Source organism: Nitrospira sp. (assembly GCA_024760525.1).
Lineage (GTDB): Bacteria > Nitrospirota > Nitrospiria > Nitrospirales > Nitrospiraceae > Nitrospira_D.
In genome coordinates this window covers 2,248,002-2,363,344 of record CP060499.1, presented here as the reverse complement: position 1 = coordinate 2,363,344, position 115,343 = coordinate 2,248,002, and the positions used below count along the sequence as shown (strand labels likewise).

The window sequence follows — 115,343 nt, the reverse complement described above, 5'->3', positions numbered from 1 at the left end:
TCAAAGAGGGAGGGATCTGTATGAACTGCCTAATTTTTCGTCAGAGCCTCATTCTAGCGAGCGTTCTCTTTCTCGGCGGGCTCGCATCCGGTTGCGCGACGGTCGTCGCACCTCTATCGGATTCAGCCACTGTATCGACGGATGGGAGCCACGGCTTGTTATTCGGAAATATGCGACTGACGTGGTTTGGAACCGACCGGACGGAAGGAATCCAGCCACCGCAGGGTATGAGATGGACGTTGGAGGAAGAAACAAAGGGAAAACGCATCGTGGTCGCCGATCTTCCTACGGATGGCCCATTTGTGCTGAAGCTGCCGGCCGGGTCATATCGCGTCAAAGGTATCAGCTTCGACAGCCTAATGGGGATATGGCACGCAGCGCTCCCTACCACATTTCACATCCAGCCACGAGAATGTACATCATTGGGGATTTGGGAGCTTCAGAGAGAGACAAAAGTTTTCACGGGGTGGATAACGGGACACGTCCTTGAGGATCTCGAACTTTCGCAGGATGAACTGCAGCAGGCTCTTGCTGCGAGAGACTGTTCTTCATTGGGTGTTCCGCTTGATTCGGCTATGAGAAGCAAGTTGGCCTTTCAAAACAGGGGGTCAGGATTGGACTATTCTGACTGACTTGCAAAGCGGAGCATGTTGTCGCGCAACAATATGTGCCGGGGGGTGGATGTCGCAAGTCCGCCCCCCATTCCCGAAATTCAAAGGAGGGTTATAGAATGAGTCATTCAATTCTTCGGCGCGGCTTCCTTGGAAAAGGAGGTTTAAAATGAGTTATTCAATTCTTCGCCAGGGCTTCCTTGCAAGCGCCCTTCTCCTATCTGCGAGCTTTTTGTTTGGCTGTACCACCGTCATCAAGCCGCTAGCGCCTTCGGAGGTTTCGATAGCAGATGAGAATCAGGGATTATTATTCGGCACGATTCATCTGACTCGGAATGGAAAGGACCAGTCAACCGGTCTGAAGTGGCCGGGAATTATGAAATGGTGGGTCGAAGATGAGGCGCACGGAAAACGCTTTCTAATTTCCCATATTCCGATCGACGGCCAATTCGTGATGAAGCTTCCAGCTGGTTCTTACCGTGTCACTGACATCAGCTTCGAGAGTCTCCGCGGCATATGGCACGTCTTGCTCCCGACGACGTTCACCATTAGTTCGCGGGAGTGCACTTCGCTCGGGACATGGGAGCTTGAGATGCATACCGGCTTCTTCTCAGGCTGGATTACGCGGCACGTTTCCAATGAGCAACAGGTCGATCCGGAGCATTTTGGAAATATACTCCAAGCAAAGGGCTGCCCGACTCTGGTTGCTCCGCTTGAATCGCCTGTGAAGCGATTGGTGAAGTTGCATTTCCACACGAGATGGTCCAGCCGATTCTGATGATCGCTCGGGAATCACTCGCAAAGGACCGACTGAGATACATGTCGAGCCGGCTCTCATATTGGCAACGGTAGAGTTGCAAGTCGAATGCGGTCAAGAGAAGAGACGATCCCATATCCGCAATGAACGGCATACCGTTGAGCACCCTCGCAGCTGACGCCAAAGCAGGCCTCGTTGTGTTCTTTGTGGCCTTGCCGTTATGCCTGGGGATTGCCCTCGCTTCCGGCGCGCCCCTGGTGTCCGGATTGTTGGCCGGGATTATCGGCGGCATCGTGGTGGGGATTTTCAGCGGATCACACACCAGTGTGAGCGGACCGGCCGCCGGTTTAACGGCCGTTGTTGCCGCCCAAATCCTATCACTCGGGTCATTTTCCGCTTTTCTCATGGCCGTGATTCTTGCCGGGATGATCCAACTTGTCCTCGGTGTGGCCAAGGGAGGATTCATCGCCGCGTTCGTTCCGTCCAGCGTGATCAAAGGGTTGTTGGCCGCGATCGGTGTAATCATCGTCTTGAAGCAAATTCCGCATCTTGTCGGCCATGATCCAAACCCTGAAGGAGAAATGGCCTTCTTTCAACCGAATCTCGAAACGACATTTACGGAACTTTTCCGTATGTTCGGGGATTTTCAGTGGGGCTCCGCCATGATCGGGCTTGGATCCATTGCGCTGCTCGTGCTCTGGGATAAGTGGAAGCCGCTGAAGAAGTCAGTTTTCCCCGCTCCCGTCGCGGTGGTCCTCTTCGGGATCGGAGTGGCGTGGTGGTTCGAGCAACTCGGCGATCCCTGGCTTATTAAGGCGAGTCATTTGGTTCAAGTACCGGTTGCGAGCGACTTAGGCGAACTCTTCGGGCTTCTTCCGCGACCGGACTTCTCGCAATGGGGGAATCCCGCGATCTATATCGCGGGTATGACCCTTGCCGTCGTGGCCTCCCTTGAAACCTTGCTGAATCTGCAGGCAGTCGATCGACTGGACTCGCAGCAACGGACCTCGCCGCCGAGCCAGGAACTATTGGCTCAGGGTATCGGAAATATGGCTTGTGGACTGGTCGGCGGACTCCCGGTCACGTCCGTGGTCATCCGCGGATCCGTCAACGTCAACGCCGGGGGAAAAACAAAACTGTCCGGGATTATGCATGGCATCTTGCTGTTGATCAGCGTTCCTCTCATACCCACATGGTTGAACGCTATTCCGTTATCTTGCCTGGCGGCCATCTTGCTGATGACCGGTATCAAACTGGCAAGCCCTGCTTTGATCAAGCAAATGTGGAACGAGGGCCGTAACCAATTTGTCCCGTTCGCAATCACGGTGGTGGCGATTGTGTTTACCGACCTCCTGATTGGGATCGTGATCGGGCTTGTTGTGGCGATCGGTTTCATCCTGAACAGCAACATGCGCCGGCCGGTACACCGCTTCGTCGAGAAGCATTTGGGTGGTGACGTGGTGCACATCAAATTGGCGAATCAGGTGAGCTTCCTGAATCGCGCCGCCCTTGCAAAAGTGTTGGATGAAGTTCCCCGCAACGGCCGTGTTCTGCTTGACGCGCGGAGCACCGACTACATCGATCCGGACATCCTGGATTTGATCCGAGATTTCAAGGAACAAACGGGGCCTGCTCGCGGTGTCGAAGTCAGTCTCGTCGGCTTTCGGAATGAATACAACTTTGAGGACCAGATTCAGTATGTGGATTATTCAACCCGCGAACTCCAAGACACCATCACGCCGCTCCAGGTTCTGCAAATTCTAAAGGACGGCCATGAACGAGCCCGTACCGGGCGGCGGCTGACGCGGGATTTCAACCGGCAAGTCCGGGCGACGGCAGAGGCGCAGCATCCGTTGGCCGTCGTCCTCAGTTGCATCGATTCTCCGACGCCGGCAGAGCGAGTGTTTGACTTGGGTATGGGCGATATCTTCAGTGTCCGTATCGCCGGCAACATTGCAAGCCGAACGGTGATTGCCAGCGCGGAATACGGCTGCGCAGTAGCCGGAGCGAAACTGATTCTTGTCATGGGGCATACACGATGCGGTGCCGTCACGGAGGCCGTCAAACTCCTCGGTTCCTCGCAAACGGCGATCGAAGCGATCGGATGCGCACATTTCGATTACATCGTCAGCAATCTTCAGCACGCGGTCGACCAAGCGACAGGCTCGGCTGAGCCTGGGCAACCCATCGAGGAGACCGCCGCGTTCGTCGATGTCGTTGCCCGTCGGAATGTTGCGCGAGTCGTTGAACAACTGCGGGAGGGAAGTGAAACGATCGATGGTCTGATGAGTACGAAACGGCTCACGATCGTTGGCGCGATGTACGACGTCGTTACGGGAGGAGTTGAATTCTTGCCGGATGAGGCGTGTGAGAGCGAAGAACACGTACTGCCGATGTCGCATCGAACCTTGGATAACTATCGCTGATGTGCGTTCTGCGCGGGGTCGACGGTGAGAAGGCGAGCGCGAATTTGGGCGCTGATCACGGTCTTAACGGAGGCTGGCATCTCTGACCATTGTGGTGATGACTTATCGCGATCGGTTGGCGACAAGAATGAGGTTCGATCATGGAAAAGCTTGTCAAAGGCTTCTTGAAGTTTCGCAGTGAGGTGTTCGGAAATAAGAAAGCACTGTTCACTCGTCTGTCTCAAAGTCAGGCTCCTCGGGCACTCTTCATTACCTGTTCCGATTCGCGGGTCGACCCCACACTTCTGACACAGGCGGACCCGGGTGAGTTGTTTATCTTGAGAAATGCCGGGAACATTGTGCCCCCGTATGGGTCGATGCAGGGCGGTACGACTGCGACAATCGAATACGCGATGGCGGTGTTGAAGGTGCCGCACATCATTGTCTGCGGCCATACGGATTGCGGTGTTATGAAGGCCCTATTGCGTCCGGATGACGTACAGAACTTGCCGGCGGTCAAAGAATGGATGGGGCAGGCTGAGACCACCAGACGATTGATGCAGGAGATGTATGCGGATATCGACGGCAATAATCGTCTCATCAAGACGACCCAAGAGAACGTCCGTGCCCAACTGGAGCATCTTCGCACACATCCGTCGGTAGCCCTTCAACTACGTAGAGGGAAAGTGGATCTCCATGGGTGGGTGTATTCCATTTCAACCGGGGATATATGGGTCTATGACTTCCAGTCGCAGGAGTTTGACTCGCTGTACGAAAAGGCCGCGCCTCGCGAGGCCTTTGCCGATAAGTCTTGATAGGCCATGCGGCAAAGATGATGGAACGAGTCCTCGCATCATCCTTTACCGAATCACCTGAATTTGCCGCCAACGTTCCGATTGATATCGCCAGAGCAACAATCCCATCCGCACGGTCCAGTCCGCAATCATTGCCACCCAGATATACAGGACCGACTGACGCATCCAGAGGGCGGCGATCAGCGCCAACGGCACACGAACTCCCCACATACCAATCACAGTGGCGCCCATGATGAATCGGGTGTCACCTGCGCCGCGCAACGATCCGGCCAAGACCATGGTGAGCGCCAACGGCACTTGTAATAAAGCGACGATCTTCAAGAACATGGTCCCAAGCTCGATCACCGCCTCATCGGTCGTGAACGCACGAAGCAGCGCATACGGAAAAAAGAAGAAAATGATCCCCATGCCGGCCATCAGGACAATGGCGATCCGATTGGCCTCCCAGTTCTCCAGCTTGGCTCTTGCGTACTTCCCCGCTCCGATGCTTTGCCCGACCATCGTCGCGGCGGCGATGGCGAGTCCGTACCCGGGCAAAAATGAGAGTGATTCAATCGACAAGCCGACTTGGTGGGCGGCATAGGCGACGGTGCCGTACAGCAAGACCAACTTGGTGTAGATGAAAATTCCTGCCTGCTGGACGATCCGTTCGCCGGAAACCGACGCTCCAACATTCCAAATCGATCGGATCAGGTCGAGACGGAATGCCGAAGATGATTTCAAGATGGGGCGACACCGCAACAACAGGTAGAGGGTACCTGTCGCTTCCGCGAGGCCGACCGCGATGGCTGCGCCCTTGAGACCCAGCGGAGGAATTCCCCATCGTCCATAGATGAGTGGATAGGCGACCATGACATGGAGAATGTTGACGCCGATCATCGCGAACATCGGGGTGCGCGTATCGCCCGTGCCCTGGAGAATTGATGACAAGACTTGTATGAGGACGGTGCACGGGATCACAAGAAAGATGAGCGTAGAATAGGGGAGGGCCAGCTCGATGACGGCCGGCTCCGCACCCAGTTGTTGCATCACGAATCCATTGCCGGCCATCCCAAGGCCCGCCAGAACCAACGACGCACCGAACGAAAGCCAGAGGAAATGCCGCGCGGCTTCCCCCGCGTCCTGCCGACGTCTGGCCCCCCACAGCTGCGCGACGATGACATTCGTGCCCACCGAAATTCCCGAGACCAGGGTCGTCGCGACAAAGGCCAGAAGCTGGCCTAACCCAACCGCTGCGATCGAGGTCGCGCCCAGGCCACCGACCAAGAATACTGCTACAATACCCTCGGCCCGTTGAAGGAGACTGCTGACGGTGACGGGGAATGCTAGGACCATCACGGACCGTCTGATCTGGGTGACACTTTTGGCCATGGGACGTTATCCTAACAGAATTCTTCAGCTCACCTATTGAGAATTCATTGACCGGGCTGTGAACGTCATGCTGGCAGATTCTCGCAACAGATCATCCGATGCTCCGGCACCCCCTCGCTTGTCGAAATCGAAATTTCTTTCAGGGTTGCAATGTCACAAGCGGGTGTACCTGGAAATTCATCATCCTGAATTAGCGGCGCCGCCGGATGCGTCGACCCAAGCGATCCTGGATATGGGGACCGAAATCGGCATCCTCGCACAGGCGCGTTTTCACGGCGGTGTACTGGTGAAGGCGGGATACCGTCAGCGACAAACGGCGATCGCAGAGACCGCAGCCCTGCTTCAAGATCCTTCCGTCACGGCCATTTTCGAAGGAGCGTTCGAATATGACGGGGTGGTTGTGCGGGTTGATGTTTTAGAGCGGATGCCAACGGATGAGCAGGTCTCGCCATCCTGGCGTTTGATTGAAGTGAAGTCATCGACAAGAGTGAAAGAGGTCCACCTCGACGACCTATCCGTTCAAAGCTATGTTGTACAAGGCGCCGGAGTGAAACTTGAGGCCGTAGGCCTCATGCATATCGATACACGATACCTCTACAAAGGCGGAGAGATTGATCTGCGGGCGCTGTTTGCGATTGAAGATGTATCAGAAGCCGTGACACATCGGCGAGGACAGGTTCCGGAGAAGTTGGCTGCAATGAAAGCCGTCTTGTCGGCGCCGCAGGCACCGGTGATCGAGCCTGCTCAGCATTGTCACACTCCCTATGACTGTCCCTTCTGGTCTCATTGCACGCGAGAGAAACCGCCGCGCTGGATCCATTACTTGCCGGGGAAAAAGGAGATAGTGAGCCAGCTTGTGCAACGGGGCATCACGACAATCGACGAAATTCCGGATGGAATAAAACTGTCGGATGCCCAACGAAGGGTCAAAGACAATGTCGAATGGATCTCATTGAACTTGCGACAGATCCTTCGTTCGGTGAGATATCCTGTGCATCACGTGGATATTGAGACCGTCATGTTGGCGGCACCACGGTTTCCCTCGACCCGGCCGTATCAGCCTATTCCTGTTCAATGGTCCAATCACATCGAGTTGGAATCCGGCGAAGTGTCGCACCAGGAGTTTCTTCACATCGAGGCGTCGGAGCCTCGCAGGCGTTGGGCTGAGGCGTTGATCGAATCGCTGGGCGAAAAAGGCAGTATCGTCGTGTACTCAGCCTATGAGGAAGCCGTCATACGCCAACTTGTGGAGACCTTTCCTGAGTTCAAGTCGGCGTTCAACGCGATTGTGAAGCGGCTCTGGGACCTGCTTCCCGTCATCAAGAGCCACTATTATCATCCCGCCTTCAACGGATCGTACTCGATTAAATCTGTGTTGCCGGCGGTCGTGCCATCCCTGGGGTATGACGACCTCACGATTCGAGAAGGAGGGCAGGCAGCTGCTCAATACTATCAGATGGTGTTTCTCAAAACTGACTGGGTGGAACGGGCTGCGATCCAGGACGCTCTGTTACGGTACTGCGCGAGAGATACCTTGGCGATGGTGGAATTGCGGAGAGTACTGGACCGGAAGGCCAATGGTGTGATCTCGCCACAAGGTCTCAAGACGAGTCGTTCGTCTTGAGACCCTATGTCGGAGAATGTGGGCATTCGAAGTCTTGTTCGCTGGGTTGCTCATGCTCTTACAGTGGGGACCAGCCCCCTCGTATGCTCCCCACGCGGAAGCCCAACACTAGAGGTGCTTATCCGCCGGCGACAATGAAGAGAGGCTGCGCCTGGTGAGCCGGCGGTACACACGAAGTGTGGTATGGCGGAGAGGGTGGGATTCGAACCCACGGTCGAGTTACCTCGACAGCAGTTTTCGAGACTGCCCGATTCGGCCGCTCTCGCACCTCTCCGGTATGATAGATCGTCGGCGTGTTTGATTATCGAGCAGGTGAGGATAACATGCCCGATGAGTGTGCCGAGCTTACCTTGGCCGATGAGGTTTTGCAATGGCCTCAGCTGCAGAAGGGAATGAACACTCGATCAGCTCAGCCTTTTCCAGTCCTTGTTTGACCAAAGCCACGACATCCAGCATACGCTCAACTTTCCGCACATCGTCGAGACGAGTTTTGGTGCTCGGGTGGGGCGGCACGAATAGTTTGCAGCAGTCCTCGTCTTGTTCGATTGAGGTTTCGTAGGTGCCGATACGTTTTGCCTCATCGACGATTTCGCGCTTATCCATTCCGATGAGCGGGCGGAGAATCGGCAATTCCGCTGCATCTTCAACAGCACAGAGGTTCTGAGGTGTTTGCGAGGCGACCTGGCCCAGGCTATCACCCGTCACCAGCGCCCAACACTGCTCCCTCCTTGCCAGTTCCTCGGCGATTCGAACCATCATCCGCCGGTACAGCACCACACGGAACGGGGCGGGTGTGTTGACGACAATCTCGCGCTGGATCTCTCCAAAGGGGATCACATAGAGGCGGGAATCATATTGATACGCCGTCAGGGTTTGTACGAGGTCACGAACCTTATCCTCAGAGGCTCGACTGACCAAGGGGCGGCCGGAAAAGTGCACAAAGACGGCGACACAGCCGCGTTTCACCATGCGATAGGCGGCCACCGGCGAGTCGATACCCCCCGAAGTAAGGCACGCGACGTTCCCGCTGACACCCACCGGCATGCCGCCAGGTCCTTCGATTTTTTCGGCAGAACAAAATGCATCCCGTGAGAGGAGCTCGACATGAATCGTCAAGTCAGGGTTCTTCAAGCTGACTTTCTTGCCGGTTCTGTCGCAGACCGCGGCACCAAGCGCTTTTTCGATATCCATTGACGTCAGGGTCAAGCGTTTGTCGGCCCGTCTGGCTGTGATCCTGAAGGTGGAAAAGGATCGTGCGTCAATCTCTTCGACGGCGGCCGTGGCGAGAGCCTCTAAGTCCGGATCAGATAACTGAAGAAGAATGACACGGCCGAGCAAAAAATTTGCGATCCCACACACCCGCTTTAACCGGTCACGTACCACCTCGAGGTTCGCTTCAGGCGGGAGCCAAATCCGGATACGACTGTGGAGGTTCTCCACCCGCTGGATTCTTGTGTCTCTGAGGCAAGTGCGAATATTGCGAATGAGGCATTGCTCGAAGTAGTCACGGTTGTGACCTTTAAGAGCTAGCTCATGATAGTGGACAATGACACAGCGCATGATGGATTGCAGGTTCGTCTATGCCCAGCGCGAATCGTGGACAACCGGCGATTCTTGATTTGACGGGACCGTAGGGTTAGCTCTTCTCCATGCCTTCAAGAAATCGTTCGGCGTCAATAGCAGCCATGCAGCCGGTACCCGCCGCCGTAACGGCTTGGCGATAATTGGCGTCCTGTACATCTCCGGCAGCAAACACGCCGGGAATGCTTGTCGCCGTGCCGTGACTCGTTATGAGATAGCCGGTATCAGTCAACTTCAGCTGACCGCCAAAAAGTGCGGTATTCGGTCGATGGCCGATCGCCAAGAAGAGGCCTGCGGAGGGCAGATCCCAAACCTTTCCAGTGACAATATTCCTGACCCGGACGCCGGTGACGCTGTTTTGCCCGAGCACCTCTTCGACAACGCTGTTCCAGACAAATGCAATCTTCTCATTCTTCATAGCTCGGTCTTGCATGATCTTGGACGCGCGCAGCTTGTCCCGACGATGAACGACCGATACCTTGGTCGCGAACTTGGTGAGAAACATTGCTTCTTCCATCGCGCTGTCTCCGCCACCCACGACGACGAGCTCCTTACCTTTAAAGAAAAATCCATCGCACGTTGCGCAGCTCGAAACCCCATGACCCCACAAACGCTTTTCGTTGGGGAGCCCAAGCGTGATTGGAGACGCACCGGTTGCAATGATCAAGGTTTTCGTTTCCACGGTATCTTCACCGTCCACCGTCACTGTAAACGGTCGAGTGTTGACGTCTACTGCGGTGACGTCGCCTGTTCGAAAGACCGTGCCGAACCGCTCTGCCTGGGCCCGCATCTCCTTCATCAATTCCGGACCCATGATGCCTTTTGCAAACCCGGGATAGTTTTCAACTTCGGTGGTGGTCGTGAGTTGGCCACCCGCCTGCCATCCTTCGATGAGCAGGGGAGCAAGATTCGCGCGGGCGGCATAAACGGCTGCCGTCAGCCCGGCGGGACCAGATCCAATGATCACGAGGTTATGCATGGTCGCCGTAGACTGTAACACAGCTTGGGAAGTAGAGGATAGAACGTGGTCCGGGGGTGCGGAGGACAACTCTCAACCATTTCTCAACCATTGAGAGGATCCAAATCGAGGAGGCTATTCTGGAGAGGCTATGGAGTGCGACGGAGATTTAAAGTGCATCAAAAGTCGGGCGACATCTTGAGCGAGATTTGAACGCGTCTTTGTTCCGTCGAGCACATAGTCTGCACGGCGCCTTTTCATCGTGAGCGGCATCTGGCTACGGATTCGGCGGAGAGCTTCGGCGCCGGTGAGGCCGTTCCGTTTCTTGAGGCGCGCCAATTGGGTTTTCTGATCGGCGGAGACGACGATAATCGTATCGACGCGTGTGTCGATGCCGGCTTCGAAGAGCAAGGGGACATCGTACACCACGACAGCACCCGGGTCTCGCTGAGCTGCCTGTTTCGTCAGTCTGGCCTGCGCGCGCGCGACGCGAGGATGGATAATTCGCTCGAGTTGCCTGAGTTTGGTCTTGTCATGAAACACGGTCTGGCCTAATCTCTGCCGATTGATCGTTCCGTCAGAGTTCAGGATGGATTTTCCAAATCGGCGAACGATGTCTCGCCAGGCCGGCCGGCCGGGCTGGACGACTTTTCGAGCCAATTCGTCGGCATCGATCACGACGGCGCCGCACGCCTGAAACATGCTCGCGACGGTGCTTTTCCCGGTGGCGAGGCCTCCCGTGAGTCCAACCAGAATCATGGCCGCGCAGCTTATCATGCGTCGCATCCTACAAGAAACCGCGATTGACATCGCTGGTTTCCCGCTTGTATGAAACTCCGTATGCGACAGGTTCTACTCTGTTCGATGTGCGTCTTTCTCGTGATCGCCGGGATCGGTGTCGCGGGCGCTGAGAATGCCATACCGGTCCCACGGACGATCACTGTGGCGCTCGACGGCTCCGGAGATTTCTCGTCCATCCAAGAGGCAGTCGACAGCGCCGGGAAAGGCGATACGGTGCTGATCAAGGCCGGTGTCTATGCGCAGGACCTGACCGTCCACAGTAAAGAAAAGCTTAAGATCGCCGGTGCCGGAACGGACAAGGTCGTGTTGTCTGGACGAGGCGAAATGGTCGGCGTGCTGCATGTGGGCAAGTGGCCGTACGGGGCGACGGATATCGAGATCAGTGATCTCACGATCAATGAACATGGAGGGCATGCCCTCGGTATTTTTAATGGAAACCGCATCACGCTCCGTCATCTTCATGTGAAGGGGATGGTGTTCGGCCAGCAGGTGCAAGGCGTTCGTATCGAGGACTGTGTGATCGGCGGGAGTGAAACGACGGGGGTACACTTCTCTGATTCTCAGGCCTTGCTGACCGGCACTGTGATCCATGACAACGATCATGGTGTGAATGTGACCGGAAAGTCCACCCTCCGGCTTGAACGAAACGTCATCACGAAAAATCTGTTCGAAGCTGTGGTGGTGGGCGATCAGGCAACGGCGGTCTTGCTCAATAACACCCTCGTCAAAAACGGTGGGGGAGCGGCATTCCTCGGCACGTCTGTGAACGAGGCATCGGGGAATATTGTGAGCCTCAACAAGATCGGCTTTCTCGTCGCGCCGTCAAGTCAAACCAAGACCTCATATAACGCTCTGTTCAACAATGAGGCGAACTACATGCGGGCCGGATCTCCGAATCTTCACGCGCCGGAGCTGAAAGCCGAGTCGGATATTACTGCTGACCCACACTTTGTAGATGCGGCGCACGATGACTTTCGCTTAAGGCCGGATACGACTCTTCTTGATCACGGAGGGTTCCGATATCTTGGAGCGCTCCCGCCTCTTTTGCTGCCCGTATCGAAGCATCAATAACGCTTTTAAAACAATAGGATAGGGAAGACTCCATTGTGGAGAATGCGTATGGTATGCTTACTCACTAGCACCTGTTCTTCCGGTTGATCCTCTCAAGTAACGACATCCGGATGCCGAGAAGGATTCAGCAGGAGGTTTCCCTTGGCGAGTTTCCGTAGTGAGCTCGAAAAGCTGTCCGGTGAGGGCATCCCCTCATTGTCAGAGATGGAGTCCGGCAAGCTCGTCGGCGCAGTGCTCCCCATGTCTGAGCAGGCTCAGATCCAAATGCGGAACAGCATCGAAGTGATTGAGTATCTGCTGAATCAAGAGCGAGTGATCTGGAGTTAAAAGCTCGATCTACTCAACACCTACCGGATTCATCAGTGACTTTCCGATAACGATAGTTGGTTTTCTCTCCAGCCTCATCCTTTTTGTACTGCCCTGACTTTTCCTCGACTCACGACCGTAGTATTGTTCAGTGAAAGCTTCAACAGACCGAAGAGGAAGACAAGCCGAGACCCATGGATGGATTGAGATCGGCTTGATTCCCGTCGGCGGTGGGTGCATCGTACTCCCATCGAACACGCAATGTGCTCATGCGAAAAGAGACCTTGTGAGACAAGTCAGCCGGACGTCTTCTCAATCTCAACTTCCTCAAGGCGCTGAGCGGAAACGGCTCGACGAAGATGCGGCCCGCAAACGGCATTGGAAGCGATGGGGACCCTATCTGAGTGAGCGCGCCTGGGGAACGGTGCGTGAAGACTATAGTCCTCACGGAACTGCCTGGGAGGCCTTTCCGCATGACCACGCCCGCTCGCGTGCCTATCGCTGGAACGAAGACGGCCTTGCCGGTATTTCTGATCGTCATCAATATATCTGCTTCGCCATCGCTCTCTGGAATGGGCGCGATCCGATTCTGAAGGAACGGATATTCGGTTTGACGGGTAACGAGGGAAATCATGGCGAGGATGTAAAAGAGTACTATTTCTATTTAGATTCAACACCTACTCACTCATATATGAAGTATTTGTATAAGTATCAACAGTCTGAATTTCCATACGCGAAACTAGTCGAGGAGAATCGCAGCCGCCCACGTGAGGCCCTTGAATATGAGCTGATCGACACAGGAATTTTTGACGAGAATCGTTATTTCGATGTCGTCGTGGAGTATGCCAAGGCGACCGCAGAAGATCTCTATGTTCGTATTCACATCACCAATCGTGGTCCGGATCAGGCGGAGGTGACACTGTTGCCCACTCTCTGGTTTCGGAATACCTGGTCGTGGGGACTGGATGCGCGCCGACCGAGGCTACGTGAAGGGAAAGCGGTAAACGAGATGAGCGTGATCGAACTGGATCACGAATATTACGGCCGGCGTCGCCTTTGGTGCGAGAGGCAACCCACGTTGCTGTTTACTGAGAATGAAACAAATACCCGGCGACTGTACGGCGATCAAGAGGGTGCCCAATATGTCAAAGACAGTTTTCACGATTACGTGATACGGGGGCGGAAGGATGCTGTGAGTCCCGAGAAGGTGGGCTCAAAAGCTGCTGCGCACTATACGGTCACTTTGTCTCCCGGCGCCACGGACATCGTTCGCTTGCGTTTGACCAATGAAATGGACGCAAACGGCTTCGACGTGACCAAGTGTGAAGGCCTCTTTAAGAAGCGGATTCAGGAGGCCGACGAGTTCTATGACGAACTGGCCCCACCTGATCTCTCCGAGGACGCGAGGCGGGTGCAGCGACAGGCATTCGCCGGATTATTGTGGAGCAAACAGTTCTACCACTATGACCTGAAGCGTTGGCTTGTCGGCGATCCAGGAATGCCGGATCCTCCTCACGAGCGACTCCGCGGAAGGAATTCCGACTGGACGCATCTCTACAACGCCGACGTGATTTCGATGCCGGACAAGTGGGAGTATCCGTGGTATGCCGCCTGGGATTTGGCGTTCCATTGCATCCCACTTGCCCTTGTTGATTCAACGTTTGCCAAGGAACAGCTCATCCTTATGTTGAGGGAATGGTACATGCATCCGAACGGGCAGATTCCGGCGTACGAATGGGCGTTCGGAGACGTCAACCCTCCGGTTCATGCCTGGGCTGCCTGGCGTGTCTACAAGATCGAAAAAAAGAGGAGAGGAGTCGGTGACCGTGTTTTTCTTGAACGCGTGTTCCATAAGCTGCTCCTGAACTTCACGTGGTGGGTCAATCGAAAAGATGCCGATGGAAAAAACATCTTTCAAGGCGGGTTTTTGGGGCTGGACAATATCGGTGTGTTCGATCGCAGCGCCCCGCTGCCGACCGACGGGCATATCGAACAGTCGGATGCCACCAGCTGGATGGGGATGTATTGCTTGAACATGCTCTCGATCGCACTGGAACTGGCTCGCGATGATCGGGCGTACGAGGATGTCGCGAGCAAGTTCTTCGAGCACTTCGTGTACATCTGCAGGGCTATGAACAACATCGGCGGTGAGAAAATCGAGCTCTGGAACAGAGAAGACGGATTTTTTTACGACGTCTTGCATCTGCCGGACGGACAAACCCTTCCGCTCAAGATCCGCTCGCTCGTCGGGTTGATCCCGCTCTTCGCGGTGGAAACGCTCGACTCTGAGTTGATCGACAGGCTCCCTCGGTTTAAGCACCGCATGCAGTGGTTCATCGAAAACCGTCCGGATTTCAGCGCCCATGTCGAGACCCACTCACGGGATGGAGAAGTCCGGAGGTTTTTGTCCCTCGTCAATCCCGTGCGGCTGAAGTCGGTCTTACGGTACATGCTCGATGAGGAGGAATTTCTCTCGCCCTATGGCATCCGCGCGCTCTCTCGCTACCACAAGGATCACCCCTATGTGCTTTCCATCATGGGCACAGACTATCGGGTGGACTATGAGCCTGCCGAATCGAGCACCGGACTCTTCGGAGGCAATTCGAATTGGCGGGGGCCTATCTGGTTTCCGGTCAACTATCTCTTGATCGAGTCGCTCCAGAAGTTCCACTATTTTCTCGGTGACGAATACAAAGTCGAATATCCGACACGATCCGGTCGATCAGTTTCCTTGAATGAGGTCGCCGCAGAACTTTCGCGCCGACTCACGCATATCTTTCTTCGAGACAAAACCGGCCGGCGTCCCGTGTTCGGAGGCACCAAGAAGTTCCAGGAGGATCCTTACTGGCGAGACGCCATCCCTTTTTACGAGTTCTTCCATGGCGACAACGGAGCCGGTATCGGCGCCAGCCATCAGACCGGATGGACGGGACTTGTCGCAAAGTTGATTCAACAATCAGGGGAATGAAACCGTCATACGTCGTTCATGAAGCGAATCCCGCGGATGACGAGATACGGACCATAGTGATCCGCAAAGACGAGTGCCAAAGTCTCGATCATGCACTCAGCCTTGAATGGCTGGAGACGAACGGTCGAGGCGGGTTCGCTTCGGGGACCGTGGCCGGAGCCAATACACGCCGCTACCATGCGCTCTTGTTGACCGCGCGGAAACCGCCCAGCGATCGGTATGTGCTGGTCAATCATGTCGAGGAATGGGTTCACATCGACGGCGAAGAGTTTTCTCTATCGACGAATCTCTACCCAGGCGCAGTCCATCCTCAGGGATATGTCCACTGCACCTCATTCACATCAACGCCCTGGCCGACATGGACCTTTGTGTATCATGGCAAAAAGATTCAACGCGAGATCTTGTGCCTTCGGGGACGCGACCTTGTCATCGTGCGATGGAAGTTGGCAGGCGCAACAAAGGCTGGCGGGATTCTTCGCGTCCGGCCTATGGTGACGGGCCGTGACTATCATGGACTGCATCGCGAGAACGGAACGCTTTCGATAGAATCCAAACTCGAGGAAGGACAGGTGTACTGGCGGCCTTACCGTGACTTGCCTGGCATACAAGCGGTTCATTCAGGTGCCTATCGACATGTCCCCGATTGGTACCGTCGCCTGGAGTTTCCGGTGGAACGGGAGCGAGGGCTTGATTGCGAGGAGGATTGGTGGTCCCCGGGAGAGTTTCTCTTCGAATTGCAACCGGGAAAGGAACACACGCTGACGTTCAGCAGCGAAGACGTCGGCAGGTTCGACGTCGCCGCCCTCATTCGCCGTGAGCGCGCTCGTCGTGCGCGGTTACGAAAGGCCATGCCGGAAGCTGACCCGCTGGCTGTGGCGTTTCAGCGTGCAGCGGAAGCGTTTGTGTCGGTGCGAGGCGACAAGCAGACCGTGATCGCAGGGTATCCTTGGTTCACGGATTGGGGACGAGATACGTTCATTTCCCTTCCGGGGCTGTGCCTGGTCACAGGACGGCATGAAATGGCTCGGCAAATTATTGAATCGTTTTCCCCTCATGTATCGGAAGGGATGGTTCCCAATCGATTTCCTGACAATGGGGAAGAGCCGGAGTACAACACGATCGATGCATCGCTGTGGTTCGTGTATGCCGTCGATCGGTATCTCGCCTACAGTCAGGATACGCCGCATGTCCGATCAATCGCTTGGCCGGCGATCAAACAGATTCTCAATGGGTATCGCCGCGGTACGCGGTACAACATCCATATGGACCGCGACGGGCTCATCAGCGGAGGAACCGCGGGTGTCCAGCTCACGTGGATGGACGCGAAAATCGGCGATCAGGTAGTCACGCCGCGGTATGGAAAGCCGGTCGAAATTCAGGCGTTGTGGATCAGGGCGTTGGACATCGGCGCACGTCTTGCCGCACAATTTGGAGAGCCGGATTATGCCACGGGTTGTCGGACGGACCGGGCACGAGCGGTCGAGGCGTTCCGTACGAAATTCTGGCACGAAGGCGGAAACTATCTGTACGATACGATCGATGGTCCCGCGGGTAAGGATGCGTCGATACGCCCTAATCAGATCTATGCGATTGCTCTGTGCGATGATCTTGTGACGATGGAACAAGCGAGACAAATTCTTCACATCGTCAAAGACCATCTCCTGACTCCCGTGGGGCTGAGAACGCTCTCGCCGAAGGATAGCCGCTATCGAGGACGAATTGAAGGCGGAGTTTCGGAACGCGATAGTGCGTACCACCAGGGAACGGTGTGGCCCTACCTACTCGGACCCTTTGTGACGGCGTGGGTGAAAGCATTCGGTACCGGTATCAAAGCAAGAAGCCAGGCCAGATCGTTTCTCGAAGGTCTGGCGGCTCATTTACGAGAGGCCTGCGTGGGACATATTTCTGAGGTTTTTGACGGAGATCCTCCCCATCGGCCACGCGGATGTCCGGCGCAAGCTTGGTCGATCGCGGAGCCGCTACGCGCGATGGCCGAGGACCTTGGAACACCGACCACCCCCGAACGGGTTCGTTCACCGCGACGCAAGAGTACGGTGACTAGGTAGTGCAACGTCTTCCATCCCACCGAAGCCGGCCGATCTCTTGACAGCGCCCACACGCATCCGTACGCTCAGCACATCCAGATAGGAGGATAGTGATGCCGTTCTTGATGCAAACACGAAAAAGTCCGTTAATCGTCTTCGCCATAGCTCTGTTGTCACTGGGAAGCTTGACCGCCCCCCTCTTGGCTGCTGCCGAGGAGTTGCCGAAAGAGTCCGTGTTGTCGCTTGGGTCAGCCAGCAAAGCGATTCAAGCTGCATTGGAAGCCTGCAAGAAAGATGGGTATCGAGTCAGCGTTTCCGTCGTTGATCGTGCCGGTGTCCTTCGTGCGATGGGGCGTGCCGATGGCGCCGGGCCGCATACGGTCGATAGCAGCCGAAAGAAGGCGTATACGGCAGCGAGTGTGCGACGCCCGACCAGCGAGTTGGCCGATCTCATTGCGAAAGTTCCCACGTTGCAGGCGCTTCGCGACATGAACGGTGAGATTCTGATTCTGGGTGGAGGACTTCCTATCGAAATCGGCGGAGACGTGGTTGGGGGAATCGGTGTCGGCGGAGCACCGGGAGCCCATCTGGATGATGCCTGCGCCCAGCAGGGTCTTGACGCGATCGGTGCAGCTCCTAAGGTTCCCGCAGCCAAGTGAGCGAACGAGCCTGGTCGACCGTCCTTGGAAGTGCGATCCTGCTCTGTGTAGGGTGCAACAGCAATATTCCCGAGCCGGCTTCGGTTGACATAGCTTCAGCAGGACTTCAGCTGTCGATCGTCAGAATGGCAACGGATCCATTCCTTCAGCGGTTCAATCTCACCATGAATATCAAGGGAGCCGGAGGCTGTTCTTCGTCCACTGAGTTGTTTCCTGATACAGGGTATGCAGGGCGCCGGAACGTCTACCAGGCGGCAAAGGGCATGGTGTATGTGGTGGGGCAGTTCGATGCCCGTGTCATCGATTCCAAGAATTGCCGAACAACCCTCTCAGAGTTTCGCCATCTTGATGGACATGTGGTATTCATCGGAAGCTTCGATCAAGATGAGCAAAAGCACTGGAAGTATTTTTCTGCTGCTCACCGACGTGAATTGCCGTTTGAGAAGCGCTGACCTTTGCGCAAGCCGAAAGACACGTCAATGACGGAAGCGATGTGATATGCAACAGCCGATCATCGGATATCATCAGGATGAATATGGCGACTGGGTGGCTGATCTGGCGTGTGGACATGGGCAGCACGTACGGCATCAGCCACCGTTCATCAATCGCCCTTGGGTCCTGACCCTGGCCGGGCGCACCCAGCACCTAGGCTCTATCCTGAACTGCAAGAAGTGCGAGGAATCTGCGGCTGAGGTCCCCCGGGATTCCGAACAAGCCCTGCCATAGCATTCTCTTTCCTCACAAAAGCCCCCATTTCCTTGGTCAGTGACACACTCAGTGATACCTTGAACCGCAGAGATACTGTCGGTTGTCATGCCAGGGCTAACGGGAGGAAAGATGAAGACAGCCACCGCCGCAAAACCTGCTTCCCCCACTGTCGACCGTCGAAACGGGTTTTTTGTCCATCGAATTCAAAAGGGTTATGTCGCCTGGATCGGACTGTTACTGTTCCTCTACTCGGCGCTGTTCTTCACGATGGCCTTTTATGGCGCCCATATCAAACCCATGGTGGCGCTGTATACCAGCGATTCGATGGAAGAACGCCAAGTTGCCGCGGAAGAAATGCTGATGCTGAGCAAGACGGTCTGGGTCGCCGTTCCGGTGTTGTTTTTTGGTTCGGTCATTTTCAGTCTCATTGTGACACGGCGTGTTGCAGGCCCGCTCTATCGGCTCGATGAAAGCATTCAGCAATGGGCGAAGGGAAATCTTCGTTGGAGAATGCAATTTCGCTCGAGTGACCGATTGGACGAACTGGCTGCGACCGCCAATCAGGCCTTGGAAAATATTGAGCAGTCCTTTGCTCATATTCAGCACCAGGCGCATACGCTGAGAGCGGCGTTGCTGAAAATCGAACAGGTTGGATCGTCGGATGTTGAGGAGGCGCGTAACGCCCTCGATGACATTGCTGCAACCGTACAGCGATTCGACTTCGGATCGCGTCGTGAGTTACCCACGAAACTCCGATGATTCGACGAATCAGAGAAAGCACGGGTTTCACGTTGATTGAAGTGATGATGGTCCTAGCCATTCTCAGCATTCTCGCCGCATTGGCCATGATCTCGCATAGACATTTCGTGGAGAAAGCGCGATCGGTGGAGGCCGAGGTGGCGCTGGCGGAAATCGACCGTCTTCAAACGCTCTACTACGCCAACCATGGAACGTATTCGGGTGATCTGAATGCGATCGGGTTTTCGTTGAGCTCGACTCTCAAGTACTACAAGGTGACGGTTCGCTTAGAGAAAGGAGGAGCATCATTCCAAGCAAGTGCGGTTCCTCTTTCCAGCGAAAAGACACAGCCGGCTTTGGTCTTGACGCATAGCAAGGATGGGACATTTCTGCAGAGGACCGATCCGGTGAAGCTTGCTGGACCGAGTGGAGGCGCAACTGAGTCCGGCGGAGCCCTTTCCGCAGATCAGGGAACGGGCGGAGCGGGTGCTGGGGCAGGAGGTAACCCAGCAAAAGCCAATTGCAGACAAGGGGGCGAGGCGACCGTCGCGGCAGATGGGTTGCTCGATATGAACTTCTGCTTCAAGTAATCCTTCCGAACTTATGAACAAGCGTTTCCTAGCTCTGGGTCGTCTGTTTTACGCTCGGAGCTGATCGGCTATTGTTCTTGCCGTCGTGATAGCGGGAAGCATGCGTAGATGGACTCTCAATTGTGCTAAAAGACGCGGACAGGTTTAAAATGGCGACGAAATGGTCCGGATATCAGCACGACGCGAGTGGGACTATCGGACTAAATCTTGTGCAGAGCCGTTCGGACATCTTGACAGAGCCTGAGAGTTTGTTTGAGAACCAGCATCGCATTCTCTAATCAGGGTCAGGAAAACCATGCTGACTCAACGGTATCAAGTAGTTGTGCTGCTCGGACTGGTGGCGCTCTTTAGCAGCTATTTACTGCTGCCGCTGAGTGTCTCCTATCTATTGACGCGAGGCCTTCGCCAGCATGGATACAGCAACGTCATCCTTCAACTCGGCTATCCGGGCTGGAACCGGATGCGCATCCCGGTCATTTCGTTTCAACAGGATTTGGGTGAAGAACGATTGATGGTCTCCCTGACGGATGCGGAGATCCAATATGATCTGACTCAGTTGCTCCAAGGTCGTGTGAGTCATATTGTGCTTCGAGACGCTGCGGTCCATGTGCTGAACGTTCCGTCGACAGGTCCAACTCAGAAGGACAGCAGGGCCGACGATCGCGTCGATGACGAAGAATCACCGTGGAGCTTGTTGACCGCGGGCGATCTCTTGCGGAGCCTGCCGATTCTTCCGTTCGATGAGTTACAACTCGATCATCTCACCATTTTTCGTGAACAGGCGACAGGACCGCTCCGCAAAGTGACGATAGAAGGGAGTCTCACCTATCGAGGCGGAGAGTTGGGAGGTCACTTGTCGTTCAGGGGACGCGATACGGCCTCCTACGGCCTCGCCGTGGTCGGGAATTCCGCAAGTACTTGGTCGGCCACCTTGGCATCCCAACGGCCTCAAGCAGCACCCATTGTGTCATGGCAGTCCCAGGCGCATCCAAACGGCTCGCAGATTCAAGTCAATGGAAATCTTCAGATTAATGTGCAAGAACTGGCCCCCTTTATTGCGCTTCTTGTTCCTATCGGTCCCGAATTGGAGAAGGTCACGGGACAGGTGGCGATAGATTGGGCCGGGAACGCCGCGGCGGAAGCGACGTTGAGTTCGTTATGGGAAGACGAACACACGCATTTGGACGGCAATATGCGAGTCATTGCCACGCTTCCGGCTTTGAAGGGTGTGGCCAAGGACATCGCCGTGGCCTATGAGGGGACGTTCGGAGGTAATGCGAAACAGGTCGAGTGGGCATTGAGCCCCGGTGTTCTGCTCACGGCCACGATTAATACCCAACCGCGTATCATTCCAGAAGTGGTTCGATTGATTCTCCCCGGCGGTGATCAACCGGTGCGGATCGAAAATAGGAAACCCGTGCAGGGGACCTTATATTGGACGGAAGCGCCGGTACGCATGGTGGCGCAAGGGCCACTACATGTGACCTACGGGCGGACACCGGGACCGCTCGTTGCACAGTTTGAAACGACCCGCGCCGAAGGTCTCGGCAATGAGCTGGTGTTGGCCGAGGGGGCCTACGATCTGGAGGGCATCCTCCCGAAAGCAGTCACCGAATTCCTTTCGGCCAAAGAAGCGATGGGAGGAGTCCGAGGGACGGTGAAACTGGCCCGGACACATGTGCAGGGAGTTCTGTCGCCGTCATCCTCGGTGACGGCCAAACAGATCGGACGCGGCACGACGCATATTTCAACCCTGACATTGCATCTATCGGAGCCGCTGACAGTGGAATGCGATCTGACAGCGATTCGTTGCAACGGGGGACCGATGATCGCAACGGTGCGCGCCCCGACGATGAGAATCAACGGGTGGAACGTTCATGTCGGACAAGGTCTTCTCAGAGTTCAGGAACTCGAGACCGCAGGAACTGCTTGGACCACCCATGGGACATTGTCGGTGAATGGAGTGAGTCCGGATACAGGTTTTGGGGGTCCCTCCACGAGTGATTGGGTCGTCAGTTTCACGGCTGGCCAGACCGGCATCAAGGCCGACCTTCGCGTCAATACTCCCGTGCAAGAAGGGCTTATGACAGCCAGAATCGAGCAACCGTTGCAGGCGGCTCAAGGGGTTCTGCATGGCGCCATTGGTCCTCTGACGTTCAATGGGGCCGAGCGGCGACTCAGTAAGATCATGATGGGCCTACCTCCCGCGACCGATCTCATCGATGGGGCGTTCACCGTTCGCTTCGATGCGGCCTGGTCCGGCAGCTTCGGCGACCCGATCAATGGAATGAAATTAACGTCGGCGACGGCGAGGGTTGTGGCCGAAAAGCTGTCGGGCTTCTATTATGATCATATTGTAAGGGGCTTTAGCACCGCGATGGAATTACACGCGTCGGGACTGGAGTCGATTGCCACGACCCAACCGGCTCCCATTTTCGTGACCTCGATACAGAGCGGGGTTGAAGTCACCAACCTCGCAGCCTCGTTTCAGATGAGATGGAAGTTGGCGGAAGAGCGGCCGGTCGTTGACGTGAACGACTTTCAGTGCGAGGTCTTCGGAGGCACTGTCGCAAGTCTTGGGCCAGTCGGAGACGTGGCCAGACCTCCCTTTGGGGCGACCTTTTCTCTAAGGAGTCTCGATCTGGCCAAAATTCTCAGTGTGGAGCAACAAAAAGGGCTCCACGGAACGGGAACGTTGAACGGGACGCTTCCTGTGACGATCACCTCCGGTGGCGGGGTCATCATGAAGGACGGAGTGGTCGAGGCACAACCTCCCGGTGGGGTCATAAAATATGTGTCACCACCGGAGTCATCGAAGATGCTTTCAGAGTCTGACAGCCAACTCCGGCTGGTAGCTCATGCCCTCAATAACTTTCATTACAGCGTGTTGCGCGTGGGGATGAGATACGGCGAGAACGGAATGTTGGATCTGATCGCGCGGGTGGAAGGCAGAAATCCGGATCTGAAGACGACACCGCCGATTCATTTCAATTTGACCGTGCAGGAACATATTCCCACTCTTCTGAAAAGCCTTCGCTTGGTGGACGATATTCAAGGCACAATCGAGAAAAAATACAAACGATTATGATCATCATGAGGCTGACCATGCTGAGTGAGGTGGTACGGATAAGCGTCGCGCTCGTGACGTGGGTGACTCTGCTGGTCATGATGGGCGCCTGTACCCCACGGGTCGAAGTGACGGCGCCGGAGAAGCCGATTACGATCAATCTCAATGTGAAAATTGATCATGAGATCCGTGTGAAAGTGGACAAAGAATTGGATCAGGTCTTGTCGAATGAGAGCGGATTATTTTAGCTGTGGGGGAACAAATGTTCAGACGTCGTCTGGTGCTCGTGTTATGTGCGTTGGCTACCTGGTTCATGGCTGAATCCTCCGGCTTGGCGCTATCCTTGGAGGAAGCCAAAATGAAAGGTTTGGTGGGGGAGAAGGCCAACGGTTACTTGGGGGCGGTCATCCCTCCCGATGCGGAGGCCCGGGCGTTGCTCGAAGACGTGAATCAGAAACGTCGGCGAGCCTATGAGGATATCGCAAAACGAAACCGGACCAACGTCCAATCAGTTGAATCGCTGGCAGGAGAGAAAGCCATCCAGAACACCAGACCGGGAAACTTTGTCGAAGGACCAGGCGGCTGGATCAAGAGATGATCGCTACCCATAGCGATCGTTTTGCCACGGCAATGCGGTGTTGGAATACCCACGCACTTCCCAAAACCCTTTTTCATCCCGATCTGAAAACGTAATCTCCTTCACCCACTTCGCGCCCTTCCAGGCATAGCGTTTGGGGACGATCACGCGTACGGGCCCGCCATGGTCTCGGGAGAGTGGTTTACCGTTCCAGCTGTGGGCCAACAGCACATCGGCGTCGTCACAGACATCGAGCGGTAAATTCGTCGTGTAGTCATCGTATGACCTGAAGAGAACAAACCGCGCCAGCGACAGCGGTTTCACGACAGATATGAGGTGTTTGAAACTGACCCCTTCCCAATCGTTGTCATATCGGCTCCATGACGTGACGCAGTGAAAGTCCGATCGGTCCTTGAATGGAGGCTGGGCTGAAAACTGCTCCCATGTCCATGCGACAGGTGTGGTGACAAATCCACCAATGCTGAGCTTCCATTCATTCAACAGGATCTCGGGTTTGAACCCAAGATCCAACACGGGGAAGTTCTCGACGAGGTGTTGGCCGGGGGGGAGACGTTCGTCTCCTTCATAGAACACTTCACGTTCTTCTCCGCCTCGCCGAGCCCTGGCCCATTGCTCTTTGGTCTTCGTTAGCCTGCTCGGTTCATCCATGGTGGCCTCCTGAGAGGCAGACTACGGGAATTGACGCAGGTCTGACAACTCATTTCTGACCGAACCACGTAAGACTATACACCCTCGCCTGACTCATAATATGACAGCATATCTCATTGATAGGACAAAGAGGGCGCCACCATGATACACGACAACGTCATTATGACGACCTCGCTTTCGAATCAGAGTGAGACGAACAGTTCAATTCTAGGCAAGATTTCCATCGCCGTTGGCATCGCGATGACATCCTTTTTGAAAAAGTAGCCCAATAAGCTGTCCGTGTCTGATCCTTCAGCCGGTGCTTGCCTAGGCTCGTAGTTGTCTCCGCTCATCAGCACCACTCATCCGTGATGCTTTTGTGACAATCGCCTGTTATTCTGGCGATCATGGTAGACGAAGCACCACATCGGCAAAGTGCAAAGCCTCGAACCATTCTCGTGATTGAAGATGACCGAGACATTGCGCGTCTCTTGGAGCTCCATCTGTATGACGTAGGATATGATGTGCATGTGGCGCCGGACGGCGCGACCGGCTGCAAACACGCGCTCTCCAAAGCCTATGACTTGATTGTCCTCGATCTGATGCTCCCGGGGATGGACGGGTTGGACGTATGTCAAACTCTGCGAACCAGACTAAATTACACGCCTATCCTAATGTTGACCGCCAAGTCGACGGAGTTAGATCGCGTACTGGGTCTGGAGGTCGGTGCAGACGATTATCTGACCAAGCCTTTCAGCATTCGTGAACTTCTCGCTCGGGTGAAAGCCTTGTTCCGCCGCGTAGAGGTGCTTCGGGCGCCGGTGGTTCAGGATCAGCAAAAGCCGATTTGTGCCGGAGGTCTCGTGATTGATGCCGAGAAGCGCAAAGTCACGCTGTGCGGCAAAGCGATAGACCTGACGGCGAAAGAGTTCGATCTCTTATTGCAGTTCGCCCGACACCCAGGCCGTGTGTATACCCGTTCTCAACTGCTCGATTTGGTATGGGGGTATGCACACGCGGGCTACGAACACACCGTGAATTCCCATATCAATCGGTTGAGAGCCAAAATCGAGCGTGATACGAACCGTCCTCGGTACATTTTGACGGTCTGGGGCATCGGCTATAGTTTTACCGAGGAACACCGACACGAGTAGCCGAATGTTCACAACGCTGTACGGGAAGCTGGCCACCGTCCTCATCGGGCTGTTTTGCCTCATAGGTGCTGGGTCCATACTGCTGACTCTTTATGCGACCCGGCTGTATTTCCAAGAAGTGAATCAGAAGCTCAATCAGGCCTTGGCTGAACGCATTGTGTCTGAAAAGATCCTCATGCAGGAAGGACAGGTAAATGAGGCAGCGCTCAAGGAGATCTTTCATAGTCTCATGGTGATCAATCCCAGTATCGAAGTCTATCTGCTTGATGGTCAGGGGTCGATCCTGACTTTTTCAGCTCCTGCTGGAAAAGTGAAGCGACAACGTGTCTCTCTCGAACCAATTGAACGGTTTTTGTCAAGGATTGAAGACTTCCCAATCCTGGGTGACGACCCGCGAGATCTCAGCCGCAAGAAGATCTTTTCCGCGTTCCCCGTACAAACGTTAAGCGGCGACATCGAAGGCTATCTGTACGTTATTCTAGGTGGGGAGGAGTTTGAGTCAGTCGCACAGATGCTGGAGGGCAGTTACATTCTCCGCGTGAGCGCATGGGCTGTCGCCGCAATTCTCCTGTTTGCACTGTTGACCACCCTCCTCATGTTCAAGCTGTTGACTCGACGACTCAGACTGCTCACCTTGGCGATGGAGACCTTTAAGCGTGGCGACTTTTCCGAACCGTCAGATTTGCCGTACCGGCTTCACCTACAGCGAACGACTGCCGAGCGAAGAGATGAAATAGACGTGTTAGGGGCGACCTTTGCACATATGTCAGATCGCATCCAGCAGCAGGTGGGGCAGCTCAAACAGACCGATCAGTTGCGACGCGAATTGGTCGCCAATGTCTCGCACGATCTTCGCACGCCGTTGACATCTCTTCAGGGGTATCTCGAGACTCTGCTTTTGAAGGAAGGAACGCTGTCTCCACAGGAACAACGGAAATATCTTGGAATTGCCGCTGCGCACAGTGAACAATTAGGAAAATTGATTGGTGAGCTGTTTGAACTGGCAAAATTGAGCTCTCAAGAGATGCGCCCTCGCATTGAAGCATTTTCTCTCAGCGAACTCGTACAAGATGTTGTCCAAAAGCTGACGTTTGTTGCAGAGAAGAAGGAGGTGACGCTCCACACAGAGATGCAGGCCGATCTTCCATGTGTCGTCGCTGATATCGGACTCATTGAGCGAGTCCTTGAAAACCTCATCGAGAACGCCATTCGATACACTCCGGCACATGGCACCGTCACGGTTGGCCTAAAGGGTGTGAACGAAAAGATCATGACCAACGTGATGGATACCGGCTGCGGAATACCTCCAGAAGATCTCCCGCATATTTTTGATCGATACTATCGGGTTGGCAACGGGCAACGGGGCAGAACGACGGGGGCAGGGCTTGGTCTCGCGATTACCAAACGGATACTGGAGCTTCACGGAAGCTCCATCGAGGCTCAGAGTGTCGTAAATAGAGGGACGACCTTCACCTTTTGTCTGTCCGTTGCGCAACCTTCCATCGAATTAGTGGATTCTTCTCACTCTGCCTGATCGCCCCACATCGTCTCTTGGCCGCACCTTGCTCCCGGCTTTTCTCCGGCGTGCGTGATCAAGATGTCATGATTTTGTGAAGATTCCGTGACCAGTTCCGGCGATAGTTGTTCCGGGTCGTTGTAGATGCATTCGGAGGTTGGTCATGAATGCCAAAATCAGGGATCGTGCCGTATCGACTCGTCAGAATGCGCAAGTAGGCAAGCCTCTCACCTTTATGGACATCGAAGAAAAGCTGCTTCCGAGACTTCGGCTTGGCGAAGAGGAGGCCTTCGGTCAGTTCGTGACGCATCAGCATGCAAGGCTTATCCGCATCGCGATGCGATATGTCGTCGATCAAGACATGGCAGAGGAAGTCGTGCAGGATACGTGGGTAACAGTGATTACACGCCTGAATGGGTTTGAGGGCCGATCCTCTCTCTTCGGCTGGATCTGCGGGATTCTGATCCACAAGGCCAAGGATCGAGGGGTGCGCGAGAAACGCCAGAGAGCCTTCTCGCACTGTGAATCATATGACCGCTATGGTGATGAGCCGATCGATCCTTCGCGTTTCTGCCCGAGCAGAACGTGGGCCGGATCCTGTGCATATTATCCTCATCCATGGGATGAGCGGACTCCCGAACAGCTTCTGCTGTCAAAACGGATAATGGATTGTATGCAACAGGCCATTGATGCCTTGCCGGTGACTCTTAAGCAAGTTTTGATTCTTCGTGATGTGGATGGAATAGACACGAAAGAAGTCTGCACGCGGCTGCATGTCTCTGAAGCCAACCTCTATGTGCGGTTACACCGGGCTCGCGAGCGAGTCAGATTGGCCATTCAAACCACATGTGAATGACGCCGACTTACTTTTCGAATGTGCCCAAGATGTGAGCAGCGCGTGAACGTTTTGTGAGATCTCATGCCTATGATGTGGGCTGCGATCTTCTGACCTACTCAACAACCAAAGGAGGTAGAGCGTGAGAACACGTTTCATAGGTGTGATGACACTCGCACTAGCGTTGACCGGAGGGGTGATTGGCAGTGCCTGGGCCGGTCAGAAAGGGCAGATGGTGTATACCATGTCGAATGCCCCATCCGGCAATGCCGTCTTGGCGTTTGAACAGCATAGCGACACACTGATTCCGATTGGGAGCTTCCCCACTCAGGGCGCCGGATCAGGAGGCGGTCTGGGGAATCAAGGCGCCATCGTGCTCAGTGATGATGGGGAGACGCTCTTTGTCGTCAATGCGGGAAGCGACGAGGTGTCGGTATTCCATGTTCATGATCATGGCCTAACACTCACGGATAAAGTGAGCTCTGGTGGTGTGCGTCCCATCAGCGTTGCAGTTCATGAGGAATGGGTCTATGTGTTGAATGCGGGCGGAACGGGCAATATTACTGGATTTATGTTGACGAGCCGTCATACGTTGAAGCTGATCCCTGGATCGACTCGTTCGCTCAGCGGCCCGGCCACGGCGCCGGCACAAATCGAGTTTAATCCCGATGGAGACACCTTGGTGGTGACAGAAAAAGCCACCCAGATCATCGATACGTACACAGTGGGTGAAGATGGTGTCGCGGCTGGGCCAGTCTCACAACCTTCGTCTGGCGTCACCCCATTTGGATTCTCTTTCAATAAACGAGGAGTCCTCATCGTGAGCGAGGCATTCGGTGGAACAGCTAATGCCAGCGCAGTCTCTTCATATACGTTGAAAAATAGTGCGTTGACGCTTCGTAGCGATTCAGTTCCCGATTTTCAATCGGCGGCCTGCTGGATTGTGATTACCAAGAACGGCAAGATCGCCTACACAAGTAACACCGGCAGCAACAACATTTCGAGTTATCGCATCGGGCGAGACGGGACTCTTACCTTACTCATGGCTGTAGCTGCTTCTACAGGAGCCGCCCCAATCGATATGGCATTGAACAGAAACAGTAAACTCCTCTATGTTCTCAATGCGACCGCACGTTCTATCGAGGCGTTTCGTGTCGATCGCGGTAGTGGGGAACTTACGTTCCTGACCAGCGTTTCTGGTCTGCCCGCAGGGGTGAACGGCCTTGTGGCTCAGTAATCGATCTTGGGCGAAGAGGTCTATGACGAAGCAGCTCCGGTACTCGTGGCGTAGGCTGTCAGAAAATGCGTGAGCGTACGACAATCATCCTAGATCACGAGATCAGCTTGATCTAAGCTGACCTCGTGATGGCGAAGGGGCTTTATGGGCAGTGACTATTGAATGGAGTTAGCGAATCCGCTCTGGGTGATTTCGGCGCGAACCGGATCACCAACTTTCTTATGACCTCGCAACTGCTTGGTTTCACGGCTCACATAGAGCTGAACCCGGTTCCCATCGTAGTCCTCGACTGTATAGACGTCCCCGGCAATATTCTTGACAGTGCCTCCGATTGTCTTCCATGCCGGACCTGGCTTGAGGTCGGAATGGTTTGCGCCGGAAGATATAGAGGTTTCTGCTGACGACGAGATGGAATGAGGAGGGGATTTCTTCTCATTCTTTGAACCCGCTGTGGAGGGAGATGGTGTGACCAATGCAATAGCGGCCAGCCCTCCCAAGGTGACCATCATGGTATTCCTACGATGTTCTGTCATCGGGCACCTCCAGGATAAAGAATCATTCAGACTGGAGGGTTTTATGCAGCAAAGCATGTGCCGGACGTGATGCGCAAAAAAGACCGGCTAGTTCCGTGGGTTACAAATCCACCCGGATGAACCAGCGGATAGTCTCTCAGAGGTGGAAAAAAAACGGCACGTCGCTGTGCAGATCTGAGCAGCGGTTATCGTGGGGCGCCACGGTGCTTTTCTGCCTTCTCTCCTTCCAGCCGTGATTCAAGGCGGCATTTCGTGTAGAGAAAGACCCTGCTAGAATGCCGGCATGGATGTGATCGCCACGCACAGCAATGCGGATTTCGACGGCCTGGCCTCGATGGTTGCCGCCCGCAAACTCTTTCCGGACGCCAAGCTGATATTGCCGGCCGGAGCTCAGGAGACAGTCCGCACGTTTCTTGCCGCTCACGATCTGGGACTCAGTAAACTGCAATCGATCGACTTCTCTCAGATTTCCAGACTCATATTGGTCGACACTCAGGATCCTGATCGAATCGGTGCGCTGAAATCTTGCATCGACAATCCATCGGTAGAGGTGGTGGTGTTCGATCATCATGTTGAAGCCCAATCCATATGTAACGGCCGCTCTCTTTTGTCCGTCGTCCAACCGGTCGGCGCCACGACGACGTTACTGGTTGAGCAGTTACGTCAGCGCCGCGTCGCGGTGTCACCATTCGAAGCGACCGTGATCGCGCTGGGTCTCTACGAAGAAACCGGCTCGTTCGGCTTCGGCTCCACGACTCCCCGAGATCTTGAAGCCGGGGCGTTCCTGCTCGAAACGGGTGCAGACTTGAACGTCGTGCTGGACACCCTTCGCCGTCCGCTGGATCCCGATACCGTCGCACTCATGAACGATTTGTTGGAGCACAGCGACGTCCATTACCTCGAGGGGCGAAAAGTTCTGATCGCGACGAGCGCCATCGATCGCCGCCGCGGTGAAGCGGCCGGAGTCGTACACCTGCTTGCCGAAATGCAGGGCGTCGATGCCGTCATTGTCGCCGTGATGATGGAAGACCGGGTGCAGGTGATCGGACGAAGCCGCCGTCCAGAAATCGACGTGGGATGGATCGCCCGGGAATTTGGAGGCGGCGGCCATGCCGTCGCAGCCGCCGCGACAGTCAAAGGACGACCGCTCTCAGAAGTCAAAGAACGTCTTGTCGAATTGTTGACGACCCGCTATCGGCCTACGCTGTTGGCGCGCGACGTGATGACGATGCCGGTGAAATGCATTGGAATGAGAACGACGATTGCAGCCGCCGGGCAGCGGATGACGAAATATGGAATCAATGTCTTCCCGGTTCTCGATGAGAATGATCACTTCATAGGGATAGTGAGCCGTGAGCTGATTCAAAAAGCCGAGTTTCACCGGCTCGGGAAAGCTCCCGTTCAAGACATCATGCAGACTGATGCCTATACGGCAGAGCCGGACACGCCGTTTCATGACGTTGAAGTTGCCATGATCGAACGGAATCAACGGTTCGTCCCTGTTCTCGGAGGGACGAAGATCGTGGGGGTCATTACCAGGACGGACTTGCTGAGAGTAATGCACGAGGATGTTCTCAAGTTTGCCGGTAGGCATGCTGTGCCTAATCCATCAGAGCATCTCACCGGAAGAGCCCATCGTAACGTGACGGGATTGCTTCAAAACCGCATGCCGAAGCACGTCGTAGCGCTTCTCAACGAAGCAGGGCGCCTCGCTGACCGTTGCAATGTGTCGCTGTACGCCGTCGGCGGCTGCGTCAGAGATCTGTTACTGGGGATCGAGAACCTCGATCTGGATCTCGTCGTGGAGGGGGATGGAATCTCATTTGCCAGAAAACTCGGTGAAATGATGCATGCCCGTGTGAAGGTGCATGAGCGATTCGGCACGGCGATCCTTCTCCTGCCGGATGAATTCAAGCTCGATCTGGCCACCGCCAGGACAGAATATTATGAGTATCCCACCGCCTTGCCGACGGTTGAGCAAAGTTCAATCAAGAAAGATCTGTACCGCCGGGATTTCACCATGAACGCGTTGGCCATCCGCTTGAACACAAAAGGTTTTGGCGATGTCTTGGATTTCTACGGGGGTCAACGAGATCTGAATGACAAGGTCATCCGAGTCTTGCACGGGCTGAGTTTTGTCGAAGATCCGACCCGAGTGTTTCGGGCTGTGCGATTTGAATCCCGGTTCGGATTTCATTTAGGCAAGGATACCGCGGCGTTGATCGCCGGCGCCGTCAAGATGAATCTGTTTCAACGATTATCCGGTCACCGTCTGCTGGAAGAACTGAAATTGCTGTTAGGAGAGCGTGAACCAAAACAGGCTCTGAAGCGACTGGCCGACCTCGACTTGCTCAAGTTCATCCATCCTAAGTTAGTGTGGTCCAGCCGCTTGGAGTCGCTGCTCGATGCCGTAGATCAGGCGGTTGACTGGTATCGGCTGCTGTTTCTCGATCGAAAGATGGACGTGTGGTTGGTGTATTTCATGGCGCTACTGGAAGTCTTGCCGGAACGCCCCGTTCTGGACACTCTCAAGCGTTTCCCATTTTCCGAATTGGAAGCCAGGTGCCTCAAGACATCCCGGACGGGTAGCCATGCGGTACTTCGCCGGCTTGGAAGAAAACCGCCGCCAAAGCCGGCGGACGTCTATCATCTTCTGTCAGGACTGTGTGATGAAACGCTCTTGAGCCTCATGGCCAAGAGCAAAGGAGAAACGGTCAAGCGGCAGGTGTCAGCGTACCTCACCACCTATCAACACGTGAAGCCGGTGCTGACCGGTACTGAGTTGAAGGCCATGGGACTTAAGCCGGGTCCGCAGTTCAAGAAGATTCTCGACCGGTTGCTTGACGCGCGTCTGAACGGGGAGGTGAAGACAGAGGCAGAGGAACGACAGCTGGTTCAACAGGTAGGTTGAGACCAAAAGCGAACCGTTTGAAGTATCGGAAAAATCGGACCAAGCATGCGAAGTATGGAATGGTGCACGCAGGAGAACTTGCTCAACAGCCTGCGAGCCTGCGCACCTAGAACCGACGAGTACCCGCAGGAATAGTTTCTCCACTAATTCTCTCCCCACTGTTCGCAGTAATGTTCCCGTCAACGATTGCCGAATTTTCATTTTTGGGAGCCAAACCGAACTCAACATGATATCCACAAGTTAGGAAGACTATAGTTATCATAATTACATCATTTACTGTTGCCATGGTCGATGACGCTATTTGGCAGATTTGTGTCTACGGGATATGTGTCGGCCTGGTGATCGCCGTCATGCTGGGACTCCCGCCCTTGCTTGGCGAGCGCCACTGGAAAAAGACTGAGCGCCGCTCCGACAGCGCAACGGACATCCCCTATGAATGTGGGATTCGGCCGACTGGCAACGCCCAAGTCCGTCCACCGGTGCAATATTACTTGATCGCCATGTTCTTCGTCATTTTCGATGTGGAGGCGGCGTACCTCTATGCCTGGGCCGTCGCGGTACCGGAGACCGGTTGGCTTGGCTTTATTGAAGTGACGATCTTCGTCAGCATTCTTTTGGCATCCCTTGCCTATTTGTGGCTCACCGGAGCGCTCGACTGGCATGCACAGTCTCAAGGTCCGCGGGTTCGTCATGAGCAGCCGCCACGCATGAATGAGTCAACGGAGCTCTACGATGACCGAGTGGCGTAACGGACGACTGGAGGGTGTGCGGATTACCGATGGCGGCGATGGCTCGTTGACCTCTGTCGTTGGTGACTCGGTCCTCTTTGCGAAGCTTCAGGATCTTCTGGCCTGGGGACGGAAGAATTCACTCTGGCCGTTGAACTTCGGTTTGTCGTGCTGTTTCGTCGAAATGGCGACGAGTTTGACCAGTGTCTACGACGTGTCTCGGTTTGGCGCAGAAGTCGTACGCGGTTCACCGCGGCAGGCCGATGTGCTGGTCGTGTCGGGCACGGTGTTTATGAAGGTAGCTCCCGTCATCAAGCAGCTCTATGAACAGATGCTGGAGCCGCGTTGGGTGATTTCGATGGGGTCCTGCTCGAACTCCGGAGGCATGTTTGACGCCTACTCTGTCGTGCAAGGCGTCGATAAATTCATTCCTGTGGACGTGTATATGCCGGGATGTCCGCCGCCGCCACATGCTTTTATGGAATGTCTGCTGCTCCTCCAGAACATGGTGGGATCAGAGCGCCGACCCTTGAGCTGGCACTTCGGTCCACAGGAAGTTCAGAGACCCATTATGCCCTCGATGCGGGACGCAAAACGAGCCGAGCGGATGAGTCAGCGCGAATATCCGGGGATCGATGTGCTCCCTCGGACCGATCTTCTCTCCCCTCACTTTGCAGGGGAGCCGGACGGCCGTTCGAAAGGCAAGTCATGACTCCACGATCCTCGGCCCTGCACACCATGATCGGTGAACAAACTGGACTGGTTGCGGAGCTCATGACGCACTTCGGTTCGGAAGGATATCTGACTGCCGTGCAAGCCACCAAGGATGAGATACCGACGATCTGGGTCGAGAAACACCGGCTTTGTGAAGTTCTCCGCTATGTCAAAGCTGAACTGCCTCGTCCGTTTCCCATGCTGTTCGATCTGAGTGCGACAGACGAACGGCTCCGCCGCCATTATGATGGATTGCCAATCGGAACCTTTACCGTGTTCTACCACCTCTTTTCCTTTGATCGGAACCAATCACTCCGCATCAAGGTGGCGCTCGATGGTGAGCCACTCTCTCTGCCGTCGAGCAGAGATCTGTGGCCAAACGCCGATTGGTATGAACGAGAAATCTTCGACATGTTTGGGATACGTTTCGACGGACACCCATTTCTGCGCCGGCTCCTCATGCCTTCGTGGTGGGAAGGGTATCCACTTCGCAAGGATCATCCCTCGCGTGCGACGGAAATCGGGCAGTTCCAACTGCCGCCGGACAAGCTGGTCATGACCCAGGAGGCGTTGCAATTCAAGCCCGAGGACTGGGGGTTAGCCAGAACCCACCACGATCACGACTCCGACTTCGACTATATGTTCATCAACCTCGGCCCGGCACATACCGGCACGCACGGCGTGCTCCGACTTGTGGCGCAACTCGCGGGTGAGGAAATCATCAATATCGTCCCGGATATCGGTTTTCACCATCGTTCCCAGGAAAAGATCGCTGAACGGCAAACCTGGCATTCCTTCATCCCCTACACCGACCGCGTGGACTACCTCCAAGGTGTGCTGAATGAAATGCCATATTGTCTCTCGGTCGAACGATTGGCGGGGGTTACCGTGCCACCACGGGCGCAAGTCATCCGAGTCATGATGTCCGAACTCTATCGAATCGCCAGTCATCTCGTCTGGTATGGGACCTTTGCGGCGGACATTGGCGCCTTGTCACCGGTCTTTTACATGTTCAACGATCGAGAGCGAATTCTTGCGATCGCCGAAGCCATTTGTGGCGGCCGTATGCATCCAAATTGGCTCCGGATCGGTGGGGTCGCACGGGATCTTCCCATGGGATGGGACACACTGGTCAAACAGTTCGTCGAGTGGTTTCCAAGCCGACTCGATGACTATGAGCGCCTCGTGATGGACAATCCGATTCTCAAGCAACGGACCGTCGGGATCGGGGCCGTGTCCCTCGATGACGCCATTGCGTGGGGTGCCACCGGCCCCATGTTGCGAGCCTGCGGCTTGCCGTGGGATTTGCGCAAAGCCCGCCCGTACTCCGGCTATGACCAGTTCGACTTTGAAGTTCCAACCGCTTCAAATGGTGATTGTTATGACCGAGCAGTGGTGCATGTCTTGGAGTTGCGCCAGTCGCTGGCGATCATTCGTCAGTGTCTCAACGCCATGCCGTCCGGTCCCTATACATCACTCGATCCACTCGCGACGCCACCGTTGAAGACACACACGATGCGGGACATCGAAACGCTGATCAATCATTTTGTCGGGGTGAGTTGGGGGCCGGTGCTTCCCCCGGGTGAAGCAGAAGTTCCCACAGAATCGTCAAAAGGCCAGACCAGTTATTACTTGACGAGTGATGGGTCGCAGCTCTCGTACAGGACGAGAATTCGGACCCCCTCGTTCGCCCACATTCAGATGGTGCCACTGATGGCGCGTGGAGAATTGTTATCAGATCTCTTGGCCGTCCTTGGAAGCGTGGACTATGTGTTATCCGATGTGGATCGCTGAAGCACAGTGCTCAGTGCTGAGCATGAAGCCGACGGGCGCCAAACCTCATAACTCAGCACGCAGGATTCAGCCATATGCTGTCAGACGCTGAACGACGAGAACTTGAAGACGCTGTCACGCATTACCCTGACAAACGGGGAGCTGCCATCGATGCCCTGCTGACCATCCAGCGACGGCGTGGCTGGATCTCGGATGACACGCTCCTAGAGATTGCGCAATTTCTCGAGATCACGGCTGAGGATCTGGATAGCATCGCGACATTCTACAATCTCGTGTTTCGGAAACCCGTCGGTCGGCATGTGGCCTTCGTATGCGACAGCATCAGTTGTTGGATCAAGGGGTGCGAGCAAGTGCAGGAGCAGATCAAAACACTCTATGAAGTGGATCTGGGACAGACATCGCCGGACGGGCGTCTGACCGTGTTGCCCATTGCGTGTTTAGGACAGTGTGAACGGGCACCGGCCCTGATGATCGATCAGGATGTGTATGGCGACGTGACCCCCGAAAAGATCGGACAGATCGTGGAGAAATACAAATAAGACAGGCAAAAGCTGAGTTTATAGTTGAGGTTGAGTAGGTTCGTTAAATTCTTGGTCTTAACCTCAACCTAGTATTGTGAAGATGGAACGACCACTCACTCAATACATTCATGCGGATGGCACCACGCGGTCGCTACACGAATACGTGAAGGATGGTGGATATCGCTGCGTTCAACGGCTCGCTGCCGGGTTGGCGCCCAAGGACGTGCAGCGACTGGTGACCGAAGCGGGATTGCGCGGCAGGGGCGGTGGCGGGTTTCTCACCGGCACAAAGTGGAGCTTCGTCCCGATGGGCCCCGATGCGCCGAAACCAAAGTATATCGTGGCCAATGGCGATGAAATGGAACCGGGCACGTTTAAGGATCGTGTGCTGATGGAGGGAGACCCTCATGGCCTGATCGAAGGGATGATCCTCGCCGGCTATGCCATCGACGCGGAGATCGGCTACATTTTTCTGCGTGGGGAATACCATTTATCTGCCCAGCGTCTGACCCAAGCGATTGCCGAAGCCTATGCGGCAGGGTATCTCGGCAAGCCCCTCCCTGGGACGGGGTTTCGTTTTGACCTCCATCTCCATTCCAGCGCCGGCCGGTATATCTGTGGCGAAGAAACCGCGTTGATCAATGCACTGGAAGGGAAGCGAGCCGTTCCCCGCGCAAAACCTCCCTTTCCGCAAACGGTCGGCTTATGGGGGAAACCGACCATCGTGCAGAACGTCGAGACCCTCTACAACCTTCCGCATATCGTGAGCCACGGCTCCGACTGGTATCACAGCTTGAGTCGTACTCGGGACGGTGGCACGAAGATCTATGGCATCAGTGGGCGCGTCACCAATCCTGGATGGTGGGAATTGCCACTCGGCACCACTGCGCGTGAGGTTCTGGAACGATATGCCGGGGGAATGGCTGATGGTGTTCACTTTCGAGGCCTATTGCCTGGCGGCATATCCACTTCGTTCATGACCGAGGAGCACCTCGATCTCCCGTTGGATTTTTCGTCGATCCCGCCTGAGGTCGGTCGTCTTGGCACTGCGACCATGATCGTCCTGGATGACCACACCTGTCCGGTTGGGTTTGTGCTGAATCTAGAGAAGTTCTTTGCCCGTGAGTCCTGTGGCTGGTGTACGCCTTGTCGGGAAGGGTTGCCGTGGGTCGCTCGACTCCTCCGGTCGTTCGAGGAAGGAGGCGCCACCAAGGACGATTTGGCACTCCTAGACATGCATACGAAGTGGCTTGCTCCCGGTCATACGTTCTGCGGTCTCGCACCTGGTGCGATGGCCCCCCTGCAATCGGCGTTGAAATACTTTCGCGACGACTTTGAACAGCACATCAGCTTAGGGCGATGCCCCTGGAGTAACAAGTCAGCGCAACTGAGAGTCTTAGTTTAATTGTATGGCGACCATTATCGTCGATAACAAGTCGTATACGGTCGATGAGCGGCAGAATGTGCTCGCCGCATGCCTCGGGCATGGGTTGAACGTGCCCTATTTCTGCTGGCATCCGGCGATGGGGTCAGTTGGAGCATGCCGCCAGTGCGCGGTCAAACAGTTCAAAGACGATCGTGATCAGTCTGGTCGGCTGGTGATGTCTTGCATGACGCCGGCAGCCAACGGCACTCGCATCTCAATTGATGATCCAGAGGCCAAAGCCTTTCGTGCGTCGGTCATTGAGTGGCTGATGGTGAACCATCCGCACGATTGTCCTGTGTGTGACGAAGGAGGGGAGTGTCATTTGCAAGATATGACGGTCTTGACCGGACATGTCTACCGTCGATACAGCTTCCCAAAACGGACGCATCGCAATCAGGCCCTCGGCCCATTCATTCGCCATGAAATGAATCGGTGTATCCAATGCTTCCGCTGCGTACGATATTACCGAGACTATGCCGGTGGACGAGATCTCAATGTATTCGGGGCGCATGACGCCCTCTACTTTGGTCGGGAACAGGATGGCACCTTAGAGAATGAATTCAGCGGTAATCTTGTGGAGGTTTGTCCGACCGGAGTTTTCACCGACAAAACCTTCTTCCATCACTATACGCGGAAGTGGGATTTGCAATCAGCCCAATCGATTTGTCCACACTGCAGCCTTGGCTGCAATACGACCGCAGGCGAGCGATCTGGCCTGCTGCGTCGGATCACCAATCGGTTTAACAGCCAGGTGAATGGGTACTTTTTGTGCGATCGCGGGCGGTTTGGATATGAGTATGTCAATAGCGACAAGCGCATCAAGCGAGTCCTTTTACGGCCAGCACTCGATCGGGCCAAGCCGGCGCAGCCGGAGGGAGTGTCGCAGGTTCTCGAAACTATTGGAGAGCGTTTACGGCGTGCCCGTGGGATCGTCGGCATTGGTTCGCCTCGTGCCTCAATCGAAGCAAATGCGGCGCTTCGCTCCTTGGTCGGATCACAACAGTTTTTTCTCGGCGTCCACGAACAGGAACACCGGCTTCTGTCCGGCATTCTCTCCATTCTTCGGACCGGACCGGTGCCTTCCGCGTCCATTCACGATGCAGAACAATCAGACGCCGTCCTCGTCCTGGGCGAAGATCTCTTGAATCATGCGCCCCGATTAGCGCTGGCCCTTCTGCAATCAGTCCGACAACAGCCGATGGAACGAGTCGAGGAGTTGAAGATTCCCCGGTGGGATGAGGCCGCAGTGCGCAATGCGGTGCAGAATCAGCGAGGACCCCTCTTCATGGCCGGGCATCGGCGGACGTGGTTGCATGAGCACGCAACAGACAGCTATTTCGCCGCACCAGCGGACGTCGCACGACTGGGGTTCGCGGTGGCTGAAACAATCGGACCCGATGCGCCGATCGTCTCGGATCTCACCGACGACGTCCGCAACCTCGCTCAGCGCATTGCCGAGGCACTCACTCATGCTCAGCGGCCGCTGATCATTACCGGTACGGGAAGCGGCTCTCAGGCGACGATAGAAGCGGCGGCCAATATCGCGTGGGCCTTGCACCGACAAGGAAAACAGCCTCGGCTCAGTTTCGTTCTTCCGGAGTGTAATAGTGCGGGTCTCGCATTGCTCGGTGGCAGAAGCCTGAATGACGCGTTCGACACGATCAGTCAGGGAAAGGCCGATACCGTGATTGTGCTGGAGAACGACCTGTACCGACGCGCGGAGCAGGCGAAGATCGACGCCTTCTTGGATACCGCCCAAACAGTCATTGTGATCGATTCCCTTGAGCATCGCACAACGGCGCGAGCCGACGTGCTCCTTCCGGCCGCTACAGGCCCGGAATCCGATGGGACACTCGTGAATCAAGAAGGGCGAGCCCAGCGGTGCTACCGGGTGTTTGTCCCGGACGATGATGTCAAAGAGAGTTGGCGGTGGCTGAGCGACCTTGCTCGTGCGACCTCACAGGAGACTGGCACCGGATCCGGAGTAGCGACCTGGCGCAACCTCGACGATGCGGTTTCCGCAACGGCGGCGGTTGCCCCTGAGCTGGAACGAATCGGAGAGGTCGCACCCCCTGCAAGTTTTCGTCTGGTGGGTCAAAAAGTTCCCAGGCAGTCTGAGCGATGTAGTGGGCGCACATCCCTGATCTCTCATCTGACCATCCATGAACCGTCCCCCCCTGTCGACCCAGATTCACCGCTCGGATTTACGATGGAGGGGTACAGAGGACCGCTTCCCTCACCGCTTATTTCCCAATTCTGGGCTCCCGGCTGGAATTCTATCCAGGCCGTGAATACCTATCAGGATGAAGTCGGCGGACCGTTGCGTGACGAAATGCCGGGGGTTCGGCTCCTTGAGCCAGTCGTGACGAAGGCACCCGGTTGGTTTACTGCCATTCCACGTGCGTTTCAGCCGGCCTCCCGTCAATGGTTGCTCCTTCCGCGGTTCGCCGTGTTCGGGAGCGACGAACTCAGTAATCGCTCTCCGGCGATCGTCGAACGGATGTCCCACCCGTTCCTGTCCTTGCATCCATCAGATGGAGTGCGGCTGAGCCTAGAGGAGAACAGTACGATCGATCTGGTGGTGCAGGAGACGTCATACCGGCTTGCTGTGCGCCTTGATCCTTCGACCCCGGTGGGTACGGCAGGCCTCTTCAGTGGGTCTGAGATACCCAGCGTCAGCGTGCCGACTCAGGTCGATCTGTTTGAGGCGATCCAGACCGACCAAAGGCGGAGGGTGGCATGATCGATTGGAGCCACACCGCACTCACCATCACCGTCATGCTTGGTGGTGGACTGACCTTGGCTGGGATGTTGATCTGGGTCGAACGTCGATTGCTAGGGGTCTGGCAAGAACGATACGGCCCGAACCGGTTGGGGCCAGGCGGGTGCCTGCAATCCCTGGCGGATATGATCAAGATCTTCACGAAAGAAGACTGGGTTCCGCCTTTCGCCGATAAGGCGGTCTTCGTGATCACGCCGGCCATCGTGGTGATCACCGCACTCATGTCGTTTGCCATAGTGCCGATTGCTCCCAGCTTTGTCGTCGCCGATCTCAATATGGGCGTCATGTTCTTTTTGGCCATGTCGAGCCTCGCCGCCTACAGTGTCATTATTGGAGGCTGGGCTTCCAACAACAAATTCGCGTTTCTCGGCAGTCTTCGGGCTATCGCGCAGTTATTGAGCTACGAAGTGTTCATGGGGTTGTCGCTGATGGGCGCGGTGCTCTTGGCTGGATCATTCAATCTGAGTGACATCGTCGACGCACAACGGCATCAATGGTTCGTGATTCCTCAATTTCTCGGGTTTCTCGGGTTCTTTATGGCGGGATTGGCTGAAGCGCATCGCACCCCGTTCGATATGCCTGAGGCTGAAGCCGAGCTGGTCGCCGGGTACCACTCGGAGTACAGCGGGATGAAATTCGGGATGTTTTTTGTCGGCGAATACCTCAGTGTCATCCTCCTCTCGGCCATGACCGTGATCCTCTTCTTTGGCGGTTGGCACGGACCCTGGTTGCCGCCGGTGGTGTGGTTTGCCTTGAAGATGGCCTTCTTCATCGTCCTGATCATCCTCATTCGGGCAACCTGGCCACGATTCCGCTTTGATCAGCTACTGACATTCGGCTGGAAGGTTGTGATGCCGCTCGCGTTGATCAATCTCTTGGTGACCGGAGGAGTGGTGTTGTGGAGGGCCGGATAACAGGAACTCACCATGCCGCAGTCATGATCGATCGGGTCTGGTGCGAAGAGAAACCAAACTTGTAGAGCAGCCGTACGTATGAAGAGCACATGGATATATGCCCGTAATCTGGTCGTGGGGTTATGGATCGTCTTTAAACGGACCTTTGCGAAGCCGGTCACCGTTCAGTATCCAGAAGAGCGACCCTATTTGCCCCCACGCTGGCGTGGGCGGATCGTCCTCACCAGAGATCCGGACGGAGAAGAGCGCTGTGTCGCCTGCTATCTCTGCTCTGCGGCATGTCCTGTCGATTGTATTGCGCTTCAGGCCGCGGACAATCCAGAAGCTCAGGAACGTCGCTATCCTGCTTTCTTCCGGATCAACTTTTCGCGGTGCATCTATTGTGGCATGTGCGAGGAAGCCTGTCCGACCAATGCGATCCAACTTATCCCCGATTTCGAACAGAGTGAGTATGCACGCCGGAACCTGATCTACGAGAAGGAAGACCTCCTCATCAGCGGGACCGGCAAGTATCCCGACTATAACTTTTATCGAGTGGCCGGCGTGAAGACACGCGACAAAGACAAGGGGCAAGGCGAACACGAGCTTCCACCGGTGGATGTAAAAAGTTTGATGCCCTGAAGAAGTGCTGAGCACGAAGCCTCGTTTTCCTCGGCCTTCACTCTTAGACTATGGAAATTCTTTTCTACATCGCCGCCGCCGTCACTCTCCTTGCGACGGTGCGTGTCATCACGCATGTGCATGCGGTCCACGCGCTCCTCTACCTGGTCGTGGCGCTGATCGCGTTGGCACTGATTTTCTATTTGCTCGGCGCGCAGTTTGCCGCGGCGCTCGAAATCATCATTTACGGCGGTGCCATCATGGTGCTCTTCATTTTTGTCGTGATGCTTTTGGGGCCGCTCGCGGTTGAACAGGAACGGACCTGGCTCACGCCCGGCGCATGGGTGGGACCCAGCATCCTGGCCTTGATCCTCCTGGGGGAGGTGGGATACCTCATTGCGGCCGGGGACCATACCCCGATTGTTGCCACAGAGACCAGACAGAAAGGTATCTCTATCGCCCTCTATGGACCCTATATCATTGGGGTGGAATTGGCTTCCATGCTGTTGCTGCCTGGGTTGATCGGCGCCTATCACCTGGGGCGCCGTCACTCGAAAGAGGCTCGTTGATGTTGAGCACGCCTGCCCTCGTGTTGTCCATCATGCTGTTCGGTCTTGGATTGATCGGTTTATTGAGTCGTCGGAACATCCTGTACATGCTCCTGTCGCTCGAAATCATGTTGAACGCCGCCGCTCTCGCGTTCATTGCCGGGGGGGCCCGTTGGGGACAAGTCGATGGCGAGATCATGTTCCTGTTCATCCTTACCCTGGCGGCGGCTGAGGTCTCTGTGGCACTGGGGATTGTGCTGCAGTTGTCACATCGGTTTCGAACATTGGACGCCGATGCATTCTGCGAGATGAGAGGGTGAGCATGTGAACGATCGATCGAGGGACAAAGGGTTTCTGTTTCGAGTTTCTGGTCTCATGGTGTGCTTTATCCGGCTCGAAACAGGAAACTCGGGGCACGAAACATTTTCTAGCGGGATTCACATACGACGAGAGACGAGATGATCAACTTGATTTGGCTGATTCCAGCACTTCCGCTCGCCGGTTTTCTGGTGCTGGCGCTGTCCGGAGGGCGTTTATCTCGGTCGCAGGTTGCGTGGGTCGGTTGTGGTTCAGTGGGGACAGCAGCCGTGACCACTGCGCTTGTCGCCGCGGATTTTCTCCCGATCTTTCCAGGTCGTGAGTCTTACCATCAAACGTTGTGGAATTGGATCGATACGTCCGGGATGACGGTCGGCATTTCCTGGTACCTGGATGCGCTGTCACTCTTGATGGTGGCGGTGATCACCGGCATCGGATTTTTGATCCATCTGTACTCCGCCGAGTACATGGCTGACGATGAGGGATACGCCAGGTTTTTTGCTTATATGAATCTGTTCGTGGCCGCCATGCTGACGCTGGTACTGGCGGACAATCTCCTTCTGCTCTATCTGGGCTGGGAAGGGGTGGGACTCTGCAGCTACCTCTTGATCGGGTTTTGGTATCGCGAACCAGAATACGGCACTGCCGCGCAGAAGGCCTTTATCGTCACTCGCATCGGAGACACTGCGTTTGCCATCGGGCTATTTATCCTCTTCACGCAATTCAAAACCTTGTCGATCCAACAGGTCCAGAGCCTTGCGACAGAGGCGTGGCCGGTTGGGTCAAACCTTGCCATGATCGTGGCGGTGCTCTTCTTGATCGGGGCGGTCGGGAAGTCGGCGCAATTGCCGCTCCAAGTGTGGTTGCCGGACGCAATGGCCGGCCCCACGCCGGTGAGCGCGCTGATTCATGCGGCCACGATGGTGACGGCAGGAGTCTACCTCATTGCCCGCATGCATCATCTGTTTACGCTCGCCCCGTTGGTGCAAGAGATCATCGCGGTGCTCGGCCTGGCCACGTTGCTGCTTGCTGCGACGAGCGCGCTGGTTCAACACGACATCAAGCGGGTGCTCGCGTATTCGACGATGAGCCAGATCGGCTATATGTTTCTGGCGCTCGGTGTCGGCGCCTGGTCAGCCGCGCTCTTTCATTTTCTGACCCATTCGTGCTTCAAAGCCCTGCTCTTCCTTGCAGCTGGATCAGTCATCCACAGTCTTCATCATGAACAGGACATTTTCCGGATGGGCGGACTTCGGCGGCATCTGCCCTGGACCTTTTGGACATTCTTGATCGGAGCCGCGGCTATGTCAGGCGTTCCTCTCATTACGTCAGGGTTTTACAGCAAAGACTGGATCTTGTGGTCTGCCTGGTCCTCACCCTTAAGCCATCGGTGGATCTGGTTTGGGGCCTTATTCGGGGCGCTGCTGACCGGCCTCTACAGCTTCCGGCTGATCTTTCGGGTGTTTTTTGGTGAGGTCCGCACGCAGCCGACCGGCGAACCAGGTTTGGCCATGCGTGTGCCTCTGGTGGTACTGGCCTTCCTTGCGCTCACCGTTGGTTTTCTCGAGATGCCTCACACGCTGGGGAATGTGACCCTGTTCAGCGACTACTTGTCGCACGCGCTTCCAGCGATGGAGCTGCTTCCTGGCATGGATGAATCACATGAAGCTCGTGAACAGATTGCCGTGACCGTCGCGGCACTGCTCGGGATTGGGTTGGCCGCTCTCCTGTTCCTGCCTGGCGCCCTCTTTCCTGCGCGATGGTCAGATCAATCCAAGGATCGACCTTCGGTGACCTTGCTGCAAGGAGGGTGGGGGTTCGATCGTCTGTATGATCGCATGTTTGTGCGACCATGGTGCTCCTTGACCAGACATCCAGGTGATATTCTCGATCGCGGGTATGAGTGGCTGGCCGTCGGCGCTGCATCCTGTCATGGCTGGATGAGTCACACTCAGACGGGGCATGTCCGGTGGTATGCCGCCACCATTGCCGTTGGGACACTGATGTTAATCGGTCTCTTTGCAATGTGAATGCAATGGTCCTCTGGCTGCTCATACTCATTCCAATTCTCGCGGCACCCTTCGCCTGTATGGGACAGCAATGGTCTCGCTATGCTCCCCGTTGGATCGCACTCAGTGCCATGTCCGTTGATTTTCTGCTGGCGTCCTTCCTCGGGAGCCAAGGTCACTCGCTTCGGGCGTCAGGCCATGGGGTATGGCTTGTAGAAAGTCACGTCAGTTGGATTCCCCGCTGGGGCATCAGCCTGCATCTTGGCCTCGATGGGCTGAGTGTGATCCTCATTCTGTTGACGGCCTTCGTTGGGGTCGTTGCCATCATTGCCTCCTGGACAGAAATCCAGACCCGGGTCGGATTGTTTCATTGTAACGTCCTGCTGGCCCTTGGTGGCGTCATCGGGGTGTTTCTCGCCATCGATCTGTTTCTGTTTTTCTTCTTTTGGGAGCTCATGCTCGTTCCCATGTATCTCCTGATCATCATCTGGGGCCATGCACAGCGCCGGCACGCTTCATTCAAGTTCTTCTTGTTTACGCAGGCGGGGAGCTTAGTGCTGCTCGTTGCGATTGTCGCCCTCGCACTCCTGCATCAACAGGCGACAGGGCGGCCGAGTTTCGACTATGCCGACCTGATGGGACTGACCCTATCCAGCGAGATGGCCAGGTGGTTGATGCTCGCATTTCTCATTGGGTTTCTTGTAAAGCTGCCGGCGCTTCCCTTCCATACGTGGCTGCCGGATACCTACACAGAGGCGCCCACCGGAGCAACGATCATCCTCGCCGGGATCTTGGGTAAAACCGGCGCCTATGGTTTGCTGCGGTTCACGGTGCCGATGTTTCCGGAAGCGATCAGTGATATTGCTCCCTTCGTCATGGGACTTGGGACGCTCAGTATTCTCTATGGAGCGATATTGGCCTGTGCACAAACGGATATCAAACGACTGGTGGCCTACAGCAGCATGAGCCACATGGGATTCATCCTGCTCGGTGCCTTTGCTGGGACGGAGTTGGCGCTTCAAGGAACGGTGATGCAGATGGTGGCGCATGGGTTGAGCACCGGCGGCCTCTTCCTGTTGGCTGGCGCGCTTCAGGAGCGTTACCAGACGAGGGAGATGGGGCAGATGGGAGGACTGTGGAGTGTGACGCCACGCCTTGCCTCGATGGCGCTCTTCTTTGCCTGCGCATCACTGGGGTTGCCTGGCATGGCCAATTTCATCGGTGAATTTCTCATCCTGTTCGGATCCTATGCGGTTCAACCATTCATGATCATCCTGGCATCCATCGGCATGGTTATGGCAGCCATTTATTCGTTAGGCATGATGCAACGTACATTCTTTGGCCAGCAACGAGATGCCCGTATGGCTCCGGACCTGTCGAATGTCGCGTTTGGGACATTACTCTTCATGGCAGTCCTGCAGATCTGGCTTGGTCTCTACCCGAAGATAGTATTGACCACCGCGAGGCCGGTCATGGAACAGCTTGTACAGTCGGCGGTGGCGTCACCCCATCCGACTCCCTCGCCATCAGGACCTCTGCTGTCGTCCCACATTGGGACCTCGCAAGGGAGTGCCCCATGACACTCCAAGACTTCATTGCCCTTTCACCACTCCTAGATCTTGGGGTCTTCTCCCTTGTGACCATGCTCTCGATTGCCTGTCGGCGACACCATGCGCGCATCGCCATCCTCGCGTTTGTGTCATGTCTCCTCACGCTGGCAACATTACCCTGGGCGGCCACGGCGGCCCCACGAGCCGTGACGACCTTACTGGTCGTGGATAGACATGCCTTGTTGTACATGGGACTCGTCCTGACTGCCACGATGGTCATCATCGCATTATCGTACCGATACTTGAATTTCCAGTTTCGTGAGAAGGAGGGTGTGGAGGAATATTATGTGCTTCTCCTGCTGGCCACCTTCGGGGGATTGGTCCTAACCACCGCTGCGCATTTCGTGTCGTTTTTTCTTGGGTTCGAACTCCTCGGCCTGTCCCTCTGTAGTCTGATCGGGTACTTACGCACGAGACGCCATCCGCTCGAAGCCGCGGTGAAATACCTGCTGTTGTCCATCACCGCGTCCGCGCTCCTTCTGTTCGGTCTAGCGCTTCTGTATTTCGAAAGCGGTGCCATGACCTTTCACGGTGTGGGAGCAATCATGAAACAGGCGCAGTCCGTTCCTGCACTGTGGTTAGGAGGATTAATCCTGGTTCTCGTTGGGATCGCCTTGAAGCTCGGGCTCGCACCGTTTCATATGTGGATTCCCGATGTCTACCAGGGAGCGCCTACTCCCATCACGACCTATATCGCAACCGTCTCCAAGGCAGCAGTGGTGGCATTGCTACTCCGATTCGCCACCGAAGTTGGGGTGTTGGAATTGCCTCCGGTTGTCCATCTGTTCAGCCTCCTGGCGGTTGTGTCAATGGTCACAGGGAATGTCCTTGCGCTCTTACAACAGAATGTGAAACGGCTCCTGGCCTATTCCTCAATCGCCCACTTTGGTTATGTGCTGGTCGCGCTGCTGGCTGGTGGTCTCCCCGCTGCCGAAGCAGTCACCTTTTATGTCATCGTCTACTGTGCCATGTCGTTGGGTGCCTTTGGCGTGGTGACGGTGTATTCGAGCGAGGGAGGGGACAAGAATCGTTTCGAGGACTATCAAGGGTTGTTTTGGACTCGGCCCTGGCTCGCCGCCATGCTGGCGCTGAGCCTGTTGTCCTTGGCCGGTATCCCGGTGACAGCGGGATTTATCGGGAAGTTTTATGCAATTGCGGCCGGCGTCGACGCCGGTCTGTGGTGGCTGGTACTGGCGCTGATCGGGAACAGCGTCGTCAGCCTGTACTACTATCTGCGACTGATCGTGACGTTGTTCGACGAAGAGCCGGCACAGGCAACCGCTCCTCAAGGACTGCCTATTCAATCTCGCCAGACGGCAGGCTGGACGGCTGCTTTCTCTCTGGGATTCGTTGCCTCGATCATTCTCATATTAGGACTCTATCCAGGACCACTGATGGAAGTGATCCGGGATTCTGTCAGTAACCTGCTCATGGTGGCCGTGCAGAGACCATGAATCAGTTCGAGCCGTGTACTCCATACCCCTAACTGTTAAGCGACAGGTCTAAGCTTTCCTCACGACCTATCAGCATGTGAAGCCGATTCTGTCGGGCACCGATCTGAAGGCAATGGGATTAAAATAGGCCCGCAATTTAGGAAGATCCTCGACCGGTTGCTCGATGCACACCTGAACAGGGAGATCAAAACGGAATCGGAAGAGAGGAACTTAGCGTCTGAACTCGACGGCCTGGGAAAATCCGCTAGTTCATCGGAGTAATCGAGGCCGAGACTTCGTTGGGCAGGAGCAGGGTGGCCATCGGACGGTGCTGTTCGTCCGCTTGAATGAATGCGAATAGCGGCACAGGCTGCGGCACGCCTTCAGGCGGCAACGCCAACATCGCCGGAAAATCGATCAGCGGCGAGAGTGTGGTTTGACTGGCGAGACGGATACGGAAGGCCATCAATACGTCACGCAATCGTCCGGACTTGTCTTCCTCCGACAACGTCTGAGAAGGGGCGATGCCCATTTCCCACAGAGGCTTTGTAATGGTGATCGGGAAACTGATACCCAGCTTTTGGGCATCCGTTGTCACATCAATCAGGAAACCAGACTGAATAGCTTCTTGCCGATTCGTGATCAACTGATTCACCGATCCCTCTGCCTTGACCTCGGGTGCTTTTCCTAAGCTTGCGGGACTTTCGAGCTTTGGTTCTTCCGCTGTCGGCAGCGAGGGAACTGCTTGAACCGTTTCCTTCTCCTCTCGAATCGCTTCGCTAGGCGCCAAGGTCGAATCATCTGGCAGAATCGGAAGCGCTTGGATCAGCCCGTCATAGATTCTCCTCGCAGATTCCGACCAACCAGGATTGAATGGACGACCTGAAAACGCCGCTTCTGCAGCTTTTCGCTCGTCATGGGTCAAGACTCTTGGGGTTTGATTGGGTGTGTTCATCGTAAGTTTCAGAATAAACTCGAAAAATCTAAAGTCAAGGGTGGAAAGACTCTAGTCGGGCAGACGACGACCTTTGGTTTCCTGGGCAAAGAGCAAAACTACCAGTCCAATCAAATAGATAAGGGCGATGGTGCTGGCCGCTCGGCTGAAGGAGCCGAGCGTCGTGACCAGCCATCCCGTGAGAAATGGCGAGGCCGAGGCCAGCACGCGACCTGCGTTGAAGCAAAAGCCGGCCCCGGTTGCCCGTAACTTCGTCGGATACAATTCCGGGAGATAAATTGGAAACCCGCTGAAAATCCCATTGTTAAAGAACCCTAATATCGGCAAGAGCATCAAGATCCCACTATAACTTGATGGTATAAGATAGGTGACCGGTAACATGATGAAACTCCCCACACACATCAGAGCGAACACCGGCCGACGCCCGAAGCGATCGGCAAGTGGGCCGAAGCCCAGGTAGCCAAAGATCGCCCCGGCGTTCAACGCCATAATGGCGTAGCTGACGTATTTGGTGAGCGTCGTCGGATCCTCTCCCTTGAGGTCCGGCAACTCACGAATGAGGGTCGGCGCCCAATTTGTGGAACCCCAGAGACCGAATACCGCGACAAAAGCAAGCGCGGAACCCACCAACGTGGATCGCCGTAAATCACCATGAAAGATGGCCGTCAATGGGATAGCGTGCTCCTCATGTGCATGGGTCCAGCGTTCCGGTTCCTTGACCCACCACCGGACGAAGAGGGCAACGAACGCAGGAGCGATACCGATCACAAACAAGCCGCGCCATCCATAGGTTTCCTTCAATGTGAGATTCATCGTCGCAGCCAGAAAAAATCCCACCGCCCACGCTGACTGGAGCACACCCGCCGCTTTGGCGCGCTTATCTTCCGGCCACGTCTCAGCCACAATCGCGGCACCTGCCGCCCATTCACCGCCGATGCCGAGTGCTGTGAGAAAGCGGGATAGCGCCAGATGCCACCAGGTCTCAGCCAATGCAGCGGCCCCGGTGAACACGGCGTAAATAAGGATTGTAACGATCAGCACTTTCGTGCGTCCGAAGCGATCGGCGAGCACGCCGAACGTGATGCCGCCGATCGCCCAACCGATGAGGAAGATGGAAAAGATGATCCCGCCGTACCATCCGATTTGCTCTGTCGTCGGAGGACCACCGCTTGCGGAATGCAACAGATCGTGGAGGGCCGGATGGAGGACAATCGCGTAAATTGTCGCGTCCATCGCATCAAAGACCCATCCCAACCAGGCGACGAATAAGACCAACCACTGATAGCTGGTCACCCCGGATCGCCAAGAGAGCGTAGTCATGCTGTCGATCTCTGCCTGCGAGATGTCTTCAGTCAGCGCAGTGGTCGGCGCTACAGTGCGCGCAAGGCTAAGGAGGATCTCTGCTACTGTCAAGGTGAAGCTGATGAGACCCCATGCTATAGTTCGTTGCATGGCGCGAACGAACTACTATCAGGTGCTGGGCGTTTCACGGGAGGCGTCCGACGACGAGATCAAGAAGGCCTATCGCAAGCTGGTATTTGAGCACCATCCCGACCGCAATCCTCACAAGACGGATGCGGAAGAACGGATCCGCGAGATCAACGTCGCCTATGAGATCGTCGGTGACCCGGAAAAGCGCAAGAGCTACGATCGGTTAAGTTGGGGAGATGAGCCGCGCTCGGCGGCAGTTGATCCCGGCCTCATTCTCGATGAAATCGAGCAGAAGTTGTTCGATGAAGGCCGGAAAGAAGTGTTCGCGATCTTGATGCCGAATGTCGCACGGGTGCGCGAGGAATTAAAGGTGATTCGAGAACGAACGATCCAAGCGCAGGGTTATGATTCATTCCTGGAACCGATAGTCACGACCCGGGCGTCCGAAATCATGGAAGACCTCGTCACGGAGGACATGAATAAGCGGAAGCGACGCCTCGTCGAGGTAGCCATGGAGATGATGGTCTCTCAGGGGATCGTCAAGCGGGGGGATGAACGAGCGATCCGATCACTCAGGGCTCGCCTGGACGAAGGTTTCCGCAAAGGCCGTATTCAGGGTGTTGCGTCGGCGCTGGAACTGTTTTACGAACGGCGATAGTGCCCTTCAATGCCGGATCGAAGTGAAGCTGTCTCGTTGCAGGAAATGAGTGTAATGCTTTCTCAACGTCCAGGTCGTGCACAAGGCGATGAACATAGCCAGTGAATCCATTCCAATGCACCTGGATCGGTTCCCATTCAGCCGATTCGATACAGGCGGTTGAAAACAACCAGCCCCGGCCACGCGCGTGCGTGAAAAACACCTGATTTTCCATCCTGCTTGTGCCATTCAGAACAATTGAAGCCCGTTGCGAGCGGAAAGCACGGGATTTGCTATTTCTACGTAGTAAGCGTCAAGCCAATATTATTTCGGTATCACGTACACAAGAACAGAGGTGATCCACCCTCAACAGAGGAGGGGAATTCTATGAATACCATGCGATATACGTGGCCAGGTGCGGTCGTAGGCGTTGTCCTCGTTGGAGGCGGCCTCTTGATGAATTATGGGACTGAGGTAGCCTCGGTGAATACGCAGGCTGTATTAGCCAATCAATTGACCGTAATGGTCAACAAAGTGAGTCACATCATCGCGCCCGTTGGGGGGGCATCAATCAAGCGCTCTTACCCTGCGGAGGATGTCACCAACTCGTCTGCCCCGCGCTTTGTCGCAGCCTTCCCTGGTGCCGTGCTAGATAAGCACACAGGATTGGTATGGGAAGAGACGCCTGATGCCACCCTCAGGACCTGGACCGATGCGACTCGCTACTGTGCGAGCAAGACGGTGGGTGGCACAATTGGATGGCGGTTACCTTCGATGGTGGAGCTTAAGAGTGTGCAGGATCAGCCGATGGCGTCGCCGTCCGTCTCAGCGAGCCTTCTTTCTGGTCTTCAGCCGACCAGCTTTTGGTCAACGTCAATTCCTGCGAAGGATCCCATCGGCGGCAATAACTCCTTTACCCTCCCTGCCTGGTGTGTGCGTGGAGGCGTGAATTCTGAGCAGTATTGAAGATCCAATGCCCCACATGCTCCAAATGGGAAAAATGAGGGATACGGAAGAAACATGGCATCGGTTGGCGCCGGAGTTATGTCATGGAAGGTGGCAGGTCTTCTTTGATCTAGCCTCGCGAAAAAGGGCCGGAGACGAATCGGCCACCCTTCATCACCCCCATAATCTTGTCGCCGTCTCGCAGCATCTCGATCCGTCGAAGGGGATTTCCCTTCAGGATGACAAGATCGGCCTCCATTCCCTTGGTCAGTGTTCCGACTGAGTCCTGAATCCCGATTAATTGAGCCGCCGTCGCCGTCGAGGCAACAATGGATTCCATCGGTGTCATGCCGAATGCCACCATACGCTCGAGTTCCTGCGCATTGTCTCCATGGAAGTTGAACGGTGTCCCGGCATCGGTTCCCATGGCGATGGAGATGCCGCTTTGGTGCGCATGTTTGAAGCTGGCCCGATGGCGCGTGGTCATGGCCTTGGCCTTGTCTAACGCGCTTTCTGGGATGCCGCAGCCCGGCCGGCAAGCGGCTGTGGTAGCCAGCGCAGAAAGGGTAGGGACCATATAGACCCCATACCGCTTCATGAGCGAGCCCGACTCGTCATCTAACAACGTGGCATGCTCGATTGAGTGCACACCTGCATGAATCGCGTTCTTCATGCCGGATGCTCCGTGGGCATGCGCTGCCACTTTTTTTCCGGCTTGGCGCGCGGCATCGACGGCGGCCGCTAGTTCCTGCGTGGTCATTTGAGCCTGATCCGGCGAGGTGCCGGGCGTCAGCACTCCTCCCGAAGCGATGATTTTGATGACCCCCGCCCCGGCGGCGACTTGGTCGGCCACGGCTTCCCTGACTTGCTCGGTTCCTTCGACTTCTTTTCCGATGAACCGCGCATGACCACCGATCATGCAGATGGCAAGACCTGCACCAACGATTCTCGGTCCAGGTAGAAGACCAGAAGTGATCGCCTCTTTCAGGGTGAAAATTGAGTGATCTCGAGATCCTACGTCGCGCACCGTCGTGAATCCCGCATCGATTGTCGCCTTGGCATGTTTGGCAGACTTCAGCAACGTATACGACGGGTGTTCTGATTCCAGTGTACTGACGACATCCGCTTCGCCTCCCAAACAGAGGTGGACATGACAATCGATAAGTCCTGGAAGAACCGTGAGACCGCGGCCGTTGATACGGACAGCCCCCTTCGGGATCGTGACGATGTTGCTGGGTCCGACCGCCGTGATTCTGGTGCCACGCACGAGCAGCGTTGCGCTGTCGTGAACGGCTCCCGTCCCATCGATAAGGCGTGCGTGATGAATGGCAATCGTCACAACTTAGCGTCCTCCACTATAGGTATGCGCTGCTGCCTGCAGTGCAATGCCTGGAGTCGAAATCCACTTGTTTCGAATGCCGATCTCTTCCAAGGCATTCAGGAAGGTCAGCACGTTGGCTTCGGTGGACGATTCTCCCATCAACCCGATTCGCCAGACTTTTCCCTTCAGATGCCCTAGGCCTCCGCCGATCTCTATCCCGGACGTTTCGAGCAATTGAGATCGGACGCTCGCTTCATTGATATGTGTGGGAACTGTGACACAGATCAGCGTCGGAAGTCGGTGATCAGGAGGTGGCAACGGCTCCAAGCCGAGCGCGATCAGTCCCGCCATCAACGCGCGGCTGTTCAATTCATGCCGGGCGAACCGGGCAGAAAGTCCTTCTTCTTTGATCAAACGCAAGGCCTCCCGCAGGGCATACAGCATCGAAATCGGTGCGGTATGATGATAGGTCCGGTTATGTTCTGCCCAGTAATCTGCGATAAGGGCCAGGTCAAAATACCAGCTTTGGCAGGGAGCTCGCCGATTCTTGATTGCGGAAAGTGCGCGCTCGCTTAAGGTCAAGGGAGCCAAGCCAGGCGGGCAGCTGAGACATTTTTGCGTGGCACTGTAGCACACATCGATACCCCACTGATCGACTTCTACTGGGACCCCGCCAAGCGATGTGACCGCATCGACGATGAGCAGGGTGTCGTATTTGCGGCAGATCGCGCTGATCGGTTCGATAGGTTGCCATGCACCGGTGGAGGTTTCAGCGTGGACGAGTGCAACCGCCTTCACCGGCCCCGACCGTTGGAGCAGCGTCGAAATCGCGTCCGGTTCGATCATCTGGCCCCAAGGAACCTCCACACGAATAGCCTTGCCTCCGCAACGGTCAACTATCGTCGCGAGCCGAGTGCCGAACACCCCGTTGATGCCTACGATCACGGCATCACCCGGCTCCACCATGTTGACCATCGCGACCTCCATTCCGGCTGATCCCGTGCCAGAGACGGCGATGGTGAAACGATTGGTGGTCGCAAATACATGGCGCAAGAGGGACTGAATGTCATTCATCACGCTCAAGAAAGCCGGGTCCAAATGTCCCACGAGCGGAGTCGCCATGGCACGCAGCACTCGGGGATGAACCATGCTTGGACCGGGGCCTAAGAGCAATCTGCGCGGTGCGCTAAAGTCGTTCATGGCAAAAAAGGCTCCTTGAATGTCGCGGAGTTAGTATAGCCAACTTCGGAAGGCAAGGCTATGCAGCAAATTCTATGCAGACCAACTCAGTAGCTATTTTGAGGGGATTTGGAGAGTCGGAGGCACATGTTATAGTCAAGCACCCATGAGCGAACAGATCTATTCGATTGGACAATTGCAAGGTCTCCCAGCCGCCGAAACCGCTACGGTCGCACAGTCACCACTTCAACCCTACAGCTCTCGATGGTCACTCTTTGTGAATGTCGTCTGCGCAGCCATCCTGGTTGCGGCGCTCGGGGACATTCTGTGGGTGTCGATGACCTTTCCAAAACTTCAGCGATTCGAGGAACCGGACCGTGCGCTCGATCTGATGGTCGGCCGTATGATGGAAGCCCAAGACGCGCTTCGACGAGCCCCGGTATGGCAGCAATGGCTCGCGGAATGGACGATGGGGAGCGAGGACGAAACTCCTGGGCAAGCCATCCAGTGGTATCGCGAGCTGGTTGAGACGACGGATGATCCACTGTCCAAGCTTCGGCTGGCGATTCTGCTTGGAGAATCCGGGCGTGAAGGGGCGGCACTGGCCGAAGCCAAGGGGTGGCAAGGTCGTGGGACGTCCGCGGTGCTACTTGGACAATTGATCGAAGCTGCGTATGGTGCGCAACCACTCAATGGGGAACAGGAAGTCGAATTACAAGCTCTGCTGGCGGAAACACTGCCGAACGGATGGTTCTACGATCATCTTGCCGCCAGGCTCGCGCAACGAGCTGGTAATCAGGGACTTCTTGTGACGGTCAAAAACCAGAGTGTGATCAAGGAGGATCTGGTTCAGCAAAGGATTCGCCCATTGCTCTTGTTCGAATTGATCTGTCTGGTGATCGGGTCAGTCATGCTGTTGGGTATTGTCAGGCTCAAGGGGCAGCGGGTGGACATCTTGCGACTCCATTCACCTGGCGTTCCTCCGCCTTGGTCCGGAAGATCTGCTGCTGCGGTTATTCTCCGTGGCGGCGCATTAGGAGTGATTGCAACGTCAGCCTTGCTATTCGCTCCGTCCTTCGAGCATGCGCCGGTGTCGGCGTTGGCCATCCCCTTGGCCAACCTTCCCCTGCTTGCCATCGCGTATGTTCAACTGCTCAAGCCCTCCGGCCTGACGTTCTTGACCGGGTTCGGCCTCCATATCAGACGGGCGGACTTCGGACGCCTGGTCTGCATCATCCTCGCCGTTGTCGCTGCCGGGATTTGGGGTGAATGGATGATGGGGCGGACTGCCGAGTTCCTGAATCTGAATAACCACTGGACGGAATGGTTTGATGCGGATCTGGTTTGGGCGTCACCCTCTGTGTTGGCGAGTAGCTTGCTCCAGTATGTGATCTTCGCGCCGATCTTCGAGGAGCTTGTATTTCGCGGTCTGCTCTATGCGATGCTTCGTCGCCGGTTTTCATTCTTTCCTGCCGCACTCATCAGTGCCGGAATTTTTGCGTTGGCCCACGGCTATAGCCTGATCGGCTTCATCAGTGTCTTGTGGAGCGGGTTCCTCTGGGCTTGGATCTACGAGCGGACAGGGAGTCTGGTTCCCAGCATGGCCGCCCATGCGATGAACAACGTGCTGGTGTGCCTTACGGTGATGGCCTTGCTTCGTTGAGCGAACTCCGCTGCATCAGCTCAAGCGCTTCGAATAGATTACTGTAGCGCAAACCGACACGATCCAGTTTCAGCAACTCACTCATTCGCTTGTTCAATACCCGCTTGCCGGGTGGCCCCGGTTCCCGGGAGGTGGAGGATCGAATCTCCCACCGCTGCGCGATCGACTCACAGATCTCATTCCAGGTCATGGGATTGCCGTCACTCACATTGTAGACCCCGCTTGGTTCGGCATGGGTCATGGCCGCAAGGCAGGTCGAAGCCAAATCCTCGACATGAATGAGATTGACATATTTGCGTGAGCGGTTCACGCGGCCTGTTCTGATCCAATCGATGGGGTTGCGGCCCGGCCCGTAGATCCCTGCGACCCGCAGTACGATGGCGCCATAAGTCGTCCGCAATAGCTCTTCTCCCTGTACGCGATCTTTTGTTAGATCGATGGGTGCTGCTTCATCCACCCAGGATGGAGGATATCCGGTACAGACGCTGTCGGCATATGCGGAGGTGCTGCCCAGCACGACGAGGCGACGGGTCCGCAGAGAGGCCGCTTCAGCGAATCGACGGACCATTTCAATCGGCGCTGCAGGAAAGCACCACAGCATGTCGGTCGCCGTTGGAATCGACGGCCATGTATCAGGTTGTGCCAGATCGAATCGTACTCGTTGGTCAGGTCGCAGATGAGTGAGGTGCCGCTCGGGATTTCGGCTGGTGGCACAGACTCGGGTATAGCGTTGCTCGGCGAGCGGCAAGAAAAACTTGGCGGTGTAGCCGGATCCGAGAATGGTGAGTGATTGATGCAAGGCCTGATCGTGCTCCGTTTTAAGAGGTGCAGTGTGCCAGCGGGAATCGGCCAGAGTCCAACGAAAAAAATCATTTTAGTTGGTGTACGTATTCACCCGTGCTATACGGGAAACAGGCATCCCATTAAGGACATCAGCAAAAGGACACGATATGAATACGCGATTCCTGTCATGGCTCATGTTACCGTTCCTGGCGCTGGTGACCGGCTGTCCAAGTGGAGGAGGCGGAGAAGGTGGGTTTGAAGGGGGGGCAGTACCAGTCGCGTATGTCGTGAGCAGTGGACCCAACGAAGTGTCGGCTTACACGATCAGTGGGGGAGGGAGTCTTGTCGATGCAGGCACCATTTCACTCACAACCGACGTCCCATCATCCGTTGCAGTGTCTTCGAATGGATCCTTTGCCTTTGTCGCAACAAACGATGGTATCTATGCATTCGCCATCAGTGCGGTGACGGGTGGCCTCACCTCGGTGACCGGATCGCCGTTTGTTTCCGGAAGCAGTTTTAACGCGGTGACTGTTTCGCCCAACGATCGGTTTCTCTATGCCGCGAACAATAACGGTACCGTATCCGTTTACAGTATTGGTGGAACAACCGGGGCATTGAGCGTAGTCGGCGCTCCGATTGCTGCAGGAACAACACCGAGCGCGGTCGCGGTATCGCCGAACGGATCCTTCCTCTATGTGAGTAACCAGGGCTCCAACAATGTGTCGGCATTCAGAATTAACGGAACCACCGGCGCCTTGACGTTCGAAGAAAACGAAAATGCGGGGACATCGCCGAGCGGCGTGGCCGTATCACCGAATAGCGCACTTCTGTATGCAAGTAACCAGGGGTCCAACAATGTGTCGGTGTTCAGTATCAATGGAACCACCGGCGCGCTGACTCCGGTTATCAACTCTCCATTTGGAGCGGGAACGGCGCCAAGTGGTGTGGTCGTATCCCCCAATGGAGCGTTTCTGTATGTGAGCAATCAAGGATCGAACAATGTATCGGTGTTCAGTGTTAACGGGACCACCGGTGATTTGAACATCGTGGAAACGGAGTCTGCCGGAACAGCTCCAAGTGGCATCACCATAAACCCGGATGGGCAATTCTTGTATGCATCAAACAGTGGCGGAGCTGGCGATGTATCCGGCTATCGAATTACAGCAGGGAGCGGTGAGCTGGTTTCTTTAGGTGCGGCGTTTCCGGCTGGAGCGACCCCAGTTGGCATTGGCACACCAGGTCGACCATAAGCCTTGTCCGGGACTTTGATAGCCCGCGGCACAGCCACCGTGCCGCGGTCAGTACCCCTCCAAGCCGCTCGCCATTGATTCGGTCAATACCGACCCGAGCACAGTCCTTCTTTATTCCACTGTCCCGTCCACAGCTGCTTCGTTGTCAGAGCCATGTGGGAGTGGTATAACCCGAGGTGGGGTTGTCCACACAATTCACAGGGCTATGATCATGAACAAATGGCTGATGGTATGGCTGTTCGCATTCGCATGGCTTCTATCCGGTTGTGGCGATGGAGGTGGAGATGGAGGCACGTTTGGAGGTGTAGGAACCATAGGAGGTGGTGTTGGAACGACATCGATCGTCTATGTCACCAATAGCGGCTCCAATAATGTATCCGGATACAGCATCAATGCAGGGACTGGTGCATTGGTGCCGATTGCCGGCTCTCCGTTTGCGAATCTCTCAGGTCCGTCAGCGATTGCGATATCGTCCGATGGATTTTTCACGTTTGTGGCCAACAGTCGAGCGAATAACGTGACGGCATTCAGAGTTGCAACGGACGGTGGCCTTATCTTGGTGCCATCGACTGCGCTCAATCCCAACCCGGCTTCAGTCGGCACAACTCCAGGCGCAATGGCCATCTCCTCTGATACAAAGTATCTGTATGTGGTCAATGGTGGCTCTGATAACGTGACCGCGTTCAATATAGGGACTGCAGGGGTTTTGACGTCTATACCGCAGGCGGCCGGCAACTCGAACCCCGTTTCGGTTGGCGGATCTGATCCTGCATCCGTAGTGCTTTCCCCAATTGGAAAATTCCTCTATGTGGCCAACAGTGGATCCAACGATGTCACGGCATTCTCAATCGGAGGAACCGGGCTCTTAACGCGCATACCCACGTCCGGGACGAGCAGGAATCCTATCTCGACCGGTGGAACGGCTCCAAAAGGGATTGCCATCTCGCCGAATGGTTCGTTTCTCTACGTGGCCAACAGTGGCTCCAATGATGTCACGGTATTTCAAATTGCGGCGAACGGCCTCCTCAGCTTGGCGCCGGCGGCGGGGTCCAGCGCGAACCCCATCCCGGTCGGGAGCACGACTCCTAATGCCATTGTCATCTCCCAGGATGGCCAATTTGTTTACACGGCCAATGGCGGAGGTACGGTGACGGCATTTACTATTGGAAGCGGCGGACTGTTGACGCTCGTGCCGAGCTCAGCGGGTAACCTGAACCCCGCACCTGCGGGCACCACGCCTGTGGCAATGACCTTCTCGTCGGATGGCCAATTTCTTTATGTGGTGAATCGTGGAGGCCGTGTGTCGGCTTATGCCATCGCGCAAGGAACCGGGGGACTTGCACCGTTAAACCCTTTGTTTGGAAATCCCTTCCCAGCGGGGACGACACCTTCTGCAATCGCGACACCCGGATGACCATCAGTCGTGCGGTAATCTATTGCGTAACCAAGTCAGCATCTCACGCGTCACTTGTTCCGGCTTGTCTTCATGGACGAAATGCCCAGCGTCGGCGATCTTCACCACCGTCAAGTCAGTCGCACAATTGCTCAAACCTTCCAGATTCTCAGCGGCCAGCGCATGATCCTGCAGCCCCCAAATCACCAGTGTAGGAATCGCGACGGCAGGGTATCCCAATTGCCGCTGTCGAGACGCGCCGCCGCGTAAGGCTGCTCGATAATAATTCACCATGGCGGTGAGGGCTCCGGGCTCGCATGCCTGTTGGCGGTATATCCGCACAAGGTCGTCAGGCATGCATTGGCGATCAATCGCCATATGTCTCAAAATTGCGCCGATGACATAACCATGGCCGGCGGACATTGCGGCTTCAGGGAGCCGAGGAATTTGAAAGAAGCCCATGTACCAAGAGCGGCGCAATTGCCGCCAGTGCCGTACTTCTCGCTCAAAGCAGGCGGGATGGGGAGCGTTCACAATCACAAGGGCTTCTACACGATCGCTGTGCCGCATCGCATAGTACCAGGCGATGATGCCACCCCAGTCGTGTCCAACGAGAATGACACGCTGAACTTGGGCAGCCTCGAGCAGCGCAGTCACATCGTCCATCAAGGGCTCAATTCCATAGGCCTCGACGCCGGTCGGTCGTGTCGTGCCGCCGTATCCCCGGAGATCGGGAGCCCAGACCCGATACCCGGCTTGGGCCAATGATGGGATCTGATGCCGCCACGAGACGGCGGATTCCGGAAATCCATGGAGGCACAGCACCAATCGATTCCCGGACCCTGCCATAGCGACGGAAAACGATAGCTTATTGGCGTGTATATGGCCAAACGATAAGGCCGATAAGCCGGAGAATTTCGGATCCATATGCGTACGTGCAAAAATTTCGAAATTGCTGGTCAGATCTTCAACGCCTCGCTATGATCGCCAGAATGGAACGACCAAATTGGGTATATTGGCCGGAGCAGGGCAGGTGGCGCGCGCACCCGGAGGGCTGTCCTGATCGCGAAATCCAAGCGGCGTCATTCGACGAGCTGCAGTTCAAGGTCCAACAGGCGAGCCGCGATTCCGCCAAAAGCTCCCGAGAGATTCCCCGCATTGAACCACCCAAGGCAGGAATTGGCCCCGTAGAAGCGCCACGGTATGTGCTTACGCAGGAGCAGGGCAAGTGGCGTGGCTATCTGCAGGGCTACCCCGACCATTCGGCGCAAGGGGAGTCCTTTGATGAGGTCCAGTTCAAGCTTCGCCAGCTCTGCCGCGATTTGACGGCCGGCAAACCTTCCCATCTACGGAAAGTCGCCTGAGATCCAACCCGCTCAGGGCTTATCGGCTCCTCGCATACTCTCTGCGTGTGGAACCACCCATTTTGGTACCAATTATCCCAGAGCATCTGTCAATATCAGGCGAGGCCTCACCCGATAGCATCCTGAGAATGTCCCACCGGAAGCGAGCCGCTTCAGTCCCCAGTCCGGATGATTGAACGCATCACTTGCGCAGGTCATCGGCTCAATGGCGAGCGCAGCGCGTGGCGCATCCGCAATCGCATCGCCGGTGTAGACGACCACTGCGGAAAAGGCGGAATCCATCACCACGTCGATCGCGCGTCCGCTTGGGGTATGGCGCAGAGATACCGTGGCCATTCCCTGCGCATCGCGCTCGAGTTGCACATAGCAATGATTGAAGCGTTGCCGGCCGATCTCACGATGGCGGCGATAGTCCCACGGTGTGCCGGCCGCATTCAGAATGACCCCCGTAGGGACGAGTCGCTCGTTGAATTCCAGATAGCCGGCACATGGAATCTCTACCTCCGCTTCATCGATCAAAGACGTCCCGACCGTGAAGTAGGGATGAAATCCGACTCCAACGGGGGCTGCACGTGGTCCTACGTTGTTGACCGTAAACGAGCAGGATAGCCCTTGCGCGTCGAGTTCATACGTCACCCGCACTTCAAGTGAAAATGGATAGCCACGACCGGTATACGCATCGGCGTCAAGACGGACGTCAAACGTCACTCTGTTCGCCTGAGCTTCACGCACATGCCACGGCACATTGCGCACGAACCCGTGAATGGCATTAGGACCTTCTTTGTCGTTGCATTCCAACTGGAACTGTTGCCCGTCGAACGAGTAACATCCATGGCCGATTCGTCCAGGAAATGGAATGAGCACGTCACCCTGTCCGCCTCGCTTGTGATTTCCGCCTGAATAGCCCCACACGATGTCGGTTTCCTGTCCGCTGTCGTCGAGCAACCAATACCGTCGCAATGCCCCGCCCCACGGAGATACAACAGCGCGCTGCTGCTGGAAGGACAAGGAGAGTTCAGTATCCGGTGTCACAAGCGTCACAGTCGGTCAATATACCATTGCAACAACTGATGGCAAAGTAAGCTGCCTATGATTCCAAGTACTGCTGCTGTGCCTATATGACGATTGTGGATTCTGCGGTGGTGTTGCAAGTCAGGTCCGGTGACTTATTTTACGATGACATACCGGCAAATCTCCGGCTCCGTCACGAGAAGTCCCGACAGCTGATGCAAGGCGCCTAACACGTGTGGAGTCGAAAAATGTGCCTGTTCTGCTGCAGGACTTGCCCATTCTTCGACACATACGAATTCAGGGGAGCTAGAGATATTTTCCAAAAGCTCATAACTCAGACATCCTGCCTCCCGACGAGTTGGCTCAACAACTGCCGAGAGGATCTTTCGAACCTGAGCGATCTGGTCCTCCTTGGCTTTGACGCGCGCAATGACTCGAAGAGAAGTGTCTGACATCACGACTGCCCGATTGTTGGTGAAGGCAAACTGCTGACCTAATCGTCGATTCCGCTGCAGCCGGCGCCGAGCCAGCGTCCTATGATGTCCATATGTACCTTGCCTGATCCCGATTGTTCCCTATCACCGGTTGCTGCAAGGCTTTCAGTCGTTTTGGCCTCGATCGTGAAATGGGTTGTTGAAGGTGGCGGGCCTGGGCATATCTGGTCAAGTGCCAGCTTCGACGATGATTTCGAGATCACCTTGATCTTGCATGGCACCTCATCATCATCTTCTTCTTCCATTTCCTTGATGATGCGATCGTGAGCCACATCCACTTTCGTAATACACGACTGCGCGGTCGTTGTGTGGGGCTTGCCCTCGCGGGCTTTCATCATCTGCTCCATTTGGGTGCGTTGTTGTGGCGTCATCCTAGCCGACATCTCTGGCGAGAGTTTCATTCCCGATGCAACCGTCGTAACCGTCATCTCCCACGCGCCTGGTTTGACATTCAGGGACTCCGCTTGTGCATCCGGCATCACGCAGGGAATGACGAACTCGAGAACAAGTCCCCCTGCTACGACAACTCCAAGGGCCCTGAGTGCCACGGTCGTCTTGAGCATACGCCCCCCTCCTGATGGACTGCAGCGAGGTATTGTACTTGTTCCACTCCGACTGGTCTATGGCGAGCGAAGAGCGTTTTGAACAAACGGATAGACCAACGTGACCAGCAATACACTCCGGAACATGGAGGGAATAAGAGATGATTTCGTCTCGATACTCTCCCTCTTGACCTGTCTATCGTTTGAGGCGTAGGCTGAGGATGTCATTTCGCAGCCGCCTCACTCTGAAGGTGGTGACGATGGTCCTCCGTGGAGCATGGTTTCAACGGTTCGGACCTGCCGGGTGTGTGTTCCTCATCAGACGGGTCCTCTCCTCCGATACTGCGAAATCAATGCATCGTGTCCCTGGTGCCCTATGTCTTATGCAGGGTACCAGATTGCAAGTACGAGCCTAATGGCATTCGAAGGCGAAGATTAGTTGTGGGCACTCAAAGGACTCGCGTGGGGGGCGCGAGGGTGTGACCTATGTCATGGGCATATTGGGGAATCGTGATCGGCCTCGCAGCCTTGGTCGTGATGTTGGTTGTCTGTATGACCCTGCTCTACTCTAATGGAAATAGAGATCGACAGGGATCGAAGCAACGTGCCGGTGGACCAGTCAATATGCCGATACCACCATCAGTTACAGACCGTCGGGCGGCATAATGGCTCGATGTCGGCTTGTTCTTTCTACACACAACCGCGAGAGCGCGGGCGCTTGTTCGCCTCAGGATGGATGATTGTCAGAAGCGAGTGAAATTTTGACACCGGTCGAGTGCATTGATCTGAACTTTAAAAATAGGAGGGAGATATGGGTCCGACGAAGGCCATCGTGAAAGAGCATGCCCTCTACGAGGCGTTAGGAGGAAAGCTGATCAAAGACGGCTTCGCGAGCCGGCAAGACATTGAAGCCTATGTGAACCATCATTATCTCGTGTTGCCGGTCGTCGACAAGCGAGGGCAGCCGTGGTTGCTCGATGGAAAGCCGGTCTATTGTCTTCGTGGGACTCAGTACGAAACGGTGAACGACGAGCGGGTCCACCTGGCCAGGTGTCCGGATTGCGGCGGGATGGGGGTCCGAACCGACGAATTCGTGGTGGAATCCGATTGTATCCGCTGCACGGCCTGCGGGCATGAGTTCGATACCAGGCTGGAGATGATGGAGACGTAGCGGGAGTAGATTGGTAGCCCACATTCGTTACACGGATTGAGATCGTATCAGTGTTCCCATCGGTACCCGACGAGAAAGGGCATGACCGTCAAGACGCCGAGCGCTCCGACGGGAACTATTCCTACGACGGTCTCTTGTCCAGCAGCGTATTCCCTGAATGAGAGGCCGTGGATGGGGAGCACGACCGTCCATTCCAGGAGAAGCATCAGGCAGAGGGCCACGAGACCCACGCCAAGTCGGATGCCTGGCAGGGGAGGCAACGTAAATCGGTCGATGACCCAGCGCGCTCCGACGATCGTGGCCAGCAGAACGTTCGGAATCTCCAAGATCTCAGCCAGCCGTTCGCTGACATGCAGCGCAACGACTTGCATTCGAATCACCTCGAGAACAAATCCCGTTCCAATCGCGACGAGAAAATAGATAACGCCGGCCTTCACGACCTGCATCAGACCATGCGGTCGCTTACCGTCGTGTGTCTTATCGGGCGATGAGGTCACGGGAGTTGCCGTTGCATCTGTAACTTGGTCGGAGGGTACGGGGCCTCGTGCACGGAGACAGTCGTGGCCACCTCTGATAAATCAGTCTAGCCGAAAATCACAGACACATCCATGCTTCAGCATACAGTGACCGGAGGCAACGACGCCGTCGTCTTGTTGACGGTCAATACAAGATCGAAGGGAGAAACGAACCAGGGGGGGTGCAGGCTGGAAGGAAGTGTCATAGATAACTAGACAACGGCTGAGAATGCACGGTGAGTAGTTGGGTCTTGGTTAGCACAGCGGCAAACGGCGATTCAGTGAATGAGCGCTTAGGATTCAACCAAAACCGGCGATAGAGCCGCTCTTCGAACGCGGGATCGTGTGTCGGCGCGAAATCGCGCAGGTGGAAGTTTGAATTCTCGCTTGAAGGCCCGGTTGAAGGATGGCTCGGACTCGTATCCCACGTCGCCGGCTACTTCAGCCACACTCTTCGATGTCGATTGTAACAGTTGTGCGGCGAGGTGCATTCTCCAGCGTGTCAAATACCCGATCGGAGTGTCGGAGAGGTAATTGCGGAACCGCTGGGCGAGTACGGAACGAGAGATGCCGACTTCGTTCGCCAAGGTGGCGATCGTCCAGGGTCGAGCCGGCTCGCGATGCAGCAGGGCTAATGTTTTCCCGACCTCGTGATCTCGGACCCCGGCGAGCCAGCCTGTCTCTGTTGCAGGCAGCCCCGCAATGTATCGCCTCAACGTTTCCACGAAGAGCGCTTCGGACAGTTTTGCCACCACGGCCGCCCCGCCGGGACCAGAGGCTTCGGCATGGTCCACTGAATAGCGAAGGGTGTCCTCCAACCAACGCCCGGCCGCATTGTCCCGGATATTGATCTTCACGATGTCCGGGAGACCGGCCAGCAGCATGTGACTGAGCTGAAGATCGCACGTCATGTAGCCGCAGATGAGTTTGGTGAGTGCTCCGCCCCCGCCGAATCGGGAGAGTTTGAGGCCTTCCGCGAGTACGCGACGCAGAGTCTGTGCACTATTCATTGGCGCGACGGCTGGGCCGTTTCCCATGCGGTGCGCATGACCATGGGGAAGGATCACAATGTCGCCGGCCTCCAGAGCCAATGGAGTGCCGCCATCCTCCACGCGCGCATAGCACTGTCCTTCGGTCACCAAGTGAAAAATGATCACATGCGCGGAATGGGCGGACAGGTACCCGGCCATGGTGCACGAGTCCGGCTCAAGCGCGCACCAGGGCGCAGAGAATTCACCGTTAAAGAATACAGCGCCGTCGAGCTTCACGGCTTTCAGCACTTCAGAGAGCACGTCCATGCAGCGATTCCTTTAGATGGGCGACAGTCGGGCAATGATTTCGGACGCCCGGCTAATCGGGTTGGTAGCTTATCATTCCGCTGCTAAGAGAGCCAGACGCTAGGCTAAGACGCCAACGTTTTTTTCGCCTATAGTTGCCCCATTGAGACACAGCAGCCTATCAGGATGAACGGTCAACCATAGAGACAAGGAGGTGCGCAATGGAGACACGTGCAATGGTGCTTGAGGGAGCGGATGTCATGGTACGCCTCAAGGGGATCTGGACAGCCGGCGACTACGATCGCTTTTCACGGTACATGGAAGGCGGGGCCCGCGAGTTTTACGAACGACTCAACGTGGCTCCTCATTGTCAGTTTTTGGACGTCGCCTGTGGTTCAGGTCAACTGGCGTTGCTTGCAGCGCGTGATGGCGCAGAGGTCATCGGTGTGGATATCGCGGGCAATCTGGTGGAGCGTGCCCGGTCGCGCGCACAGGCGGAAGGACTGTCCGCTCGCTTCGAAGAAGGGGATGCTCAGGCGTTGCCCTTTGCGAATGCTCGATTCGACGTCGTGACAAGCCTCATCGGCGCCATGTTCGCGCCTCGGCCCGATCGCGTTGCGCACGAATTACTCCGTGTCTGTGTGCCGGGCGGCACGATCGCCATGGCCAATTGGACACCACAGGGTTTTGTCGGACAGATGTTCAAGACCGTGTCGGGATTCATTGCGCCATCTGGAATGCCGTCGCCGGTCTTGTGGGGCGACGAAGCCACCGTCCGCGAACGGATGGGCCACGGCCTCTCAGAACTCAATTTGACCAGACGGCAGTATCGCTTCGAATACCCATTTCCACCGTCGGAGGTCGTCGAATTCTTTCGTCTCTACTATGGGCCGACCAATCGGGCGTTCGCCTCGCTTGACGAGGTCGGCCAGGGACGCCTTCGGAAGGAATTGGAAGATTTGTGGACGCGGCACAATCAATCCGGGCCGAACTGTACCGTGGTGTACGGAGAATATCTTGAGGTCATCGGCATTCGAGCGTGAACAGAAGCACGGAACGGCTCAGCGAGCGCGCTCCGGCCTTTCAGCCTTTTCTTTTTCGTTGGTGGATGCCGAGCTTGTTGCCGTCGGGGTCGACGACGATCGCTGCTCTGCAGGCGGGCAAGTCGAAAGGCTCATGGGCGAACTGCACATGGTGATGTCGCAGATGTTCGATCGTCTGGTCAAAGTCTTCCACTTCCAGTGCGAGGTGGGGACCATCACTTGAGGGCTTGAGGAATGGTTCCTGTCCAACTGCGAGTGTGTGGGGTCCGATCTCGTACTCGATCCAAAAACCATCCGGTATATCGAGGGACATGGTAGGAGTGAGTCCGAGCACACCATCGTAGAACGCCCGGGACCGTGTCTTGTCCGTAGCAGGATAGACAATGAAGGCAAATTCGGCAATCCGCATGACCACGGCATCTCCCGGCCGAGGTGACTCATAAAGCGGTGGGATGGCAACGCTATGTGCCACAGCGTCTACCGTGGGCCTAATACCTCTCGCCATACCACGGCGAGATCGAGGAGCGCTTGGCTCCCATTCCCGACATAGACGGAGCCGTGCATCGTCGCCAGTGTCCTAGGCTGCAGTGCGGCCAACCGTTTCAGCGTCGTGTCGGTCAATGTGCAATACGGCACATAATTCGCCAGCGGACCTTTTTGATACTCAACAAGGGTGGTCCTGCATCGCTCAATGACATCCGACTCTGTGATGGGTTCCACGTCGCCGTTTTGATGGAAGAGATCCGAGCACAAGAGAGTCCGCTGTGTTTCCTCGAACAGCAATCCCGCTTCCCAACAGTGCGGCACATGCGGCGTCGAGAGGAATTGAAAGCGATACCGTCCTGTCTGCAACACCTCCCCATCGGTCATGCCTTTGGCAGGCCGAAGTGAGAGACAATCATCGACGCTCACAAGTTTACCGACCACACTGCAGACCGCATCAGATTGCGGAGCGAGGGTCTGCCACTCAGGCAGGGTTCCGGACTCGTCGGCTTCAAAATGGCTGAATCCGATCCATCGTAAGGTCCGAACATCGAGCAGAGACATCACGGCGTCTCTTGTCGCCGAGAACAACGCGCGCGGTCCTGTGTGGAATAAGAGAGGCTGTTCATCGCGCACGAGGAACTGACTGAATTGGATGTCGAATGGTTTCACGAACGTTGTGATCCGGAAGAGGTCCGGCGCCACCTCGGTAATCGTCGTCATGGAGCCCTCTCGGTATAGAGTGCGCCGGCATCGTAATACATCATGCCAGCGGCTGCAATCGACCGAGGAGACGCTCGCAGGGCCGACCGCCATGAGGGCGGCTTGCACAACTAAACGGGAGTTCCGCCGCGGACTTATGGGCCGGCCTCACGCGGGAAAGTCCAGTTGATTCAAGGGGTCAGGCTGAAGAACGCTCATCGTGCCAATGCCTTGGGAACCGATAAATCGAGAGTAAGCGAAATTTCGTTAGGATTCTGAGGTGAGGTTCTTCGCGGTGAATCCGTCTCATATAAGTCAGGGACCGTTGTATCGACCTGACGACTATGGGACGATGCCATGCGGGTGAGAATAGACCTTGAGTATGAAGATGAAAAGTCTCGCCGTTGCCGTCGGGATCATGGTCCTGGCTGCTTTCATTACATTCAAGCTGGGAGATCGGTCGACCAGTGAGTCATCGACTGCCACACCAGGGCTTGATCAGGCTGTTTTGGTGGAAATCGTTCCGGTCGTCGTCGGTTCAATCACAGAATCGATTCAGGCAGTGGGTACGCTGGAGGCGATTGCATCGATCACCGTGAAGCCGGAGATCGCCGGCGTGATCCGCCGCATCCACTTTCGAGATGGCCAGTCCGTCGAGCGCGCGGTTCCCTTAATCGAATTAAACCCGGAAGAGCTTCAGTCGCAAGTCAATCAGGCGGAGGCAGAGGAGAAGATGATGTCGGTGACCTACGAGCGGTTGAAGCGGCTGAACGATCAGCAGGAGGTCATTGTGCCGGCTCAACAGATTGATGAAGCTCGAATGGCCTGGCAAGCTGCGGCCTCGAATACCCTCCTGTATGCCGCTCGCCTGAAGAAAACCATCATCCGTGCGCCGTTCAGCGGAACCGTGGGGCTGCGTCGAGTCTCGGTCGGGGACTACGTACAGCCCGGACAAGTCATCGTCAACCTGGAAGATTTGAGCACGCTCCACGTGGATTTCAAGGTGGCTGAAATATGGCTGAGCCGCCTTCACATCGGCCAGCAGCTGACCGTGGTGACCGATGCTTTTCCGAACACGATGTTTGACGGACATGTGACGGCGATTGATCCGAGAGTTGATGCGACCAACCGGACCGTTGCCGTTCGCGCTTCGATCCCGAATCCGGCGGGCACACTGCGCCCTGGACTCTTTGTGAACGTTCGGCTGAACGTGGGCGAGGAGGCCCATGCGCTGCTGATCCCCGAAGAAGCCCAGATCTTGCGACAGGACAAGGCCATGGTATTTCGATTAGACGAACGAACGGCTCGGCTGACGGAAGTCACCTTGGGTCAGCGTGAACGGGGAATGGTCCACGTACGCTCGGGATTGAAAGAGGGCGATCATGTGGTCCGAACCGGAACCCACAAGTTGCATGACGGCGAACGTGTCTCGATCAAACCATCCGAGTAGCAATAAGCAGTCTCTTCCGCTATGAGCGTCACCTGCCAGTCCCATCGAGTGCGGGCGTGAACTTTTTCGAAACATGTATCCATCGACCGGTGTTCGCTGTCGTCATGACACTGCTGCTGGTCTTGTTCGGGGTCTTGAGTTTTCTCCGGTTGCCGGTTCGTGAGTATCCCGATATCAAGCCGCCTATCGTTTCGGTGACCACGGTGTATCCGGGCGCGAGCGCATCAGTCCTCGAATCGGATGTGACGACACCGCTCGAGGATGCGCTCAGCGGTATTCAGGGGCTCAGGACCCTCACATCGGCCAGTCGAGAGGAAGTGTCGATGGTCACCCTTGAATTCGAGTTGGGACGTGATCTGGACGGTGCGACCAACGATGTACGTGATCGCGTCTCCCAAATCCGTCCACTGCTGCCACTGGGAATTCATGAACCTCATGTGGAGAAGGCCGCGGCGGAGAATACTGAAATCCTGTGGATTTCCGTATCGAGCGACCGCCATTCCGAGCTGGAGCTGTCCGACGTCGCCGATCGGTTTATCAGGGCACGACTGGTCATGATCCCCGGCGTGTCGTCGACGTACCTTGACGGTGAACGGCGCTATGCCATGCGGATCTGGTTGGATCCAGATCGGCTTGCCGCTCGCCGACTTACCGTCCAGGACGTTGAAGACGCGATCCGAAGTCAGAATGCCTCGATCCCAGCCGGGCGGATTGAGAGCGATCAGGTGGAATTCGGCGTCTCGCTGAAAGGCACGATGCAAACGCCGAAACAATTCCAATCACTGATCGTGGCCTATCGCGAAGGGTATCCGGTTCGCTTGGAGGATGTCGCCCGTGTGGAGCTCGGGGCCGAAGATACTCGGAAGCTTGTACGATTTGACGGCAAGTCATCATTGGGCATTTCCGTGTCGCGGCAGTCGAAGGTCAATACGTTGGCCGTGGCGCGTGCGGTCAAGGAGCAATTACCGGCTATTTCAGCAGGGTTGCCCGCCGGAATGACTATGACCCTCGCGTGGGACAGTTCGACACCGATCGAACAGTCGCTCCATGAAGTGTATATCGCCTTGGGGCTCTCGTTGGCCCTTGTCGTGCTGGTGATTTTCTGCTTCTTGGGAAGTGTGCGCGCGACGCTCGTGCCAGCCGTCGCGATTCCGGCATCGATCATCGGGACATGCACCGTCATGGCGGTGACCGGGTGCTCGTTGAACCTACTGACCCTGCTTGGCCTTGTTCTTGCCGTGGGACTTGTCGTGGATGACGCGATCATCGTCCTGGAGAATATCTATCGCCGGATCGTCGCCGGCATGCCGCCACTACAGGCGGCGATCGAGGGTACGAACGAAATCGCATTTGCCGTCATTGCGACGACGATTTCGCTCGTGACCGTGTTCGTCCCGATCGCCTTTCTGACCGGTATCGTGGGCCAACTGTTCACAGAATTGGCCATCGCCGTTGCTTCGGCAGTGCTATTGTCCGGCTTTGTGGCGCTGACGTTGACGCCGATTATGTGTGGGCGATTGCTTCGCCAAGAAATCGCGGTCACCCGGTTTCGGTTCGCTGTACACCTCGCGGAAGGGGTGGGGGAGCGCTATCGACGAGGGTTGACCTGGGCCTTGAACGCAAGAGCAGCGGTCGTAATCGTGGCGGTTGGAATCAGCCTGGCGAGCCTGTCTATCGTCACCCGGTTACCGTCTGAATTAGCTCCCCTCGAGGACGCGGGGTGGTTCTCGGGTTTCCTCACTGCGCCGCAGGGGGCCACGCTCCGTTATACCGATACCTACGCCAAAGAATTGGAATCGTTGCTCAAGACGGTTCCTGAAATTACCCATATCTATACAGTGGTGGCACGCGGAGACCGTCCCACGAGGGTCAATCGAGCCGAGAGTTGGGTCACATTGAAGGATTGGGCCGAACGCACGAGAAGTCAGCAAGAGGTTGTCTCGAGCTTAAACCAAGAACTCGGAAAGCTGGCCGGCGTGAAGGCGTATCTATTGAATCCCCCTTCTATTGGAGAATGGTCGGATAAGACGCCCGTGCAGTTTGTTATCGGAGGGTTGGACTATCAAGAGTTGCAGCAGGCCGCCGAAAAGCTCGTCGCGCGGTTGGCAAAACACCCCGGATTTGTAACGCCCGAAATGGATTTGACGTTGAACACTCCGCACCTGGCCGTCGAAACACATCGTGACAAAGGTGCCGACCTCGGCGTGTCCGTCGCCACCATTGGGCGGACGCTGGAGACATTGCTCAGCGGCCGTCCGGTCAATACGTTTATGCAGAACGGTCGTCAATACAAGGTGATCGTGAAAGTCGACGATCGCCGTCGTGAAACACCATCGGACATCAGCAAGCTCTATGTACGGGGGAATGAAGGCGAATTGGTGCAGCTCAATAATCTTGTGACGATTAAGGAAACGCCTGCGCCTGAAGCCTTGAATCATTTCGATCGTATGCGCGCCGTCACCGTGAGCGCGGGGTTGGCCGAAGGCTTCACGCTGGGGCAGGCCTTGAATTTTCTGGACGAAACGGTGAACGACATTTCCGGACCGGGTATGCGGACGGCCTATGCCGGCGAGTCCAAAACGTTCGCGGAAAGCAATAGGAATCTCTACATGACGTTCGTGCTGGCTTTGGCGGTCATCTTCTTGGTGCTCGCGGCGCAGTTCGAGAGTTTTCGGCATCCATGGACGATTCTTCTCGCGGTACCGCCGGCCGTGTCGGGATCATTACTGTCCCTGGTCATCATCGACGGAAGCCTGACGATCTATAGCCAAATCGGTCTCGTAATTCTGATCGGGCTCGTCACGAAAAATGCCATTCTCATCGTGGAATTCGCCAATCAACTTCGTGAGCGCGGACTTGACGCATCCCAGGCGGTCATCGAAGCGGCTGCGTTGCGTCTTCGTCCAATCCTGATGACGACGTGTGCGACGATCCTCGGAGCACTCCCGCTGGCACTGGCTACCGGTGCGGGGGCAGCGGGCCGCCGCCAGATCGGCGTCGTGCTCATCGGTGGGCTGGTGGTTTCAACATTAGTCACGCTCATTTTGGTTCCCGCCGGTTATGCAATCCTCTCCGGGGGCACGAAAACCTCTGGTCCCCAGGGAGCGAAGTAGCCCTTCGGTTTTCCGCGCATACACCATTCGTTAGTCCGCAATCCCATCGCCACAATGTGTGATGTGGTGAGGACTGGTCTGTCCACCGATTCGAGGAGACGGCAAAAGCACTTGTACAGGTGAGGCCAAGTCCCTTTGTTTCGTCCTAATAGTCAGGATACGAGGCCGATCTCATAAAAAGATCATGGTCTAGCTATCCAATGCTAGGGCCGGTTGTGTCGGCTATTGGTAGAGACGTCGTTCAGGGGAGGGGTTGTATGGATCACAGATATTCAGCACCTGGCTATCGCGTCACTGTTCTTATCCTCGCGTTCTGGTGGATGTCGTCACCGTCTCACGTCTGGAGTTTTGATGCGCCGCAAACGATTTCTGGCGAACGGCATGAAGTCATCTCGCTGGCGGATGTGGCAGTGCGTGCCCTCCAGAGTAATCTGGACATCACGATCAGCCGCCAGACCAAGGAAGGTCGGCTGACCGATATCGTCCTCGAACAAGCCAAATTCGATCCTACCCTGAGTCTGAATGGGAGATATATCCGGACAGTCGATCCCCTTGAGCGTCCCGTGTTAGGAGCCACTGGTTCCGCACTCAACGAAATCACGAGGTTCGACCAGCGCAACCATTCTGTGAGCGTGGATGCCTCGACCAACCTCCTGACGGGCGGCCATTTCGACGTGAACTATAGCCCGGCAAGAAACAGAGCGAATCTTGCCGACGGATTCTTGTTCAACCCTGCATGGACAGGCGGTCTCGCTTTCACATTCACCCAGCCGTTACTCAAGAATTTCGGGGTCGCGATCAATCAGACCTTCATCAAGATCGCCCAGAATAACGCCGTGGTCGAACAGCATGTTTTTAGGGACCGGGTGTTGACCGTCATTGCCACCGTCGAACAAAACTATTGGGAACTGGTGTTTGCAAAGGAAAATGTGAAAGTGGCTCAAGCCGCGTTGAAGGCCGCCGAGGAACTCTTGGCGAACAACCGTGCCAAGGCAAAAGGCGGCGTGATGTCTGTTGTCGACGTTCTTCAGGCCGAGGCTGCGGTCGCTTCAAGGGTGGAGCAGGTCTTGGTGGCCGAAAAGGACATTCGAGATGAGGAAGATCAACTACGTCGTCTCTTGAACCCGGGTGAAGAAGATCTGCGGGAAGATGTCCGCCTCACCCCGGCTGATCCTCCCGTCACAGTTCTTGAGCCGCTCAGCCTCCAGGCAGCCATCGATACTGCGATCGAACAGCGGCCGGAGATCGTGCAAGCAAAAAAAAATGTGGAATCAGGTGAACTCAACCAACGATTCGCCCGCAATCAACTCCTCCCGACACTCTCGTTTCAAGGCACGATGGGACTCTCCGGACTCGGTGGCGACTACGGTGAGTCCTTCACGAGAAACTTCAGCGGCGACTTCTACAACTATGGGGCGGGGCTGATGCTCAGCTATCCGCTCGGTAACCGTGCCGCCATCAGTACCTATAATAAACGTAAGCTCGAGGCCAAAAACGCCGAGGCGTTCCTCTCCAGTGTTCGCCAGCAAGTTATTGTCAGCGTCCGCGAAGCGGTGCGCCGAGTTCAGACTGACTTCAAACGCATAGAAACCACCCAATCGGCGCGCATATTGGCTGAAAAACAGTTGAAAACCGAACAGGAACGATTGAAGGTGGGGCTCAGCACCACTCGGTTCGTGCTGGACTTCCAGCGTGACCTGGCAACGGCGCAGGGCAATGAGTTACGGGCTGTCATCGATTACAACAAGTCTCTGTCCAATCTGGCTCGCCATAAGGCAACCACGTTGGACCGCTATCATCTCGAACTTTGAGGGCCCTCTCGTGACGCCTTGACCAAATCGGCTCGCTCAATGAGTTTCTCAACAGCGCCAGCCAAGTTCTTATGGCTACGACCCAAGCAGCGCCCCCATTCCAAGCTATTCGAGAGTGGATCAGAAACTTTCTTCGACACGCAGGTGAGGGATTATGAAGGTCATCCGTCTCATAAGTGAACAGCTATGCCGGGTCTCCAACAGTCTGGCAGACCAGATACTTATTTGTACACGATGATACGCTCAACGGCAGAATTTCACTGCGGCACGCTGCAGACAACCAACCGTCTTCGCTTAAAGAACGTCACATCGAGGAAAGTAGGGGTTGACAGAGTCAAAAGGTCCCATGTAGTGATAGGAACTATCAGAATTAATAACCGAGGTTCGCTCCGAATAGAGGATCCTCGGTCAGAGGCCAGAGTACGTTAAATCCAGAGCCCATGGTTGCCGATCGGCGGCCATGGGCTTTTTTTTGATATCAGAAGGCACGTTCATGGCTGGTTGTTCCCTGGTGCAGAAATGGGAAGCGCACTGATGGAAGCAGTAAGACCGATGGTCAACCGAGATGGAATCAAAATCGGTCGAATCAGCACAAGCGTTGCTGCCGAACAGGCCAGGGGATGGACGGCTTCGGTGCTGATCCATACCATGGCCATGGCCGGGGCGTTGCTCCTCATGGCGGAAATTAATAAGCCGATTCTGCAAGAGACCTTTCGATGGAACGTCGCGATGGTGGAAGCGCCCACGCGATCAGAATCGGCGCCGGCCGAGCCGGTTGTACAGCCGCCTCCCTCACCCGTGAAGCCGAATCCTCCTATCCAACAGCCAAGCCAGCCGATCGCTCAACGCCCAAAGCCACCGACTCGTGAGGCCGTGGCGCCGGTGGAAACGACACGGGTCGTCAAGGACGTGGCCGCAAATGCCGAACCGGTCATGGAATATGCCGCTGCGGTGGAGTCCACGGAATCGCAAATAGTCACGTCGCAAGCCGTTGTTGCGGAGCCGGTCGCATTTTCCGCTGCACAGATCGTCGAACAGGCAGCGCCGGTTGAATCGGCAACCCCCACATTCGAGCAACGAACGGTTCAATATCGGCAGGTACGTTATCGCGAAACTCGGGCGGATTATGGCTGGCTCAGGGACACATTGTGGAGCCGCATTGAAGAACTGAAGCGGTATCCGGCGCAAGCTCGCATGAATCATTGGGAAGGTAAAGTCGTGGTGGAGGCTGTCATTCGCGACGATGGCGAAGTGGTCAGGGTGAAGATCGCGGAAACCTCAGGCAGAGCCGTTTTGGACGAGGAGGCGATGGCGGTGATGAAAAAAGCCTCCCCGTTGACGCTGAAGCATCCGTTGGGCAAACGACATATTACTCTTCTCATTCCTATCAATTATCGATTGGATGGGTAATCAGATCAAAAAGGAGACCGACATGAATCGCTGGACGATCATACGTGCGACACGGTATGTGGCTCAATCTGTCTTGGCAATAGGTGTACTGTGGATATCGACCGGTCCTGTTTGGGCGGAAAGTAAAGCCGACAGCAAATCTGAGAGAGCCTTCCATGCGTCCGCAACCGACGCCAAAGGCGTCGAGACGGACCTGAAAAACGTGATTTTCTATTGGGAGGAGAAAATCAGCGAGACCGCGTTCGTGCCTCATGAAGTCAGAGAGGTTCCGGTCAAGCGAGGAACGGCGACGGTCAAGATTAAGTTCGACAGCATCAAGTTCATCGATCTCAAACCGTCAGGAAACGGTGCGCTGCCGAATGTTTCGATCACGCTCGCGGATGGCAAGACGGGAGACTTCGTGTTGGCCATCGCGGGCAGCTTCAAAGGACAATCGGATTTCGGCGAAGTCGAGCTGGCCGCTTCAGAACTCAAGAAACTGACGTTCAAGTAGCCAAAGCACGGCAACGGCAGGTGAAATCCGAGGGGCATCCTTAGGGCGGCAGGAGAGGCACGTAGCCGAACCGGTCGTGGCGGGTCACTCCGATCGAGCGGGTAACAAAGCGGGGATGGTGTCATGAGGGGATACATTCCGACGGCGGCTGGCGCAGATGTGCGATGCCGCTGTGGTAAGCTCGTCGCTCGCTGGCAGGGAGATGAGCTCGTCATCAAATGCACTCGTTGCCGACGCTTCGTTGCCATTCATCATTCGGCCATCCGTGGAATGCCGCCCGCGGACCTCAATCCGAATCCGAGCCCATAAGCTGTTCTCAGCCCTGTATTCTGTTCTACTTGTGCTCAACTCCCGCGTCGCCGCTGATCTGTAAGACCGCAGTCTTTTTATCCATGGAGATATGGTCGGCACCACCAATGGTTGACAAGATGGTCATTAAATGATATTGAGAATACATATCATCTATACCAAAGATCAACAAAAGGTGAGCAGCCGAGTAATTGCATAGGTACGGTTCAGTAGTGAGGCCAGAGGTTGATAAGCCCGGAGCCCAAGACGTCGAAAGACATCTTGGGTTTTTTGTGTCACGCATATGTATGAGCCTGATGAAACGGGGTGTTAGTTGATGTCGATCGAGGTCGATCTGAAGACAGTGTGTGGAGCACCTGCGAATCGAATGGAGAACGGCCAGGGACAATTGTAGTCATGCAATGAGGAGAAAATATGCCGACGATCTGTAAAAAATGCAGAGGTTTGCTGATAGGGGAACTGGCGCTTGACTATTACGAAGGTCGGCATTGGAGGTGCGTCAACTGCGGCTGGTATCGGGAGGAACTCCTTGTGCGTCCAGGGAGGACTCTTGGCTTGGTGAAACACGGTCTCCACAGGTAAAGATGAGGAGCAACGAAAAGGAGGAACGCAGTATGGAAAAAATGTTCGGGCTTGATGGGGCAACGAGATTGATACTGTGCAATTGCGGTGGACTTCGTCTGGCAAGCGGGGCCGTCACCATTCACTTTGGGCGGGAGGAATTTCAGGTGTTTGCCGAATCGATACGACGTCTTGCATCGATCGTTGCAGAGCCTTCCCTCAGCCAAGCTTCGCTGGCAACACAATCCAGTGTTAATGAAGTGTGCCATTGAATCACTGAACGATACGCTATGGCGTTCAGGCGAATAGAATTGGCCGGTACGTTGATGAAATCCCGCTGAAGGGCTGCGCATGACGAGACGATATCATCGATCCCAGGACGATCTCCCCGTGTTTGTCAGTTTGGTGACTGCGATAGCCATTCTGGTCGGAACTACGGCGGTGATGTGGGTATGGTCGAACACGAAGGAGAACGCCCCAGTCGCAACCGTTGACAGAGGTCTGGGCATACCGTAGCGACAACGAGCGGCTGCTTGCTCAATAGATGTCGTGAGATGTCGTGCCGATCCCGGACAGCTGACGCTGGGTGAAGAAGTCTTCCGTCTGGGCGCTGTGTCGAGACGATCCTGCGTTGCCTGCCGGCAACACGGAATGTGTGAGGCGCACCCAACCAATTCGAGGTGAGGTCAAGCGTCGCTGGTACGTCATAATAAATGTATGGGTCTGTTCAATCGCAGGCCCAACCTATTGTCACGTCTACCAAACGACTGCCATGACCACCGATGCGCTCGATCCTCATCTGCCCCAGTCGGCGTCGACGAATGATTCGGACCTCCATGAAACGTCCTCTCTACCACCGATAACTCCGCATCGCTTCAGACTCAGAAAGTTCTGGCTCAAGCTTCATCTCTACATTGGGTTGTTCGGCGGTGGGCTCTTTGTCTTGATGAGCCTCACCGGCAGCTTCCTGGTTTTCTATAAGACGATCGATGAGTGGTTGAATCCGGCGCAGGTCACGACGAACGGGGCGGGTCCCTTTCGGCCGGTGAATGAAATCGTATTGACGGCTCAGGCAGCCGGTCCACCGGGTGCTGTGCTGGACGGGGTCGAATGGCCGTCGCACCGGAAGGGCGTCTTCATCGCCTGGCATAAGATACAGACCGGCAGTGCCGACAAGATGCGGTGGATTCAGGTCACCATCGATCCCTACACGGGATCTATGCTGACCAAGAACCGCGAGTGGGGCGCGTACGCCGTGTCTTTCATCTATGAGCTGCACCAGTCGTTGCTGATCGACACAATCGGCGAAACGATCTTGGGGTTTGCCGCCATCTTCCTGCTTGTCTCGATCGGTACCGGGTTGTACCTCTGGTGGCCGCGCCCGGGCAGGCTCCGCCAGGCAGTGACCTTCACGCCAAGCGGAAGTGTCATCCGTCGTCAGTACGAGTGGCATCGACTCACCGGCTTCTATGGAGCGCTCATCCTGGGAATGCTTGCCTTCACCGGAATCTATCTTGAATTCGGCAACTATGTTGTTCCCATCGTCCAGTTGTTTTCTCCCGTCCAAGATTTCCCCGAAGAGAACGAGGTGCGTTCTCTTCGTGAACCGGGAGCACAGATTCTGTCACCCGAGCAGGCGATCGCGCTCGCAAGGCAGGTGTTCCCTGTTGGAGAGGTACGGTACCTCGGCTTGCCTCAACAGGAACAAGGGGTCTATTCCGTCGTGTTACACCAGCCGGGCGAAGTCCGAGAGTCGAGCGGCCAAAGCCAAGTATGGTTGGACCAATATAGCGGTCAAGTGCTTCGCGTTCACGATTGGAACCGGTTCACCGGCGGAGAAACCTTCCTTGCCTGGCTGTTCCCTCTGCACAATGGTGAAGCTTTCGGCCTTACCGGACGATGGATCGTCTTCTTCGCTGGATTTATCCCACTCCTCCTCTACGTCACCGCGATGCGCATGTGGTGGCTCAAGCGGCAGGCCCACCGGAAGCAGGCATTCTAAAGCAAAATAGGTATAACGGCGAGCGTTCCGCATGTGTCACTTGCTCGATGTCAAAGCGCCGACATGAACGGTGATGTCCCCAGCACGTGAGAGCCCTCGTTACCAGTAATACGCTTCTTCCGTACAGTTTCACCTGATACTCAAATAAGGGGTTGACAAGCGGTCCTCTATACTGATATTGAGAACTCCTATCAATACTGAGCTTGAGCGCAACACTGTTGTGCTTGTGTTGCAGGGGCCGTTACACAAATCAGCGTGATCGGTAGTCGCCGCTAAAACGAGGCCAGAGGTCGTTAAGACCGGAGCCCAAGGTGTCATAGGACGCCTTGGGCTTTTTTGTTGTGCCGATTCCATTTTGAGGAGATATGCGATGACGACCCAATTCTTGAATCTTGTTGGAGCAGAGCCGGCGGTATCGCACGATGCCGGTGGTTTTGTGGGTACTCCAATTGCTTTGACGTATGGGCAGATTGCGACCTTGTTTCATCAGTACCGTGAAGAGCTCACACGCCGGCTTATCGGCATGGTGAAGTCCCGTGAGACGGCCGCCGATCTTGTGCAAGATACCTATGTGCGGCTGCTCCGATTAGGAGACCGGCATGTCGTGGAACAACCGCGCGCGCTGCTCCATCGGATTGCCGCCAATTTGGCGATCGACCACATACGAAAAGAAAAGCACAGTGTTCAAGCACTCGATTGTCTGGATACCGCGATGGCGGTGCCCTGTCAGGCTCCTTCGCCTGAGCGAGAACTATTCAGCAAGCAACGGTTTCGAATATTCCTTCAAGCCATCGAACATCTCCCTTCCCGGACGCGTGAAGCATTTCTGCTCTGTCGAGTGCATGGGTACTCCTACAAGGAGATCGCCACGCGTATGAACATCTCTGAAAGCGGTGTGGAGAAGTTGCTGATGCGTGCGCTGGACCGGAGCAGTGAAGCGCTCAAGGCGGTAGACAACGCCGAGTGAGGAAGTTGGTCCGCCGATTCGTCACACTGTAGGCGGTCTAAGGCTTCGTCGAGCCATCCGGCCGACGAAGGCGACCCATGCAGTGCACAGGCGAATCCGGCGATATGTTCCTATCTGAGAGACAAGTCCGGCTCCGAAATGAAGCCGTCGCCTGGGTCATCCGGTTGCATAATGAGCAGATTTCGCAGGAGGACCGTCGAACGTTCGACGTTTGGCACGCGCAGAGTCCTGCGCATGCCCTCATGTTCGGAAAGATCTTGGCCATATGGAACAGTTCCGAGCTGCGCGCGGCTGCCGCCACTGCGGCTGAACCGGAACCGATCTCATGCAATATGAAGACAGGGTCGCGTCGATGATGGTCGACGCCCGGCCGTGATGAGCGCAAACGTCGTGTTTGTTCTGACTGAGGCTATTTGATCCGGCCGGTATGGCTGATCGCTTCCTGCATCCCTTCTCATCCTTTTCCAACCGTGGTTTCGCTTCGAAGGCAGGTGAGGAAAAGCGTGTCGTCTTCCGTCTACAGGAGGATGTGAGCGGGAATTAAACAGGAGGCGCCGATCTGGAATGGAACGAAGAGAATTGGGCGACAACGAGCATGCTTCACGATCCCAAGAAGACAACACGCGATGGCTTCATGCGTGGTTGCCGAGTCTACGACTAGGTTTTTTGATTGTTACGCTCGTTGCTGCAGTAACCGACAACATCTTCGCGCAAGAAGACGTGCCCTCAGGCACAAAAGCCGCTCCCGGCTCGGGTGCCGGGATGCCAAGTACTACTCAACCGTCGAACAGGGAGATTGAGGCGACGTCGGCTGAGCCGGCGCGTGAGCAAATAGAAACCGAAGCTCCGAAGCCGGTCAAGGTGCCTGAAATTGTGGTGAAAGAGGCACGCGAAAGGAAAGACTCCTATACCGTTGATGAGTCGGGGAGCGCGATGAGAATACCGGTACCTATCCACGACACCCCTCGTTCCATTGATGTGGTGACGCAGCAGGTGCTGGAGGATCAAAAAGTGATTCGGTTCAGTGAGGCCCTGCGAAATGTGAGCGGGGTGTCGCAATCCAACAATCAGGGTGGCCAAAGCGGCCAGGTCATGATCCGTGGATTTGCATCGGGCCTGAACATCTTTAAGAACGGCTTTCGTGACGACGACGTATTTGGAACACGAACACAGCGAGATGTGATCAATCTGGAACGCATTGAAGTTGTAAAGGGCCCACCGTCGTATTTATACGGCCGGTCTGATCCAGGCGGCATTATCAACCAAATCACAAAGGCACCGCTGCGTAATCACTACTATTCGGCGGAAATGCTCATCGGGAGTTACGGTCTTTATCGTCCACAGTTTGATATCGGCGGACCACTGAATGCCAGTAAGACTCTGACGTTTCGGTTTAACGGCATGTTCGAATCTGCCGGCAGCTACCGAGATGGCGTCGAATCGACACGGACATTCTTGGCGCCGACGATCGGCTGGGAAATCGGGCCTAGGACCACGTTGCGTGTCGAAGGCGAATATCTCTACACTCGTGCCCCAATCGACCGTGGATTAGTAGCAATCGGCGGCGGAGTCGCGTCCATCCCGATCAGCCGCTTCCTCGGCGACCCGACACGGAAAAATGAAACCAACCATGGAAAAGCGACCATCACCCTGTTACACGAGTTCAATGATCTGTTCACCTGGCGAACCGCATTTCGATCGGCTGTAAGCCGCACACGATACTCCAGCCGTGAATCGTGGTTCTTTGTCGGAGACGAAAACGCGGGAATCCTGAATGTGGCGCAGTTTGTTATCCCGACGATCACGCAAAGTCACTACTTGCAGAATGAATTGCACGGCAAGTTTTCCACTGGTCCGATCAAGCATAAGACCATCATCGGGGTGGAACTGGGGCGCGAAGTTGATGTCGCTTCAGTATCGAGCGATTTTGGCGGAGACACCTCCAATCCAGGTGTCGTCCCTTTCAGCTTCATAAATATTTTCAATCCAGCCGACAAGTTGTTTTTGAATACCCCGCTGCTCAAATCAAGCGACACGAAAACTGTGAACAATATTCTGGGCGTCTATTTTGGGAATCATGTAAGTCTTCTCGAGAATCTCCATGTACATGGTGGCGGGCGATTTGATTACTTTAAGCAGCATCTGACTAATCGTCCCAATGATTTTGATCCGATTCAGACGGAGGACAGCCAAACGAAAACGGCATTCAGTCCGTCTGTCGGTGTGACCTATCAGCCGTGGAAGCCCGTCGCCCTTTTTGCCAACTATACGGAGTCGTTTGCGCCTCAAACAGGGGGAACCAGGAGCTTTGACGGAACGCTGTTTGAACCGGAGCGCGGCAAAGCGTATGAGGGCGGTGTCAAATTCCAATTCTTTGAGAACCGCTTGCGCGCAAAAATAGCCGCCTTTCACATCAAGAAGAAGAATGTCTTGACAACCGATCCAATAAACGGTTTCGCGTTTTCCGTGGCGACAGGTGAACAGCGCAGTGAAGGCATCGAGTTCGATGTAGCGGGACGAATTTTACCCGGCTGGGATGTTATTGCCAATTACGCCTATATCGACACACGGGTCACTGCGGATAATTCCTTCCTTACAGGAAGCCGAGTCCCCAATACTGCGTTGAATCAAGGTAGCCTCTGGACGACCTATTTTATCCAGGATGGGCCATTGAGAGGGCTCGGAGGTGGACTTGGCATGTACGCGCAGGGCAAGCGCAATGGGATATTCCAATGCCAAACTCCGGGCGACTGTCAGCAGTTCGAGCTTGCAGGATATGTCCGTATGGATGCCGCCGTGTACTACCGAAGGCCGGAAGTATTTACTCGAACGAATTTGCTTGCTGCCGTGAACTTCACCAATGTCCTCGATCAGCGGTACTTTGCGGGCACGCTTAACATCAGAGAGGTCGTCGATCCCGGAGCAGCCTTCACCATGATCGGCTCTCTGAAGTTGGAGTTCCAGTAATCCAGTCAATCGTTTGAACTATGATGGAGTGTTATTAGAAACTCCATCATAGTTCAAATGGTGCCCGACTCGTGAAAGCTCACCACGTCCCCAACGACCGTGGCGCAGTGCCCTCTCCAAAGCAAGCTGTCTTCGTTTATCTTTCAACAGAAAAGATACCGATGGGCGCACTGTGCCGAACATCGTACGATGTTTGGCTATTGGGGACGGTCCTGCCGGTAAAAAGTCATGAAGCTAGGGTGAGGGAAATACTTCGTGTTCCGTCTAAGTAGAAAAGAGTGCTTCAGTCCCCAGAGAAGGGACGCGGTTCTGCTACCGCGCGAGTCTTGATCCCTTCGATGCAGATGGCCTTCGAGCTCACCGGCTGAGGCAAGGAAAACACTACAAAGGTTCCTGCGTTCGGGATGAATCGTAGCCGTCATCTCACGCTCCTGGTGTCTCTAACGCTTGAGGATGACTCCATTGACCTCAGATGAGCATAAGCACATCGCGACACTCGTCGATCTCGCTCGTGAACGAGCGGGCCAGTTCACTGATCGATTAGCCTATAGATTCTTGGCGGATGGAGAGTCGGAAGTCTGCGAGATGACCTATGGAGAATTGGATCGCCGGGCGCGCGCAATTGCCGCCTGGCTTCAATCGTTGGGAGCCCAGGGTGAGCGGGCGATCCTCTTGTATCCGCCGGGTCTGGACTATATCGCGGCATTCTTCGGTTGCTTGTATGCAGGAGTGGTTGCCGTACCGGCGTATCCTCCGCTGCGGAAGCGCACGCTGAGGAGACTGCAAGCCGTACTCACAGACTCAGGCGCCACGGTCGCTTTGACGACCACGAAGACCCGCGCCGGCATCGATCGACTGTCCCGCCAAGATTCCACGCTGGACGAATTCTCGAAGGTGCAATGGATCGAGACCGATGCTCCGCCCGAGGGCGTCGAGAATACGTGGGAGTCTCCCGCGTTGACTCCGCAGACACTCGCCTTTCTCCAGTACACCTCGGGTTCGACCGGATCGCCGAAAGGGGTCATGGTGAGTCATGAGAATCTGTTGCACAACCAGCGCATGATTCGCGAGGCATTCGGCCACAATGAAGAGACGACGGTTCTTGGGTGGCTTCCGCTTTATCACGATATGGGACTGATCGGGAACGTGCTGCAGCCGCTCTATCTCGGCCGGCCCTGTGTACTGATGTCGCCCGTTCATTTCATGCAGAAGCCGTTTCGTTGGTTGTCCGCCATTTCCCGATATCGTGCGACGACGAGCGGCGCTCCGAATTTCGCCTATGACCTTTGCGTCCGCCAGATTTCTTCGAAAGAACGAGAATCACTTGATCTGAGCTCGTGGTCGGTGGCGTTCAATGGAGCTGAACCGATTCACGCAAGGACGCTGGATCGATTCTCGGACACGTTCGGTCCATGCGGCTTCAAACGGGAGGCCTTTTATCCCTGCTATGGGTTGGCCGAAGCGACATTATTCGTGGCCGGAGGCGAACCCGGCGCTTCCCCTGTGCTCAAGGCCGTTGAGAAACCCGCGATGGACAGAGGAGAAATGATCGAAGCGCTCCAGGCCGTCGGCTCCGCTCACCGGTTGGTCGGATGTGGGCGAACCGGCGCAGATCAGCAACTTGTCATCGTCGATCCGGACACGCGGTCGCGTCGGGCACGCGGTCAGGTCGGGGAAATCTGGGTGAAAGGTGCGAGTGTGGCGCAGGGGTACTGGAAGCGTCCCGACGTCACAGCGATCACATTCTCGGCTATGACGGCGGATACAGGGGAAGGTCCTTTTCTTCGAACGGGCGATCTCGGAGTGATGCAGAACGATGAACTGTTCGTGGTTGGAAGATTGAAGGATCTGATCATTATCCGCGGCAGAAATTATTACCCGCACGACATCGAGACGACGGCGCAAGAAAGCCATCCGTCTCTCAGGCCAAACTGCGGTGCGGCATTCTCCATCCCGGTCGACGATGAAGAACAGTTGGTCGTCGTGCAGGAAATTGCCAGTGGTCCCACCCTCGACCTCGACCATGTGACTGCGGGAATCAGCCGAGCCATCGCGGAGTATCATGAAGTGCGAGTGCACGCGGTCGTGCTGATCAAGCCAGGAACTCTCCCCAAGACTTCGAGTGGAAAAGTTCAGCGGCATCTGTGCAAGGCCAAATTCGTTGCGCAAGAACTGGAGTCCATTCGAACCACATTTCAGGAGAAAGGGAGGGATGCATGGGGCGATCCTGTCGAGACTGACATCGGCGACGGTATCACCGAGACGGTGGCCGAAATCTGGGCGCAGGTGCTCGACCGTACTCACATCGGTCCTCACGACAATTTCTTCGAACTAGGCGGAGATTCTCTGCGTGGCGCGCAAGTACTGGCCAGGTTGAAAGATATTTATGGGATTGACCTTCCTCTCGAATCTCTCTTCGATGCCCCGACGGTAGCGGGGCTGGCTGGACTCATCAAGCCGGAATATCGACCAGCTCCCTCCGTAGTGGAAAGACTCCAGAAGCCTGTGAGTCGGCAGGACGTCGTTCCGTTGTCGTTTTCGCAGGAACGATTCTGGTTTCTCGATCAGCTTTCGCCGGGTAGCTCGTTCAACAACATTCCTGTCGCCCTGAGGATCAAAGGAGCGCTCGACCTTGTCCTGCTGCAGCGAGCGCTCGCTGAAATTATGCAGCGTCACGAGATCCTTCGCGCAAGATTCACCATCCTTCACGGCCAACCGTTCCAGAGTATCACTCCGCATCTGGATCTTTTGCTGCCGGTTGAGGATCTCATGGGGATGTCCGAGCCGATTCAGGAAGAAGAAATCCGGCTGTTGACGTCGAAGGAGTCCCGTCAGCCGTTTGATCTGGCGGCGGGCCCTTTGATGCGTGTGCGGCTTATTCGGCTGAGTCAAACAGAGCATGTCCTGTCGCTCACGATCCATCACATCGTCGCCGACGGCTGGTCGATGCGCATTCTTGGTCTGGAATTGAGGCGGTTGTATCGAGCATTCAAACACGGGCTTGAATCTCCGTTGCCCGCAGTGCCGAAACAGTACTTGGATACGGTTCTCGATCAACGTGAATGTGTGGACAGCCAAGAGTGGAAACGGCAAGAGACGTATTGGCGCCAACAGCTGGAATCCGTACCGCATGTACTGACACTGCCCTATGATTTCCCGCGTCCCTCAGTCCAAGGGCAAAAGGGGGCGCGATATGCGTGGACTCTAGGCGCAGAGATGGGACGGCGGCTCCAAGCGCTTGGCCGCAGCCGGCAGGCGACGCTATTCATGACCGTTCTGGCTGCGTTCAACGTGCTGTTGGCTCGCCATAGCGGACAGTCCGACTTTTGTGTCGGCACGCCCGTGGCCAACCGATCACAGCCTGGATGCGAATCGATCATCGGCTGCTTCGTCAACACCGTCGCGTTGCGCGTCGACCTGTCCGGGAATCCTTCCTTTCTCGAGTTGCTGGCGCAGGTTCGGAAGACCGTGCTCGGCGCGCAGGCCAACCAAGACTTTCCGTTCGAGCGGTTGGTCGATGCGCTGCACGTGCCGCGCAGTCTCAGCCATACCCCGCTGTATCAGGTCATGTTGATTTTGGAAGATGAGCAGCCCGATCTCTGCCGGCTGGACGATCTGGATGTCCGTCGGATCAAGGCAAGCACACATACATCCGTCTTCGACCTCACCCTTGAGTTAGTTGCGATGGGAGACGGAACGTTGGAGGCGGTGTTTGAGTACAGCACCGATCTGTTTGCCGGGGAAACCATTGCGCGCATGGCCGGGCATTTTCAGGAACTCCTGAAGCAGATCGTGCTGAACCCCGAAGCCCGCGTAAGCGAATTCACGATGCTTTCCAAAGATGAGAGCAAGCAACTGCTGTTGGATTGGAACGAGACGGCCGCGTCCTATCCGCGTGAGAGCTGCCTCCATCACCTCTTCGAAGAGCAAGCACTGCTCTCCCCGGATGCTGTGGCGATGGTGTGGAACGGCACGTCGTACAGCTACCGGCTTCTCAACGAGCGAGCCAACAAACTCGCCCACTATCTCAGTCTGCAGGGCATCACGATGGAAAGCCGCGTGGCCATTTGTATGGAACGTTCGCTGGAGATGGTGACGGCGTTGCTGGGGGTTCTGAAAACGGGAGCGGCTTATGTGCCGATAGATCCGCTGTATCCCCAGGAACGACTCGGTTTCATGATCGAAGACAGCGGAGCGCAGTTGGTCCTCACGCAAAAGCAATTTGTCGAAACCTTTCAAAACCGGACAGTTCCGATCATCGCCCTGGATGAGACGTGGCCGTCCATTGCCGCCTTGCCCGAGATCGATTCCCGGTGGCGTACCACCCCGGAGAACCTGGCATATATTCTGTACACCTCCGGTACGACAGGCGAACCGAAGGGCATCGAAGTCTCACACCGCGCATTGGTCAATCACAGCACAGCCATGGCGAAGCATTATGGTCTTCAGCCGGCCGATCGTGTGCTGCAATTCGCCTCGATCAGCTTCGATGTCGCGGCTGAAGAGTGCTTCCCCACTTGGGCGGCTGGGGCGACGGTGGTGTTACGACCCAACGAGCCGGTTCCGGAATTTTCGGATTTCCAGCAGTTCATCAAGGACCATAGTCTCACCGTGGTGAATTTGCCGACGCCATACTGGGCCGAATGGATTGAAGCGATTGAGCAAAGCAAATCCGCTCTTCCGAGCGCGCTCCGCTTGGTGATCGTCGGAAGTGAGAAGGCCTTGCCGGATAGTCTGGTTCGATGGCAGCGGCTTGCCGGTGAGCGCATGGCGTGGTGCAACTCGTATGGACCGACCGAAACGACGATCACGGCGAGCTATTTCGTGCCGGAACGACAGAAGGATTGGATCTCGGCATCCACCGTGCCGATCGGCCGACCCATCGCGAACGTCCAACTTTATGTCCTCGACCCGGCGTTGCAGCCGGTTCCGATCGGAGTAGCCGGAGAGCTCTATATCGGCGGGACGGGCTTAGCCAGAGGGTACCATCGCCAACCGGCCCGGACTGCCGAACAGTTTGTCCCGCACTGTTTCAGTCGAGAACCTGGCGCTCGCTTGTATCGGACGGGAGACAGGGTGCGGCGGATGGCGGACGGCAATGTGGAATTTCTTGGGCGATACGATGACCAGATAAAGATTCGGGGGTTCCGGGTGGAACCGGCCGAAATTGAGTTTTGGATGAAGCGACATCCGGCTGTGAAGGATGCGCGGGTGCTGTGGGAATCGAGCGATCAGCCGGACTGGACGGCGGTCATGGATGCACTGACGGACGAAGAACAGAACAGAGTCTTGAAAGAGGTGGAGTCATTGACGGCGGTCGAGGCGCAATGGGTGTACGACCTGGAGACAGATACTGAGGCGCGGAGGAAAACTGTGATCCAAAGAAGATCCGAGTTCGATTGCTATCTCAAGATCAACAAGGAAGAGTTCCTGAACCCTCCACGCAAGAATCAGCGCAATTGGCTTGTGCGCCGCGCGCTCGATGAATTCTCGGATGATCTGATCCAACTCGACGACATTGCCAAGCGCTTCGTGTCCGGTTCGGATCGAATCGATATCGAACGAACCTGGTCGGAAAGCCAGGCGGAATACAAGGCAACGGAGTTGATCATCGAGGGACAGCAGGTCATGCAGGACTGGGAAACGCCGCTGATGAAGGCGATGGCCGACATCGCGACGGAATCGGGCGGGGAGGTGCTCGAAGTCGGATTCGGAATGGGAATCTCGGCTTCTTTTATCCAAGAAAGGCGCCCCAAGTCGCATACGATCATCGAGTTCAATCAGGAAGTTATGACCGCCTTTGAACAGTGGCGAAGTCGCTTTCCCGATCGTGACATCCGATTGGTGCGGGGGCGCTGGCAGGACGTTGTGGAAGGGCTTTCGGAGTTCGACAGCGTCTTCTTCGATGCGTATCCCGCCAGTGAAGCGGAGTTCGAGGAGTCGGTCGTCAACAGCATCACCTTTGCCGAGTCATTCATTCCCGCGGCGGCCAAACTTCTTCGACCCGGCGGCGTCTTGACCTACTACACGAATGAGATCGATTCCTTCAGCCGGCGGCACCAGCGATTCCTGTTCAAGCATTTTAGTTCGTTCACGCTCAGCGTCGTGCGATCGCTGCGACCGCCTGAGGACTGCCACTATTGGTGGGCGGATTCGATGGCCGTTGTGAAGGCGGTGAAATGAAATGGCGGAGTGTATCCAACGAATCCATCAGCTGACCGACCCGCAGCGGCAACTCCTTCTCCACCGTTTGGGGAAGCCGGCGGGTGTGCGATTTGGGGAGTCACGATTGGTGGGCTGCGTCGTTCCTCGGATCGACACCGACACGACCGCGCATGAACTTCGGAGTTTCCTTGCCGAACGTCTGCCCGGGTACATGATTCCCACTGCGTGGGTATTCGTGGATGCCTTTCCGCTCACGTCACGTGGAAAGGTGGATCGTCAGGCTCTGAAGGGACTGACCGGACGGATTCAGAAAACGGCAGCGGCATCGATGCCGCTGCAGACCGATACCGAACGGGCCATTGCGGAAATTTGGAAAGAAGTTCTCGGTCTCCAGTCAGTCGGCCGACACGACAATTTTTTTGATCTGGGAGGACATTCCCTTCTCCTGGGCAAAGTGTTGACCCGAGTTCGTTCACTGGGCACACGACCCTTGGTGATGATGGATTTGTTTCAGTATCCCACCGTGCAGACGCTTGCCGCCCATGTCGCCGGTGAGGGTGCTCTCAGAGAAAATCGTGATTCGTTGGGTCAAGTCGAACAGACACAACAGGTGAAGGAACGGCATGTTGCGGGTGCGCAACGGTTGAAGCGGCAGCGCGAACAACGACGGACGATGACACGTGGCATCTGAGATGGATCGAAACGACGGCGAGCAGACCAGCGAGCACGATGGATTGGACATTGCCGTGATCGGGTTGGCCTGTCGCTTCCCCGGCAGCCAAAACAGCACGGCATTTTGGACCAATCTGCGCGACGGAGTCGAATCGATTGCTGCTCTCAGCGAGGAGGATTTGCGATCCGCAGGCGTTCAGGAACGCCTGCGTCATGATCCGAACTATGTCCGCATGCGAGGCATCATCGAAGGGATCGATCTCTTCGATGCCGAGTTCTTCGGCGTGACACCCAAAGAGGCCGAGCTGATGGATCCGCAGCATCGGCTGTTTCTCGAATGCGCGTGGGAGACGTTCGAGCATGCGGGATATGACCCGGAACGGTTCCACGGAGCGATCGGCGTGTATGCGGGCTCCAGCACCAGTGGCTACCTGTTCAATCTTTTTCCTGAGGGCGTCCTATTGCAGTCGGCCTCCGATATGGCGGGACTGCTTGGCGTGGAGAAGGATTCGCTGCCCACCCGCGTGTCCTACAAATTGAATCTGGAAGGGCCAAGCATCGCGGTCCAGACCGCCTGTTCCACTTCCCTGGTCGCCGTCCACCTGGCCTGTCAGGGGTTGCTCGCAGGTGAATGCGACATGGCTCTGGCGGGAGGTATCTCCGTCAATGTGCCGCAAAAGGTCGGCTATCTCTATCAGAAGAGCGGAATTGCCTCTCCCGATGGACACTGTCGGGCCTTCGATGCGGATGCGCGCGGAACGGTCGGAGGAAGCGGAGTGGGAATCGTACTCTTGAAGCGATTGGAAGAGGCGCGAATCGACGGCGACCATATTTTGGCGGTGATCAAGGGGACCGCGATCAATAACGATGGAGCGCATAAGGTCGGGTACACCGCCCCGCGAGTTGAAGGGCAGGCCAAGGTGATCCGAGCGGCGCATGTAGCCGCCAGGGTTGAGCCGGAATCGATACGATATGTCGAGGCACACGGTACCGGGACCCCCATGGGCGATCCGATTGAAGTGGCGGCGCTCACCCGGGCATTTCGCACCGGCACGGACCGAAACGGCTTCTGTGCCATCGGATCAGTGAAGACCAACATCGGGCACCTCGATGCAGCGGCAGGGATCGCAGGGCTGATCAAGGCAGCCCTCGCCCTGTCGCACAAACAGATTCCTCCCAGCCTGCACTTTTCTTCCCAGAACCCGGAAATCGATTTTGCCAAGACTCCATTTTATGTCAATACGAAATTGACTGACTGGAATGCGCACGACGGCCCTCGGCGTGCCGGTGTCAGTTCATTTGGCCTCGGCGGCACCAATGCGCATGTGGTCATGGAGGAAGCACCGTCTGTCGAACGCGATTCTCATCGTGTCGAGAGACGCCAGCGACTCATCACCCTGTCCGCCAAATCCGACTCGGCACTGAACGAGATGGCGGTCCGCATGGCCGCCCATCTCCGGCAACACCCTGAAACCGAGTTGGAGAATGTCGCCTATACATTGCAGACCGGCCGGAGGGCATTTCCGTATCGCCGATGGGCCGTAGCCGACAACGTCGAAGCGGCGGTGCGCATATTGAGCCGGCCGGATTCCAAGAACGCGAGTTGTCAGGCCGGCGAACCAAGGCCGGTGGTGTTTTTGTTTTCAGGGCAGGGTGCCCAGTATCGCAAGATGGGCCGCGGCCTCTATGCCCAGCAACCGACCTTCCGCGAACAGGTAGACCGATGCGGAGCCATTCTCAGTTCCCACATCGGGATGGATATCAAGTCGATTCTGTTTGACGAGTATTCGGAGGATCCGGACAGACTCAACCGTACTGCCTTTACGCAACCGGCCTTATTCGTGCTGGAGTATGCGCTTGCCAAACTCTGGATGAGCCTCGGTGTGCATCCTCAAGGCATGATTGGACACAGTGTCGGGGAGTATGTGGCCGCCTGTCTGTCCGGTGTCTTCTCGCTCGAAGATGCGCTGCGGTTGGTCGCCCTTCGCGGGCGTCTCATGCAAACCATGCCACCGGGTTCGATGCTGGCGGTCTCCATGACGGAAGTTGATGCAACAGCTCTCCTGCACGAAGAGTTGGACCTGGCGGCGGTCAATGCGCCCAAGCAGTGTGTCCTGTCCGGACCAGAGGCCGCTATCAAAAATCTGCAGGACACATTGAGCAGAAAAGGCATACAGAGCGTACGACTCCAAACCTCCCATGCGTTCCATTCGCGCCAGATGGACCCCATGCTGGAATCCTTCAACGCACAAGTTGCGGGTGTGGCGCGTCACAGTCCGACGATTCCGTGGGTTTCAAACGTGACCGGCGATTGGATCATGCCCGCTCAAGCCATGGATCCGTCGTACTGGACCAATCATTTGCGAAGGACTGTCCGTTTCGCCGACGGTATCGAGACGCTGTGCCGGAAACCGGAGCGCATTCTGCTCGAGGTAGGACCGGGGCAAACGTTGTGTTCATTGGTTCAACGTCAGATCGACGGACGCCCGGTCATGGCACTGGCTTCATTGAGAACGTCGCCCAACGAATCATCGGAAGCCTCCGAACCTTCGAGTTTTCTCGAAGCGGTCGGAAGTCTCTGGGCAACCGGCATGCCGATCGATTGGTCAGGGTTGTATCAAGGCGAACACCCGCGGCGGCTTCCCTTGCCCACCTATCCATTTGAACGCCGCCGGTTCTGGGTAGAACCGATCAAGCGCTTGTCTGGAGCGGGCCAGACAACCGTGCCTGCCAGGAAGCCGAATATCAGCGACTGGTTTTATGAATCGTCGTGGAAACGATCGACCGCGCGTCAACCGGCAGAGCCTGCGCACGACGGTTCGTGGTTGGTCTTTGTCGATGAGGGGGGTACTGAGACTCGAATTGTCCAGCGATTGGAGTCAGCCGGTCAGCCGGTTGTGACGGTATCGGCCGGTGAGCGATATGGACGGCTCACGAAACGCATGTATTCGATCCGACCGGGGGTTCGTGAAGATTACCACACATTGATTCAGGATTTGCGTGAGCAAGGGCTGTGGCCGACACGAGTGGTGCATTGTTGGAATCTGCATTCCGTCGACAGTTCGTTAACCGTCGAAACCTTCCGCCACGCGCAAGACCGAGGATTCTACAGCCTTCTGTTCCTCTCACAGGCCTTGGGAAGCAGAACGTCAGCGGAGCCGACCGACATCTGCGTTCTGACATCCGGGTTGCATGATGTCACCGGTGAAGAAGCATTGCATCCGGAGCTCGCTCCTATTCTGGGGGCTTGCAGGGTGATTCCTCAGGAATACGTCAATCTCACCTGTCGTGTGGTCGATCTTGAAACATCGAAGGATGGAGAGCAACTGCTGACAGAGAGCGTGGTCGCCCGACTTCTGGCCGAACACACCGATCGACGGAATGAACCTGTCGTGGCGTATCGGGGAACACACCGATGGATTCAGTCTTTCGAGCCGATGAAGCTCGACCATCCGAATGAACGGCCGGCCCTGCTGCGGACGCATGGCGTGTATCTCATCACGGGCGGACTTGGAGGAGTCGGTCTTCAACTCGCGGACTATTTAGCTCGGACGGTCATGGCACGTCTCGTGTTAGTAGGCCGCTCGGAGCCGACGACGGAGCAGGTGCAGCGATTGAAGACGCTTGAACAGGCTGGCGGCGCAATTCTCACCATTCAGGCGGATGTGGCGGATCCGGAGCAGATGCGTGCGGCATTGGCACAGGCTGTGGATCGGTTCGGCCAGATGCACGGAGTCATTCATGCCGCCGGTGTACCGGGCGGAGGGTTGATCGATCTCAAAACCGAGGAGGCTGCGGAGGCAGAGTTTAGCCCCAAGATTGCCGGAGCGCTCGTCCTCGACCATGTGTTGCGTGACAGACCCCTGGATTTCATCTGCTTGTGTTCCTCGTTGAATGCCTTGACGGGAGGAGTGGGCCAAGTCGCCTATTGTGCCGCCAATTCCACCTTGGATGCGATGGCTCACGCATTCTCAAAGCGCGGGTCGCGCGTCATCTCGGTGAATTTCGATCGCTGGAATCAGATTGGAATGGCTGTACAGGCCGAAGCACGGCTGAAGGCCTTGCAGATCGAAGCTTCGGAGTTTGACGGCATGGCGGCGTCGGAAGCACAAGACGTATTCGGGCGGATACTGCACGGATGGACTTCACCACAGGTGATCGTTTCTGTTCGTGACTGTTCCTCCTTAGTGAGGCAGAGCGCGGAAGCTGCGCTGTCGAAGGTCGTTGGCTTCACGGCCAAGAGAGGAGACTCGAGCCGTGACGTGTCCGGTGGCAAGGCGAACCAGACGGTCGGCGCAACGATCGAGGAAACGGTGACGCTAGTGTGGCAAGAGATTCTCGGGGTCGATCATGTCGGTCTGCATGACGACTTCTTCACGTTGGGCGGCGAATCGTTGGCCGCTCTGCAGATCTTGAACCGCGTGCAGGACATGTTCGGCATGGAGGTGTCGCTCAAAAAGTTTTTTGAGCATCCAACGGTCGCCGGACTCTCCGCACAAATCCGGCTCGAACAAGAGAGCGGCATCACGATGGTACCGGACATTGTTCCGCTTCCCAGAAAAATCCGTCCTCAACGGATGGGTACCATCAATTCTGGCGTCTCAGGCAGACCGGAGTTATGAGGAACACGCGACCATGAGCTTGCTCCGCTTCTTGTACCGGAATTCCTGGCGACTGGTCATGCTCTCCATGGTCGCCGGACTGATCAGCGGCCTGGCAAGCGCGGGCATCATCGCCTTTATCAATTCTGCGCTGGAAGAGAGTCAGCGCACGGTGGCGCTCGGCATGAGTTTTCTGGGAGGAGTCGTGCTCGTGGTGGTCACGAAGGCCTTTTCGGAGGTGGTGCTGACACGATTAGGCCAAGACATCATCGCACAGTTGCGGGTACACCTCAGTGAACAGATTCTTCGTGCGCCTCTCCGACACGTGCAGGAACTTGGTCGCCATCGATTGCTGGCTGCGCTTAATGAAGATACGGATGTCATCGCTCAGGCCTATGTGCAAATTCCGTTGATTTGTGTGAACGGCGCGACGGTCGTCGGATGCCTGGCGTATCTCGGGTGGCTTTCTTGGCCGGTGCTGGCCATCGTCCTCGGCTTCATGCTCTTCGGCGCGCTGTCGTTCCAAGCGCAGGAAAAGCAGGCCCTCCACTCGTTCAAACAGGCTCGAGAAACCAACGACACCCTGTTTCGCCATTTTCAATCGATCCTCGAGGGCATCAAAGAGCTCAAGCTTCACCGCGAACGCCGCCAGGCATTTCTCGCCACCGCTCTCCGCCCGACCGTAACGGCCTACAAGCGGGACTTCGTCAAGGGTATGACGGTGTACGCTATTGCCACGAACTGGGGCATGTTCTTGTTCTATGCGGTGATCGGACTCGCTCTGTTTATCCTGCCTGAGTGGCTGGCGCTGACCCCACAGGCCATCGCGGGAGCGACGCTCGTGCTCCTTTATATGATGGGGCCGTTCGCCCAAATCGTCGAAACTCTGCCGAGTGTCGGACGCGCGGATGTCGCGCTGGAGAAAGTGGAAGCGTTGGGGTTGTCCCTCGAAACGGCTTCGGCTCAGGACCGCGTCGAGGAAAGCGGACAGATCACGAAGAAAGACTCGGGAGGCCCCGTTCTCGACACCACGTGGAAGCGTCTCGAGATGGTCGGTGTCACGCACCGATACTATCGGGAACAGGAAGGGGGGAGTTTTCATCTCGGTCCGATCGAACTCAACTTCACCCCGGGCGAACTGGTCTTTCTGGTCGGCGGCAACGGCAGCGGAAAGACGACCCTCGCCCTGCTCCTGCTGGGTCTCTACGCGCCGGAATCGGGAACGATTCGTCTCGACGGGATTCCGATCGACGAGATCAATCGCGAAAACTACCGTCAACTGTTCTCCGCCGTCTTTTCCGATTACCACCTCTTCGACACGCTGTTCGGTTTGAACAGGGCGGGCCTCGATGGGCAAGCGCAGGAATACCTGGACCGGTTGCAGCTGCGCGACAAGGTTCAGATCAGAGACGGAGAGTTCTCCACGCAGTCGCTTTCACAGGGGCAACGCAAGCGCCTGGCCTTGCTGACGGCCTATCTCGAAGACCGGCCATTCTATGTGTTCGATGAATGGGCGGCCGATCAGGATCCGGTGTTTCGCCGGGTGTTCTATGAAGAGCTGTTGCCCGATTTGAAGGCTCGCGGCAAAACGGCATTGGTCATTACCCATGATGATCAGTACTTCTCGATCGCCGACCGATGCCTTCGGATGGATTTGGGGAAGATCACAACGGTGACGGAAGGAGTGGGCGCATTTCGATAATCGGTATTGCTGCCGGCACGCGGCGCTCGGCTCGATAGCCGTGACCTTGCCGCACTTGTGAAGGAAGGAGCGCGTCATGACTGTTCATGTGGATGATCTGAAGAAAAGGTTCCCGACAACACCACACGCTGTGGCGGGGGAAAGAGAAACCAACCCATATCTGAAGCGCCAGGCTGGGCGGGAATCGAATGCCCGCAGTTATCCCAGACGGTTGCCGTTGGCGCTCAGCAAAGCCAAAGGCATCTATGTCCAGGATACCGATGACCGGACCTACATTGATTGTCTCGCCGGCGCGGGTGCGTTGACGTTGGGACACAATCATCCGGTCGTCTTGGACGCCATCCAGCAATTATTGCGGGACGGCGTACCCTTCCAGACGCTGGATCTGACGACGCCGGTGAAAGACCGTTTTGTCGATGCGCTGTTCGGTGCATTGCCGAAAGAGTTTGCGGAAGATGCGCGTATCCAGTTTTGCGGACCGTCCGGAGCGGATGCGGTCGAGGCTGCTGTCAAATTAGTAAAGACGGCAACCGGGCGGCGAACGATTCTGTCGTTCCACGGGGCGTATCACGGCATGACGCACGGCGGGTTGGCGCTTACGGGCCATCTGGCACCGAAAGCCGCCATCACGGGTCTGATGCCCGATGTCCAATTTCTTCCGTACCCCTACGATTACCGTTGTCCATTCGGCGTCGGTGGTGAAGAGGGACATCGGTTGTCCAGCACGTATATTGAACGGTTACTCGACGATCCGAACAGCGGTGTCGTATCACCAGCAGGCGTGATCTTGGAAGTGGTTCAGGGTGAGGGAGGTGTGATTCCTTCGCCTGACGCCTGGCTCCGGGACATTCGCCGGATTACCAAAGAGCGCGACATTCCGCTGATCGTCGATGAGATTCAAACGGGATTGGGGCGCACCGGATCGTTGTTTGCGTTTGAACGTGCCGGGATCATTCCCGATGCGGTGGTGTTGTCCAAGGCGATCGGAGGCGGGTTGCCGTTGAGCGTGGTGGTGTATCGGGCCGAATTGGATCAGTGGCTCCCGGGAGCGCATGCCGGTACCTTCCGCGGAAACCAGATGGCGATGGCGGCGGGGGCAGCGACCATCGAATTCGTTCGAACTCATCGTCTCGATCAGCACGCGCAGGTCATGGGGGAACGGCTTCTATCGCATCTGCGCAATGCTCAGACATCGCTGCGCAGCTTCGGCGACGTACGCGGACGCGGTTTGATGATCGGTGTCGAAATTATCAATGCCGACGGGCCTCCCGACGCCGGAGGATCCTGTCCCGCGGCCCCGGAACTTGCGCGAAAGATTCAGTCTCAGGCCCTCAATCGCGGTCTGATTCTCGAGTTGGGCGGACGCAACGGCAGCGTGGTGCGGTTTTTGTCGCCGCTCATCGTCACAGCCGAGGAAGTGGACACGATTGCGTCGATCTTCTGCGAAGCAGCTCGAGCCGCGGAGCAAGATTCACGCGTATGAAGCGTGTCGTTCGTTCATTGGTCGTCGTCTGTCTCGTTCTGGCATTCGGTCTAGGCTATGCCGCGATGACGATTCGGGCCTCGTTGCCGATGCTGGACGGCGAAATGAGCGTGAACGGTCTGCACGCACCGGTCACGGTCACGTCGGATGCCTATGGCGTTCCAACCATCACAGCCGGTTCGCGAGGAGACGCAATCCGCACGCTTGGCTATGTCACCGCGCGCGACCGGCTTTTCCAAATGGATCTTCTTCGCCGTTCCGGTGCAGGACGGCTGGCAGAGGTTTTAGGCGAGACGATGCGCGAAGCAGATTTGAAACAACGTACGTTTGGATTCAACGTGACGGCAAAGGCTATTGCCGCGCGGTTGCCTCAAGATCAACGAGATGTCCTCGAGGCTTTCACGGAGGGAGTGAACGACTATCTGACTCGGATGAAGACTCCACCGTTCGAGTTCTTGCTCCTCGGCTATGAACCGGAACCTTGGAAAGCAGAGGACAGTCTTCTGATCTTGCTGGGAATTTTCCAGATGCTGAGCGGCGTAGAAGAAGAGGAGCGGATGCGGACCGTGATGGAGCAGGCGTTGCCTTCCGAAGTCGTCACGTTTCTGGTGCCCGAGACTGATCCTTATACGGACGCGTTGTTGCAGATGAAATCCGATATTTCTGTCCGTTCATCTATTCCTGTGCAAGCGCTTGCTGCCTTGCGGAAGCCGGTCGATCAGATTCAAGCGCGCAGGACGACTATGGTGCGTTTCGGCAGGAGTGGATTGGGTTCGAACGGGTGGGCAGCCCATGGGGTCAAGACGACGGATGGCCGATCTCTCCTCGCAAATGACATGCACTTGGATATGGCCGTTCCCAACATTTGGTACCGTGTCCAGCTTCGATACGACCAGCTCGAGATCGCCGGTGTCGCGGTGCCCGGCATTCCGGTGGTCGCCGCAGGCACCAACGGTCTCGTGGCTTGGGGCGTGACGAACGTCGAGGGAGATTTTCTGGACCTCGTACGACTGGAGCTCAATCCTGCCGATTCAAACGAGTACAAGACTCCGGGAGGATGGAAACGTTTCACGACTCGGCGCGAAATCATCAAGATAAAGGATGCTTCTGATTCCGTGGTGGAAATCAAAGATACCATTTGGGGACCGGTTTCGCAGAATCCATTGCTGGACAACCCTATGGCCGTTCGTTGGACGGCACTCGATCCTGAAGCCGTTGATCTCGGTCAGGTCGACATGGATAGGGTTCGGTCAGTAGACGAAGCCATTGCGGTGATGAACCGTGCGGGCGGTCCTGCAAGTAATGTCATTCTCGCCGACAGCGGCGGTCATATCGCCTGGACCTACACGGGCAAGATACCTGTGCGCCGAGGATTCAACGGATCAGTCAGTGTGTCTTGGGCAGACGGCCGCGCCGGGTGGACGGGATATGTGTCTCCGGACGTACTCCCAAAAATTGTTGACCCTCCATCGGGGTTTGTCGTCAGTGCCAATCAACGCATGCTGGATGCCTCCTATCCTCATGTGATCGGTCATTCCTTTGCCGGTGGGTATCGCGCGTTCAGGATCGCGGAGCGACTGGAGACGATGACGAACATCCGGGAGCGAGACCTGTTTGACCTGCAATTGGATTCGACGAGCCGGTTTTATGAGTTCTACAGGGAATTGGCCCAAGAAGTGTTGACCGACGCTGCGATTCAAGGCAAGCCACCGCTGGTGAAAGCTCGGCATGCCTTCGAAGCTTGGAACGGGAAGGCCGATGCCGACAGCCGGGGGTTCGCGCTCATCCTCCGCTTTCGTCAAGTGCTCTCACGCTCCGTGTTCGCTCCGTATTTGTCCTCTTGTCGGGAACGTGATGCGCAATTCAGCTACGACGGCGATCTGGACACTCCATTGCGTCATCTTCTGACGACCCAAATCCCCGAACTGAATCCGGATCCCGGTCACTTTTCCAGTTGGTCGGAATTTCTTCTGAACGCGGTGGAACAAAGTGTCCGCGAATTGGAAGCGGAGCATCCTTCTGTTTCACCGAGCGAGCTGACATGGGGAGAGGTGAATCGCGTGAAGATGGAGCATCCTCTCGGCGGGGTGCTGCCGGGACTGGGGTATATTCTCAACATGCCGGACGAACCTGCATCCGGTTGCGGACAATGTATTCGTGTGATGCAGGACGGCCTCGGGGCGAGCCAGAGGCTCGTGGTGTCGCCTGGCCATCAAGACGAAGGCATTCACCATATGCCCGGCGGGCAGTCCGGGCATCCTCTCTCACCTCACTATCGGGATCAGCAACCTTACTGGAGTAATGGGATGCCGCTCCCATTCTTAGCCGGAACTCCGGTTCATACTCTGATGCTGGTTCCCCATTCACGAACCACACAAGTGATAGCCGGACAGAAACGGATATCTGTGGAACATCAACTACACCAGGAGGAGATTCGATGAACAGCGAAGAACGCGAAGACACGACTGTATACAAGGTTGTTGTGAATCATGAAGAGCAATACTCGATCTGGCCATCTTATCGCGAGAATCCGCTGGGCTGGAGGGACGAGGGGAAAACCGGGCTCAAGGCCGAATGCTTGGCCCATATCGCAGAAGTATGGACAGACATGCGTCCGTTGAGTTTGAGGAAATGGATGGACGAACAGACAAATGCACAAAAGGCGACATCTTCATGCTGACGGTCTCGCGTTCGTCCCGATGGATCGTGACTCATCGTCCTGTCGAGTCCGGGATGCGGTTGTTCTGTTTCCCGTATGCAGGTGCGGGAGCTTCCGCGTTCCGAAACTGGGCGGATAGCGAGTTCTTGCCGGATATCGAAGTCTGTGCCGTCCAACTTCCGGGGCGAGAGGCCAGGATCACCGAGCCGCCTGTCGGCGATTTGCCCCAGCTGGTGCAGATGTTGCGCCAAGCCATGGAACCCTACCTGGATCGACCGTTCGCTTTTTTTGGTCACAGTATCGGCGCGTTGGTGAGCTTTGAATTGGCGCGTGAATTACGCCGGAGCGGAGGAATCGAACCAACTCATCTGTTCGTATCCGGCTGTCCTGCTCCGCATCTTCCGTGTTCAGAGCAGATCTATGACCTGTCGGAGGAGGGATTTCTTGAACGGTTGTACCGATTCAACGGTACTCCGGTCGAAGTCCTCAACCATCCGGAACTGATGCACATGATGCTTCCCGCGCTTCGAGCGGACTTCGCGCTGCGTGACCGGTATCTTTACCGAGAGGAGCCTTCGCTGAGCTGTCCCATCACCTCGTTCGGCGGAATGAGCGATGTGCATGTGGATGCGCTGATGTTGCGAGGCTGGCGGCAGCACACACGGGAACGATATCAGTTATGGCTGTTCCAAGGAGACCATTTTTTCCTGAGGAGCGCTCAAGGACCGATGCTGGAAACGCTTTCTTCAGTGTTGTCTCAGTAGCAGAGGATAGCCCGATGACCTTCATGCCCACGGAAAGGTTTGTTCCATCGATGCGGCCGTCGGCATCGACTCTATCAGAGGGTGATGTACATGTGTGGTGTGCCGATGTACGCGACCATTGGCCGGAATCCGTCTTGTACGACCTGCTCAACGAAGCCGAACAGGTTCGCGCACGGAGCTTTGCGTTTGAAGAAGACCGTCGGCGGTATGTTCACGCCCATGGCTTCCTGAGGGTTTTGCTTGGATGCTATCTCGGCCAATCGCCCGGTTCAGTTCGGTTGACGACGGGACACAATGGGAAACCGTGCTTGCCGTCCGATCCTAGGGCATTGCGGTTCAATCTTTCGCATGCGCGCGCGCTCGTTCTCTGCGCCTTGGCGCGCGATCGCGAAGTCGGCGTCGATGTTGAATGGCGGGATCGGGAATTTTCATGGCACGACGTTGCGTCGTATGCCTGTTCGGAACGCGAGCAGACTGTCCTGTCTTCACTTGTTGAACCGGCACAGGCCGAAACATTTTTTTCGTGGTGGACGCTGAAGGAAGCCTACGTCAAGGCTCTTGGCGCAGGGTTGGAATTGCCGCTGGATCGAATCGATGTTGCCGATGGGTTTGAGACACGATCCCCCGTACCGGCTCGCGGCGATCTCAGAGATCATCGTTGGGCCATGTTCACGATTCCCCTGGATCTGATTATTCCGGAGCATTGGTGACTGAAGGCATTCCTTCCCGCGTGCGGTGCTTTCAATGGGGATGGGATTCGGAGGAAGCCCGGCTGACCGGATCGCCAAACCTCGGAGCGATGGAGGAACATCATGCACGCCGATCATAACAATATTGCGCCGATGCCCGTTGACGAGGCTTGTGAGGAAGCTACCGGTCAGCTGCCATGCCGCGTGAGCTACTTGACCTCGGATACCCTCCTTCCCGTCGTGGTCAATCCCACGGAGATGCAATCATTGACAGACTACGGCGAGGCCATAGAGCGGATGGTGGGCACACATCTTTCGACCGTGGGGGGTCTGCTATTCAGAGGATTCCCGATCGAATCGGCGGCTGACTTCGAAGCCTTCGTCCGAATGATTTCACCTGACCTGGCTTCCTACGAGTTCGGATCGACACCCCGGTCTCAGGTCCACAATCAGATTTATACGTCGACGGAATATCCTCCACATCAGCATATTCCCCTGCACAACGAACAAGCCTACACCACCGAATGGCCGATGAAAATCTGGTTTTATTGCGCACAGGCGTCGCCGGAAGGCGGCTATACGCCGATCGCGGACAGCCGCGAGGTGTATCGGCACATCCCGGTCCGCATCCGAGAGCGGTTCATCGAGAAGGGTGTGATGTATGTGCGCAACTATGGGAACGGACTCGACGTGCCTTGGACTAAAGTGTTCAACACCGCGGACCGTCAAGCCGTGGAACGGTTCTGCCGTGTGGCAGGCATCGTCTATGAATGGAAGCCGGACGGAGAACTCCGCACGCGCCAGGTCTGTCAGGCCGTCGCCGTCCATCCCCGCACCAATGAAACAGTGTGGTTCAACCAAGCGCATCTGTTTCATGTCTCGAATTTAGAGCCGGCCGTCCGCGAGGCGTTGCTGTCCGTGGTCAGTGAGGCGGATCTGCCTCGGCAGGCCTGTTATGGAGACGGAACTGCGATCGAGACGGCTGTATTGGACGAAATTCGGGACGCCTATCAATGCCAGGCCGTCCAGTTTCCGTGGCAAAAAGGCGACGTGCTGATGCTGGACAATATGCTGGCGGCGCATGGACGCACGCCGTTCAAGGGACCGAGAAAAATTCTGGTGGCAATGGCTGAATCGAGCAAGGGTTGACGGTGAGACCGATGCAATCCGACACATTCATTACGGGCGGGGCGGCGCCGGCCGGGCCTCAATCGAATGTGGACGTGTTTCCCGCGAGCTTCGCGCAGCAGCGATTGTGGTTTCTCTCCCAGCTGGAACCTGACAGTGCCTCATACAATACGGCGCTGGCGGTGCGGCTACGAGGCCCGCTCAACCGCGAGGCGACGGCAGAGAGCCTCAACGAAATCGTCCGGCGGCATGAAGTTCTCCGCACGACCTTTGATGAAGTTGACGGCGAGTTGGTTCAAGTGATCGCCGAGGACTGCCCGATGGATCTGCCGGTAGTGGATTTCAGTATGGAGTCACCGTCAGGGCGTGAGGCTTCGGCAGCCGAGGCCGCGCGAGCGGACGCGAATCGGCCGTTCGATCTCCGCACCGGTCCGTTGATGCGGGTGCGCCTGCTCAAACTGGCGCCGCGGGAGCACGTGTTGGTCCTCACGCTTCACCATATCGTCTGCGACGGATGGTCGTCGCAGATTCTCGCGCGAGAATTCGTGGCGCTCTACGAGGCATTCGATGCGGGCCTGCCGTCACCACTGCCTCCATTGCCGATTCAATATGCGGATTATGCGGCCTGGCAGCGCGGATGGCTGCAAGGACCGGTGATCGAGGAGCGGCTGGCCTATTGGAAAGAGAAATTGAAGGGACGACTGCCGGTACTCGATCTGCCGACGGATCGTCCGCGTCCGGCCGTGCAGAGCGATCGTGGCGCACGCTTTCCTTTTTCGCTCTCGCGTACCCTGACCGATCGGCTGCATGCGTTGAGCTGCCGGCAAGGCGCGACGCTATTCATGACCCTTGCCGCGGCCTTCCAGGTATTTCTGATGCGGCATAGCGGCCTCGATGATTTTTGCCTTGGCACGCCGGTCGCGAACCGGCCGAAGCGGGAGACGGAGTCGTTGATCGGCTTCTTCGCCAATACGCTCGTCCTGCGGGCCGACCTCTCGGGCAATCCGCCGTTCGCCGACCTGTTGACGCGCGTGCAGGAAACGGTTCTTGGCGCGCAGGCGCATCAAGATTTGCCGTTCGAGCAACTGGTGGATGCGCTGCAGCCGGCCCGCGCGCTCAGCCATACACCGCTATTCCAGGTGATGTTTGCCCTGCAAACTTCGCTGGCCAAGACACTGGCGCTGACCTCGCTGGAGGTCAGCGCGATGGAGTTGGATGCGGGAGGCGCCAAATTCGATCTGTCGCTCGATATGACGGAAGACAAGACCGGGCTGGATTGCGCGTTCGAGTACAACGAGGATCTCTTCGATCGAGAAACCGTGGGCGGAATGGCTGCTCATCTGCAGCAGCTCCTGGAAAGTATCGTTGACAATCCGCAGGCTCGGCTCGGCGAACTCGCGATGCTGACGGCGGCCGAACGTCGAAAGATTCTGGTCGATTGGAACGACACCTCGATTCCAGGTTCTGCTGACGATCAGGTGGCCCGTCTATTTGAGGCGCAGGCGGCACGATCGCCGGAGGCCGTGGCTGTTTCTTGCGGTGCGGAAACACTCAGCTACAGAGATTTGAATAATCGCGCTGATCGGATTGCACGCGCGCTTTCGATTGCCGGTGTCGGCTGCGAGACCGTCGTCGCCGTGCTCGGCGAACGTGGGATCGACTATGTGGCCATGATGGTGGGCCTGTGGAAGTGCGGGGGAGTCTACTTGCCGCTCGATCCCGGGCATCCGCCGTCACGATGGATGTCTATTCTTGAGGCGAGCCGGGCTTCGATGGTGCTGACGACGGAGGCCTGGAAGTCCAAGGTCCAGGACATGATCGTTCAGTTGCCACAGTCCGCGCGTCCGGTGATGCTCACGGTTGAGGCTTGTCTTTCAGAAAAGCCGGTTCTGTTGAGTGAGCGAGGAGCGTGGCCGTCCGCGAAGTTGGCCTATGTGATCTACACGAGTGGATCGACCGGTGTCCCGAAGGGAGCGATGGTGACAGAACGGGGTCTGGTCAATCATCTTCGCAGCAAGATCTCCATGCTCCAGCTTGACCCGACCGACATCGTTGCACAAACCGCCTCTCAAGGGTTCGACATTTCAGTGTGGCAGCTCACGGCGGCGCTCCTCTGCGGCGCCCGTACACTCATCGTGCCCGATGAAGTCGCCCGCGATCCAGAGCCACTGCTCCGCTACGCCGCCGAACAGGGAGTGACCGTCCTCGAAACAGTCCCGGCTTTGCTGCAAGGCATGCTCGACAGTGCCGTCACGGCAGGAGCCGACGCACCGGCATTGACTCGACTCCGATGGCTCTTGCCTACCGGAGAAGCGCTACCGCCTGCGTTAATCCGCCGATGGTTCGAGCGATACCGGCATGTGCCCCTGATGAACGCCTATGGACCGGCCGAATGCGCCGACGATGTCGCCATGGCGACGATCACAACTCCACCGGACGAAACCTACGCTCATGCTCCGATCGGCAGGCCCATCGCTAACCTACGTGGCTATGTCGTGGACAGCTGGCTGGAACCGATGCCGATCGGCGCCTCGGGCGAACTGTGCGTAGCAGGAGCCGGTGTCGGCCGCGGCTATCTCCACGATCCGGCCAGGACGGCCGAAGCGTTCGTGCCGGATCCCTTTTCCACTGATCCGGGCGCGCGGCTCTATCGAACCGGCGATCGCGTCCGGCACCGTCCGGACGGGATGATGGAGTTTCTCGGACGACGGGATCAGCAAGTCAAAGTCCGAGGCGTGCGCATCGAATTGGGCGAAGTCGAATTGCGCTTGCAGGCTCATCCGGACGTGCGCGAAGCGGTGGCTGTCGTGCGTCAGGACCGTCCGGGACAAAAGCGATTAACGGCCTATGTGGTGCCGCACGACGGTGCGGCATGCGATTCCGAGATGTTGATCCGGCTGCTGCGTGAGCAATTGCCGGAGCCGATGGTCCCTTCTGCGATCGTCACGCTCCAGGCGCTGCCTCGCAACGACAACGGCAAGATCGACCGGCAGGCCCTGCCCGAGCCGGACCATGCGGCGGCAAAGGAATGGACTGCGGCCCGCACGCCGACTGAAGCGCAGTTGGCGGCGGTCTGGGCCGAGGTGCTGGGGCTAGAGCGGGTCGGTGTGCACGACAATTTCTTCGAATTGGGCGGGGATTCCATTCTTAGTCTACAAGTTATCTCGCGTGCCAAGGCACAAGGTCTGCCGCTCACACCGCGACATCTCTTCCAACATCAGACGGTCGCCGAACTGGCGGAGGCCGCAGGCGGAAGGATCGAAGGACTCGATTTGAAGCCGAAACACAGGGTACGGGTTCAGAGACCGACAGATCCGGCACTGATGGAAGCAGCGCGGAAATTGTATCCCACAACCGAAGATGTCTACCCGCTCACACCGTTGCAGCAAGGACTGCTGTTTCATAGCCTGTACGAACCGCAGTCAGGAGTTTACATCGAGCAGCTGAGTTGCCTGCTTCGCGGCCACCTAGACCATGCCGCATTCCTCGAAGCATGGCGGATGGTGATCGCGCGCTCGACACCGTTCCGCACCGCATTCGTGTGGCAGGCGCTCGACAGGCCCGTGCAGGTGGTGTTGCCGGGTGAGGCGCCGCCCATCATCGAGCTCGATTGGCGCGACGCGTCTGAATTCAACCGGACAGAACGGTTACGGGAATTTCTCCGGAACGATCGGCTGACGGACTTCGACCTGACAAGACCGCCGCTAATGCGTCTTGCCTTGATCCGGGTGGCAGATGACGCGCGCTACCTGATCTGGACGCATCATCACATCGTGCTGGACGGCTGGTGCCTTCCCATCATTCTGGGTGATCTGTTTGCCTGCTATGCGTTCTTCAAAGGCGGCCCGGGTCCCGGCGAGCCGCAGTCGCAACCGTATCGAAACTATGTCGAGTGGATTGTCTCTCAGAACCAGACGGCGGCGGAACAGTACTGGCGCAAGACCCTTGCGGGCATCACTTCAACCACGCCACTTCCGACTGATCGGTCGCCGGACAGCGCACAGTCGCATACGGGATACGGCATGCATCGGGTGACGATCTCTGCCGCCAGGACATCCGCTCTTCATGAGGTTGCCTCCAGAGAACGCATCACGGTCAATACGTTGGTACAGGGAGCGTGGGCACTGTTACTGAGCCGCTACTGTGGCGAGGAAAACGTGTTGTTCGGCACGACGGTGTCGGGGCGTTCTGCGGATGTCCCGGGCGTCGAGACGATGCTCGGGCTCTTCATCAACACGTTGCCGCTCCGGATCACTGTGTCCCCGGACGCCGTGCTGCGGGATTGGTCGCGAGGATTGCTGCAACAGAACGCCGAGTTGCGCCAATACGAGCATACTTCCCTGGCGCAGATCCAGAACTGGAGTCAGATCCCACGCGGCACTCAGCTATTCGATAGTCTCCTGGTCTTTGACAACCATCCGACCGATCAAACCCTGGATGACGGCGGCGCAGGTTTGACGGCTCACGATGTCTATCTGGAAGGCCAGACCAATTATCCATTGACCATCAACGTCGTGCCGGGCGAATCGCTCTCCTTTCTCCTCTCCTATCAGCAGAAGCGGTTTTCTCCTGAACGCGTGCAACGTATCGCAGAGCATCTGGACGTGGTACTAGGCCAGCTGGTTGCGCAGCCGGACGTACCTCTGTCGGCGATTGGGGTAATGGGGGCGGAGGAGCGGCGGCAGGTGGTGGCGGAGTGGAACGCAACCCGACGCGCGTATCCGACCGGCGCGACCGTGCCGGACTTGATCTACCGTTGCGTACAGCGTGCCCCGCAGGCTGTGGCGGTGCGGCTGGACGACCAGGTGTTGAGCTATGAGGAGTTATGGCGCCGGAGCGCGGCGGTGGCAACCGAACTACGGCGGCAGGGAGTCGGACCCGATGTGCTGGTGGGCCTTTGCGCCGAACGGTCGCTGGAAATGATCATCGGCCTGCTGGGCATTATGCAGGCTGGTGGGGCCTACGTGCCGATCGACCCAAGTTATCCGGCAGATCGAATCGCGTACATGCTGGCCGACGCAGCGCCCTCGGTGCTGCTGATCCAACCGGCTTTGCGGGGGAAATTGCCGCCGTTCGCCGGGGTGTGTCTCGAACTGTCCGCTGCTGCGACGGAGGCCTCTGAACCGACGGATTGTCCGCCAACGCCGGTGCGGCTGGACCAGCTGGTCTACACGATCTATACCTCCGGTTCCACCGGGCGTCCCAAAGGGGCGGGCAACACGCATGGCGGCCTCCTCAATCGGCTGCAGTGGATGCAGGACTATTTCGGCCTGACGCCTGCCGACCGTGTGCTGCAGAAGACGCCGTTCAGCTTCGACGTGTCGGTGTGGGAGTTATTCTGGCCCTTGATGACCGGCGCGGAGTTAGTGCTGGCTCTGCCGGAGGAACACAAGGACGGATTGCGGCTCAAAGATAGGATTGTCACGCAGAAGATCACGACGATCCACTTCGTCCCGCCGATGCTGCAGGCGTTTCTGGAGACGCCGGGTGTGGAGGCCTGTGCCGGCACGTTGCGGCGCATCGTCTGCAGCGGGGAAGCGCTAGGTGAGGCGGTTCAGCGGCAGTGTTGGGCGCGATTGCCGGGCGTCGAGCTCCACAATCTCTATGGGCCGACGGAAGCGGCGATCGATGTGACGGTGTGGTCGTGTGATCCGACCGCTCCAGCCGATCCGGTCCCGATCGGGCGGCCGATCGCCAACACACAAATTTATATCTTGGATGATCGAGGCGAGCCGGTCCCCATCGGTGTGCCGGGGGAAGTACACATCGGCGGTGTGAACGTGGCCCGCGGCTATCACCGGCGACCGGCGCTGACGGCGGAGCGGTTCGTGCCGGATGCGTTCAGCACCGAGCCGGGGCGGCGAGTATACCGGACGGGAGATCTCGCGCGGTACGGGCCGGATGGCGCGATCGAGTATCTGGGCCGGCTGGACCATCAGGTGAAGATTCGAGGAGTACGAATCGAACTGGGTGAGGTCGAAAGCTGCCTGCTCCAACATCCGGCGGTGCACGAGGCGGTCGTCGTGGCGCAGGACACCGCGGCGGGGACCAAGCGGTTGGTCGGCTATGTGGTGCCCCGAATGGGCCACGAGGTGGTGGGGGAGGCGATCCGGCACTGGGTCGGGGAGCGGCTTCCGGATGCGTTCGTCCCAAGCGTCGTGGTGGCGCTCGACGCCCTGCCGCTGACCCCCAACGGCAAGGTCGATCGCAAGGCGTTGCCGGTCCCGGATCTGCAGGCGCGGACGCAGGCCTATGAAGAGCCGGTCACGGAGTCGGAGCGCGTCCTGGCTGCGATCTGGGCCGAGGTGCTCGGCCAGCCGCGCGTGGGCCGGCGCGACAACTTCTTCGAACTCGGCGGCGATTCGATCAATACGTTGCAAGTATTGGCACGCGCTCATCAGCGCGGCATGAAACTGACCCCCAAACAACTGTTCGAGTATCCGACAGTGGCATCCGCTGCTGCGGTAGCGGTGCCGACTGAGGTGACCGTTGAAGAAGAGATGCAGGCGGAAGGGACGGGCGTCAACGGGCTCGTGGGCATCGAGTTGTCCGACGAGGACATGAGCAATCTGCTGGAAGAATTGAAATAGGTGAAGTAGTGGCGAAGTCCGCATTACCGGATCATATCGACTCGATCTATCCCCTTTCCCCGATGCAAGAGGGGATGTTGTTTCACACGCTCATGAATCCCGGCACCGGGATTTATTTGATGCAGAACCGTTATCTGCTCGAGGGCGACCTGAATCATGAGGCCTTCGTGCGCGCGTGGGACATGGTGCTCGACCGGCATCCGGTGCTTCGAACCTCGTTCGTGTGGAAGAGCCAAAAGCGTCCGCTGCAAGCGGTGCACAAGCGGGTGGATGCACCGATCGTGTCGCTGGATTGGAGGGGCCAAACTCGCTCCGAGCAGATCGCGCGGCTGGACGCCGAATTGGAAGCCGAACTCCGTGAGGGATTCGATTTCGCCAAGGCACCGCTCATGCGGCTGTGGCTGATCCGGTTGGCCGACGATTGCTACCAGTTCGTCCACAGTTTTCATCATATTCTGCTCGATGAGTGGTGCATTTCGCTCCTCCTGATGGATTTCCTCGGCCACTACGGATCGCTGGTGCGCGGTGAGCGGCTCACTCGCGAGAAACCGCGTCCCTATCGCGACTACATTGCGTGGTTGCAAAAACAGGACATCAATGCCGCGGAGTCCTTCTGGCGCGGATACCTTCAAAATTTCCCCACGCCGACGCCGCTACCTTATGACCGGTTGCCCGAAGGCCTCGCCGACCAGAACGAGGACGCGGCGGATCACTGCCTGCATCTGAGCACCGAAACGTCCGCGATATTGGCGGACTTGGCCCAGCGCCATCGCCTGACGGTAAACACATTCTTCCAGGGGGCTTGGGCTCTATTGCTCAACTACTACAGCAGCGAACGTGAGGTTCTGTTCGGCGTGACGGTGGCCGGCCGTCCTACTGAATTGACGGGTGTCGAGTCGATCCTCGGCCTGTTCATCAATACGCTGCCGCTTCGAATCTCCATGCGGCCGGACCGCCTCCTGATGGATTGGTTGAAGGACCTGCTGGCGGAAAACGTGCGCGTGCGCCAGTACGACTATGCGCCGCTGGTTCAGATGCAGCGATGGAGTGAGGTCCCGCGGGGAGAGGCGTTGTTCCACAGCTTGTTCGTGTTCGAGAACGCGCCGGTCGATCCGGAGCTCTGCGAGGGACGGATCATTTTCAAAGCGGAGGAGGAGCAATACCGGGTTCACACGAACTATCCGCTGACCGTCATGGGATGGCCGGGACGCGAATTGGGACTCAAGATTTCGTACGACAAGCGGCTGTTCGACGCCGATACGACGGGCCGCATGATCCGGCATCTCAAGACGCTGCTCGAAGCGATGGCTGAACGGCCGACTGCGCGGCTCGCCGATCTGTTGCCGCTTAAACAGGACGAGCGGCAACAACTGCTGACCGAATGGAATCCTGTTCTAAACGTCTCCGGCGAGAAGGAGCCCGATAGCCTGCCGCGGCTGTTCGAGAAGCAGGTCGAACGTCATCCGGACGCCGTGGCTGTTCAGTGCCTCGACGAAAGCGCCACCTATGGTGAGCTGAATCGGCGGGCCAATCGTGTCGCGCACGCATTGGCCGAAGCGGGTGTGGGACCCGATACGATCGTGGCGCTGCTCGACGATCGCGGTATCGACCTCTTGATGATGATGGTCGGTGTCTTCAAGGCAGGCGGGGCATATTTGCCACTTGATCCGCATCACCCTGTGTCGCGCCTCACGCAGATTCTGAAGCTGAGCCGTTCCCCGGTCGTGCTCACATCACAGGATTATCTCGCACGCCTACAAGAAGCGGTCGTGCCAATCGATGAACCGTCTCGTCCCCGGCTTATGGCGATTGAAGACATTCTCGATGGAGCCGGTCGTGAAGAGAATCCAGGAGACCGTGGGCAATCCGAACATCTGGCCTACGTCATTTATACCTCCGGCTCCACCGGAGTGCCGAAGGGAGCGATGGTCACCAGGCGAGGGATGCTCAACAATTTTCAGAGCAAGGTCTCGGGTTTGGCGCTGGGGCCGTCCGATATCATCGCGCAAACCGCCTCGCAATGTTTCGACATCTCCGTCTGGCAGTTCCTGACGGCACTGACTTGTGGCGCCAGAACCAGCATCGTTCTGGACGAAACATCGCGCGATCCCTTTCACTTGCTGACCCACCTCGAGCGGAAGGGCATCACAATCCTCGAAACCGTGCCGGCCCTTCTCCAAGGCCTGTTGGAAGCAGCATCGGAAGCGGGCTCTGATGCTGCGCCTCGACTTCAAAATCTCCGATGGGTTCTGCCGACCGGCGAAGCCTTACCGCCTCCGGTCTGCCGCCAATGGCTGGCCCGCTATCCGGCAATACCATTATTGAACGCCTATGGACCGGCTGAATGCGCCGACGATGTGGCTGTCCATTCCATTCTCGAACCACCGTCCGCCGACACGACGCACATGCCGATCGGCCACCCGATCGAAAGAACCCGCCTGCATATTCTCAATGCCTGGCTGGAGCCTGTGCCGCCTGGTGTCCACGGGGAGTTGTATGTGGCGGGTGTCGGGGTCGGCCGCGGGTATTTGCAAGACCCCACTCGAACGGCCGAAGTCTTTCTGCCGGACCGGTTTGGATCCGAGGCGGGCGCACGGATGTACCGGACCGGCGATCTGGCCCGCTATCGCCGGGACGGAGCCATCGAATTCGTCGGGCGTGTCGATCAGCAGATCAAGCTACGCGGATTTCGGATCGAATTGGGCGAGATCGAAACGCATCTATTGTCGAGCCCTCTCGTGCGCGAAGCGGCCGTGCTGCTGCATATCGACGCGCGGGGAGAGAAACGATTGGCAGCCTATCTCGTGGGTCATGAGGAAGAAAGCCTGAGTGTGCCGGCATTGCGCGAACTCTTATTGTCGCAGCTGCCCGAGTACATGGTGCCGACGGCGTTCGTGCCGTTACCGGCGCTGCCGCGCACGCCGAACGGCAAGATCGATCGCCTCGCGCTGGCGACGCTGGATCTGGGTGACCAGTTCGCCCGTTCCTATACGGCGCCGCGCACGGCGACGGAAGAAATTCTGGCAGGCATCTGGTCCGAGGTGTTGGGTGTCGAGCGGGTCGGTGTTCACGACGATTTCTTTGAGTTGGGCGGTCACTCGCTGCTGGCGACGCAGATCATGTCACGGCTCCGCAGCACGTTCCACGTCGAGTTGTCACTGAGGACTGTGTTCGAATCCACGAGTGTCGCGGCTTTGGCCGCAGCTGTGGATCGCGCTCGGAAAGACGGAACGGCCGGCCAGGCGCCCCCGCTGGTACCGATCGCACGCACCGGTCCGTTCCCCGCATCTTTCGCGCAACAGCGTCTCTGGTTCCTTGCGCAACTGGAGCCGGACAGCCCCTTCTACAACTTGCCGGCCGGGTTTCGTCTGCGAGGCCGATTGGATGTGGATCTGCTGACAGCCGCTCTCAATCAAGTGATCGCGCGGCACGAGGCATTACGGACGGTATTTCAGGAAACCGACGGGCAACCGGCGCAGGTCGTGCTCTCTTCAGTAACGGTCGAGATTCCTATCGTCGATCTTCGCGAGATCCCTGAGGAGAAGCGGACAGTGGAATTGACCAAGCAGAGCGAAGCGGAGGCGCAGCGGATCTTTGATCTAACCCGCGGGCCGCTGGTGCGCGCCCGGGTTTGGCATGTCGGCGAAGAAGAGTATGTGCTGTTGATGACCTTGCATCACATCGTCTCCGACGGCTGGGCGATGGACGTGTTGATCAGGGAATTGGTGACGTATTATCAAGCGGGTTTCTCAGGACAGCCTGCCGCGTTGGCGCCGTTGCCCATCCAGTATGCGGACTATGCGGTTTGGCAGCGTGACTGGATGCAAGGCACTGTATTGGAGGCTCAGCTCGCCTATTGGAAAGATCGTTTGGAGGACGCGCCGGCTGCGTTGGAGTTGCCGACCGATCGCCCCCGTCCAGCCGTGCAGACCTATCGCGGTGCCTGCTGCGAGTTTACGGTTCCTGCCGAGTTGTTACAGCAGATCACGGGATTCAGCCGACGGCACAGTCTCACCTTGTATATGACTCTGCTCACAGCCTTCACGGCCTTGCTGCACCATTATAGTGGTCGAACCAGCATTCTGGTCGGCAGTCCCGTTGCGAATCGGCTCCGGATCGAGGTGGAAGAGCTGATCGGACTCTTCGTCAACACGCTGGTATTGCGAACGGATATTCCGGACAACCCGCGCTGGATCGATCTGTTGGATCGGGTGAGAAGCGAGGTTCTCGGGGCTCAGACTCATCAGGATCTCCCCTTCGAACATTTGGTGGACGCGCTGCAGCCGGAGCGGAACTTGAGCCATTCTCCGCTTTTTCAAGTCATGTTCACACTGCAAACGCCGGCGGAACAATCCATGGAGACACCGGGAATTCGAGTGGACAGCATGGAGATCGATCCGGGCACCGCCCTGTTCGACCTGTCGCTGGACGTCGTGGTCGAGCCTGATCGGTTGTCCGGTTCTTTCGAGTACAACACTGACCTTTTTGATGAGTGCACCGTCCGACGCTTTGCTGACGGTTTTCTGGAGATAGTGACCTCGATGATCACCAAGCCGGAAGGACGAGTACACGATGTACCGCCTCTCACGGAATGTGAGCGTCGTCTGCAACTCATCGACTGGAACAATGTTCCGGGCCCCGATTTGACGGCTGACTATGTCACGAGGTTCGCTGCGCAGGTCGAGCGTACGCCTGACTCCCCGGCGGTCGTGCATCGAACACGGAGTTGGACCTATCGGGAACTCCACCGCCGGGCGGCTAGGACTGCGGCTTCCTTGGCGGCGGGCGGAGTCGGCCCGGATTCGGTCGTGGCTGTGCTTGGCGAACGGAGCCCTGAGTTGCTGGCGATGATCCTCGGCGTCTTAGAGGCGGGAGGCGCCTATCTGCCGTTGGATCCTCGGCATCCTCAACAGCGCATGACTCAAATTGTAGAACTCAGCCGTCCGCTTGTTCTGTTGGTGACGCGGGAGTGGGAAGGTCGAGCCGCCGACGTCTTGAACGATATCCCGGCGGACAGGCGGCCGAGGGTACTGATCATCGAACAGGTGATGGAGCAGGACATCGATCCGGCCACTCTCAGACCGATCCGCGCGGCTGGACGCCTGGCCTATCTCATCTATACGTCCGGCTCGACCGGCACGCCCAAAGGCGTAATGGTCGCGCAGGACGGCATGCTCAACAATATCCTATACAAGTTGGACAGTCTGGAGATGACGGCCGACGACATCGTCGCGCAGACCGCGTCGCAATGTTTTGACATCTCCGTCTGGCAATTGCTGGCGGCCCTGTTGTGCGGGGCGAGGGTACAGATCGTTCCTGACGACGTGGCACATGATCCAACGGCGTTGTTGTATTACTTGGACGACGCCGATATCACCATCGTCGAGCCGGTTCCTGCGGTGCTGCAGGGACTCCTTACCGTCGATGGAAGCGTGCCTGCCCTGACCGGGATACGATGGGTGCTGCCGACGGGAGAGGCCCTGCCCTCGGCCCTCTGTCGTCGATGGTTCGCGCGTTATCCGACCATTCCATTGATGAACGTGTACGGACCGGCCGAATGTTCGGACGACGTCGCGACACATGTGATGTATTCGCCGCCGGACGACGCGGACCGTCCGTTGCCGATCGGCCGGCCCGTTCCCGGCCTGCGTCTCTACATTCTGAATCGCCATCTGTCCCCTGTACCGGTGGGCACAGCCGGAGAACTCTGTGTCGGAGGTGTGGGAGTGGGGCGCGGCTATCTCCGCGATCCCAAGCGGACG

84 protein-coding genes and 1 tRNA gene (1 of these 85 only partly in view) are annotated in these 115,343 nt (G+C 56.6%); 65 read left to right on the top strand and 20 right to left on the bottom strand.

The features are described from left to right. Positions 1-20: 20 nt before the first annotated feature. From H8K04_10990 to H8K04_10975, 4 genes are all read left to right on the top strand, one after another. Positions 21-632: a hypothetical protein gene (locus H8K04_10990; protein ID UVT14382.1), complete on the top strand. Its 612-nt coding sequence runs from the start codon at positions 21-23 to the stop codon at positions 630-632. Between the two features lie 148 nt (positions 633-780). Next, positions 781-1,389, top strand: a complete 609-nt coding sequence (locus H8K04_10985) for a hypothetical protein (protein UVT14381.1) — start codon at positions 781-783, stop codon at positions 1,387-1,389. 122 nt (positions 1,390-1,511) lie between these two features. Then, positions 1,512-3,794 carry a bifunctional SulP family inorganic anion transporter/carbonic anhydrase gene (locus H8K04_10980; GenBank protein ID UVT14380.1) on the top strand — a complete coding sequence of 761 codons (2,283 nt, stop codon included), beginning with the start codon at positions 1,512-1,514 and terminating at the stop codon, positions 3,792-3,794. Positions 3,795-3,934: 140 nt separating this feature from the next. Beyond that, complete coding sequence (locus H8K04_10975; protein UVT14379.1) at positions 3,935-4,588, top strand: carbonic anhydrase; 654 nt, start codon at positions 3,935-3,937, stop codon at positions 4,586-4,588. Positions 4,589-4,633: 45 nt separating this feature from the next. Here the strand turns inward: H8K04_10975 and H8K04_10970 are convergent, their stop codons facing one another. Beyond that, positions 4,634-5,959: an MATE family efflux transporter gene (locus H8K04_10970; protein UVT14378.1), complete on the bottom strand. Its 1,326-nt coding sequence runs from the start codon at positions 5,957-5,959 to the stop codon at positions 4,634-4,636. 67 nt (positions 5,960-6,026) lie between these two features. On the opposite strand from H8K04_10970, the gene H8K04_10965 reads away from it, so the two are divergent. Continuing rightward, positions 6,027-7,583 (top strand): DUF2779 domain-containing protein, encoded by a 1,557-nt coding sequence (locus tag H8K04_10965; GenBank protein UVT14377.1) that lies wholly within the window; start codon positions 6,027-6,029, stop codon positions 7,581-7,583. Positions 7,584-7,767: 184 nt separating this feature from the next. Here H8K04_10965 and H8K04_10960 read toward each other — a convergent pair. The 4 genes from H8K04_10960 to H8K04_10945 all read right to left on the bottom strand — a co-directional run bounded on the left by H8K04_10960 (position 7,768) and on the right by H8K04_10945 (position 10,881). Next, positions 7,768-7,857: transfer RNA gene (locus H8K04_10960), tRNA-Ser, on the bottom strand. 71 nt (positions 7,858-7,928) lie between these two features. Further along, complete coding sequence (thiI, locus tag H8K04_10955; protein UVT14376.1) at positions 7,929-9,143, bottom strand: tRNA 4-thiouridine(8) synthase ThiI; 1,215 nt, start codon at positions 9,141-9,143, stop codon at positions 7,929-7,931. 76 nt (positions 9,144-9,219) lie between these two features. Beyond that, complete coding sequence (gene trxB / locus H8K04_10950; protein UVT14375.1) at positions 9,220-10,143, bottom strand: thioredoxin-disulfide reductase; 924 nt, start codon at positions 10,141-10,143, stop codon at positions 9,220-9,222. 114 nt (positions 10,144-10,257) lie between these two features. Beyond that, positions 10,258-10,881, bottom strand: a complete 624-nt coding sequence (locus tag H8K04_10945) for a dephospho-CoA kinase (protein ID UVT17955.1) — start codon at positions 10,879-10,881, stop codon at positions 10,258-10,260. Positions 10,882-10,962: 81 nt separating this feature from the next. Here H8K04_10945 and H8K04_10940 point away from each other — a divergent pair, with 81 nt between their 5' ends. The 12 genes from H8K04_10940 (at position 10,963) to H8K04_10885 (ending at position 23,673) form a co-directional block, all read left to right on the top strand. After that, the gene (locus H8K04_10940) at positions 10,963-11,994 is read left to right on the top strand and encodes a right-handed parallel beta-helix repeat-containing protein (GenBank protein ID UVT14374.1); all 1,032 of its coding nucleotides are present in this window, start codon (positions 10,963-10,965) and stop codon (positions 11,992-11,994) included. A gap of 141 nt (positions 11,995-12,135) precedes the next feature. Beyond that, on the top strand, positions 12,136-12,321 hold the full coding sequence (locus tag H8K04_10935; protein ID UVT14373.1) for a hypothetical protein: 186 nt from the start codon (positions 12,136-12,138) through the stop codon (positions 12,319-12,321). A 265-nt stretch (positions 12,322-12,586) separates the two neighbouring features. Then, complete coding sequence (locus H8K04_10930) at positions 12,587-15,268, top strand: glucosidase (GenBank protein ID UVT14372.1); 2,682 nt, start codon at positions 12,587-12,589, stop codon at positions 15,266-15,268. Beyond that, positions 15,265-17,334 carry a glycogen debranching enzyme family protein gene (locus H8K04_10925; protein UVT14371.1) on the top strand — a complete coding sequence of 690 codons (2,070 nt, stop codon included), beginning with the start codon at positions 15,265-15,267 and terminating at the stop codon, positions 17,332-17,334. Before H8K04_10930 ends, H8K04_10925 begins: the two co-directional genes overlap by 4 nt. A 104-nt stretch (positions 17,335-17,438) precedes the next feature. Continuing rightward, positions 17,439-17,972, top strand: coding sequence for a heme-binding protein (locus H8K04_10920; protein ID UVT17954.1), 534 nt, complete (start codon positions 17,439-17,441; stop codon positions 17,970-17,972). A gap of 125 nt (positions 17,973-18,097) precedes the next feature. Beyond that, positions 18,098-18,424, top strand: coding sequence for a hypothetical protein (locus tag H8K04_10915; protein UVT14370.1), 327 nt, complete (start codon positions 18,098-18,100; stop codon positions 18,422-18,424). Between the two features lie 46 nt (positions 18,425-18,470). Then, complete coding sequence (locus H8K04_10910) at positions 18,471-18,698, top strand: DUF3565 domain-containing protein (GenBank protein ID UVT14369.1); 228 nt, start codon at positions 18,471-18,473, stop codon at positions 18,696-18,698. 111 nt (positions 18,699-18,809) lie between these two features. Next, positions 18,810-19,439, top strand: coding sequence for a methyl-accepting chemotaxis protein (locus tag H8K04_10905; GenBank protein ID UVT14368.1), 630 nt, complete (start codon positions 18,810-18,812; stop codon positions 19,437-19,439). Next, a complete protein-coding gene (locus H8K04_10900; protein UVT14367.1) occupies positions 19,436-20,008 on the top strand; it encodes a prepilin-type N-terminal cleavage/methylation domain-containing protein in 573 nt (190 codons plus the stop codon). The genes H8K04_10905 and H8K04_10900 overlap by 4 nt, the downstream gene beginning before the upstream one ends. A 295-nt stretch (positions 20,009-20,303) precedes the next feature. Further along, positions 20,304-23,096, top strand: coding sequence for a YdbH domain-containing protein (locus tag H8K04_10895; GenBank protein UVT14366.1), 2,793 nt, complete (start codon positions 20,304-20,306; stop codon positions 23,094-23,096). Positions 23,097-23,113: 17 nt separating this feature from the next. Then, a complete protein-coding gene (locus H8K04_10890) occupies positions 23,114-23,323 on the top strand; it encodes a YnbE family lipoprotein (protein UVT14365.1) in 210 nt (69 codons plus the stop codon). Positions 23,324-23,337: 14 nt separating this feature from the next. Further along, complete coding sequence (locus H8K04_10885; protein UVT14364.1) at positions 23,338-23,673, top strand: YdbL family protein; 336 nt, start codon at positions 23,338-23,340, stop codon at positions 23,671-23,673. Positions 23,674-23,676: 3 nt separating this feature from the next. On the opposite strand, the gene H8K04_10880 is transcribed toward H8K04_10885, so the two are convergent. Next, a complete protein-coding gene (locus H8K04_10880; GenBank protein ID UVT14363.1) occupies positions 23,677-24,321 on the bottom strand; it encodes a molybdopterin-dependent oxidoreductase in 645 nt (214 codons plus the stop codon). Positions 24,322-24,707: 386 nt separating this feature from the next. On the opposite strand from H8K04_10880, the gene H8K04_10875 reads away from it, so the two are divergent. The 4 genes from H8K04_10875 (at position 24,708) to H8K04_10860 (ending at position 29,042) form a co-directional block, all read left to right on the top strand. Beyond that, positions 24,708-25,454: a response regulator transcription factor gene (locus H8K04_10875; GenBank protein ID UVT14362.1), complete on the top strand. Its 747-nt coding sequence runs from the start codon at positions 24,708-24,710 to the stop codon at positions 25,452-25,454. A 4-nt stretch (positions 25,455-25,458) separates the two neighbouring features. Next, complete coding sequence (locus H8K04_10870; protein UVT14361.1) at positions 25,459-26,988, top strand: HAMP domain-containing protein; 1,530 nt, start codon at positions 25,459-25,461, stop codon at positions 26,986-26,988. 145 nt (positions 26,989-27,133) lie between these two features. Next, complete coding sequence (locus tag H8K04_10865; protein UVT14360.1) at positions 27,134-27,826, top strand: sigma-70 family RNA polymerase sigma factor; 693 nt, start codon at positions 27,134-27,136, stop codon at positions 27,824-27,826. A 121-nt stretch (positions 27,827-27,947) separates the two neighbouring features. Further along, on the top strand, positions 27,948-29,042 hold the full coding sequence (locus tag H8K04_10860; protein ID UVT14359.1) for a beta-propeller fold lactonase family protein: 1,095 nt from the start codon (positions 27,948-27,950) through the stop codon (positions 29,040-29,042). 155 nt (positions 29,043-29,197) lie between these two features. Here H8K04_10860 and H8K04_10855 read toward each other — a convergent pair whose 3' ends face one another. Further along, positions 29,198-29,575: a hypothetical protein gene (locus H8K04_10855; GenBank protein ID UVT14358.1), complete on the bottom strand. Its 378-nt coding sequence runs from the start codon at positions 29,573-29,575 to the stop codon at positions 29,198-29,200. Positions 29,576-29,858: 283 nt separating this feature from the next. On the opposite strand from H8K04_10855, the gene H8K04_10850 reads away from it, so the two are divergent. The 14 genes from H8K04_10850 (at position 29,859) to H8K04_10785 (ending at position 47,904) form a co-directional block, all read left to right on the top strand. Next, positions 29,859-32,486, top strand: a complete 2,628-nt coding sequence (locus H8K04_10850; protein UVT14357.1) for a CBS domain-containing protein — start codon at positions 29,859-29,861, stop codon at positions 32,484-32,486. A gap of 284 nt (positions 32,487-32,770) precedes the next feature. After that, positions 32,771-33,235, top strand: a complete 465-nt coding sequence (gene ndhC / locus H8K04_10845) for an NADH-quinone oxidoreductase subunit A (GenBank protein ID UVT14356.1) — start codon at positions 32,771-32,773, stop codon at positions 33,233-33,235. Then, positions 33,198-33,926 (top strand): NADH-quinone oxidoreductase subunit B, encoded by a 729-nt coding sequence (locus tag H8K04_10840; GenBank protein UVT14355.1) that lies wholly within the window; start codon positions 33,198-33,200, stop codon positions 33,924-33,926. The genes ndhC and H8K04_10840 overlap by 38 nt, the downstream gene beginning before the upstream one ends. 26 nt (positions 33,927-33,952) lie before the next feature. Further along, a complete protein-coding gene (nuoC, locus tag H8K04_10835) occupies positions 33,953-35,722 on the top strand; it encodes an NADH-quinone oxidoreductase subunit C/D (GenBank protein ID UVT17953.1) in 1,770 nt (589 codons plus the stop codon). A gap of 74 nt (positions 35,723-35,796) precedes the next feature. Further along, on the top strand, positions 35,797-36,261 hold the full coding sequence (gene nuoE, locus H8K04_10830; GenBank protein UVT14354.1) for an NADH-quinone oxidoreductase subunit NuoE: 465 nt from the start codon (positions 35,797-35,799) through the stop codon (positions 36,259-36,261). Between the two features lie 82 nt (positions 36,262-36,343). Further along, on the top strand, positions 36,344-37,648 hold the full coding sequence (locus H8K04_10825; GenBank protein UVT14353.1) for an SLBB domain-containing protein: 1,305 nt from the start codon (positions 36,344-36,346) through the stop codon (positions 37,646-37,648). Positions 37,649-37,652: 4 nt separating this feature from the next. After that, positions 37,653-40,412, top strand: a complete 2,760-nt coding sequence (nuoG, locus tag H8K04_10820; GenBank protein UVT14352.1) for an NADH-quinone oxidoreductase subunit NuoG — start codon at positions 37,653-37,655, stop codon at positions 40,410-40,412. Continuing rightward, positions 40,412-41,365 carry an NADH-quinone oxidoreductase subunit NuoH gene (gene nuoH / locus H8K04_10815; GenBank protein ID UVT17952.1) on the top strand — a complete coding sequence of 318 codons (954 nt, stop codon included), beginning with the start codon at positions 40,412-40,414 and terminating at the stop codon, positions 41,363-41,365. Before nuoG ends, nuoH begins: the two co-directional genes overlap by 1 nt. Before the next feature lie 78 nt (positions 41,366-41,443). After that, positions 41,444-41,986, top strand: coding sequence for an NADH-quinone oxidoreductase subunit NuoI (gene nuoI / locus H8K04_10810; protein ID UVT14351.1), 543 nt, complete (start codon positions 41,444-41,446; stop codon positions 41,984-41,986). A gap of 50 nt (positions 41,987-42,036) precedes the next feature. After that, positions 42,037-42,534: an NADH-quinone oxidoreductase subunit J gene (nuoJ, locus tag H8K04_10805; protein UVT14350.1), complete on the top strand. Its 498-nt coding sequence runs from the start codon at positions 42,037-42,039 to the stop codon at positions 42,532-42,534. Further along, positions 42,534-42,833, top strand: a complete 300-nt coding sequence (gene nuoK / locus H8K04_10800; protein UVT14349.1) for an NADH-quinone oxidoreductase subunit NuoK — start codon at positions 42,534-42,536, stop codon at positions 42,831-42,833. The genes nuoJ and nuoK overlap by 1 nt, the downstream gene beginning before the upstream one ends. 138 nt (positions 42,834-42,971) lie before the next feature. Further along, positions 42,972-44,861 carry an NADH-quinone oxidoreductase subunit L gene (nuoL, locus tag H8K04_10795; GenBank protein ID UVT14348.1) on the top strand — a complete coding sequence of 630 codons (1,890 nt, stop codon included), beginning with the start codon at positions 42,972-42,974 and terminating at the stop codon, positions 44,859-44,861. 5 nt (positions 44,862-44,866) lie between these two features. Then, positions 44,867-46,420 (top strand): NADH-quinone oxidoreductase subunit M, encoded by a 1,554-nt coding sequence (locus H8K04_10790; GenBank protein ID UVT14347.1) that lies wholly within the window; start codon positions 44,867-44,869, stop codon positions 46,418-46,420. Continuing rightward, entirely contained in the window at positions 46,417-47,904 is a 1,488-nt protein-coding gene (locus tag H8K04_10785; protein UVT14346.1) for an NADH-quinone oxidoreductase subunit N, read from the top strand. Before H8K04_10790 ends, H8K04_10785 begins: the two co-directional genes overlap by 4 nt. 244 nt (positions 47,905-48,148) lie before the next feature. Here the strand turns inward: H8K04_10785 and H8K04_10780 are convergent, their stop codons facing one another. Then, positions 48,149-48,838, bottom strand: coding sequence for a hypothetical protein (locus H8K04_10780; protein UVT14345.1), 690 nt, complete (start codon positions 48,836-48,838; stop codon positions 48,149-48,151). Between the two features lie 51 nt (positions 48,839-48,889). Next, positions 48,890-50,158, bottom strand: a complete 1,269-nt coding sequence (locus H8K04_10775; protein UVT14344.1) for an MFS transporter — start codon at positions 50,156-50,158, stop codon at positions 48,890-48,892. A 130-nt stretch (positions 50,159-50,288) separates the two neighbouring features. Here H8K04_10775 and H8K04_10770 point away from each other — a divergent pair, with 130 nt between their 5' ends. Then, positions 50,289-50,927: a J domain-containing protein gene (locus H8K04_10770; GenBank protein ID UVT14343.1), complete on the top strand. Its 639-nt coding sequence runs from the start codon at positions 50,289-50,291 to the stop codon at positions 50,925-50,927. Between the two features lie 366 nt (positions 50,928-51,293). Then, complete coding sequence (locus H8K04_10765) at positions 51,294-51,872, top strand: DUF1566 domain-containing protein (GenBank protein UVT14342.1); 579 nt, start codon at positions 51,294-51,296, stop codon at positions 51,870-51,872. A 109-nt stretch (positions 51,873-51,981) separates the two neighbouring features. Here H8K04_10765 and H8K04_10760 read toward each other — a convergent pair whose 3' ends face one another. Then, positions 51,982-53,190 (bottom strand): amidohydrolase family protein, encoded by a 1,209-nt coding sequence (locus tag H8K04_10760; GenBank protein UVT14341.1) that lies wholly within the window; start codon positions 53,188-53,190, stop codon positions 51,982-51,984. A 3-nt stretch (positions 53,191-53,193) separates the two neighbouring features. Then, on the bottom strand, positions 53,194-54,372 hold the full coding sequence (locus H8K04_10755) for an alanine--glyoxylate aminotransferase family protein (protein ID UVT14340.1): 1,179 nt from the start codon (positions 54,370-54,372) through the stop codon (positions 53,194-53,196). Between the two features lie 145 nt (positions 54,373-54,517). Between H8K04_10755 and H8K04_10750 the strand changes: the two genes are divergently transcribed. After that, positions 54,518-56,014, top strand: a complete 1,497-nt coding sequence (locus tag H8K04_10750) for a CPBP family intramembrane metalloprotease (GenBank protein UVT14339.1) — start codon at positions 54,518-54,520, stop codon at positions 56,012-56,014. On the opposite strand, the gene H8K04_10745 is transcribed toward H8K04_10750, so the two are convergent. Then, positions 55,989-56,813 carry a hypothetical protein gene (locus H8K04_10745; protein ID UVT14338.1) on the bottom strand — a complete coding sequence of 275 codons (825 nt, stop codon included), beginning with the start codon at positions 56,811-56,813 and terminating at the stop codon, positions 55,989-55,991. The genes H8K04_10750 and H8K04_10745 overlap by 26 nt on opposite strands. A 151-nt stretch (positions 56,814-56,964) precedes the next feature. Between H8K04_10745 and H8K04_10740 the strand changes: the two genes are divergently transcribed. Both H8K04_10740 and H8K04_10735 read left to right on the top strand, forming a co-directional pair. Next, positions 56,965-58,050, top strand: coding sequence for a beta-propeller fold lactonase family protein (locus tag H8K04_10740; protein UVT14337.1), 1,086 nt, complete (start codon positions 56,965-56,967; stop codon positions 58,048-58,050). A gap of 211 nt (positions 58,051-58,261) precedes the next feature. Beyond that, positions 58,262-59,464: a beta-propeller fold lactonase family protein gene (locus H8K04_10735; GenBank protein UVT14336.1), complete on the top strand. Its 1,203-nt coding sequence runs from the start codon at positions 58,262-58,264 to the stop codon at positions 59,462-59,464. Positions 59,465-59,467: 3 nt separating this feature from the next. Here the strand turns inward: H8K04_10735 and H8K04_10730 are convergent, their stop codons facing one another. Further along, a complete protein-coding gene (locus H8K04_10730) occupies positions 59,468-60,370 on the bottom strand; it encodes an alpha/beta hydrolase (protein UVT14335.1) in 903 nt (300 codons plus the stop codon). Positions 60,371-60,435: 65 nt separating this feature from the next. On the opposite strand from H8K04_10730, the gene H8K04_10725 reads away from it, so the two are divergent. Further along, positions 60,436-60,807, top strand: coding sequence for a hypothetical protein (locus tag H8K04_10725; protein UVT14334.1), 372 nt, complete (start codon positions 60,436-60,438; stop codon positions 60,805-60,807). 72 nt (positions 60,808-60,879) lie between these two features. Here H8K04_10725 and H8K04_10720 read toward each other — a convergent pair whose 3' ends face one another. The 3 genes from H8K04_10720 to H8K04_10710 all read right to left on the bottom strand — a co-directional run bounded on the left by H8K04_10720 (position 60,880) and on the right by H8K04_10710 (position 62,875). Further along, positions 60,880-61,839 (bottom strand): hypothetical protein, encoded by a 960-nt coding sequence (locus H8K04_10720; GenBank protein ID UVT14333.1) that lies wholly within the window; start codon positions 61,837-61,839, stop codon positions 60,880-60,882. Positions 61,840-61,973: 134 nt separating this feature from the next. Beyond that, on the bottom strand, positions 61,974-62,273 hold the full coding sequence (locus tag H8K04_10715; protein UVT14332.1) for an antibiotic biosynthesis monooxygenase: 300 nt from the start codon (positions 62,271-62,273) through the stop codon (positions 61,974-61,976). 38 nt (positions 62,274-62,311) lie between these two features. Next, positions 62,312-62,875: a DUF3617 domain-containing protein gene (locus tag H8K04_10710; protein UVT14331.1), complete on the bottom strand. Its 564-nt coding sequence runs from the start codon at positions 62,873-62,875 to the stop codon at positions 62,312-62,314. A 790-nt stretch (positions 62,876-63,665) separates the two neighbouring features. Between H8K04_10710 and H8K04_10705 the strand changes: the two genes are divergently transcribed. Continuing rightward, positions 63,666-64,025, top strand: a complete 360-nt coding sequence (locus H8K04_10705) for a hypothetical protein (GenBank protein ID UVT14330.1) — start codon at positions 63,666-63,668, stop codon at positions 64,023-64,025. A 47-nt stretch (positions 64,026-64,072) separates the two neighbouring features. On the opposite strand, the gene H8K04_10700 is transcribed toward H8K04_10705, so the two are convergent. Next, positions 64,073-64,522, bottom strand: a complete 450-nt coding sequence (locus tag H8K04_10700) for a hypothetical protein (protein ID UVT14329.1) — start codon at positions 64,520-64,522, stop codon at positions 64,073-64,075. 311 nt (positions 64,523-64,833) lie between these two features. Beyond that, positions 64,834-65,838, bottom strand: a complete 1,005-nt coding sequence (locus tag H8K04_10695) for an AraC family transcriptional regulator (protein ID UVT14328.1) — start codon at positions 65,836-65,838, stop codon at positions 64,834-64,836. 200 nt (positions 65,839-66,038) lie between these two features. On the opposite strand from H8K04_10695, the gene H8K04_10690 reads away from it, so the two are divergent. Next, the gene (locus H8K04_10690) at positions 66,039-66,860 is read left to right on the top strand and encodes a class I SAM-dependent methyltransferase (protein UVT14327.1); all 822 of its coding nucleotides are present in this window, start codon (positions 66,039-66,041) and stop codon (positions 66,858-66,860) included. Positions 66,861-66,900: 40 nt separating this feature from the next. On the opposite strand, the gene H8K04_10685 is transcribed toward H8K04_10690, so the two are convergent. Both H8K04_10685 and H8K04_10680 read right to left on the bottom strand, forming a co-directional pair. Then, positions 66,901-67,269, bottom strand: a complete 369-nt coding sequence (locus tag H8K04_10685) for a VOC family protein (protein UVT17951.1) — start codon at positions 67,267-67,269, stop codon at positions 66,901-66,903. Positions 67,270-67,337: 68 nt separating this feature from the next. Continuing rightward, positions 67,338-68,066 (bottom strand): MBL fold metallo-hydrolase, encoded by a 729-nt coding sequence (locus tag H8K04_10680; protein ID UVT14326.1) that lies wholly within the window; start codon positions 68,064-68,066, stop codon positions 67,338-67,340. A 367-nt stretch (positions 68,067-68,433) separates the two neighbouring features. On the opposite strand from H8K04_10680, the gene H8K04_10675 reads away from it, so the two are divergent. The 22 genes from H8K04_10675 to H8K04_10570 all read left to right on the top strand — a co-directional run. Continuing rightward, positions 68,434-69,495 (top strand): efflux RND transporter periplasmic adaptor subunit, encoded by a 1,062-nt coding sequence (locus H8K04_10675; GenBank protein ID UVT14325.1) that lies wholly within the window; start codon positions 68,434-68,436, stop codon positions 69,493-69,495. A gap of 104 nt (positions 69,496-69,599) precedes the next feature. After that, positions 69,600-72,608 carry an efflux RND transporter permease subunit gene (locus H8K04_10670; GenBank protein ID UVT17950.1) on the top strand — a complete coding sequence of 1,003 codons (3,009 nt, stop codon included), beginning with the start codon at positions 69,600-69,602 and terminating at the stop codon, positions 72,606-72,608. A gap of 257 nt (positions 72,609-72,865) precedes the next feature. Beyond that, positions 72,866-74,419, top strand: a complete 1,554-nt coding sequence (locus tag H8K04_10665) for a TolC family protein (protein ID UVT14324.1) — start codon at positions 72,866-72,868, stop codon at positions 74,417-74,419. A 534-nt stretch (positions 74,420-74,953) separates the two neighbouring features. After that, positions 74,954-75,829, top strand: coding sequence for an energy transducer TonB (locus H8K04_10660; protein UVT14323.1), 876 nt, complete (start codon positions 74,954-74,956; stop codon positions 75,827-75,829). Positions 75,830-75,851: 22 nt separating this feature from the next. Beyond that, positions 75,852-76,322, top strand: coding sequence for a hypothetical protein (locus H8K04_10655; protein UVT14322.1), 471 nt, complete (start codon positions 75,852-75,854; stop codon positions 76,320-76,322). A 923-nt stretch (positions 76,323-77,245) separates the two neighbouring features. Continuing rightward, positions 77,246-77,464, top strand: coding sequence for a hypothetical protein (locus H8K04_10650; GenBank protein ID UVT14321.1), 219 nt, complete (start codon positions 77,246-77,248; stop codon positions 77,462-77,464). 500 nt (positions 77,465-77,964) lie between these two features. Next, positions 77,965-79,194, top strand: coding sequence for a PepSY domain-containing protein (locus tag H8K04_10645; protein ID UVT14320.1), 1,230 nt, complete (start codon positions 77,965-77,967; stop codon positions 79,192-79,194). 370 nt (positions 79,195-79,564) lie between these two features. Then, complete coding sequence (locus H8K04_10640) at positions 79,565-80,161, top strand: RNA polymerase sigma factor (protein ID UVT14319.1); 597 nt, start codon at positions 79,565-79,567, stop codon at positions 80,159-80,161. Between the two features lie 77 nt (positions 80,162-80,238). Then, positions 80,239-80,517 (top strand): FecR/PupR family sigma factor regulator, encoded by a 279-nt coding sequence (locus H8K04_10635; protein UVT14318.1) that lies wholly within the window; start codon positions 80,239-80,241, stop codon positions 80,515-80,517. Between the two features lie 208 nt (positions 80,518-80,725). Beyond that, positions 80,726-83,128, top strand: a complete 2,403-nt coding sequence (locus H8K04_10630; GenBank protein UVT14317.1) for a TonB-dependent siderophore receptor — start codon at positions 80,726-80,728, stop codon at positions 83,126-83,128. Positions 83,129-83,590: 462 nt separating this feature from the next. Further along, a complete protein-coding gene (locus H8K04_10625; protein UVT14316.1) occupies positions 83,591-89,311 on the top strand; it encodes an amino acid adenylation domain-containing protein in 5,721 nt (1,906 codons plus the stop codon). 1 nt (position 89,312) lies between these two features. Next, positions 89,313-89,984, top strand: a complete 672-nt coding sequence (locus tag H8K04_10620) for a hypothetical protein (protein ID UVT14315.1) — start codon at positions 89,313-89,315, stop codon at positions 89,982-89,984. Next, a complete protein-coding gene (locus tag H8K04_10615) occupies positions 89,974-94,587 on the top strand; it encodes an SDR family NAD(P)-dependent oxidoreductase (protein ID UVT14314.1) in 4,614 nt (1,537 codons plus the stop codon). The genes H8K04_10620 and H8K04_10615 overlap by 11 nt, the downstream gene beginning before the upstream one ends. Before the next feature lie 13 nt (positions 94,588-94,600). After that, positions 94,601-96,268: a cyclic peptide export ABC transporter gene (locus H8K04_10610; protein UVT14313.1), complete on the top strand. Its 1,668-nt coding sequence runs from the start codon at positions 94,601-94,603 to the stop codon at positions 96,266-96,268. Between the two features lie 76 nt (positions 96,269-96,344). After that, positions 96,345-97,751: a diaminobutyrate--2-oxoglutarate transaminase gene (locus H8K04_10605; protein ID UVT14312.1), complete on the top strand. Its 1,407-nt coding sequence runs from the start codon at positions 96,345-96,347 to the stop codon at positions 97,749-97,751. Continuing rightward, positions 97,748-100,192: a penicillin acylase family protein gene (locus H8K04_10600; protein ID UVT14311.1), complete on the top strand. Its 2,445-nt coding sequence runs from the start codon at positions 97,748-97,750 to the stop codon at positions 100,190-100,192. Before H8K04_10605 ends, H8K04_10600 begins: the two co-directional genes overlap by 4 nt. Next, positions 100,189-100,431 carry an MbtH family protein gene (locus tag H8K04_10595; protein UVT14310.1) on the top strand — a complete coding sequence of 81 codons (243 nt, stop codon included), beginning with the start codon at positions 100,189-100,191 and terminating at the stop codon, positions 100,429-100,431. The genes H8K04_10600 and H8K04_10595 overlap by 4 nt, the downstream gene beginning before the upstream one ends. Further along, entirely contained in the window at positions 100,425-101,174 is a 750-nt protein-coding gene (locus H8K04_10590; GenBank protein UVT14309.1) for a thioesterase, read from the top strand. The genes H8K04_10595 and H8K04_10590 overlap by 7 nt, the downstream gene beginning before the upstream one ends. A 14-nt stretch (positions 101,175-101,188) precedes the next feature. Then, positions 101,189-101,884 carry a 4'-phosphopantetheinyl transferase superfamily protein gene (locus tag H8K04_10585; protein ID UVT14308.1) on the top strand — a complete coding sequence of 232 codons (696 nt, stop codon included), beginning with the start codon at positions 101,189-101,191 and terminating at the stop codon, positions 101,882-101,884. A 237-nt stretch (positions 101,885-102,121) separates the two neighbouring features. After that, a complete protein-coding gene (locus tag H8K04_10580) occupies positions 102,122-103,012 on the top strand; it encodes a TauD/TfdA family dioxygenase (protein ID UVT17949.1) in 891 nt (296 codons plus the stop codon). 11 nt (positions 103,013-103,023) lie between these two features. Then, positions 103,024-109,581 (top strand): amino acid adenylation domain-containing protein, encoded by a 6,558-nt coding sequence (locus H8K04_10575; GenBank protein UVT14307.1) that lies wholly within the window; start codon positions 103,024-103,026, stop codon positions 109,579-109,581. 8 nt (positions 109,582-109,589) lie between these two features. Next, on the top strand, positions 109,590-115,343 hold the 5' portion of the coding sequence (locus tag H8K04_10570) for an amino acid adenylation domain-containing protein (protein ID UVT14306.1). The gene runs 2,118 nt beyond the window's last position; 5,754 of the gene's 7,872 nt are visible here — the first part of the coding sequence; it begins with the start codon at positions 109,590-109,592; its stop codon lies off the right edge, out of view.

Coding starts and splice junctions, on each gene's coding strand:
- H8K04_10865 (UVT14360.1), top strand. CDS start 27,134: ATGAATGCCAAAATCAGGGATCGTGCCGTATCGACTCGTCAGAATGCG.
- H8K04_10620 (UVT14315.1), top strand. CDS start 89,313: ATGGCGGAGTGTATCCAACGAATCCATCAGCTGACCGACCCGCAGCGG.
- thiI (UVT14376.1), bottom strand. CDS start 9,143: ATGCGCTGTGTCATTGTCCACTATCATGAGCTAGCTCTTAAAGGTCAC.
- H8K04_10585 (UVT14308.1), top strand. CDS start 101,189: ATGACCTTCATGCCCACGGAAAGGTTTGTTCCATCGATGCGGCCGTCG.
- H8K04_10600 (UVT14311.1), top strand. CDS start 97,748: ATGAAGCGTGTCGTTCGTTCATTGGTCGTCGTCTGTCTCGTTCTGGCA.
- H8K04_10665 (UVT14324.1), top strand. CDS start 72,866: ATGGATCACAGATATTCAGCACCTGGCTATCGCGTCACTGTTCTTATC.
- H8K04_10990 (UVT14382.1), top strand. CDS start 21: ATGAACTGCCTAATTTTTCGTCAGAGCCTCATTCTAGCGAGCGTTCTC.
- H8K04_10855 (UVT14358.1), bottom strand. CDS start 29,575: ATGACAGAACATCGTAGGAATACCATGATGGTCACCTTGGGAGGGCTG.
- H8K04_10645 (UVT14320.1), top strand. CDS start 77,965: ATGACCACCGATGCGCTCGATCCTCATCTGCCCCAGTCGGCGTCGACG.
- H8K04_10965 (UVT14377.1), top strand. CDS start 6,027: ATGCTGGCAGATTCTCGCAACAGATCATCCGATGCTCCGGCACCCCCT.
- H8K04_10925 (UVT14371.1), top strand. CDS start 15,265: ATGAAACCGTCATACGTCGTTCATGAAGCGAATCCCGCGGATGACGAG.
- H8K04_10630 (UVT14317.1), top strand. CDS start 80,726: ATGGAACGAAGAGAATTGGGCGACAACGAGCATGCTTCACGATCCCAA.
- H8K04_10730 (UVT14335.1), bottom strand. CDS start 60,370: ATGGATCCGAAATTCTCCGGCTTATCGGCCTTATCGTTTGGCCATATA.
- H8K04_10840 (UVT14355.1), top strand. CDS start 33,198: ATGAGTCAACGGAGCTCTACGATGACCGAGTGGCGTAACGGACGACTG.
- H8K04_10640 (UVT14319.1), top strand. CDS start 79,565: ATGACGACCCAATTCTTGAATCTTGTTGGAGCAGAGCCGGCGGTATCG.
- H8K04_10780 (UVT14345.1), bottom strand. CDS start 48,838: ATGAACACACCCAATCAAACCCCAAGAGTCTTGACCCATGACGAGCGA.
- H8K04_10770 (UVT14343.1), top strand. CDS start 50,289: ATGGCGCGAACGAACTACTATCAGGTGCTGGGCGTTTCACGGGAGGCG.
- nuoL (UVT14348.1), top strand. CDS start 42,972: ATGATCAACTTGATTTGGCTGATTCCAGCACTTCCGCTCGCCGGTTTT.
- trxB (UVT14375.1), bottom strand. CDS start 10,143: ATGCATAACCTCGTGATCATTGGATCTGGTCCCGCCGGGCTGACGGCA.
- H8K04_10580 (UVT17949.1), top strand. CDS start 102,122: ATGCAATCATTGACAGACTACGGCGAGGCCATAGAGCGGATGGTGGGC.
- H8K04_10885 (UVT14364.1), top strand. CDS start 23,338: ATGTTCAGACGTCGTCTGGTGCTCGTGTTATGTGCGTTGGCTACCTGG.
- H8K04_10610 (UVT14313.1), top strand. CDS start 94,601: ATGAGCTTGCTCCGCTTCTTGTACCGGAATTCCTGGCGACTGGTCATG.
- H8K04_10740 (UVT14337.1), top strand. CDS start 56,965: ATGAATACGCGATTCCTGTCATGGCTCATGTTACCGTTCCTGGCGCTG.
- H8K04_10980 (UVT14380.1), top strand. CDS start 1,512: ATGAACGGCATACCGTTGAGCACCCTCGCAGCTGACGCCAAAGCAGGC.
- H8K04_10685 (UVT17951.1), bottom strand. CDS start 67,269: ATGCGGATTGCCGAATTTGCCTTCATTGTCTATCCTGCTACGGACAAG.
- H8K04_10705 (UVT14330.1), top strand. CDS start 63,666: ATGGGTCCGACGAAGGCCATCGTGAAAGAGCATGCCCTCTACGAGGCG.
- H8K04_10755 (UVT14340.1), bottom strand. CDS start 54,372: ATGAACGACTTTAGCGCACCGCGCAGATTGCTCTTAGGCCCCGGTCCA.
- H8K04_10880 (UVT14363.1), bottom strand. CDS start 24,321: ATGGATGAACCGAGCAGGCTAACGAAGACCAAAGAGCAATGGGCCAGG.
- H8K04_10675 (UVT14325.1), top strand. CDS start 68,434: ATGAAAAGTCTCGCCGTTGCCGTCGGGATCATGGTCCTGGCTGCTTTC.
- H8K04_10650 (UVT14321.1), top strand. CDS start 77,246: ATGGAAAAAATGTTCGGGCTTGATGGGGCAACGAGATTGATACTGTGC.
- nuoE (UVT14354.1), top strand. CDS start 35,797: ATGCTGTCAGACGCTGAACGACGAGAACTTGAAGACGCTGTCACGCAT.
- H8K04_10725 (UVT14334.1), top strand. CDS start 60,436: ATGGAACGACCAAATTGGGTATATTGGCCGGAGCAGGGCAGGTGGCGC.
- H8K04_10915 (UVT14370.1), top strand. CDS start 18,098: ATGGCAACGGATCCATTCCTTCAGCGGTTCAATCTCACCATGAATATC.
- nuoC (UVT17953.1), top strand. CDS start 33,953: ATGATCGGTGAACAAACTGGACTGGTTGCGGAGCTCATGACGCACTTC.
- H8K04_10660 (UVT14323.1), top strand. CDS start 74,954: ATGGAAGCAGTAAGACCGATGGTCAACCGAGATGGAATCAAAATCGGT.
- H8K04_10765 (UVT14342.1), top strand. CDS start 51,294: ATGAATACCATGCGATATACGTGGCCAGGTGCGGTCGTAGGCGTTGTC.
- H8K04_10710 (UVT14331.1), bottom strand. CDS start 62,875: ATGCTCAAGACGACCGTGGCACTCAGGGCCCTTGGAGTTGTCGTAGCA.
- H8K04_10695 (UVT14328.1), bottom strand. CDS start 65,838: ATGGACGTGCTCTCTGAAGTGCTGAAAGCCGTGAAGCTCGACGGCGCT.
- H8K04_10825 (UVT14353.1), top strand. CDS start 36,344: ATGGAACGACCACTCACTCAATACATTCATGCGGATGGCACCACGCGG.
- H8K04_10975 (UVT14379.1), top strand. CDS start 3,935: ATGGAAAAGCTTGTCAAAGGCTTCTTGAAGTTTCGCAGTGAGGTGTTC.
- H8K04_10785 (UVT14346.1), top strand. CDS start 46,417: ATGACACTCCAAGACTTCATTGCCCTTTCACCACTCCTAGATCTTGGG.
- H8K04_10910 (UVT14369.1), top strand. CDS start 18,471: ATGCAACAGCCGATCATCGGATATCATCAGGATGAATATGGCGACTGG.
- nuoI (UVT14351.1), top strand. CDS start 41,444: ATGAAGAGCACATGGATATATGCCCGTAATCTGGTCGTGGGGTTATGG.
- H8K04_10750 (UVT14339.1), top strand. CDS start 54,518: ATGAGCGAACAGATCTATTCGATTGGACAATTGCAAGGTCTCCCAGCC.
- H8K04_10970 (UVT14378.1), bottom strand. CDS start 5,959: ATGGCCAAAAGTGTCACCCAGATCAGACGGTCCGTGATGGTCCTAGCA.
- H8K04_10680 (UVT14326.1), bottom strand. CDS start 68,066: ATGACGACGATTACCGAGGTGGCGCCGGACCTCTTCCGGATCACAACG.
- H8K04_10870 (UVT14361.1), top strand. CDS start 25,459: ATGTTCACAACGCTGTACGGGAAGCTGGCCACCGTCCTCATCGGGCTG.
- H8K04_10735 (UVT14336.1), top strand. CDS start 58,262: ATGAACAAATGGCTGATGGTATGGCTGTTCGCATTCGCATGGCTTCTA.
- H8K04_10590 (UVT14309.1), top strand. CDS start 100,425: ATGCTGACGGTCTCGCGTTCGTCCCGATGGATCGTGACTCATCGTCCT.
- H8K04_10655 (UVT14322.1), top strand. CDS start 75,852: ATGAATCGCTGGACGATCATACGTGCGACACGGTATGTGGCTCAATCT.
- H8K04_10890 (UVT14365.1), top strand. CDS start 23,114: ATGCTGAGTGAGGTGGTACGGATAAGCGTCGCGCTCGTGACGTGGGTG.
- H8K04_10635 (UVT14318.1), top strand. CDS start 80,239: ATGCAGTGCACAGGCGAATCCGGCGATATGTTCCTATCTGAGAGACAA.
- H8K04_10595 (UVT14310.1), top strand. CDS start 100,189: ATGAACAGCGAAGAACGCGAAGACACGACTGTATACAAGGTTGTTGTG.
- nuoJ (UVT14350.1), top strand. CDS start 42,037: ATGGAAATTCTTTTCTACATCGCCGCCGCCGTCACTCTCCTTGCGACG.
- H8K04_10895 (UVT14366.1), top strand. CDS start 20,304: ATGCTGACTCAACGGTATCAAGTAGTTGTGCTGCTCGGACTGGTGGCG.
- nuoG (UVT14352.1), top strand. CDS start 37,653: ATGGCGACCATTATCGTCGATAACAAGTCGTATACGGTCGATGAGCGG.
- H8K04_10985 (UVT14381.1), top strand. CDS start 781: ATGAGTTATTCAATTCTTCGCCAGGGCTTCCTTGCAAGCGCCCTTCTC.
- H8K04_10945 (UVT17955.1), bottom strand. CDS start 10,881: ATGATTCTGGTTGGACTCACGGGAGGCCTCGCCACCGGGAAAAGCACC.
- H8K04_10900 (UVT14367.1), top strand. CDS start 19,436: ATGATTCGACGAATCAGAGAAAGCACGGGTTTCACGTTGATTGAAGTG.
- H8K04_10575 (UVT14307.1), top strand. CDS start 103,024: ATGCAATCCGACACATTCATTACGGGCGGGGCGGCGCCGGCCGGGCCT.
- H8K04_10920 (UVT17954.1), top strand. CDS start 17,439: ATGCAAACACGAAAAAGTCCGTTAATCGTCTTCGCCATAGCTCTGTTG.
- H8K04_10715 (UVT14332.1), bottom strand. CDS start 62,273: ATGTCAGACACTTCTCTTCGAGTCATTGCGCGCGTCAAAGCCAAGGAG.
- H8K04_10905 (UVT14368.1), top strand. CDS start 18,810: ATGAAGACAGCCACCGCCGCAAAACCTGCTTCCCCCACTGTCGACCGT.
- H8K04_10690 (UVT14327.1), top strand. CDS start 66,039: ATGGAGACACGTGCAATGGTGCTTGAGGGAGCGGATGTCATGGTACGC.
- H8K04_10775 (UVT14344.1), bottom strand. CDS start 50,158: ATGACTACGCTCTCTTGGCGATCCGGGGTGACCAGCTATCAGTGGTTG.
- H8K04_10790 (UVT14347.1), top strand. CDS start 44,867: ATGGTCCTCTGGCTGCTCATACTCATTCCAATTCTCGCGGCACCCTTC.
- H8K04_10940 (UVT14374.1), top strand. CDS start 10,963: ATGCGACAGGTTCTACTCTGTTCGATGTGCGTCTTTCTCGTGATCGCC.
- ndhC (UVT14356.1), top strand. CDS start 32,771: ATGGTCGATGACGCTATTTGGCAGATTTGTGTCTACGGGATATGTGTC.
- H8K04_10850 (UVT14357.1), top strand. CDS start 29,859: ATGGATGTGATCGCCACGCACAGCAATGCGGATTTCGACGGCCTGGCC.
- H8K04_10670 (UVT17950.1), top strand. CDS start 69,600: ATGACACTGCTGCTGGTCTTGTTCGGGGTCTTGAGTTTTCTCCGGTTG.
- nuoK (UVT14349.1), top strand. CDS start 42,534: ATGTTGAGCACGCCTGCCCTCGTGTTGTCCATCATGCTGTTCGGTCTT.
- H8K04_10605 (UVT14312.1), top strand. CDS start 96,345: ATGACTGTTCATGTGGATGATCTGAAGAAAAGGTTCCCGACAACACCA.
- H8K04_10875 (UVT14362.1), top strand. CDS start 24,708: ATGGTAGACGAAGCACCACATCGGCAAAGTGCAAAGCCTCGAACCATT.